Origin of the sequence: Chloroflexus sp. (assembly GCF_034434295.1) — a bacterium.
Taxonomy (GTDB): domain Bacteria; phylum Chloroflexota; class Chloroflexia; order Chloroflexales; family Chloroflexaceae; genus Chloroflexus.
This window is the reverse complement of the sequence record NZ_DAOTZQ010000011.1, coordinates 1-101345: the sequence shown is the minus strand read 5'-3', so window position 1 is coordinate 101345 and position 101345 is coordinate 1. Positions and strand designations below refer to the sequence as shown.

At 56.2% G+C, this 101345-nt stretch carries 77 protein-coding genes and 4 tRNA genes; 27 read left to right on the top strand and 54 right to left on the bottom strand.

From position 1 onward, the window contains the following. The 5 genes from VAE57_RS02785 to VAE57_RS02765 form a co-directional block, all read left to right on the top strand. Nucleotides 1-518: branched-chain amino acid ABC transporter substrate-binding protein (locus VAE57_RS02785; protein WP_322820388.1), on the top strand; the 518-nt coding region annotated here is incomplete at its 5' end. 78 nt (nucleotides 519-596) lie between these two features. Further along, nucleotides 597-1763, top strand: a complete 1167-nt coding sequence (locus tag VAE57_RS02780; protein ID WP_322820387.1) for a branched-chain amino acid ABC transporter permease — start codon at nucleotides 597-599, stop codon at nucleotides 1761-1763. A gap of 5 nt (nucleotides 1764-1768) precedes the next feature. Then, on the top strand, nucleotides 1769-3118 hold the full coding sequence (locus tag VAE57_RS02775; protein WP_322820386.1) for a branched-chain amino acid ABC transporter permease: 1350 nt from the start codon (nucleotides 1769-1771) through the stop codon (nucleotides 3116-3118). 2 nt (nucleotides 3119-3120) lie between these two features. Continuing rightward, on the top strand, nucleotides 3121-3903 hold the full coding sequence (locus VAE57_RS02770; RefSeq protein WP_322820385.1) for an ABC transporter ATP-binding protein: 783 nt from the start codon (nucleotides 3121-3123) through the stop codon (nucleotides 3901-3903). 102 nt (nucleotides 3904-4005) lie between these two features. Then, complete coding sequence (locus VAE57_RS02765; protein WP_416208423.1) at nucleotides 4006-4722, top strand: ABC transporter ATP-binding protein; 717 nt, start codon at nucleotides 4006-4008, stop codon at nucleotides 4720-4722. Between the two features lie 859 nt (nucleotides 4723-5581). Here the strand turns inward: VAE57_RS02765 and VAE57_RS02760 are convergent. The 15 genes from VAE57_RS02760 to VAE57_RS02690 form a co-directional block, all read right to left on the bottom strand. Further along, nucleotides 5582-5657, bottom strand: a tRNA-Gly gene (locus VAE57_RS02760). 47 nt (nucleotides 5658-5704) lie between these two features. Further along, entirely contained in the window at nucleotides 5705-6388 is a 684-nt protein-coding gene (locus VAE57_RS02755; protein WP_322820384.1) for a response regulator transcription factor, read from the bottom strand. Between the two features lie 38 nt (nucleotides 6389-6426). Further along, entirely contained in the window at nucleotides 6427-7275 is an 849-nt protein-coding gene (locus VAE57_RS02750) for a redoxin domain-containing protein (RefSeq protein ID WP_322820383.1), read from the bottom strand. Between the two features lie 32 nt (nucleotides 7276-7307). After that, nucleotides 7308-8405 carry a J domain-containing protein gene (locus VAE57_RS02745; protein WP_322820382.1) on the bottom strand — a complete coding sequence of 366 codons (1098 nt, stop codon included), beginning with the start codon at nucleotides 8403-8405 and terminating at the stop codon, nucleotides 7308-7310. A 172-nt stretch (nucleotides 8406-8577) separates the two neighbouring features. Beyond that, nucleotides 8578-10971, bottom strand: coding sequence for a cytochrome c biogenesis protein CcsA (ccsA, locus tag VAE57_RS02740; protein ID WP_322820381.1), 2394 nt, complete (start codon nucleotides 10969-10971; stop codon nucleotides 8578-8580). An 82-nt stretch (nucleotides 10972-11053) separates the two neighbouring features. Then, nucleotides 11054-11473, bottom strand: a complete 420-nt coding sequence (locus VAE57_RS02735) for a cytochrome c maturation protein CcmE (protein ID WP_322820380.1) — start codon at nucleotides 11471-11473, stop codon at nucleotides 11054-11056. Nucleotides 11474-11491: 18 nt separating this feature from the next. Continuing rightward, the gene (locus VAE57_RS02730) at nucleotides 11492-11704 is read right to left on the bottom strand and encodes a CcmD family protein (protein ID WP_322820379.1); all 213 of its coding nucleotides are present in this window, start codon (nucleotides 11702-11704) and stop codon (nucleotides 11492-11494) included. 3 nt (nucleotides 11705-11707) lie between these two features. Continuing rightward, nucleotides 11708-12667, bottom strand: a complete 960-nt coding sequence (locus tag VAE57_RS02725) for a cytochrome c biogenesis protein (RefSeq protein ID WP_322820378.1) — start codon at nucleotides 12665-12667, stop codon at nucleotides 11708-11710. Nucleotides 12668-13412: 745 nt separating this feature from the next. Further along, nucleotides 13413-14162: a heme exporter protein CcmB gene (locus VAE57_RS02720; RefSeq protein WP_322820377.1), complete on the bottom strand. Its 750-nt coding sequence runs from the start codon at nucleotides 14160-14162 to the stop codon at nucleotides 13413-13415. A 19-nt stretch (nucleotides 14163-14181) separates the two neighbouring features. After that, entirely contained in the window at nucleotides 14182-14793 is a 612-nt protein-coding gene (gene ccmA / locus VAE57_RS02715) for a heme ABC exporter ATP-binding protein CcmA (RefSeq protein WP_322820376.1), read from the bottom strand. 973 nt (nucleotides 14794-15766) lie between these two features. Then, complete coding sequence (locus VAE57_RS02710) at nucleotides 15767-18157, bottom strand: GDSL-type esterase/lipase family protein (RefSeq protein ID WP_322820375.1); 2391 nt, start codon at nucleotides 18155-18157, stop codon at nucleotides 15767-15769. A gap of 189 nt (nucleotides 18158-18346) precedes the next feature. Continuing rightward, nucleotides 18347-20296: a nucleoside-diphosphate sugar epimerase/dehydratase gene (locus tag VAE57_RS02705; protein ID WP_322820374.1), complete on the bottom strand. Its 1950-nt coding sequence runs from the start codon at nucleotides 20294-20296 to the stop codon at nucleotides 18347-18349. A 201-nt stretch (nucleotides 20297-20497) separates the two neighbouring features. Beyond that, nucleotides 20498-21664, bottom strand: coding sequence for a DegT/DnrJ/EryC1/StrS family aminotransferase (locus VAE57_RS02700; protein WP_322820373.1), 1167 nt, complete (start codon nucleotides 21662-21664; stop codon nucleotides 20498-20500). Between the two features lie 102 nt (nucleotides 21665-21766). Beyond that, nucleotides 21767-22420, bottom strand: coding sequence for an acetyltransferase (locus VAE57_RS02695; protein ID WP_322820372.1), 654 nt, complete (start codon nucleotides 22418-22420; stop codon nucleotides 21767-21769). A 140-nt stretch (nucleotides 22421-22560) separates the two neighbouring features. After that, complete coding sequence (locus VAE57_RS02690) at nucleotides 22561-23214, bottom strand: sugar transferase (RefSeq protein WP_322820371.1); 654 nt, start codon at nucleotides 23212-23214, stop codon at nucleotides 22561-22563. Nucleotides 23215-23413: 199 nt separating this feature from the next. On the opposite strand from VAE57_RS02690, the gene VAE57_RS02685 reads away from it, so the two are divergent. The 6 genes from VAE57_RS02685 to VAE57_RS02660 all read left to right on the top strand — a co-directional run bounded on the left by VAE57_RS02685 (nucleotide 23414) and on the right by VAE57_RS02660 (nucleotide 27767). After that, entirely contained in the window at nucleotides 23414-25201 is a 1788-nt protein-coding gene (locus VAE57_RS02685) for a beta-galactosidase (protein WP_322820370.1), read from the top strand. Nucleotides 25202-25409: 208 nt separating this feature from the next. Beyond that, on the top strand, nucleotides 25410-25856 hold the full coding sequence (gene rplI / locus VAE57_RS02680; RefSeq protein ID WP_012256838.1) for a 50S ribosomal protein L9: 447 nt from the start codon (nucleotides 25410-25412) through the stop codon (nucleotides 25854-25856). Between the two features lie 106 nt (nucleotides 25857-25962). Then, nucleotides 25963-27318, top strand: coding sequence for a replicative DNA helicase (dnaB, locus tag VAE57_RS02675; protein WP_322820369.1), 1356 nt, complete (start codon nucleotides 25963-25965; stop codon nucleotides 27316-27318). 156 nt (nucleotides 27319-27474) lie between these two features. After that, nucleotides 27475-27550, top strand: a tRNA-Trp gene (locus VAE57_RS02670). 23 nt (nucleotides 27551-27573) lie between these two features. Next, a tRNA-Ser gene (locus VAE57_RS02665) sits at nucleotides 27574-27667 on the top strand. 10 nt (nucleotides 27668-27677) lie between these two features. Beyond that, a tRNA-Ser gene (locus tag VAE57_RS02660) sits at nucleotides 27678-27767 on the top strand. Between the two features lie 651 nt (nucleotides 27768-28418). Here the strand turns inward: VAE57_RS02660 and VAE57_RS02655 are convergent. Next, a complete protein-coding gene (locus VAE57_RS02655; RefSeq protein WP_322820368.1) occupies nucleotides 28419-29960 on the bottom strand; it encodes a hypothetical protein in 1542 nt (513 codons plus the stop codon). A gap of 209 nt (nucleotides 29961-30169) precedes the next feature. Further along, entirely contained in the window at nucleotides 30170-30682 is a 513-nt protein-coding gene (locus VAE57_RS02650) for a hypothetical protein (protein ID WP_322820367.1), read from the bottom strand. 852 nt (nucleotides 30683-31534) lie between these two features. Here VAE57_RS02650 and VAE57_RS02645 point away from each other — a divergent pair. Further along, nucleotides 31535-33271, top strand: coding sequence for a 2-oxoacid:acceptor oxidoreductase subunit alpha (locus VAE57_RS02645; RefSeq protein WP_322820366.1), 1737 nt, complete (start codon nucleotides 31535-31537; stop codon nucleotides 33269-33271). 27 nt (nucleotides 33272-33298) lie between these two features. Then, nucleotides 33299-34147 (top strand): 2-oxoacid:ferredoxin oxidoreductase subunit beta, encoded by an 849-nt coding sequence (locus tag VAE57_RS02640; RefSeq protein ID WP_322820365.1) that lies wholly within the window; start codon nucleotides 33299-33301, stop codon nucleotides 34145-34147. A gap of 1134 nt (nucleotides 34148-35281) precedes the next feature. Here VAE57_RS02640 and VAE57_RS02635 read toward each other — a convergent pair. Further along, nucleotides 35282-36748, bottom strand: coding sequence for an aldehyde dehydrogenase family protein (locus tag VAE57_RS02635; protein ID WP_322820364.1), 1467 nt, complete (start codon nucleotides 36746-36748; stop codon nucleotides 35282-35284). Nucleotides 36749-36882: 134 nt separating this feature from the next. On the opposite strand from VAE57_RS02635, the gene VAE57_RS02630 reads away from it, so the two are divergent. Next, entirely contained in the window at nucleotides 36883-37077 is a 195-nt protein-coding gene (locus tag VAE57_RS02630) for a hypothetical protein (protein ID WP_322820363.1), read from the top strand. Here the strand turns inward: VAE57_RS02630 and VAE57_RS02625 are convergent. The 5 genes from VAE57_RS02625 to VAE57_RS02605 form a co-directional block, all read right to left on the bottom strand. After that, complete coding sequence (locus VAE57_RS02625) at nucleotides 37074-37529, bottom strand: SufE family protein (protein ID WP_322820362.1); 456 nt, start codon at nucleotides 37527-37529, stop codon at nucleotides 37074-37076. The genes VAE57_RS02630 and VAE57_RS02625 overlap by 4 nt on opposite strands. Before the next feature lie 57 nt (nucleotides 37530-37586). Beyond that, a complete protein-coding gene (locus VAE57_RS02620; RefSeq protein WP_322815743.1) occupies nucleotides 37587-37910 on the bottom strand; it encodes a hypothetical protein in 324 nt (107 codons plus the stop codon). A gap of 30 nt (nucleotides 37911-37940) precedes the next feature. Continuing rightward, complete coding sequence (locus VAE57_RS02615; RefSeq protein ID WP_322820361.1) at nucleotides 37941-38681, bottom strand: hypothetical protein; 741 nt, start codon at nucleotides 38679-38681, stop codon at nucleotides 37941-37943. Next, on the bottom strand, nucleotides 38678-40783 hold the full coding sequence (locus VAE57_RS02610; protein ID WP_322820360.1) for a hypothetical protein: 2106 nt from the start codon (nucleotides 40781-40783) through the stop codon (nucleotides 38678-38680). The genes VAE57_RS02615 and VAE57_RS02610 overlap by 4 nt, the downstream gene beginning before the upstream one ends. Before the next feature lie 133 nt (nucleotides 40784-40916). Further along, nucleotides 40917-41735: a response regulator transcription factor gene (locus VAE57_RS02605; RefSeq protein WP_322820359.1), complete on the bottom strand. Its 819-nt coding sequence runs from the start codon at nucleotides 41733-41735 to the stop codon at nucleotides 40917-40919. A gap of 189 nt (nucleotides 41736-41924) precedes the next feature. On the opposite strand from VAE57_RS02605, the gene VAE57_RS02600 reads away from it, so the two are divergent. Next, nucleotides 41925-43337 carry a sensor histidine kinase gene (locus VAE57_RS02600; RefSeq protein ID WP_322820358.1) on the top strand — a complete coding sequence of 471 codons (1413 nt, stop codon included), beginning with the start codon at nucleotides 41925-41927 and terminating at the stop codon, nucleotides 43335-43337. A gap of 27 nt (nucleotides 43338-43364) precedes the next feature. Here the strand turns inward: VAE57_RS02600 and VAE57_RS02595 are convergent, their stop codons facing one another. Next, nucleotides 43365-43742, bottom strand: a complete 378-nt coding sequence (locus VAE57_RS02595; RefSeq protein ID WP_322820357.1) for a response regulator — start codon at nucleotides 43740-43742, stop codon at nucleotides 43365-43367. Between the two features lie 1300 nt (nucleotides 43743-45042). Here VAE57_RS02595 and VAE57_RS02590 point away from each other — a divergent pair. The 3 genes from VAE57_RS02590 (at nucleotide 45043) to VAE57_RS02580 (ending at nucleotide 48730) form a co-directional block, all read left to right on the top strand. Beyond that, nucleotides 45043-45393, top strand: coding sequence for a hypothetical protein (locus VAE57_RS02590; RefSeq protein ID WP_322820356.1), 351 nt, complete (start codon nucleotides 45043-45045; stop codon nucleotides 45391-45393). Nucleotides 45394-45424: 31 nt separating this feature from the next. Then, nucleotides 45425-47188 carry a dynamin family protein gene (locus tag VAE57_RS02585; protein ID WP_322820355.1) on the top strand — a complete coding sequence of 588 codons (1764 nt, stop codon included), beginning with the start codon at nucleotides 45425-45427 and terminating at the stop codon, nucleotides 47186-47188. A gap of 270 nt (nucleotides 47189-47458) precedes the next feature. Beyond that, the gene (locus VAE57_RS02580; protein ID WP_322820354.1) at nucleotides 47459-48730 is read left to right on the top strand and encodes a glycosyltransferase family 4 protein; all 1272 of its coding nucleotides are present in this window, start codon (nucleotides 47459-47461) and stop codon (nucleotides 48728-48730) included. 24 nt (nucleotides 48731-48754) lie between these two features. Here the strand turns inward: VAE57_RS02580 and VAE57_RS02575 are convergent, their stop codons facing one another. Then, nucleotides 48755-49270: a CvpA family protein gene (locus VAE57_RS02575; RefSeq protein ID WP_322820353.1), complete on the bottom strand. Its 516-nt coding sequence runs from the start codon at nucleotides 49268-49270 to the stop codon at nucleotides 48755-48757. Nucleotides 49271-49576: 306 nt separating this feature from the next. Here VAE57_RS02575 and VAE57_RS02570 point away from each other — a divergent pair, with 306 nt between their 5' ends. The 3 genes from VAE57_RS02570 to VAE57_RS02560 all read left to right on the top strand — a co-directional run bounded on the left by VAE57_RS02570 (nucleotide 49577) and on the right by VAE57_RS02560 (nucleotide 55214). Beyond that, the gene (locus VAE57_RS02570) at nucleotides 49577-51655 is read left to right on the top strand and encodes a serine protein kinase (RefSeq protein ID WP_322820389.1); all 2079 of its coding nucleotides are present in this window, start codon (nucleotides 49577-49579) and stop codon (nucleotides 51653-51655) included. A 99-nt stretch (nucleotides 51656-51754) separates the two neighbouring features. Continuing rightward, on the top strand, nucleotides 51755-52864 hold the full coding sequence (locus tag VAE57_RS02565) for a DUF444 family protein (protein ID WP_416208424.1): 1110 nt from the start codon (nucleotides 51755-51757) through the stop codon (nucleotides 52862-52864). 25 nt (nucleotides 52865-52889) lie between these two features. Beyond that, on the top strand, nucleotides 52890-55214 hold the full coding sequence (locus VAE57_RS02560; protein WP_322820351.1) for a SpoVR family protein: 2325 nt from the start codon (nucleotides 52890-52892) through the stop codon (nucleotides 55212-55214). Nucleotides 55215-55422: 208 nt separating this feature from the next. Here VAE57_RS02560 and VAE57_RS02555 read toward each other — a convergent pair whose 3' ends face one another. The 8 genes from VAE57_RS02555 to hutU form a co-directional block, all read right to left on the bottom strand. Continuing rightward, nucleotides 55423-56370, bottom strand: a complete 948-nt coding sequence (locus VAE57_RS02555) for an ABC transporter ATP-binding protein (protein ID WP_322820350.1) — start codon at nucleotides 56368-56370, stop codon at nucleotides 55423-55425. 26 nt (nucleotides 56371-56396) lie between these two features. Beyond that, entirely contained in the window at nucleotides 56397-58271 is a 1875-nt protein-coding gene (locus tag VAE57_RS02550) for a hypothetical protein (RefSeq protein WP_322820349.1), read from the bottom strand. Further along, the gene (locus VAE57_RS02545) at nucleotides 58268-59818 is read right to left on the bottom strand and encodes a PH domain-containing protein (protein ID WP_322820348.1); all 1551 of its coding nucleotides are present in this window, start codon (nucleotides 59816-59818) and stop codon (nucleotides 58268-58270) included. Before VAE57_RS02545 ends, VAE57_RS02550 begins: the two co-directional genes overlap by 4 nt. 37 nt (nucleotides 59819-59855) lie before the next feature. Next, the gene (cmk, locus tag VAE57_RS02540; protein ID WP_322820347.1) at nucleotides 59856-60569 is read right to left on the bottom strand and encodes a (d)CMP kinase; all 714 of its coding nucleotides are present in this window, start codon (nucleotides 60567-60569) and stop codon (nucleotides 59856-59858) included. 33 nt (nucleotides 60570-60602) lie between these two features. Beyond that, nucleotides 60603-62144: a glutamine-hydrolyzing GMP synthase gene (gene guaA, locus VAE57_RS02535; protein ID WP_322820346.1), complete on the bottom strand. Its 1542-nt coding sequence runs from the start codon at nucleotides 62142-62144 to the stop codon at nucleotides 60603-60605. Nucleotides 62145-63103: 959 nt separating this feature from the next. After that, nucleotides 63104-64675, bottom strand: a complete 1572-nt coding sequence (hutH, locus tag VAE57_RS02530; RefSeq protein WP_322820345.1) for a histidine ammonia-lyase — start codon at nucleotides 64673-64675, stop codon at nucleotides 63104-63106. Nucleotides 64676-64710: 35 nt separating this feature from the next. Next, a complete protein-coding gene (gene hutI, locus VAE57_RS02525) occupies nucleotides 64711-65994 on the bottom strand; it encodes an imidazolonepropionase (protein WP_322820344.1) in 1284 nt (427 codons plus the stop codon). 262 nt (nucleotides 65995-66256) lie between these two features. After that, nucleotides 66257-67906: a urocanate hydratase gene (gene hutU, locus VAE57_RS02520; RefSeq protein ID WP_322820343.1), complete on the bottom strand. Its 1650-nt coding sequence runs from the start codon at nucleotides 67904-67906 to the stop codon at nucleotides 66257-66259. 436 nt (nucleotides 67907-68342) lie between these two features. Here hutU and VAE57_RS02515 point away from each other — a divergent pair, with 436 nt between their 5' ends. Further along, complete coding sequence (locus VAE57_RS02515) at nucleotides 68343-69131, top strand: ABC transporter permease (RefSeq protein ID WP_322820342.1); 789 nt, start codon at nucleotides 68343-68345, stop codon at nucleotides 69129-69131. A gap of 4 nt (nucleotides 69132-69135) precedes the next feature. Here the strand turns inward: VAE57_RS02515 and VAE57_RS02510 are convergent, their stop codons facing one another. The 12 genes from VAE57_RS02510 to VAE57_RS02455 form a co-directional block, all read right to left on the bottom strand. Further along, entirely contained in the window at nucleotides 69136-71265 is a 2130-nt protein-coding gene (locus VAE57_RS02510; RefSeq protein ID WP_416208422.1) for a heavy metal translocating P-type ATPase, read from the bottom strand. 36 nt (nucleotides 71266-71301) lie between these two features. Continuing rightward, nucleotides 71302-72942 carry a multicopper oxidase family protein gene (locus VAE57_RS02505; RefSeq protein ID WP_322820340.1) on the bottom strand — a complete coding sequence of 547 codons (1641 nt, stop codon included), beginning with the start codon at nucleotides 72940-72942 and terminating at the stop codon, nucleotides 71302-71304. A 39-nt stretch (nucleotides 72943-72981) separates the two neighbouring features. Beyond that, nucleotides 72982-73476 carry a cytochrome c gene (locus VAE57_RS02500; RefSeq protein WP_322820339.1) on the bottom strand — a complete coding sequence of 165 codons (495 nt, stop codon included), beginning with the start codon at nucleotides 73474-73476 and terminating at the stop codon, nucleotides 72982-72984. A 304-nt stretch (nucleotides 73477-73780) separates the two neighbouring features. Further along, nucleotides 73781-75886: a sensor histidine kinase gene (locus tag VAE57_RS02495; RefSeq protein ID WP_322820338.1), complete on the bottom strand. Its 2106-nt coding sequence runs from the start codon at nucleotides 75884-75886 to the stop codon at nucleotides 73781-73783. Further along, the gene (locus VAE57_RS02490; RefSeq protein WP_322820337.1) at nucleotides 75883-76563 is read right to left on the bottom strand and encodes a response regulator transcription factor; all 681 of its coding nucleotides are present in this window, start codon (nucleotides 76561-76563) and stop codon (nucleotides 75883-75885) included. Before VAE57_RS02490 ends, VAE57_RS02495 begins: the two co-directional genes overlap by 4 nt. 123 nt (nucleotides 76564-76686) lie before the next feature. Next, complete coding sequence (locus tag VAE57_RS02485) at nucleotides 76687-77496, bottom strand: hypothetical protein (RefSeq protein ID WP_322820336.1); 810 nt, start codon at nucleotides 77494-77496, stop codon at nucleotides 76687-76689. Nucleotides 77497-77911: 415 nt separating this feature from the next. Further along, nucleotides 77912-80248, bottom strand: a complete 2337-nt coding sequence (locus VAE57_RS02480; RefSeq protein ID WP_322820335.1) for a transglycosylase SLT domain-containing protein — start codon at nucleotides 80246-80248, stop codon at nucleotides 77912-77914. 608 nt (nucleotides 80249-80856) lie between these two features. Then, nucleotides 80857-81924, bottom strand: a complete 1068-nt coding sequence (locus VAE57_RS02475) for a glycosyltransferase family 4 protein (RefSeq protein ID WP_322820334.1) — start codon at nucleotides 81922-81924, stop codon at nucleotides 80857-80859. Beyond that, the gene (locus VAE57_RS02470; protein ID WP_322820333.1) at nucleotides 81921-82298 is read right to left on the bottom strand and encodes a hypothetical protein; all 378 of its coding nucleotides are present in this window, start codon (nucleotides 82296-82298) and stop codon (nucleotides 81921-81923) included. Before VAE57_RS02470 ends, VAE57_RS02475 begins: the two co-directional genes overlap by 4 nt. Beyond that, nucleotides 82295-83203 (bottom strand): MoxR family ATPase, encoded by a 909-nt coding sequence (locus VAE57_RS02465; RefSeq protein WP_322820332.1) that lies wholly within the window; start codon nucleotides 83201-83203, stop codon nucleotides 82295-82297. The genes VAE57_RS02470 and VAE57_RS02465 overlap by 4 nt, the downstream gene beginning before the upstream one ends. A gap of 63 nt (nucleotides 83204-83266) precedes the next feature. Further along, nucleotides 83267-83935 (bottom strand): TIGR04283 family arsenosugar biosynthesis glycosyltransferase, encoded by a 669-nt coding sequence (locus tag VAE57_RS02460; RefSeq protein ID WP_322820331.1) that lies wholly within the window; start codon nucleotides 83933-83935, stop codon nucleotides 83267-83269. Between the two features lie 20 nt (nucleotides 83936-83955). Next, nucleotides 83956-85062, bottom strand: a complete 1107-nt coding sequence (locus tag VAE57_RS02455) for a TRM11 family SAM-dependent methyltransferase (protein ID WP_322820330.1) — start codon at nucleotides 85060-85062, stop codon at nucleotides 83956-83958. Nucleotides 85063-85197: 135 nt separating this feature from the next. Here VAE57_RS02455 and VAE57_RS02450 point away from each other — a divergent pair, with 135 nt between their 5' ends. The 3 genes from VAE57_RS02450 to VAE57_RS02440 all read left to right on the top strand — a co-directional run bounded on the left by VAE57_RS02450 (nucleotide 85198) and on the right by VAE57_RS02440 (nucleotide 88279). Further along, nucleotides 85198-85830, top strand: a complete 633-nt coding sequence (locus VAE57_RS02450; RefSeq protein WP_322820329.1) for a uracil-DNA glycosylase — start codon at nucleotides 85198-85200, stop codon at nucleotides 85828-85830. 36 nt (nucleotides 85831-85866) lie between these two features. Then, nucleotides 85867-86454, top strand: coding sequence for a hypothetical protein (locus tag VAE57_RS02445; RefSeq protein WP_322820328.1), 588 nt, complete (start codon nucleotides 85867-85869; stop codon nucleotides 86452-86454). 154 nt (nucleotides 86455-86608) lie between these two features. Next, nucleotides 86609-88279 carry a ribonuclease J gene (locus VAE57_RS02440; protein WP_322820327.1) on the top strand — a complete coding sequence of 557 codons (1671 nt, stop codon included), beginning with the start codon at nucleotides 86609-86611 and terminating at the stop codon, nucleotides 88277-88279. 47 nt (nucleotides 88280-88326) lie between these two features. Here VAE57_RS02440 and dcd read toward each other — a convergent pair whose 3' ends face one another. From dcd to serC, 4 genes are all read right to left on the bottom strand, one after another. Beyond that, a complete protein-coding gene (gene dcd / locus VAE57_RS02435) occupies nucleotides 88327-88887 on the bottom strand; it encodes a dCTP deaminase (protein ID WP_322820326.1) in 561 nt (186 codons plus the stop codon). Between the two features lie 91 nt (nucleotides 88888-88978). Beyond that, nucleotides 88979-90088 (bottom strand): glycosyltransferase, encoded by a 1110-nt coding sequence (locus VAE57_RS02430; RefSeq protein ID WP_322820325.1) that lies wholly within the window; start codon nucleotides 90086-90088, stop codon nucleotides 88979-88981. A gap of 168 nt (nucleotides 90089-90256) precedes the next feature. Next, a complete protein-coding gene (locus tag VAE57_RS02425) occupies nucleotides 90257-90637 on the bottom strand; it encodes a VOC family protein (RefSeq protein ID WP_322820324.1) in 381 nt (126 codons plus the stop codon). Continuing rightward, nucleotides 90630-91712, bottom strand: coding sequence for a 3-phosphoserine/phosphohydroxythreonine transaminase (gene serC, locus VAE57_RS02420; RefSeq protein WP_322820323.1), 1083 nt, complete (start codon nucleotides 91710-91712; stop codon nucleotides 90630-90632). Before serC ends, VAE57_RS02425 begins: the two co-directional genes overlap by 8 nt. Before the next feature lie 86 nt (nucleotides 91713-91798). Between serC and VAE57_RS02415 the strand changes: the two genes are divergently transcribed. Then, complete coding sequence (locus VAE57_RS02415) at nucleotides 91799-93082, top strand: NAD(P)/FAD-dependent oxidoreductase (RefSeq protein ID WP_322820322.1); 1284 nt, start codon at nucleotides 91799-91801, stop codon at nucleotides 93080-93082. Between the two features lie 71 nt (nucleotides 93083-93153). Beyond that, nucleotides 93154-93768: an SH3 domain-containing protein gene (locus VAE57_RS02410; RefSeq protein WP_322820321.1), complete on the top strand. Its 615-nt coding sequence runs from the start codon at nucleotides 93154-93156 to the stop codon at nucleotides 93766-93768. A 341-nt stretch (nucleotides 93769-94109) separates the two neighbouring features. On the opposite strand, the gene VAE57_RS02405 is transcribed toward VAE57_RS02410, so the two are convergent. The 5 genes from VAE57_RS02405 to VAE57_RS02385 form a co-directional block, all read right to left on the bottom strand. Continuing rightward, a complete protein-coding gene (locus VAE57_RS02405) occupies nucleotides 94110-95360 on the bottom strand; it encodes an ABC transporter permease (RefSeq protein WP_322820320.1) in 1251 nt (416 codons plus the stop codon). Nucleotides 95361-95396: 36 nt separating this feature from the next. Beyond that, nucleotides 95397-96200, bottom strand: a complete 804-nt coding sequence (locus tag VAE57_RS02400; RefSeq protein WP_322820319.1) for an ABC transporter ATP-binding protein — start codon at nucleotides 96198-96200, stop codon at nucleotides 95397-95399. A 24-nt stretch (nucleotides 96201-96224) separates the two neighbouring features. Next, complete coding sequence (locus VAE57_RS02395) at nucleotides 96225-97985, bottom strand: efflux RND transporter periplasmic adaptor subunit (RefSeq protein WP_322820318.1); 1761 nt, start codon at nucleotides 97983-97985, stop codon at nucleotides 96225-96227. Next, nucleotides 97982-98626 (bottom strand): TetR/AcrR family transcriptional regulator, encoded by a 645-nt coding sequence (locus VAE57_RS02390; protein ID WP_322820317.1) that lies wholly within the window; start codon nucleotides 98624-98626, stop codon nucleotides 97982-97984. Before VAE57_RS02390 ends, VAE57_RS02395 begins: the two co-directional genes overlap by 4 nt. Before the next feature lie 1962 nt (nucleotides 98627-100588). Further along, nucleotides 100589-100924: a zinc-ribbon domain containing protein gene (locus VAE57_RS02385; protein ID WP_322820316.1), complete on the bottom strand. Its 336-nt coding sequence runs from the start codon at nucleotides 100922-100924 to the stop codon at nucleotides 100589-100591. Between the last annotated feature and the right edge of the window lie 421 nt (nucleotides 100925-101345).

Sequence of the window (101345 nt, the reverse complement as noted above, 5' to 3'; positions counted from 1 at the left end):
CCAATCCCGATCTGGTCTTCTTCGGCGGTATCTACGACCAGGCCGGCCCCTTCTTCCGCCAGGCCCGCGACCGTGGCATCACTGCCCAGTTCATGGGACCAGACGGTCTGGAGTCGTCTGAGCTGGTCGATCTGGCAGGCGATGCCGTTGACGGCATGCACTACACCACTGTCGCTGCTCCGGTAAGCCAGTTCCCACGTGCGGCGAAGTACGCTCAGGACTACCAGGCCGCATTCGGCGATGCTGCGCCGGCCTTCTCGGCCCAGGCGTATGATGCGACCAACATCTGCGCTGCCGGCATTCTGTCCGCAGCAGTTGCAGCCGGTGGTAAGCCAACCCGCGCCCAGGTTGTGCAGGCTATCCGCAATCTGCCACCATTCCCCGGCATTACCGGCACGTATGACTTCAATGCTAAGGGCGACCCAACGGTTGCTACCTATTTCGTGTTGAAGGTAAACGCGGCTGATTGGAATCAGAACGAGTTGATTAGCCGTCTGGAAATTGCGCCTCCACAATAAGCAGCAGGTTGTTCGCGTTGCAGTGCGCGAGAAAGAATTTCTCGCGCACTTGCCCAATCCATAAGTTCGGGAGTTTTCATGGCTGTCGATGCAACGGTTGCACCCACGACTGCACGCCGATCTCTCGGTGAAGTGCTTGGGGTTGTCTTCGGTCCAGTTGGACAATTACTGGCCTTTATTGTCGGAAGTGCTGCTGCCCTATCACTGATCGTTATCGTACTTGCCCTGGTACTATCCCCCAGCCAGCCTGACATCATGCAACGGGTAGTGATCATTCTGCCCCAGGTCATCATTGACGGGCTGGTACGTGGCTTCCTGTTCGCCACCATCGCTCTCGGCTACACGATGGTTTACGGCGTGCTCGAATTCATTAATTTTGCCCACGGTGAAATCTTCATGATTGGTGGCGTGGTTGGTGCCACTGTGAGTTTTCTCCTGGTAAGCTCTGGCACTTTGGCAAGTGTACCGCCACTGATCTTCGTGTTGCTGGTTGTGTTGATCGCCATGGCCTTTTGTGGAACCCTTGCCGTTACCGTCGAGCGGATTGCATACCGTCCGCTTCGTAATGCACCCCGACTGGTACCATTGATCTCGGCTATCGGTATGTCACTCGTCCTGCAAGACCTTGCCCGCCTGGTGATGACCAACAGCCCCCTGGGTTTTAATGCCCGTTATCAAACTCCCGATTTCGGGCAGCCGATTCGCCTGTTTGAAATGCAGATCGGCGAACGGAGTGTACCGGTTATTCTGAGTCCGCGCGATTTGATCTTTATTGTCGCGGCCACCCTCATGTTGATCGTCCTGAATTATGTCGTCAATGCCACGAAACTGGGTAAAGCAATCCGGGCCACCGCTCAGGATATGCCAACAGCGAGTCTAATGGGTATTGATGTTAATCGGATCATTGCGCTGACCTTCTTGATCGGTGGAGCACTTGGTGGCGCTGCCGGTGCACTGTTTGGCCTGCGCATTGGTACCGTGAATCCATATATGGGTTTGATCCCTGGCCTGAAAGCATTTACCGCCGCTGTCTTAGGTGGTATCGGTAATATCACCGGTGCAATGGTTGGTGGCATTGTGCTCGGTTTTCTTGAGGCCTTTGTGGCGGCGTATCTCGCTATCTTCACCGGTGGTAATTTCTCAGGTGCGGCCTATGCCGATATTGCCGCGTTTAGTATCCTGATCTTGCTGTTAATTTTCCGGCCTTCCGGTCTGCTCGGTGAGGCGACAACGCAAAAGGTGTAAGCAGTATGACTACGAGCACTTCGCCGCAGAGCCTTTGGCAGCGCGTAACGACTTCTCTGAGCAGTGGGCCAACCGCATACGCATTTCTGGTTTTCTACGTGCTCGTCTGCTCTTTCCTGCTCTTGACCAATCCGCGAACCGAATTGAGCACCGACATCGTGTTTGTGCTCTTCATGTTGTCGATGCTGGTAGCGTATCGCTCGCGGGTCGCCGGTTGGTTCAAGGTCGTACTGGGGGTATTTGCCCTTGGTATCGTTTTACCGTACTTCGGCACCCTCAACCCGTTTTACATTGATGTTGCTACTCAGGCCGGTATCTTCACAGCGCTTGCTCTGGGACTGAACGTTGTCGTCGGCTTTGCTGGCCTCCTTGACCTCGGATATGTCGCTTTCTTTGCGGTGGGTGCATATGCCTGGGCTATCTTTAGCACTCCACAGATCAGCGAGATTAATCCGGCCTGGGGTCCGGTCGATCCGATCATGTTCTATCCTTTCCTGATTATCGGCCTCATTCTCGGTTTAATCACCGGTGTCTTGCTTGGTTTACCGGTACTGCGTCTCCGTGGCGACTATCTGGCTATCGTGACCCTGGGTTTTGGTGAAGTGATTCGAGTTGTTGCGAACAACCTGGATCGTCCTATCAATGTAACTAACGGCTCACAGGGCATTCGCGACATCGAGCGACCTCCACTCGTGCTGGTCGATCTGGTGCGAAATCTTGGCGTTGTTGCCGACGATAATCGCCTTTACCAGCTCTTTTTCTACTACCTCGTTCTGATTATCCTGTTGCTAACCGTGATTGTCGTGGCTCGCCTGAAGAATTCGCGTATCGGTCGGGCCTGGGAGGCGATTCGGGAAGATGAGGTAGCAGCAGTTGCGCAAGGCATCCCACGGGTACGCATGAAACTGCTGGCATTTGCGATTGGTGCATCGTTTGCCGGCGTGATGGGAGTGGTCTTTGCCTCGAAACAGCTCTTCATCAATCCGCCGACCTTCGACCTGCTGCGCTCAATCAATATTCTGGCAATGGTCATTCTTGGCGGTATGGGATCAATCCCCGGTGCCATGCTCGGAGCCATCATTGTAACCATGCTCGATTTGCAGATCCTGCCTCGCACGGCTGCTGTGATCCGTGAAGCCCAGGCTGCCGGTTTACCCATCCCACGCCAGTTCGATCCTACTCAGTATCAGCGCCTCTTCTTCGGGCTATTACTGGTGATTATGATGATCTTCCGTCCTGAAGGATTGTGGCCTGACGAGCGCCGGCGCGAAGAGCAGCACGAGGTCGAAGTGCCTGAAGAGGAGCTTGATGCCGACAAGTCGGTTGCACCAACCGGTGCCGATATGGGGAGATAGCCATGGCGCTTTTAGAGGCTTCCAATATTACAAAAATCTTCGGTGGTCTGGTAGCGGTTAATGATGTAACCTTCACCGTTGAACCGGGTAGCATCGTCAGTGTGATCGGTCCAAATGGTGCCGGCAAGACAACGTTCTTTAATGTGCTAACCGGAATCTACAAACCAGACAAGGGGCGCGTCATCTTTGCTGGCCAGGACATTACCGGTTGGCGGTCGGATCAGATCGCTGCGTTAGGAATGCGACGAACCTTCCAGAATATTCGCCTCTTCAACAACATGACCGTCCTGGAGAACGTGCTTATCGGTATGCACGTTCATTTGCAGGCTTCAATCTGGAGTATCATCTTCCGTGCCCGCAATATGTTGCGGGAAGAAGCAAAGGCGCACAACAAGGCGATTGAGTTGCTCGAATTCGTAGGTATTGCCGAAAAACGCGACGAGCTGGCCAAAAATCTGCCTTACGGCGACCAGCGTCGGCTTGAGATTGCCCGTGCACTGGCCGGCGATCCTAAAATTATCCTGCTCGATGAGCCGACCGCCGGTATGAATCCGCACGAGACGACCGAAGCAACTCAACTGATCTGCCGCTTGCGTGATGAACGCGGCATTACTGTGATCTTGATTGAGCACGATATGCGGTTGGTGATGTCTATTTCGGAACGAATCTCCGTGCTCGATTATGGCAGCAAGATTGCTGAAGGTGATGTGCAGGCAATCCGTACCAACCCACGAGTCATTGAGGCCTATCTTGGTAAAGGTGCTGCCGCCGGTCACGCGGCCTGATGCGGATTAGAGAGATAGCTGTGGCCTATGTTACGTCACCTGGTACAGGATAGTATAAGAGCACACACTTGAGTGGAGCCACGGCTTAGGATTGAGGAAATTATGGCGCTGCTGGAATTGCAGAATGTTCACACCTATTATGGCAAAATCCATGCCTTGAAGGGTATCTCAATGCGGGTTGATCCCGGCGAAATCGTTACCCTGATTGGCTCGAATGGTGCCGGTAAGAGTACAACACTGCGTACCATTTCCGGCTTGTTGAAGCCGCGACAGGGCCAGATTACGTTCAAAGGACAGCGTATTGACACATTGCCACCCCACGAGATCGTGAAATTGGGGATTGCCCAGTCGCCGGAGGGACGGCGGATTTTTCCGCGCCTTACTGTGTTGGAAAACCTGGAAATGGGTGCGTTTCTCTATAACACACGTAGCCCTGAATACCAGGCCGATCTTGATCGGGTATTGACACTCTTCCCCCGTCTGCGCGAACGGGTCAGTCAAAAAGGAGGTACCCTGTCAGGTGGTGAACAGCAGATGCTGGCGATTGGCCGGGCACTGATGACCCGACCGCAGGTATTGCTCCTCGACGAACCCTCGATGGGGCTGGCCCCAGTGCTCGTTGAGCAAATCTTCGAGATTATCCAGACGATTAATCAGCAAGGCACGACGGTCTTACTGGTAGAACAAAATGCGCTGCAAGCGCTCTCTATCGCCCACCGCGGCTATGTGTTGCAGAGCGGCGAAATTGTGTTAGAGGATACAGCAACGAATTTGCGCAACAACGAGATGGTACAGAAGGCGTACCTGGGTTTAGAATAAGGTGGTATTCGCTAACACGACGAGACCCAACACCCGGTGTAGCCATACGGTTATGCCGGGTGTTTTTTCACTGCACATATGGTGATACCACCGCCGGTTAACGTCGGTTAGTAAAGGCTGTACCGTCGTGCCCCTAGCCTGTCGCACAGGCGCATGAACACTTGCCAATCCCTACAACCAGGTATCCTGCGCCCAGGCTGCCGGTATGGCAGCGCGAAGGGCTGCCAACCACCGCCAATGCCATCACTCGTTGGATGGATCAGGTGCCTTACCCGCTTGTCAGCGCGTGGTGCGTGGTTGGAGTGCGGCAGTCATGCTGCCGCGCCACTCGTGCTCACCATCCGGCGCATCGCACACCGTTGACCCGGCTGGTCACAGGGATGATGAGTGCTCGTCACGATCATGGAGGCTGTTGGCACTGCATGAGATACCTCCTGGAAGTCATCACTCGTGATCACATCATCACACCGACCGCGGATACGGAGAACGGTGTTTCTGCCGCACACGCCGTGGTATTACTCGCCGGTGTAGATGCGGTCTCCTGGCCGGGCTGCACGTGTGACGCAGGTTTTGGCGTGCAGCAACCACGCTCCACCGTACGCACTGGCAGGCGTGAGGCACTGTGCGTACCTGTGCTGATACGCCACCCTGGTGTAGGAGGCATAAGCACGGGTTGGAAGCCCACTCTACGAGGAGTTGAGGATGCATCGTGGACAACGCCGTAAACTATTGTGCAGGGGCAGGACTGACCAATGCGATTGATAGCCTCGGCGATGACGTACACTATCAGTCATGAGGTTGACATGAAAGGATCGTGATCCTGAAATAAAAATTCCCTGGTTTAACCAACCAGGGAAACTGGAGCGGGAGACGGGACTCGAACCCGCGACATTGTGCTTGGGAAGCACACACTCTACCGACTGAGTTACTCCCGCACCCCATCAGCACGCTAAAGTATAGCATGTTCATCGTTGTCTGTCAATCAGGGTTCCATTCGATACCCGACTCCCCATTCGGTTAACAAAAGCTGGGGCTGGCGCGGATCGATCTCAATCTTGCGCCGCAAATGCCAGATATATACCTTGAGATAATCGTTATCGCGCATCGGCTCGCTACCCCATACGGCCCGCAACAATTGCTCGTGCGTTACAACCTCGCCGGCATGCTCAGCCAGCACCAGTAGCAATTGATACTCGGTCGGGGTGAGATCAACCAGTTCACCCCGTACACGCACTTCTCGTTTCCGCTGATCAATGCTTATCAGATTATTGCCAACCATGAGTGGGCGATTGGTTGCAGGTACTCGTCGTAGTAAAGCCCGGATCCGGGCCAGCAGTTCGTCGTAATTGAAGGGCTTGATCACATAGTCATCGGCACCCTGATTAAGCCCGGTAATAATATCTTCAGGCATTGTCTTGGCGGTCAACATCAAAATGGGTAACGAGGCAAATTCACGTACCTTCCGACAGACCGTCAATCCATCGAGGTCCGGTAACATAATATCGAGAATGACCAGATCAGGTCGTTGCTGACGGATAATCTTAATTGCTTCCAGACCACTGACGGTCTGGATAACGTGATACCCTTCCTGTTCAAGGCGGATCCGGATCAATTCCTGCAAACCGCTGTCATCTTCAACGACCAGAATAGTTTCCGGCTGATCCATACAGGTTCTCCGTTGTTACAACCCGCAATACCGACCAATTACTGCGATGTTTGACCGCCACCCACTGCGCGCAATTCGGTAAAGCGAGCTGTAATGTCGTCGAGGGTCAGTTCACCGATGTGAACGTAGCGAATCTGTCCATCGGGCGCGATGAAGAAGCTGGTTGGCAGAGGAAAGACCCGATACGCTTCAGTGATCGTGCCCTCGGTATCGAGTGCAATCGGGTATGTAACACCATACTGCGCCAGGAACGCAGCCACATCGGCAACAGTTTGTCCATTCACCTGCTCATCATCGGTAAGATTCACACCGATGACCATCAAACCCTGATTGGAAAACTGCTCATACGCTTGCTGCAAAGCTGGCAACTCCCGCTTACATGGTTCGCACCAGGTTCCCCAAAAATTCAGGACAACGACTTTTCCCCGGTATTGAGCCAATTCTATCGTACCACCACGCAATTCAGGGGCTGTAAAGTCAGGTGCCGGACGATTCACCTCACCCATCGCCTGGCCAGTAAGTGTTTCCCGGTTCGTAAATATCCATACACCTGCGACCAAAGCGACGGCTATGAATGAAAAAGCAAACACGCTCAGCCACTCACGTCGGCTCAGCTCACGACGTACTGGCCGGCTTACAGATGGAATTAGACCCTGACTGATGTCATACTGACGCCGCCGTTCAGGATCACGTAACACGTGGTACGCTCGCTCAATAGTCTGTAGCCGCTCTTGCGCAACTGCTTGCAGTTCATCATCGAGATCGGCAACCCGTTCCGGTGCGTAGCGTTGCCGTTGTTCGGCATAAGCGGCATCAATGGCTGCCTGATCGGCATCGGGGGTTATTCCCAACAGACTATAGTAGTTTGGTCTGTTCATAGTTGACATTGTAGCACACCTTACCCGAAAAGCTATATAGTTTATTGACCATACTCGTCAATCAAGATTTGCGCCTGTACTTGCAGTCCTGGAGCGACTCCTGGAATGGACAGGACAAGTTGCCACTGCTGAATCGCCTGCTCGGTTTGCGGCGGATCGACGGCAACCAGACAGATGCCATGCGAGAGTAACACGCGAGCATCTTGAGGTGCTGCCTGAAGTGCTTTTTCGGCCTCACTCAGGCCCTCTGCTGCCCGCTGTGGGTTATTGGTATCGAGACCGTAGTAGCACAGACTGGCGGCAATATCGGCACGAATAACATCGTTACCGGGTTGCAGTTCAAGGGCTTTGCGGTACGCATCAACAGCCTCCAACCAGCGCGGAAGTCGCTCCTGGTAAATTTGCTGCGCCTCGGTATTACCATTCGTCAGTTGCTCACGTACATACACGACACTATCGAACAGTGCATTACCAAGGTTGATCCAGGCATTCGGATTGTCGGGCACCTGGGTGGTGACTTGTTGAGCTGCAATCACTTGCCCCTCGAACTGATCGAGAATTTCGCGCAGGGTTGGTGTAGGAGGAACAATCGTTGCTACTGCTGTTGGTGCCGCAGGTGGTGGTACAACCAACGCTGTACTGATTAATGTGCCGAGCACGATACTAAAGGTCGCTGCTGCCACAACCAGCGACGGTAACAGCCAGACCGGCTGTTGGCGCCGCACGACACGACCACGAGCCACCGGAGATTGTCGTGAGTGTGGGCTAAGATATGGCTGCGGATTAAAACCTGGGGGTCGCTCCTGCCGACGGGCCGGCGGCAAAGGACGAAAATCGATCAGTTCATCGTCCATTTCGCTAACTGGCAGCGTATCTGCATTCCCTTCCGGCACCGACAGCGCAGGTTGAACCTCTTCTTTAAACCGTTGATCATACTCGGCGCGTCGCCGGGGATCACTTAACACCTGATACGCCCGCTCGATCTCGTCGCGTCGACGACGCGCCAGTTCGACCAATTCATCAGCCGCACCTTCCAGACGAGTCGGATCGTACCGTTCACGTAAACGTTCGTAGGCCGCACGAATAGCTTCGGCATCTGCCTTCGGATGAACTTGCAGGATTTCGTAGTAGTCAGCCATTGCTTTCACAACAACAATCGCGATTGGCGTCTCATCGGTCTGCCTGCCAACCGCGACTGTCCTTTATTCATCAATCATTACACGCTGAAACACATCAGATAGCTACCAACGGATGCTCACGTTCGGTCAGTATTTTCTGACCATATAATCCTGATCTGGTGTCCACAGGTTCCTAGTCGCCGGCCCCGCGCCAGCCCAGTTGAGCCGCCAGTTCCGGCAACGCTTTGGGCAGTCGTACTCGTGCGCCAGCCAGCGCCAGGCTACCTTCAAGGTAGCGCCGTACCAGTGCGATTGCACCGCCGATCACCATCATGATAACACCAGTCCAGACCAGCACAACCAGCGGTTTAACGCTCACCGCAATGACAGCCTTGGCCGGCACCACTGGCAATTCATCGAGACCAGGGCCGCTACCTTCGAGGAGCACCATCCGATTAGTCGGATCAAGCTCCGCCAGACGCAGGGTGTGGCCACCGGGGAGAGTGACCGGAATGAACTGCAACTCACCTTCATTCGTGGTCGGATTGGGGACAACTTCCACCCGCGGCTCAACCTCGAAGGTCTGACCTTCATAGATAACTTCAACCCGGGCGCCAACCTTCGCTTCACCACGCATCATTGCCTCGCGGTCGATATTAAACCCGCGGAAGGTCAACGTGTATGGCCCCATCTGTGCACTTTGATCCACACCTAACACCGGTCGCGAAGGATCACGTTCCGGGTCGTAACCTGCCGGTGAAATGTAGAGATCGTGCCAGAGATAGCTGTGGATCGAAGGCGTTTGCATGGTTGCGCCCATACGCTGATTGAAGTAGAGGTATGGCTGTGCCGAGAAGGTACCCGATCCGTCACTCACCGTGAGATCGAGGATACCGCGCTGTTGATCATCGAGCTGATAGCCGTTAAAGATAAACTCATAGCCAAACAATCGGGCCGACTCACCGGGAGATAGTGTCAGGCGTGTATCGGGAGTAGCATAAGCCGAAGAGGCCACCATCCCGATTGCCATCACCGTAAAACCGAGGTGAGCAAGATAGCCACCAATCCGTAACCAGCCACCACGCAGGGTACGGATAATCATCACCAGGTTCGTTCCAAACGCGAAGACTCCACCGGCAACATAAGTTAGGGAGAGCAGATCGCGCACATTGATAGTTATGGCCACAATAGCTGCCACTACTGCGAACACTGCCGGCCAACGCAATGCACGTAGGAGGTGGCTGAGATTAGCGTCGCGCCAGCCAAGGAGTGGCCCAATAATCAGCAACACGATTGCTACCACACCGAGCGGAGGTACTGTGCGTTGGTAGAAGGACGGGGCAAGTGAAAAACGACCATCTGCAAACGGTTGCGCCTGCGGGTTCATCAGGGTGCCGTCATCAAGCTCGAAATAACGCCCCATCCACTCTTGCAGCGTATGCCCCACCCCAGGAATGGCCGAAATGACCGGCATCGAGGTACCGATACCAACGACCAGCGCGGTCATGACAATGGTAATAATCGCCAGCACGAAGAAGCTATCACGCGAGAAGAATTTGTCACTGAGTGGACGGGCAGGAATATCGTTCCAGCGGGCCAGCAACGAGACAATGGCAACCGCTAGCAAGAAAATCTGAAAGCCAACCAGTCCCGCAAAAATCCCTTCGGCAACAAATGAGTGGACAGAGAAGTTAGCATAGACTCCGCTGCGCGTCATAAAGGTGGCGTAGAACACCGTGATGTACGTCGCTACACCCAACACGAGGTTGGTCTTTCGTAAGCCACCATGGGTACGTTGCACGAGCATACCGTGGATCAGGGCAGTCAGAATGAGCCAGGGTACCAACGACGAGTTTTCAACCGGATCCCAACCCCAATAGCCGCCCCAGCCCAGCGTCTCATAAGCCCAGTAACCACCGAGCAGGAGTGCCAGGCCCAAAAATGCCCAGGCCGACAATGCCCAGGGTAAGGCCCGTTTCACCCAGGTATCGTAATCGCGACGCCACAGCGCAGCAAGGGTAAATGCGAAGGGGATCATGGACAACGCATAGCCAACGAACAGAATTGGCGGGTGAATGATCATCCAGAAATTGTGCAAGAGGGGATTGAGACCGCGACCATCACCGGGAGTGAGTGCGACGCCAGTGTTGGGATCGACCAGAGGCTGGAACGGATTGAGCACCAGCACAAACCCAATGATCGCTGCCTGGATCGCCATAACGACTATCAACACATACGGCTCGAAATGTTTGGTACGGCGAACCAGTAACGCACTGGCAATTGCTCCCCATAGCAACCAGATCATAAAACTGCCTGGTTGGCCGGCCCAACTGGCCGCAATCGTAAAGAAGAACTCCAGATCGTGGGAGCTATAGTTGTAGACGTAGTCCAGATCAAAGCGGCGGGCAAGAAACACTGTAATCAGCAGCGTCCACGACATCAGCACACCAGCCAGTGCCGCATAGACGCCGAAACGAGCATAACTAAGCGCTACCCGCTGCCCACGCAAAACTAATCCATAACTGATAATCGCCAGCAAGGTCATCCCCAGACTGGCCATCAGGAGGAACGTACCAAAGAGATACATAGCAGCTCTTTCCAGCGCGGTTAAGGCCAATAATACGGTGAAAACCCACCAGCAGCAACCGTGTTACGGCTGTCGCTTTCGCTCATGGCTTTGCCTGATTCATTTCCTGATACTTCGACGGGCATTTCACCAGCAGATCGTCCGCCATGAATGCCTGCTCGGTCGGATCGTAGCGGCCAATGGCAACAATACTAATCGCCTGCTCGAAATTTGCCGGTCGCGGATCATCCGAGATGACTTTGATCAGTTTCCCGTTCTCATCTTGCAGCATAAAGGTAAACCGACCTTTTTCGTCAATCTCGCCGGTACTGCCCAGGAAGCCAGCCAACTGAACACTACGTGTGCTGCTCATCGCCTCGTCCACACTGGTAGTGTAGGCCCGAAAACCATCCTGGAAACCAAAAAAGCCGTAGACAACTGCCAGCAAAATAATTCCCAGACCAACAACATGCAGCGGCTTAATGGCGATACCACGACGCATTGGAGTAGTTGCAATAGCCATATCTTCCTCACTGATATTTCAACGGCGCTCAACCGGCTCGTCAGGAATACCGGTTTCACGCACCCGACTCACCTCAGCCACCGGCGGTATCGGTTCAGAGCGCTCTTGCTCACGTTCCAACTCACGTTTTAACGCACGTGCAGTCGCATCGATCCGCCAGAGGTAGATAAAGATAGTGATCCAGACCGACAAGACAGCGGCTGCTGCCACATAAATTGCTGCACTATCCATGGGTTAGGCCCTCCGCTGTTGGGCAATTGCCCATTGCAAGTTTAGCACCTGTGAACGTATCTGCAACATCCAGAAAAAGAGTGCGGTGAAGCCCAGATTTGCCGCTAAGAAGACGTAGAGTGTGCGGCGATTCTCTAGCAAATTGGTACCGGGAGCTTCCATATTCAACCGAACCGCACCGGTTGCCTCATTATACTCTTCAAGCCCAAGCCGGAAACGCGAACCGGGAAACTCAGGCCGGGCAGCCATCCCACCGTCAACCAGATCGAGGCTGGGGTAAAGAATTGCTTCGCTCTGCAAACCCGGTGTACTCACCTTCACTTCCGCCACCAGCAGATTACCCTGCCGCTCAAGGCCGAGCAACTGCACCTTCTGATCGCCGATTAATCCAACCTTGCCCACTTCCAGGACGACACCGTCGCAGTTGCTACCCTGAATAAAGGCACAATTGGGGTGCAGCGTACTATCGGCGATCCGTGGCGCGACGAAGAAGAGGAACGGCATCGTAACAAATGCAAAGAGCGAATAAACAGCACTGAGCTGACGACGTCGGTCAACATCGTCAATCGCTGCACGTAAGGCGAAAAGAGCAGCATAGATGAGGAGAAGGACAAAGATTGATGTTTGACGGGGATCCCAGTTCCAGAAAATACCCCACGCCACTTGCGAGAAGATCATGCCGGTGATAGTGGCCAGGAAGGTGAAGAGAAGACCTGCCTCCGCTGCTGCTACCGCGATATGATCATCACGCTCGCGCCGCCGCCAGAGGTAAAGACCACTGAAGATGGCTGAGATCGTAAAGGCGATCACGCTAACCCAGGCAGTGGGTACGTGGACAATAACAATCCGCCCAGCATCGCCTAATCCTTCATATTGAGGAACTATCAGGAAGGTGGCGATCACTACGCCGGCTATCCACAAACCGATCCCAATTTTTGCCATCTGTGCCAGCCGTTGCGTCATGGCAAACTGCTTTCTAGCCCTATGGGTGGTAGCCTATCTCTGCTTTGATCATCATACAACGTTGTTGCTTAAAAAACAAGGAACGTAAGTTCCAGTTGTGTTACCCGGTTAGTAATCTGACCCGGTATCGCGCTGCCACCACTGTTGTAGCACTATTGTTGGGACACTTTAACAACCCTTAAACATTGTATCATGACTGCCGTCGATTGTGATGGCAGATCACCTCTCTGCCATCAGATCGTGCTGCTATCCCCATCATAGCGATTGAGAAGGTTTTTTGCTATCTCCTGGCGGTAAGCTCATCAGAATGATCAGCTTTCGATAGATCGCCTGATCTGCAATTCTTGCAACAGTTCCATCACTAGAACACATCCCATAAAGCTGTGCGGTCGTGCAACCTAACATCGCACAGGCGCATGAACGCTTGCCAATCAACAACGACAGCCTATCCTGCTTCCAGCCCGTTGGCATGACAGAGATCAGCTTCGGTCGTGCCATCATACGCCGAACGGGTTGCGTTGCACACCTGTTATAGGCGGGTCGCGTCTTTTGGAGTGCGGCAGCCAAGCTGCCGCACCAGCCGTGCTTCATGCTATGCACGTGTCACACCGTTTTCCCTGGTGGTCACGAGCATGACGTGTGCTCTTGTCATGATACATGTAGTCTGTAAGTAATTAACGAGATAACTTCTACATTGCAATGCTCTCTAAGTAAAGACGGTGACTATACAATTTCCACTCACCTGTCAAGACTCCCACACAAAGGGAAAGAGCATCAATGAAGCGGTAAAGGTGACCACGACGTAGGCCAGCAGGAAGCGGACTGGGCCAAGAACAACATCAAAGGCGACGTTTTCAAGTGTTTGCGCAGTACCCTGGATGGCAACGATCAGGGGTGCGACGAGGAGTGGGAACGCCAGTACCGCAAAGAGGGCATTTTTGAAGCTGGCACGGGCAATAATGGCCGCAATGATGGTTGTTGCCGAGGTTAACGCCAGTCCTCCGGTCGCCAGCATTGCACTGAAGGCAAGTGGACTACCAACCTGGACGCGCAACAAGACGATAAAGAGCAGACTTGTTACCAGATCGAGGATCAGCACGAGCGTCAGGTTAAAGCAGAATTTGCCTAGAAACACCGCGGTTGGCGAGGCTGCCAGACGTAATGCGGTGAGGGTTCGTGTCTCCTCTTCGTAGACGAAGCTGCGGGAAAGTCCATTCAAGGCAGCAAAGAGGATGGCAACCCAGAGCAGGGCTGATTGAATCAAGAGTGCTTCTTCAGTACGACGCAAACCGAGAAAGCCAACACCGAGGCTGACCGCAGTCGCTGCACTGACCGCAAAGAGCAGAAGGGTGTTGATGGCGTAGCGTGTCCTGAGTTCACAGGCAATGTCTTTGCGAAAGATTGCCCAGGCCGCACGGAGCGTTGCTATTGTGCCACTAGACTGGGGCGTTGCATACGAGGGCGATTGGGCCTCAGTGTCAATTGATTCAGCCATACAGTTCTGTCTTCGCACTTCAATATAACTTCAGCAGCAGGTCGGCATACCGCAACTCACGTGGGTCATTGGTGGCAATGACGGTTAGCCCACGTTGACGCTGGTCGGTAATGATCTGTTCGACAAACGCTGTGCCCCGTTCATCAAGAGTCACGGTTGGTTCATCGAGTAACAGCACCGGTGGTCGATGGAGCAGGGCAAAAGCGTAGCGTAACCGCTGCGTCATGCCCGATGAGTAGGCAGCCAACCGATCATGACCACGTTCACCCAGCCCAACCCGTCTGAGCAAGGTGTGAAGCTCAGCGTCGGATATGGTCAGTCCACGAACATCAGCAAAAAAGCGCAAGTTTTCAATCCCACTCAGTTCCCGGTAAAGTGACAGATCGGGGGCAACCCAGCCGATGAGGTGGCGCATATCGCGCGGATCAAGCTGGTGATCACCGACTGCATAGGACACGCTTCCGTTTGCAGGCATCTGGAGACCGGCCAGGATACGCAACAGCGTGCTTTTACCACTGCCGTTTGGCCCACTGACGACCAGAACTTCACCGTGCTGAAGTTCAAAGCTGATCCCGCGCAAGATAGTGCGAACACCGTAGCTGGCGCTGAGTTGTGTGACACGTAGTTGCATATGCTGTAAGTCGTATCTCTGGCATAATACTCCGACAGATGTCAGAATGACATGTACGATTATACCAGCCTGTGCACCAGGAGTATGCCTGCACGCTGCAACGTGTACGGTATGATTGATGCCGGGTGGTATCACATTTTGTACAACCCTGTGTATCACGGCGTATTACCGGATATACAGTAATCTACGCCTATTCATCCCCTCAGCGACGATCTGCTATACATTACCCAGATGTCGCGATGCGTAAGTCGGACTGCAAGTGCTCCCCGTGGCGCAGGCTTCCAGCCTACGTGGAGACATCCTCGCCACCGCCGTCAGGTGCTGGCCGTTGGTTGGTGTAGAGGCACAAACCTGGTACAACAACACGTCTACACGCAGGTAGCGCATTCATGCCAGACCGACTCGATGATCGACACGATCCCATCCAGCACCCCCGTGACCAGGATGGGTAACGGTATGCCACGCGCCGGATCGTGAGCGCGGCTGCTGCGGCAGCATGGCTGCCGCACTCCACACCGTGCGACATGCGCATGACGAGCGGATACGGCACTCCATCCAGCACGTGTTGGCACGGCTAGAGCGGCACACTGCCACTGGGCCAGTCGCTCAAAACATCACCCATAGCGATCACACCCGCTGATACGCACGTGGTTGACACCAGTTATGGGTAATGCATAGGCGACGATCTGTGGCGATCACCGGCACGACTTCGATGAATGCGGCTATACCGACAGCAGTAGCACCAATTGGCGATGGTTACTACGCGGGATGGGGATCAAGAAGGGGTGGTGAAAGGGAATGGCCTGGATCGCGTGCCGTGCTACGTTGTCAGACCTGTATCGTTGACTTCCCCAGCGATGATGCACTGTTTTTATCAAGATTTGATAGACAACCGCCGTTGGTCATTGCGCTGGTAATGCCCGGTGGGGCGCACAGTCATACGCCCCACCGGATCTTCAGTTACACCACAGCATCATCTATTAATGATCGGGATGTAGATGGCGCTTCCCGGTGCCTGTACCGGTGAACCGGTCTGGGTCGCCGTCGGACTGGTCGTCACCGTCGGACTACCCGTCGCGGTTGGGGTAGCGGTCGCCGTCGGACTGGTCGTCACCGTCGGGCTACTTATCGCCGTTGGGCTACTCGTAGTCGTGACAACACTGCTGGGTGTTGGTGAAGAGGTATTGGTGACAGTTGGAATGTAGATAGTGCTGGTGGGCGTCGGTGATGGATCGGGTTCACGAGGTAGATCGGCGCAAAGCACATCGCTCCACAGATCGGCCATGGCACTGAAGCCCGCACTAGTCGGGTGAATGTTGTCGGGAATGCCGTTACTGGGGTTTGTAGTAATAATCTGATCTTGATGATTGGCAAAGTGGGTATAAAAATCTGGCCCTAACCGAACCGGTGCCTCGTCGTCGAGTTCGTCGACCAGTTCAGCAATACTGAGGTTAAACGCCTGGGTTGTGTCACGGCGAGTATTGGCCTGGGCAGTCGTGCCGTCATTGCGCCACGGGAGACGGGCAACCCACAATCCGAGATCGGGGCGATCCTGGCGAATAGCATTGATCAGAGCACGCAGATCTTCTTTATACACACTGGCCGGCATCAGGTTGTTGTAGATATTTGTTGTCGAAACTGCCGTAGCATCGTTAGTACCAACTTGCAGCAATACCTGCCCGGCCTCCAGATCCGTGATATGCTGCCGATACACCGTCACTTTGCCAAGTGCATTCAGGTAGCCACTAGCCCCAATCCGGTCTGAGCCGGTGGTGTTGCCGTAGAGATCGCGCGCAGTACGAATGCCACTGAAGCCGTCGTTGAGGATGAAGACCGGGCTATTGAGGCAGGTTGTCAGCAAATTATTCAACTCTATCTGATAGCCAGCATAGTAGATGTTTTGATAACCGGCACTATCAGCCTGCGTGTTATCCGATTGGGGATAGTTACGGCCATCATCGCTGCGTGGGTAGCCACTACCAACCGGTGGCGGGCTGGTAAACGGATAGCCATCACTCTCTCCGGTGAGGCTAGAACCAGGCGGCAAGCGATAGAAGCCCCATTTCCCTGCGGTGATCGAGTCACCAATGCTCACGAATACATACCCATAACCGACCGGATCGATAGTCCGGCTGAGCGATCCCGGTGCGCCATTGATCAGGATCGTCGCCGACACACTGTACTCGGCGCGGCGCGGCAGGGTAACAGTCGCGGTAAAACCATCACCGGGTGTGAGATCGTCAATCGTCTGATTAAAACCAGGGCCACTGATAGTAAAGCGGACACCACTGAACTCAGCCGGCGGATCGGTGACCGTTGCCTGTAAGCGCAGCGTTGGCCCAGTTTGAATGTATGGAATCTGGAAGACATCTCTCGTTGTTAACGGGCCAGGTGCAGGCGATTGCCCGGCGGGGAGATCGGCATCCACAATCAGCATACCGGTGACCGGATCAAGAGGTCGGGGATTGCCGTTGGCATCGAGAATAGCCAGACTCAAGACCGGTTCGGCCTGGGATGGGCGAATCTGGAAGGTACGGCTGGCTGCCGGGCCGGGTGGCAGAAGATGCAAATATTGCACGAGGAGATCGCCACTGACAGGATCATACTCGGTCAGATAATCGACGCCTTCGGTCAGGGTCACCCCGGCTCGCTCGACTGTAACCGTCTCGCCGCCAGACCAGTTCTTAATGCGCAGCCGTGGCGCCCGCACCACACCATCAGGGGGGGTTATCGAGACTGAACCATTCGCAGATAAGCTCACATTATCAGGTGAGGTGACAGCGGCCATTGCCGGATCGGACAAGGCGAGTGGTAGTTCATCAACGGCCCATGCATCGAGATAGAGTACCCAGTGTTGAGCAGTGGATGAGCGTTTAATCGCTTGCAGGGCCGCTCCGGCACTGGCATCGCTGGTCAGGTGAGGGCCAGAGAGCGTGACGCGCTGACCACTGGCGCTGATCAGTATCTGACCACCAGCCCACACCTCATAACTGATTGTGGTGCCGGCGTAGGTGTACGAGATCAAAGTGCGTAATGATGAGCTACGTACCAGGGTTGGCCTGACGACCACTTGCTGGCCGTCGGCAAGCCTGGGCACCAGAAGTGGTGTTGATTGATTAACCAGATTGCGCTGACCGGTTGGATCGCGCCGCAGGTCGCGCCATACCGCGATCCCGTCTGATGTAAAGGTGAGAGCAAAACGTCCGGGCATCGTCACCTGTACCGCATCCCCGGCAAGCGTTTCCGTTACCAGGCCACTGGTTAAGGGTTGGGCGGCAACCGGTAATCGGCCATCCCGCAGGGTTGCGGCCACAATTATCATGCCGATCAGCGTGATCAGGAGGAGACGGTGAAAGTGTTTCATACAGCAACCTGTTGCAACAGTCTGGTAATGCGTTCACACCTGGCAGCAAGACCGGCTATCTCAACACATTGGACAGAACGCGCCTTCCGCACATTCTCACGGTAGAGTGCGGAAGCGTGGCTTCCGCATTTCAGATGACGCTACACATACATAACTGAACCCTCGAATATCACCTTGCGATGCGTTTGCCTAATCACTGGCCAACTGGCGTCGCCACAGCGGCTCACCGACAGCCTGCTCGCGTGGTTGGGGTTCGTTCATCGGCATTGGTGTCGGTTGTTTGAAGGTTGGCACCAGACGATGGAGGGTACGCAACAGCACTGCCGTATCATCGTTGAGAGCTGCCACTTCGAGAATCCGGATTTGATCAGCCAGTGTGCGTGGGACTAACTGTGATGCGTTGTGAGCAATAACGATCTTGGCATGGGTCGTCCGTTCATATTCTTCACCCTCAACAAATAGCTCCTCATAGAGCTTTTCGCCGGGGCGCAGACCGGTAAAGACGATATCAATATCGCGCCCAACCTGCAGGCCAGACAACTCGATCATGTCGCGAGCCAGATCGACGATACGGATTGGTTCGCCCATATCGAGTACAAAGACCTCGCCACCTTTCCCCAACACCGAAGCCTGTAACGTCAATTGCACCGCTTCAGGGATAGTCATGAAGAAGCGACGCATTTCAGGATGGGTCACCGTTACCGGGCCACCGGCAGCAATCTGCTGCTTAAAGGTCAGCACAACCGATCCACGGGAACCAAGCACATTTCCAAAACGCACAGCCACATACGCCCGTCCACTCTGCCGGGCCGCCTCGTGTACCAGCAGCTCAGCCACACGTTTTGTCGCCCCCATCACACTGGTCGGATTAACTGCTTTATCACTGGAAATCATCACAAAATGGCTCACGTTAACCTGCATTGCCGCACTGAGTAGATTGCGGGTACCGAGCACATTATTCGTGACTGCTTCCGAGGGATGCAACTCCATCAACGGTACATGCTTGTGCGCCGCAGCGTGAAAGACTATCTCTGGGCGGTACTGCTCGAAGATGTGCATGATACGTTCGGCGAAACGGATGTCAGCGATGACCACCGAGAGTTTTGTGGTCGACGGAGCGACTCGACGCAATTCCTGCTCGATAGTAAAGACTGAATTTTCGCCATGACCAAGAATGATCAGCTCTTCAGGACTAGCCCGTAGAATTTGCCGACAAAGTTCAGAACCAATCGAGCCGCCACCACCAGTAACCAGCACCCGCTTTCCGCGCAGAAGCTGATGAACAGCCGCAATATCTGTTTGTACCGGAGGACGGCGGAGCAAGTCTTCAATCTGGACATTCCGTAACTGATTGACGCTCACTTTGCCATCGAGCATCTCGTAAAGACCGGGCATGATCTTGGTCTTCACTCTGGTACGCTCACAGAGTTCAACAATGCTGCGAATATCTTTACCACTTGCCGATGGCATCGCAATAATGACGTAATGTGCCTGTCGCTCACGAGCCAGCCGCGGAATGTCGTAACGATTACCCAACACCGGCACGCCGTAGATATGCATGCCCTGCTTGAGGGGATCATCATCGAGAAAGCCGACCGCAATCATACCGATTTGCGGATTATCACGGAGTTCACGGGCAATCATGGTGCCAGCTGAACCAGCCCCCATGATCAACACCCGCTGCATGTTGCAAGTCAACTCGCCTTTAGCCTTACGCTTCACGGTCGCACGATGCCAGCGAATACGCACGACCAGGCGAGGACCGATTGCGGCCGCCAGACCGAAGAAGAAGAAGATGATCGGAACTGAGCGCGGCAAAAGGGCAAATGGAGTTATAGCAGCAACAATAAGTGCAGTTGGGGTAGAAATGAGCATTGCCAGCGAAATAGCTGAAATGAGCAGCAATAGTTCGTCAATCGACGCATAACGCCAGTAGCGCGAGTAAACCCCCAGATTCCGAAAGACGATGAGATGGACAGGGGTGGCAATGATTGCAAGTATCAACCATCCCAACAGCGTATTGCCATTTGGAAGATCATCAAGCCGTACCACGAAGCTCACGTATGCCATTAATGGCAGCAGAATGGCGTCGAGAAAGAAAAAATAACGATTGCGAGTAGGGGATGATATGAGCTTCAAGACAGGCTCCTTTCCGTTTGCGGCTTTCTGGCAGGCAGCGTATGCGGGAGGGGCGCTGACAATTGGATAACGCTGCACATATTTGTGATGGCTGGGCTTATGCTACTGAGTGTAGGTGAACAGAAGATGTGGTGAATGACGAAAGGTAATGAAAATCTTGTTAGAAAGTCCATGTTCGTTATTCACCAACACCGTTAACACTCATGGCAGCGCAGTGCGCAGATGATGAACAACTTCAGTGACCTGCTCTTCACGCATCACGCTAGAGAAAGGCAGGGCCAGCGAAAGGTTGCCAAGCCGTTCCGTGACCGGAAAATCACCCGGTTCGTACCCAAACTGTTCTCGATAGAAGGGTTGGAGGTGGATCGGTGTGAAGTACGGACGGCTCGGAATACCGGCTTCCGCCAATCGGCGCATCACCGTATTGCGGTCGGCGGGTGGTAGAATACGGATCACATACACAAACCAGCTCATCCGGGTGGTATGTGGGCTGAGTTGCGGTCGCTCCACCAGTTCGAGGTCGGAAAGTTGTTCGTTGTACCAGGCGGCTACCTGCGCACGACGGGCGATAAGTTCCTCGATCCGCTGTAGCTGCACAACGCCCAACGCCGCACTCATTTCGTCGAGGCGATAATTGTAGCCAAGACGAGTGTGATTGAGCCAGGCATCAAAGACATCGCGCCCCTGGTTGCGGAGTGAGCGAAACAGACTGGCCCAATCATCACGGCGGGTAACAATCATCCCACCTTCGCCGGTTGTCATCTGCTTGTTTGGATAGAAGGCAAAGACGGCGGCATCACTGAGGGTGCCTGCCATACGCCCTTTGTACATTGACCCAATCGCTTCACAGGCATCTTCGATAACGTGAAGCCCATATTCGGCAGCTACGGCATTGATCGGATCCATATCGGCAGGTTGCCCAAAGGCGTGAACCGGCATGATCGCTCTGAGCATACCGGACGTGTTGTGGCGACGAGGTATCCAGCGCCGGGCCGCAGTGCCACCGCGCATCAGATCAAATGCTGCCTCAGCCACAAGCTGTGGATCGATATTTCCGGTAACTGGATCAACATCAACGAAGATCGGAATTGCTCGCTCGTAAAGAATGCTATTGGCCGAGGCAATAAACGAGAAGGGGGTTGTAATAACCAGGTCGCCATCGCGGGCACCGGTCGCAATACAGCACAGATGCAATCCACTGGTACCGGAATTGACACCTACCGCGTGCGGAAGTCCGACATAATCGGCCATTGCCTGCTCGAATGCCCTGATTTGTGGGCCAATGCTCAGATAACTGGTATGCAATACCTGCTGTACAGCCTGTATCTCGGCCTCGGTAATATCCGGTGCTGACATTGGAACTGACACGCTCAACTCCCCTGGCATATCGCGTAAAACCTGAAATCACACACAACGCTGGTGCTGGCATCCAACCGGCAGGCTGTGAAGCGCACAGGTCAGAGCAGCTTGTCATTCACCGATAGCCCGCACGTACAATGGTTGTGCCGGCACACCGACAACTACCATCTCAGCAGCAATATCACGGTGTACAAGCGCACCGGCGCCGACGACACTCCAAGCACCAACCCGCCGCTGCGGCATCACGATGGCACCGATGCCAACTAAAGCACCGGCGCCGATAGTGACCGCACCGCCGGTATGCACACCCGGGGCCAGATGCGCATGATCCCCCACCTGATTGTGGTGATCGATGGTACAGGCAGTATTGAGAATAACGTTAGCCCCGATCACACTACCGGGATTGACAATGGCACCAGCGCAGATCATTGTGCCCGGCCCGATGACCACATCAGGAGCAATAATCGCGGTTGGATGAATGGCCCGGGCAAAATGTTCGCCACGCGCCTGCAATTCGGCGAAAAGCTGGGCGCGCACCCGATTATCGCCAATTGCGACAATCACACTATCGTGAGGGAGTGTGGCAAGCATTCTGATCGGCCCCAGCACCGGTAACCCCAGGCGCTGCTGACCGTGACATGTTGGATTATCATCGAGGTAACCGATAGGCTGGCATGCCTGACCGTGGGCAGCAGCACGTAACAGAATATCGGCTACTACCTGCCCGTGACCACCTGCACCGATGATGACAATGCGCTGAGTCATAGTTTGCCATGCTCTCTCGACAGGACAACGCAGGGTATGACGAATTGCAAGAAAGCCTTGCTCCGTCTGGTTATCCATATGAAATGACCGTTATTCAACACGTCGCTGAGAAGAACAATATGTTACGGCTCAAGTACGTATCAGTCGCTACTCGCGACTCCTGGCTTCATTGGTGGCTGTGGCGGTCGTGGAGACGAGCCGCGAAACTCTTCGGCAGTTGCGCATCCAGGCTGACTGATCCCTTCGCGGTTGATAACCTTCCACAAGGTGAGGAACAGAATCTTCACATCGAGCCAGAATGAGAGCTGATCGACGTACTGCACATCGTAGGCAAACTTCTGCTCCCACGAAAGCGCATTACGACCATTAATCTGGGCCAGGCCGGTAATGCCCGGCAACACCTCGTGGCGACGGCGCTGTTCAGGAGTGTAGCGTTCCAGATATTGCATTAACAACGGTCGTGGCCCGACCAGACTCATCTCGCCGCGCAGGACACAGAGAAGTTCAGGCAGTTCATCCAGGCTGGTGCTCCGCAAAAACCGACCAAACGGTGTCAACCGCTGATCATCCGGCAACAGATTGCCCTGTGCGTCACGGGCATCGGTCATTGTCCGAAACTTAAGCATCGTGAACGGTTTCCCGTGCAGACCGGGGCGTTGTTGACGGAAGAAGACACCAGGCCCCAACTTGATCCGTATAAGCAGGGCGATGATTGCCATGACCGGTGCCAGCACAATCAGAGCTGGAATGACAATTACCAGGTCAAGGAAGCGTTTACCATACCGACGATACATAGGCAGCTCCCTGGAGCAATTGATACGACACCGCTATAGTAGGGAGCGAAGATGTCAGTTTGATGAACGAACGAGGGCTGAAGGTGACACTCTGTATACATCAGACCATCACTTTTTGTCGCATATCTTTTTCCGTTTTTCGGGTCAAGCTATGATACGATGCAGGCACGGCAATGAAGGTGGTTATCTGGAAACGGCTATGGAACGATACGCATGCAATCTGCTCATCTGCTGGATCATCAGTTCGCTGTTCCTCACGACACTGCCGGCAACCCTCGTCGCTGCGCCTGGCCAACCCTCACGGTTGGGTACGCTGGGAATGAACACCTATTTCAGCGGCCTGGAACGGCTTCCGCAAAATCGCAATGATGATCTGGGCGCATTAATCAATGCCACCCGTGATCTTGGCGTGAGCTGGGTGCGTGAAGAGATTAGCTGGGCCAATCTGGAACCGGCGAAGGGGGCATTTTCCTGGAGTCTGATGGACGCGGCACTCGCGCAAGCCGCGAATGCTGGTTTTGGGATTATCGGTATGTTGCTCACGACGCCAGCATGGGCACGGGTCGGCGATTGTGCCAGCCGGATTACGCGCAACGGTGGTTCGCAAAACTACTGGTGCCCACCGGCAAACCCGCAAGATTTTGCCGACTTCGTGGCGGCTGTGGTTGAGCGTTACGATGGCGATGGGATCAACGATGCTCCCGGATCGCCACGGGTAGCCGCCTGGCAGATCTGGAACGAGCCGAACAACTGGGCAACCTGGCCGGGTGAGGCCAACGAGTACGGTGCGCTACTGGCTGCCGGCTACACTGCGGCAAAAGCCGCCGATCCAACAGCCATTGTTGCCACCGGCGGCGTCTACATCTTCGATGGCGGAACCCGAACCGGTGGTAATCGTGATGGCCTGGAGTTTCTCGGTGCTGCTTTCGCTGCTGTGCCCGGCGCACAGACCAGTTTTGATGCGTTAGCCATTCACCCCTACATGCCCGATACCGCCCCTGATCGTGCCGGATTGTTTGGTTTGGTGTCTCTATGGGGGCGGATTGTGAATACACGAGGCTGGCTCGATGCCAGACGGGGGCCGCAAGTGCCGATCTGGATCAGTGAGCTTGGCTGGTCAACCTGTACCGCTTCCTCACCGGTGTGTAAAAATGAACAGGATCAGGCGAACTATCTGGTGCGCAGCCACGGCATTGCGCTGGCCCTGGGTGTACGGCACATCAACTGGTTTCAACTGGAAGACAAATTCGACAGTCCGTCAACCGATCTGTGGGGAAATGCCGCACTTTTGCGCAACCGGGATCAGGGCTATAGCCGTAAACCGGCGGCCAATGCTTACGCAACCCTGGCAACACAACTTGGGACTGCAACCTTTATCGGCTTTGGGCCACTGCACAATTATACATTCCAGAGCAACGCCCTGACCCCGGCGGCACGTTATCATTTGCGCTTCCAGACCAGTACTGGTGCCCTGGTCGATCTGCTCTGGACGACCGGTTCTGCCGAGACAGGACTGGTACCGCTGGAAGCAGGACGTAGTGCTCAACTCATCAACCGCGATGGTGCAACCTTACCTCTCACCATTATCGGAGGTCAGGTGCAGATTCCGCTCAGTGGGACACCAGTGTATCTACGACAGGATACACCACCGCAGCTTGCAGTGGTACCGGCTACGGTCACGCTGCTGGCACAGCCGACCGATCCAGAGTCAACCTATGCCCTGACCGTCCAGAACCTGGGGTCAACCAGCATCGCCTGGAGTGCAAGCGGTGGAACAGGCTGGTTAACCCTTGAAACAACCAGCGGTAACGGCCATCATACAGAGCTACGTTATCGCGTTAATCCGGCTGGATTAACACCCGGCAACTACACGACGACCATCACCGTGAATGCCGGGAGTGCCGGCAGTCAGAGCATCCCGATCACGTTGCGCGTGGTGACCACGATCTACCGCACGTATATGCCGATTATCGCGAGCGGCGGGTGATATTGGGCCATGAAAACAGCCTGAACTGTAGCTGCCAGACAGAGAGGTGCATCAGTCAAGAGCAACAGTGCATCGAGCAGGACGATCATCGCCCTGCTCGTTCCTGGTCGATGCACAACGTTGACGAGCAGCGCGAGGTCATGGTAAGATAATGGTCGTTGCTTGATAATGGGTACAGGTAAAGGAGAGCGCCGTGAGCGCAAAGAAAATGAAAGTATTGCTGCTCCAGGATGTTGAGCACCTGGGTAAAGCAGGTGAAATCAAAGATGTAAGCGGCGGTTTTGGCCGAAACTATCTGCTACCAAAGGGCTTTGCAGTACTGGCGACGAAAAGCCAGGTTAAGCAGGCCGAAGAGCGACTGGCTGCCCAGCGCCGCAAAGCTGAGGCTGCGCGAAAAGAGGCTGAGGCACTGGCCGCCAGGCTGGCTGAGCTGACGCTCACCTTTACGGTCAAGGTCGGTGAGCAAGACCGGCTGTACGGTTCGGTAACCAATGCCGACATTGCAGCTAAACTGCACGAAGTAGCTGGGATCGAGATTGACCGCCGCAAGATCGGGTTGGAAGATCCGATCAAGCGCACCGGTGAATACGAAGTACCGGTTGAGTTGATGAGTGGTGTATCTTCTACGTTGAAGGTCGTTGTGGTGGGTGAATAAACGACTGTCGCTCGCTCAACTCAGTTCCTTGCCAATGTGCCGCAAATTGCGGCACATTGGCGTTTTATACCATTGATGTGGATAACCGGTGGGCAGCGGGGGAAACATGGTGGAAAAGCGGGAAGATCGCCTCGAACGCAGTGTGCCCTTCGATCTCCAGGCCGAGCGGGCAACGCTTGGTTCTATCTTGCTTGAACGTGATGCGATCATTGCGGTGGCCGGCTGGCTTCCTGCCGAATATTTTTACCTCGAAAAACACGCCTTGATTTACGAGGCCATGCTGGCCTGTTACAACCGACGTGAACCGGCCGATCTGGCAACCGTCGCGGCGGAACTGCGTCGGCGTGGGCAGCTCGAACTGGTGGGCGGGTTGAGCATGTTGAGCGAGCTGGTCACCGAGGTGCCAACTGCCGTTCACATCGAATACTACGCCCGCATTGTAGAACGGACGGCATTGCTCCGCCGCCTGATCGAGGCCGGTGGCCGGATTGCGGCCATGGGGTACGATGAAGCCAGTGATCTCGAAGAGACACTGGATCGGGCCGAAGCTGAGCTGTTTGCCGTTTCACAGCGGCGAAACAATCAAGATTTTGTCCATATTGGCCGCGTCGTCAATACCCTCTTTTCCCAAATTGAGTCGATGCAGGAGCGGCGAGGCGAGGTAATTGGGGTGCCAACCGGTTACCACGACCTCGATGAGCTGACCGGCGGTTTGCAGCCGAGCGATCTGATCATCCTCGCCGCACGTCCGAGCGTGGGTAAAACCTCGCTCGCCCTCTCGCTGGCCTATAACGTAGCGTTTCACGCCAACGGAACGGTTGCCATCTTCAGCCTTGAAATGAGCCGTGAACAGTTAGTCCAGCGTATGCTGGCAATGCATACCGGGATTGATATGCAGCGCCTACGCACCGGCAATCTACGCGGTGAAGAGCTGAGTCTGGCGATTGAAGGGTTGGGCGTACTGTCAGAATTGCCGATCTATATTGAAGACACTCCTGGCCTGAGTATCACCGATGTGCGAGCGCGTGCTCGACGCCTGCACAGTGAGGTTGGCATCACACTTGTCATGATCGACTATCTGCAACTCATGTCGGGGCGACGTACCGATAATCGGGTGCAAGAAGTGAGTGACATCAGCCGGGGACTGAAAGCCCTTGCCCGTGAACTTAACGTACCGGTGATTGCCCTTTCACAGCTCTCGCGTGCGGTTGAGGGGCGGCAAAATCACGTGCCGATGCTGAGCGACCTCCGCGAGTCGGGTTCAATTGAGCAGGACGCAGATATTGTGATGTTTATTTATCGTGAAGAGTTATACGACAAGGAGACCGACAAGAAAGGGATCGCCGAGATTCATATTGCCAAACACCGCAACGGCCCGCTAGGCGTGATCCCATTGCGATTTGAGTCGCGGACAACACGCTTTCAGAATCTCGAACGGTATCAGGTGCCGGAGGGTTTTTAGAGAAGACCGGGTACGCCAGCCCACATTGAGGTTTAGTTCGTGGCAAGCCTACCAGCAGCGCTATAACCGATGGACGTACACGTGTGATAGACACATACCCGCTCCCTGGTTGGCTCTTGCCAAAATCGCCCTGATGTGGTAGGATAAATGGCGCGAAGGCGGGTAGCTCAATTGGCAGAGCAGTGGCCTCCAAATCCACCGGTTGCAGGTTCAAGTCCTGTCCCGCCTGCCATTTTTTGTGCCGGCCAGCCAAGCGGGGGCGTGGCAGAGTCCGGTTTAATGCGTCGGTCTTGAAAACCGAAGGACGTAGCAATGCGTCCCGTGGGTTCGAATCCCACCGCCCCCTCCAGAACAGCTATGGGGAGGTCGCATAGTGGCCTAGTGCGGCGGTTTGCTAAACCGCTAGGGGGGCAACCCCCTCGAGGGTTCGAATCCCTCCCTCCCCGCCAGGTCGCACCCGCTGCTGTTGCAGTGGGTGCTGTGTTATTCGTTTTCAAAGCTGTAGTAACCCAGGTTGCACCTTTATCACCACAGAGACACGCCTGTGATGTACCGGTAACTTATGGGACGGGCTACCGGCCCGCGCTCATGCAATCCCCTTCACCATGGTCACATATCGGCACGGGTATGCGCTGTGACTCGCAATTGATCGTGAGTCTGACGCGGCAGCGTGACTGCCGCACGCCAACCTGTGCGCCACGAGCAATCCGGTCGGGCAACGTGATCCTACTGCGAGCAGAGTAGCAACGCCGGTTCGCTGCTGCCGTGTTCGGGCCACCAGCGGCATGGATAAGAAAACCACTGCGCCTCGCGCCTGTGCACAAGTACGGCTACGCCACACAACGCACCACAAGCAATCCGGTCGGGAACAGTAGCCGCTCCGCAATGTGATCGCACTGTATGCAGAGCGACAGCGCGGAACCAGTGCTCGCGCACTGCGACAACCCACAGGTAGTCCAGCGATGGCATGCCTGGCAGCACTATGCCCTCTGAACGATACACCTCGCAAGCAGTAGTCTAACCGGTGACTTTTGGGGCGATGGCATGTATCTACGGAAGCGAAGGGGAGACCTTCGCTTCCGCCCTTCCATGTGAGACAGTTATCGCTCACGTAGCCGCTGTTTGACGGCAGTGTCGAGATCGGTTATGGTGATGCCGTACACCTCATGCAGCGCTTCTGGTGTCAATTCTTTGCTAATCTTACCGAATGGAGCACCAAACCCGATTGAGAACAGGGATATCTGATCGATGACTCTGTCCGTTGGGATGTTACAGAAGTAGCGGTAGAATTCCCAGAATGAGTCGCTACCGTAAGTATCGATCAGATAACGCACCGTCTCGCCTGAGAAAATATACTCATAAGCCACATACTGCCCAAGCAGGTCGTAGGAACCGAGACTCTCCTCACCGGTAAGCTGTTCCAGGCTCAAGCTATCCAGTTTGCCATCTTCAACGAGACGACGACGAACATCGGGGGTAAGTTGATCGGCAAAATACACGGCAACTCCCTCTACGAGCCAGATTGGTGTAAATGGCCTTGTTTCAGGAGCGAGTGCCAGGTGTACCAGTTCATGTCTGATCGTAACCAGACGTTCTAATGGGTCAGACTGCTCGGGTTGTTCAGTAAATGCCGCACCGTTGATGTAGAAGGCGCGCCCAACGGCCTGAAACTGCTCACCGGTGAGTTCATAAAACGACAGTGCAGCAGCGAGGGTTCGTGATCCCAGTCCTGTTTGGGTGGTGAAATCATCCTGCTCCATCGTGAAGTACACCACAAACCGTTCTTCCAGCTTGAGTCCAGCTTGCTGTAGATCACGATAGGCCCGCTCGCACTCCTGAGCAACCGTTGCCAGTACACGCTCCGCCCCTGGTCTTGATACGACAAGGAAATGGGGTGTCTCTTGCACAATGATGTCGTCAGTCCACCAGAATGGAGGTGTGCCGTCTTGCGCATACTGACTGACTACCCAGCTTCCATCTCGGCGCTCGAAAGAATAGCGTAGCTTGAACAGGAAAGGATTGTCCGTTGGCGTATCGCGCACCTGATACCGCATAATGATGGAGATATCCTCGATGCGCCCATCCTCGATATCCGAATCGATCAGCACAGTCGAGGGTGAGATGCTTAGCCGGTAGTTTGCCAGTGGCATTTGCCGGCTTCTAGTGAAGATAGTTTGTTGTTCTTGATGTACGTCTGCGGTGAAGGTAGCGAGGTATGCGTTCATATCGCCAGTGATAACCGCACTGGCCTGTCGTTCGAGAAGACTCTCTAATTCGCGTAGCACAACCTGTTTCGGGGTCGGAGTTACTGTTGGCGGTGGAGTGTCGCGACTGGCCGACGTAACAGCCGCGCCGATCATGCCAGACTCAGCGAAACGCAGAGTAGCTGCGGCATATGAGGGAAAGATAAACTTCAGCTCGCCGATCCGTTGCGGACGGGGGAACACAATCTCGCCAGCATGTACCTGATTTGGGAGCCATCCGTTCGGCGGATCAATTCTCTCAGTAAGGTTGTCACTTACCTGGAGAGGCTCATACGCGGCAAATTCGGCATCGAGGAGCCAGGCATCATACCCTGTCAGTCCTTTTCCAAGGTAGTATGCCCTTTGCCGCGTATTGACGAAGGCAAGAGAAAAGATCACAGCATCATCGGTAAGAGTAACGGAATCCAGACGCAGGATAATGGGAACCAAAGCCTGGTTTGAGCTATACAGTTCAAGCGATAAGGGATATGTTCCTTCCGCGACAGGTTGTACCGTCAGTGACACCGGTTGGTGAAGTGTAAAACGAAGTGGTTCATACAGCGGAAGGTGAAGCTCGTAAGGTTGACCACCCTGGGGCAGCGGGAATACTACATCACCAACATTCGACTGACCAGGTATGAACCCTCTAGTGGGCCAAGGTGTTGCAAATTCGCACTCAGATCAACTGGCTCGTATTCGTTGCCTGTGGCATCAACCAGTCGCAGATCGTGGCCCTTGAAACCGGCAGAGGCATAAGCACTTTTATCCCGGTTATTACGCAAACCTATATGCAGAATCATGTGCTCGTCGGTCAAGGTTGCATAGTAGAGGATCAAATTGATATCCTCTAGCGCGGTGTGGGTACTGGCCGTGTACTGGTTGATGAGGTAGCTTCCTTTAGTGATGGAGGGGAGAAGGGTCGGTTCTGGTTGCGGAGGTAGCGTTGGTGATGACTGAGATGAGCTACTTAGCGACGATGGTTCAGGAACCGGTGAATGGGGCTTTTGAATGGCGGTAGCAGGTGATGGCTCAGACTGAATATCAGGGGGCTGGTTTGTACAGGCGGTCGTTACGCAGAGCAGGATAGCTACCACCCACGCGAGTAATCCTCTCAGTTTCATGCAAGCATCTCCTTGAACGTGTGTCATTCACCTACACGGAGATGGTGAACAGGTTGTATGTCTACGATCACTCCTGGCTCCGTCAGCATCCATCTGTAGATAGCATAAGCCAACCGTTACAGAGGGGCAGTAACGTCGTGAATGACATAACAAAACTAGCAGATGTATGTTCCTTTCAACACGAACATACAGCGTATATACTGCTGATTATTGCATGAAATGCACGATTAGGGTGTATTTACACCCTATCACATGCGGAGAATAATTACAAGTTATCCATGAATGGGTAATGGTAAAGAACTATTTACCAAACACAACAATCAATGATTAAAATATCAAATTTTTTGCCATCAATCTGTCATATCCAAAAACGCGACTCCGAAAGCAGATTATTTTTCATGTTTATGATTATCAACCAAAACATAAAGTTTTTCTTAACAATATCTTCTTGCTGCGTAGCGAGAACATCCACTCCTCAAATGAGAACCGGATGACCGGAGTGGTTACAGGCATTGTACGGTCGATGAGACGGAACACCTGAGATACAGGTTCGTGAAGATTTTGATCACCGGTGACTGTTTCCGTCTCACAGTCATGCCACCGTAAACTCAGGTTCATCTCAGCAACGGGTGGTGGCAAACCCGCAGTCTTCTTCCCAACAGCCTGTTGCAACCTCGGCAATTGTTACCGGATCATTGACTACGCATTATTTTTGCACAATCATCGCACGAATGTTCACAAGAAAAAAGGCATTGCAGAGACGTATTGGCAGTGCTATTATATGGTCAACTTATCCTCAATGCTTGATGCGCCAGTGCAGGTGCAGAGCAACAAAGCTACGGCGAGGTCGCCATGATACGGAAAGAAGATGTCGTCATCCGTGTAGCTGGCGAGAGCGGTGATGGTAGCACAGCCACCGGTGAAATGCTGGCTCAGGCTGCTGCCCGTTCTGGTCTGCATGTCTTCACCTTCCGCACTACTCCGGCAGAAATTAAGGGTGGCCCAGTCATGTTTCAGGTGCGTGCTTCAAACGCGCCAGTCCGCTCGATGGGTGATGCTGTTGATGTATTGTTCGCGTTTAACCGCGAAGCATGGGATCTGCACCACACCGATTTAGCCGCCAACGCGGTATTGCTGTACGACCCGGAAGAATGTTCATTACCAGATGAATTTACCGGGATCGCCTACCCCGTTCCGATTGGCAAAATTGCGCAAGAAGTTGGGAACCGACGGGGCAAAAACGTTGCTGCGCTTGGGGTGGTAGCTGCGCTGTTTGGTCTGGGCTTAAACAAGCTCGAAGATATTGTACGGGCTAAACTGGGCAAGAAAGCCGATTTGTTGGAAAGCAACCTGGCTGCATTGCACGCCGGTATTAACTACGCTCACCAGCTTGAGAAGCGTGATCCGTTCTGGATGGAGTCGACCGGCGAGCACGACCGCTATGTGATGACCGGGAATCAGGCCATCATCGCCGGGGCACTGCACGCCGGCGCCGAATTTTTTGCCGGCTATCCAATTACCCCCGCCTCCGACATTATGGAAGGGATGGCGGTGATGCTGCCGCAAATCGGTGGCGGGTATTTGCAGGCCGAGGATGAGATTGCAGCCATTATGGCCTGTATCGGGGCATCGTATGGTGGGAAACGAGCAATGACCGCGACCTCCGGGCCGGGCCTGTCGCTGATGAGTGAGGCGATTGGTTATGCCAGTATGGCCGAGATTCCGATGGTGGTGGTTGATGCGCAACGCGGCGGGCCAAGCACCGGCTTGCCGACCAAGATGGAGCAGTCGGATCTGCATATTGCGCTCTATGGTGGGCACGGCGACAGTCCACGGATTGTGCTGGCTCCGGCCAGTGTTGCCGAATGCTTCCACCTTACCGTTTGGGCCTTTAATCTGGCCGAAGAGTATCAGACGCCGGTGATTGTGTTGAGCGATTATTCGCTCTCGTTCCGTACCGAGACTATCGAACCGTTCGACTTGAGTAAATATCCACGAGTAGATCGCTTGCGACCAAACGGATCACTGGCTCCCAAACAGTATCGTCGTTATGAAATCACGGCGAATCTGATCTCACCTATGGTTGCCCCCGGTGTTGCTCACACCCAATACACTGCAACCGGTCTCGAACATAATGAGTTTGGTAATCCAGACTACACCCCGACCAATCACGCTATGATGACCGAAAAACGGTGGGGGAAACTGTCACCGTTGCAGCATTCACGGGCGTATGTGCGCCGTTTTGGTGCCGAACGGGCCAAAGTAGGTATTATTTGCTGGGGCACAACAGCCGGCCCGTGCCGTGGCGCAGTCTATCTGGCCGGACAGGAAGATTTGCCGGTCGCTATGTTGCAGGTGCAGATGCTGTCACCGCTGCCGGTTGATGCAATCAACGAATTTCTTGAGCAGGTCGAGATCGTGCTGGTGCCGGAAGTGAATTTCCAGGGTCAGTTTGCGAAACTACTTCAGGCTGAACTGGGGATCAAGGTACATTCAATGACGAAGTACACCGGTATGCCGTTCTCGCGCCTTGAGATTCTGCGCCAGATTCATGCTTTATACGGGCTGGCCGAGCCAGTGTTGGTTTAAGTGTATCAATGAAGGTCAGGTAGGAATATGACTGCTGTACCAGTTACTACATCGCCAGTTGTCTACAAGCCATCTGATTATCGCAGCAACCTGAAACCGATCTGGTGTCCGGGATGTGGTGATTTCGGAGTACTGGCTGCCATTCAGCAGGCCCTGGCCGCAGCTCAGATTAACCCCAAAGATCTGGCTGTCGTCTCCGGTATTGGCTGTAGTTCGCGGTTGCCGGGCTTTTTGCAGACCTACGGCTTGCACACGGTGCACGGACGTGCCTTGCCGGCAGCGATTGGGTTAAAGATTGCCCGTCCTGACCTGACGGTTATGGCCGTCGGTGGTGACGGTGATTTCTTCAGTATTGGTCTGGGCCATCTGCCGCACGCGGCCCGGCGCGATCTGGACATGACTGTTATCGTAATGGATAATGCCATTTACGGCTTAACCAAAGGGCAAACCTCACCGACCTCACCGCGTGGCCATGTAACGAAGAGCACTCCTTACGGTCAGTCGGCACAACCGCTCCATCCTCTGGCAATTGTCTTGTCCAGCGGCGCTTCGTTTGTAGCGCGTGGTTTCTCAAGCCAGCCGAAACAGTTAGCCGAACTGATCAAAGCTGGTCTTGAACATCGTGGATTTGCCTTTATCCACGTGTTGAGTCCATGTGTGACGTTTTACGATACCTACAAGCTGTATAAGGAGCTGGTGTACAATTTGCCCGACACCCACGACCCCTCTGATCTCGCTGCGGCAATGCGTTACGCTATTGAGAGTGATCGGTTACCACTCGGTATTTTCTACCGGCGACCACCACTTGAGTCTCTCCCCCGACCGACACCGAAGCCGTTTAACACACAGGAGTATTTAAACCGTTTTCGGGTATAGTGATAGGGATGGGATGAGTAACGGCCAATGTCTGGAATGACCATCAGGTACTCGCCGGTGACAGGAGTTGTCCTGTCACCGGTTTTTTTATGGGTTGTAGAGCGGTATCAATACCTTGCAAGCGCCATGGTTGATGAGCATCGCTCTGTGATGAAGTATGGGGGTTGGGATCATATTTGACCACGTTGGATGATATAACCCAAGTTGCTATCTTTATCACCACAGAGGCACGGAGGACACAGAAGATGGGCATTACCTGAGTTGCCACCTTAAGGCGTGATGGAGCGCGTCGATGGGAACTGGCTGCTACCCACACGGTTCATACCGTGCAGCATAACTGCGCGGTGCTGTGAACAGCGTCGTGCCGTTCATCATAGCAGTCAGCCTCCGTGGCCTGCTCACAGCGTAGGTGGCAACTTGGGTTGATATATGAAGGCATCGCATAGCAAATCGTGACTAACGCTATGCATCATTCAGGTTGTCAGACCCATGCTACAGCGCTACCAGGTATGTCACAAGCGGCTCGCTGGCTGGTGGTCGCAGGTACACTGACCGGTCCCGTAGATTTGCGCTCAGGTGCAGTGCCGGGGAGAGGGGTGATGATGGATTCGGGCGTGATACTCCCTGGGAGCGCGAGCCTCCGGCTCGCTCCCCACCCGCGTGCTGGCTATGCATTACCCATAACCAGGTTGTCAACCGCTTCGCTCATCAAGTGCAGAGTGTGTCTCTGCTAGCGTGCGCCGGTTTAGGCGTGCGTTACCCCGCCAGGAGCGTATGTGAACGGTGTAGCGGGGTCAGCAGAGCTTACATCCAGGTGAAGGCGAGCCGGAAGCTCGCGCTTCCAGATGGCGTGCCATGGCTTCTATTAAACCTAAACCCGATTTGACATTACTCATTATGAACAGAGATGTCGTGACAAGAACACACATTCTATCTGCAACCAGTTCGGCATACACCTGGCATCGCGCATGATGGGCGCGGAAACTCTACTTCCGCACGCCAAACTGCACAACATGTGTATCACAGAGCGTGAACGTGACTGCTCCGTGGACACACAACAACGCTCATCTAACAGTGCTACAGCAAGGCCTCACGATAGCACAGCTTTACGAAATACATTCCAGACAACCGGTATTATTTCCCCTTTCCGTAAGGATACCACCAGGGCTTGCGCACCATTGTAAAATCCCAGTGGACGTGCTTCGTCTCGAGGAACTCTTCCAATCCCTCTTCACCAAGTTCACGGGCGCCGCCGCTAAATTTCATGCCGCCAAACGGCCCAGCATCGTTGTCGGTAAGCGGATCATTGACCCAGCAAGTGCCGGCCTTGACCTCTTCGTAGTACTGCTTGACTTTGCGGGGATCATTGGTGTAGAGGTTGGCGCCTAACCCGTAATCGCAATCGTTAACCAGCTCGATGGCTTCATCGAAGGTACGATAGGTCATAATCGGAATCGTTGGCCCAAACGTCTCTTCCCGCATAATGCGGAAACTGTGATCGACGTTGGTCAGAACGGTTGGTTCGTAGAAGAAGCCGCGACTGAACTGTGGCGGACGCCGGCCACCGGTCAGAATCGTTGCGCCGCGTGCTCGTGCCTCTTCGACATGGCCTTCGACCTTTGCCCGGTATTTATCACCGATCAATGGCCCAATATCAGTATTGGGGTCCATACCAGGCCCCAGACGCAGCGAACGGACAAATTCCACCAGACGCTCGGTGAAGGGGCGAGCAATCGACTCGTGGACGTAAACCCGTTCGGTGCTGGTACAGACCTGGCCGGCATTCAACAGCGCTGCCCAGGCCACCCCCGCTACGGCTACATCGAGATCGGCGTCTTCGGCAACGATAAACGCATCTTTCCCACCCAACTCGAGATGAGTCTTCTTCACCCGCTCCGCAGCTAATCGAGCAATCTCACGCCCAGTGGCAAAGCTGCCGGTAAAGGCGATCATCTGTGTGCGCGGACTGACCACCAGTTCACGGCCTACATCACCAAAACCGGTAATAATGTTGAGCACACCGGGAGGCAAATGGTCACAGCATAATTCAGCGAAGCGCAACGTCGCCAGGGGGGTCATTTCACTCGGCTTAAGCACCACCGTGTTCCCCGCGGCCAGTGCCGGTGCCACTTTCCACGACATCAACAGCAACGGATAGTTCCACGGCACAATTGCCGCAACTACCCCGTATGGTTCTTTCAAGACCATCGCCAGTTGGCTCGGTTCGACCGACGGGATGACACGACCCCGTGTATTTCGTTGCAACTCGGCGTAATAGTCAAAACAGGCCGCACACCAACCAATTTCATCCCGATTCTCGACCAGCGGCTTACCACCTTCGAGTGTCAAGAGGGTCGCCAACTCTTCCGCGTGCGTGCGCATCTTGTGCGCAACCTCGTGCAACATGTGAGCCTTGTCGTGGGCCGTATAGCGGCGCCACTCACGAAATGCCTTTTCAGCCGCAATCATTGCCTGCTCGGCATCTGCCGCCGTCGCCCGTGGAACGTAGTCAATCACCTCTTCGGTAGCAGGGTTGTGCACGGGAAAAACCTCACCCTGCGCGGCAGCCTGCCACTGACCGTTAATAAGCATTGCTGGCATGAAACCTCCTTGTTCCGCTAATTGACAGCTTTTGCAAAGGAAATATCACCGTTTACTGACTTGACGACGTGGGTTATCGTTCATATAGTTATGGATAAGATTGTGAGCAATTACACAAATGGTGGAGGTATCAAATGATCATTCGGCTCTTCCCCGACGCACAACCAACATCTTCCTGCACCAGACGCCGTCGCCATTGCCGATTAGCCCCCGCCTCGCTCCATGTCTACCGACGTGCGCTGATCTACCGGTTGGGAATTGCCGATGGTCGCCGACCAGCGGTCGTTTTTAACACTATCGCCCAGGCTCTGCTGAGCACGCGTGTTTAATGCGCCTCTACCGTCGGCTGTTCGAGCAGGCGCAACGCCTGCCGTTTCATATACGCGAGCAACGCGCCGATTCCATTGAGCCGCTGTGGACTCAACACCTGATGTAACCCCATCTGCTGAATACATTCACTTGAAACAGCTAACACCTCCGCCGGTGTTAATCCCGCTAGCCCAGTGCGTAAGATTGCAGCAAATCCGCGAATAGTTGGCGCTTCTGGTGGCACGTCAATATGATAGACGACCCGTTCGCCATCAAGCCGGGCAATCACGTAGACAGGTGACATACACTCGTGTACCTGATCCATTCCCCGATGATCGGCTAGCTCCGGCGGTAACGGTGGTAGCTGCTCTGAGAATTCCAGTAACAATTCCAGCTTCTCTTCACGGCTGGCATCGCGAAAGTCAGCGATAATTTCCGCCAGTCGTGGTGGAATAAACCCTTTCTCGTCCATACAATCCTCGTCACAACAGACCGGTCTGGTCGGTCTGAGATAGCATTCCCTGCTGCTTTACCTGCGCTGCAACAGACCAATCAATGCCCCTAACACCCTCGCCCGATATTCGGTAGCCGTGGCAACGTTGGCCTGATGAATCTCAAACAGACCGCTGTCAACCTCCAACACCCCACCTGGCCCCTCGCGCATAGGTACGGTCGCATGGCAGTCGCCGTCAAGCCGAATGACGGTTTTTGCCGCCGGACGGGCATTCTCTGCAGTGGCGGTCGGCCCGACCACGACGTATGATGTCGTCACTTCCATGACCGCTGCATCGGCCACATAGGCTGCCACTTTCGCTGCCGCACTACGGATCGAGTTTTCCAGTTCGCTAGCCATGCCGTATCTCCTCATATTCGTGCGGGTGTTTCATGTAGATGATACCATTGATTGACGGACTTCGGCCAATACCTCTTGCACAAATTGCCAGACTGCCGGTAACGCCAGCAGCGCACCGGCTGGCGATGTGATCATTGTTGCGGCAATCGCTGCTCCCCGACCTACCAATCCCACCAGCCGCAAGAGGGCAGCCCGTGAGCGAAGGGCCAGCGCCAGCGTTTGGCGATGGAGGGCCGCCTGCGTCAGATCGATGTCGGCAATCAACAATGAGCGGGCATCACCATGCCAGTTGATGCGGGTACGACCGATCAGGTGCGCACCCTGAATCGTTTCGACCGTGGCATACGAGCCAAGTGCTTCACACGCCTGAGCACTTAGCGCAGCAAGCTGATCTTGGGCCGCCTGCCAGTGCTCTTGGATATCGTCGCGTAGACCAAAACTGGCACCGCTGGCCGGCTCCACTGTTGCCAGCAAGCGCAGCAACGTTTGCTCAGGCTGTGGCGTAAGGGTACTGAAACTGACAGCGCCATTCGCAACCTGGAGCAGCCGACGCTCTACCGTCGCCAAAGCCTGTTCGTCGGTACGAAGGCGAGTCGCCGCTGCGTGCAACGCCGCCTGCGCTGCTCTCGGTTCTTCCGGTAAGCGCGCCTGCCAGATAACATCAGGCTGATCCCCAGCAGTGAAGGCGCTACCGGTTACGACCGGTTGCCAGGGGCCAGGTGGGGCAATTGCCGCCGGTAAAGGTTCGATCACTGAAAAGACAGCGTTCATTTACCTTGCAACGCACTTAACAGGCCAGCAGCAGCGGCGGCGATAGCCCGCACCATCTCGGCCCGATTCGCCTGAGCCTGCTGCACCATACTGATGTGGATCGTCCACAGCCGCTCGTCCACCCCATCGTCACCGACCGGCACCAGCACCTGGGTATCGCCATCGAGGCTCATCCGGGTTACAGCCCGCAAACTGGCTCCGGCAAAATTGCCCTGGCGATAGTTGATGGTCTCCGGTGCTTCGGCCACATAGGTCTCGACTTCGAGATGGGCGGCATCGGTGATCACTTGCTGAAGCGTCGTTGCCAGCCGCTCACCAAACTCTTGCAGGGTAGCCGAGAGTTTTTGCATCGCTTCCGCCGGTTTGTTGCCAAACAGGCCAAAGCTGGCACCGGCGTCGGGCAGGGCCACCGGGATTACTGGTGTTTCGGGAGGAAGACTACCGGCCGGTACCGGCACTGCCGGCTGGACGATTAATTGTGATGGCGACGGCGGCGGCGCTGAACCTGACGATACAGGGGCAGGCGATGGCGCCGGGGTTGCTGGTGTCGCCGACGCTGAACCCGACGGCACGGGGGCAGGCGATGGCACCGGGGCTGCTGGTGATGGTGAAGATGTCATAATCAGGCGCGGTGTCATATCTGCCGCTTCAGGTGCACGTTGCCGGCACATGTGCGCCGCCGGATCACCGAGAATGATATAGCTGCGGGCATCATTATGTTCAGTCCAGCGAGTCGAAAGCTCTATCGGATCGGGTGGCACCCCCCAACGCGCATTCTCAATATCTTCGGTCAACACTGTTGCCAGCTCAGCATAACGTTCGTTAAAGAACTCCAGCGCATAACCGACCGGTGTGCCAGCAAAGAGCAACCGGCGCAGCGTACTGCTGAAGGTCTCGATCTGGCGTCCACCACGCACATCGCTAAACGAGAATGTCCAGGCCCGTTCAACATGACCAATGTAGGCCAGCGCACCCCCTTGCGGTAAACCGAGCACCCGTTGGGGTAAGGCGGCAACAAATGGACGTGCGGCAATAGTGGTACGACTACCACTGAGATGGGGAAAATCATCTTCGCGGGGGCAACCGGCACCGAAACAGGCAAACTGGAAGATGAAGGTGCCATGTAGTGAGGCACTGCTCGCAATATCGTCGGCAGACAGGTAGAATTGGGGTGGAATAGCGCGACTCTGCCACGTCCGGGGGCCGGGCCAATCGGCACAGAGGATCGCTCCTTGATGCGCTATCTGGCGCGAGTCGATGGGATCGAATTCCACGCCATGGCTGGCAGTAAAGAGCAAGGCCGGTGGTTCGTAATGGAGAAGCTGACTAAGTCGATCTTTGGTGGCCTCAGCACCAGTAATAGTTGTGACTGTCCACTCGCCGCGCTGCGGATGAGCGGCCAGATCCGCTGCCAGCGGTTGCACTAACCCCTGAAGGCTACGCGCAGTTGCCATATCATCGGGATGTTGCACCCCGGCAAAAACGATCCGTCGCGCCAGCGCAACCCCATCACGTTCCGCCGCAACGACACTACGGGCATAGGCCGCGTATTCGTCGAGGGTGGCAAAATAAATACGCCCCACCGCATACTGCACATCAAGCTGATACTGAAAACGGAAGGGAATCTCTTCAGGCGAACCAACCAGCAGCAGGTAGTAGGGAAACCGATCGGGGTCAACCGGGCCACTGGTTGCCGCACCCTGGCGGCGCAGGAAAGCGACCTTACTTTCACCGAGTCGATACCCCTGCGCACCGATACATTCACGATAGCGTGATCCGGCCTGAGCCTGGCGCCAGGTAAGCAACTCACTCAGCGCCTCACAGATCGGGACCGCATCTATCGTCGCAGGGAAGATTACGCCCCAACCGGCCTGCGCCAGATCGGTTGGATCGACGCCTTCTTTCACCCGAAACGCGCCGCTCGTATCGGCCAGATGCCGTTCACGAAGGGCAGCGCGTTGTTCGGGGTCGGGGTCAACACGGTCGGGTGATGGTTGTTCACCGAGGATCAGGCGGGCCAGCTCATCAGTAGAGAGAGGTTCGTGCGCATACTCGCCGCGACTCGCGTTCACGCCGTTGAAGTAGAGCCATTCTGCGGCCATAATGGTCATCCTGGAGATGATCTGCCTGACATCCACACTGACCGCCTGGCGAGGTTCAGTCCGAACGAGCCAGATCACCTGCTATACTGCTTGCCCTCCTCAGCCATCCGCTCGACATGAGCACCTGATCTACCTAAATCTGCAAGATGTACCCTTTACCGCGTACATTGAGCAGATAGCGGGGAGCACTCGGTTCTGGCTCGATCTTCTGGCGCAGATGGTGAATATGCGGCTTAATCAGCTCGCCAGCTTCGAGATCGGTTGTTTCGTACCCCTGAGCACACCGTACCAGTTGCGTGTACGACAACATCTGACCGGCATGTTCGGCCAGACACAGCAGCAACCGGAACTCGGTTGGGGTCAGATTCAATGAACGACCATTGAGGGTTGCGGTTTGGTGCCACGTATCAAGGGTGAGCGGCCCAATAGTCAACACCCGACCAGACGGTTCATTTGGCGGTGGCGGAGACGCAACCGGTTGCGGGGCCGGTGTCAATACTGGTGTTTGGACTTTCCCACCGGTTAACTCTTGCACGGCAGCGCCGATGGTATCGAGTAGATCGCTCTGACGACGGCGAGCAGTGCGCTCTTCAAGGCCGGCCGCAACGCGGGCCAGAATATGATTTGGGTCGCTAGTCTTCAATAAATAATCAAAAATCCCAAACCGGATGCCTTCAATAGCCGAATCAAGCGATCCGTGACCGGTCAGCACAATAATGATCGCATCGTGGCCGGCTTCACGTACCTTTGCCACAACTTCCATCCCTTTCATGCCGGGCATCTGCAAATCAACCAGCATGAGATCGAAGGGTTCACGCTCAAACAACGCGACTGCCTCTTCGCCGTTGGCTGCGGTCGTCACTGCATACCCGGCCCGGCTCAGCAAAGCGTTAAGGGTCAGCCGAATGTTTTGCTCATCATCGACTACCAACACTCGAGGCTGGTTGGTCATATGTACTTGCACTCCATTTCAATTGCAATTATATTTGGGATTATATCGTTATTGGCATATCATAGCATGAGCTGATCGTGTGGTCAACGGTGTACACCTCACATATCATATGACCCGACCACCACACAACCACTGTTTGCGAAGACGTCTGCCATGTCTGGCCTGCTACCGAGAAGAGGAGACGCGCAAATGATAGAGCGGGAAGATACGGTTGCCTACATTGCCAGATTGGAGCGAGAGCTACAAACTGCTCAAGATCGGGTTGCGGCGCTTGAACGTGAAATCAATCTCCATGCCCAATATGCGCACCATCTTAATCAACGACTGACAGCGCTCTTGTCAATCTCGGCAGCTCTGCTTATCAGCCGAGATATTGAAACAATTGTCAAACTAGTCGTGCAACATGCGACGAGTTTTTTTCCCGGAACTGGGGCTGCGTATATTTACTTACTCGACGACAGCAATGAGAGCACGATGCATCTGAAAGCATCAAGCCCAGAGCGTGCGCCTTCTGCCCTGATAACGACACTGGCCGAAATGGCGATTAGGGCACCAAGGGCAATGTTATTGAATGGGCCAGAATTAGAACAGCTTATCGATCAACAACCGGTCTCAGACAGTTCCATCAATGGCGATTGTGCGATGCCACGAAGTATTTTGCTGGCACCGCTGCGTATTGAAAACCAGCGTCTGGGAGCGCTTATCGTGTGCAGTGATCAGACCTATCATTCATTTTTGCCATGCGATCTACCATTTGCACAGGCGCTGGCCGATCTCACCATGATTGCGATTGACGAGATTCAGCAACACCAGCGCGCTGCGGCATTACAACGCGACCTGGTTCATACGCAATCGCTCCGTGCCGAGGCTGAAGCCCGTCTAAATGCAGCGCAGGCCCAATTGCTCCAAAGTGCCAAGCTGGCAGCCGTTGGCGAGCTGGCCGCATCGGTGGCGCACGAGATTAATAATCCGCTGTATGCCGCACGCAACAGTCTCTATCTGGTCGAACAAGACCTGCCACCTGACGCACCGCAACGTACCTTTCTCACCATTGCCCAGCAAGAATTAGGCCGGATTGCCCGTATCATTATCCGTATGCGCGACTTTTACCGTCCTTCGCGTGGTGAATTGAGCAGCACCAACATCAATGCTCTTTTGCGCGAGACCCTCGAACTGGTGACAACGCATCTTCGGCATAATCACGTGGCAGTTCACGCGCATCTGGCAAACGATCTACCTGCCATCACCGCTCACGCCGACCAGTTGCGGCAGGTCTTTCTCAACGTCATTCTCAATGCCTGTGATGCCATGCCGAAAGGTGGCGAATTGACAGTCAAAAGCAGTCTGATTACTGCACGACCAGAATCGCCAGCAGCCTTGGCGATTGCGATTAGCGATACCGGTGTCGGGATTGCCCCAGAACACCTCCCCCACCTGTTCGAGCCGTTTTACACCACGAAACCGCATGGCACCGGCCTCGGTCTGGCCATCAGTGCCCACATTGTAACTCAACACGGCGGTCGGATTCTGGTCGATAGTCAGCCTGGGGAGGGAACCACCTTCACCATTTTACTGCCACTTGAAGCGCCAAAGGTAGAGTGAGGGAAGAACGGAAACACACCCGACGACTTACACGGTTTGATGCAATACCTGAGCCACCAGGGGAACCAGTTCACGCAATTCAATCGGCTTTGCCGCATAGAGTTCAACACCCAGCGCCTGCATACGGGCACGCAGACCGGGTGTATCGTAGGCTGTGAGAGCCAGGATGGGCAGATGCGGTCGATAGGTGCGCACAGCCCGTATTAAAGCCGCCGCAGCACTGTACGGGCTGGGATCCACAATGAGTAGATCAACATTGCCATGCGCACAGGTCAGCCAGGCTTCGTTTGCATTTGTGGCAACCTGTACGACGACCTCATCGCCGAGCAATGTCTGTAAACCACGCTGCGTGACCAGCGCTGCGGTAGGGTCTTCATCGTAGATGAGAATGCGATATGCTGCCATGGTACCTGCTTCCAGATACGGATAGAGTTTGGTGGTAGCAGAAGGTTATGCTTTGCTATTCATCCTACGTGGTTGTGATGGTTCCGGCGAGACCTGAGACAACAACGTGTAGTGGTGAAGCGATAACAAACACGCCACTGCATTGGAGAGCACTAGAACCCATTTCAAAAAACATCTCCTGGAAGTTATCTCAATTACTGACAGGCTAATCGTGACGAGCACCCACAGTACTCCTGTAACCAGCAGGGTTAATGGCCTGACTCGTACCGAATCGTGAGCATGGCTGCTGTGGCAGCGTAGCACAGCTTTTGTGACATAAGTTCGAGGTGAGCGATAAAGCGGAATTAGCAAATAGAAAAAATAGAAGATAATAAAGAGGAAAGAGCACTTCTTTCACAAAACATCTGCGGGAAGCGATCTCAATTCATTAATCATGACGAGCACCCACAGCATCCCCGTGTCCAACCGGGTCAACGGCGTGCCCCACGCCGGATCGTGAGCACGGCTGGCGCGGCAGCATGGCTGCCGCACGCCACACTCTGCACCACGTGCATGACAGGCGAGTAAGGCACGCCATCCAGCGAGTGATGATACTGGCAATGGTCGTCAGTCCGTCGCGCTGTCATACCGGCAGCCTGAGCGCAGGATATACCGTTGGTGATTGACAAGTATGCACGCGCCTGTACGACTGTTTGGGATCACGAGAGCACGGTTTTGTATGAAAGAAGTTCTAACGCGCAACAGGTATCCTCCTTTACTGCTCCCCCTCTGCACGCGAACCTATGCATTTAACTCGGATACGGCATAGCGCACAAGTGGGAGAGGAGGTGATGGTCGGCGAGTCGGCGAGTTAAAACCCTGCCTCAATGCGGGGAAACCCCTGCGGGGCTGGCCCGACGGCGGGAAGTGGGGGCCGGGCGTGCTCGTGGACAGCCGCACAGGGCTTACAGGTCGTGAGAGAGGGCTTCAGCCCGCACGACCGTAGGGCTTGGCGATGGAGAGCAGAACGCTGCGGCACCCGTGACCGCCTGGTGTGCGTGACGACCGATGATGCGCCGTGTCCAGCACGAGGTGTTATGAGGTGTCATACCGGCTACTGTGCGACATGTGGGTAATGCATAGGTACTCGAACCAGGATCGGGGAAAGCATAGTACACGCACAGCGCAGATACCCTCTCGCCAGCAATGACCCGAACAGGATGACGATGCCGGCTTGCACGTCACATAAACCCGGCGGTGGACATAAACCAACATCCTCACATATGTGCTATCATACCCTATATCGCGAAAGGAGATGTTCATGCCTGCGTTTCGCATCGACTGGCGCTGGATTGCGCTGTTCGCTATCATTATCATTCTGGCAAACAATCGCAGTCTGCCCTGGCCAATTATAGCCCTGGCGCTGGCATTTCCAGCCGGATGGCTGTTGTATCAGGCCGCACAGACTTTTGGCATCTCGTTGCCCGGCTTGCGCCAATCAAACACCAGGGTCACATACTGGCGTGGCCGTCGGATCGAGACTATCGGCCCTGCGCGTCGTAGGCCACTGTGGGATCGACACAACCTCGCTTCCGGTTTACTGTACGGCATCGCTGGACTGGCATTAGCATTAGCCGCATTGGCCGTTGTTGCCCGCAATCTGGGTGTATAATCGGCCCGCTGAATAGTGTGCGAGGACTGCTGTGATCACATTACCGTTCGGCCTGTTTCGGCGACGACGTTTGACCACTGACCAACAAGACAGGCTGCTCAACGAACTCGATGCCCTGCTGCAACAGATCGATACCGCCCTGGATCAGTTTGGCACCGATGTTGACGCAAGCGACCGTAATGCGCTTGCCGGCAGCCGAACCAGTTTACGTGAGCTGTTTTTGATCGTGGTCGCCGGCGAGTTCAACTCCGGCAAATCAACCTTTCTCAATGCCCTGCTCGGCGCTCAGGTGCTGCCTGAAGGGGTGACACCAACGACAGATGCTATCACACTGCTGAAATACGGGCCGGAGCCATCCGACGAACTAGTCGAACCCGGTCTCCGCATTCATCACTATCCCGCTGAGATGCTGCATCAGCTTATAGTGGTGGACACACCCGGTACCAATGCGGTCATCCGGCACCACGAACGTCTCACCCGCGACTTTATTCCGCGGGCCGATCTGGTGATTTTCCTCACCTCGGCAGATCGCCCCTTTACCGAAAGCGAGCGTACCTTTCTCGAATTGATTAAGGATTGGGGTAAAAAGATTGTTGTGGTGATCAACAAGATCGATATCTTGACGCAAGCCGAGCAAGAACAGGTCGCCCAGTTTGTTCGCGACCACGTTAATCGCGTGTTAGAACACTCACCAGAGCTGTTCCTGGTCTCGGCCCGGCGCGCTCTGCAAGCCCGCCAGCAAACTGATGACTCGGTCGAGCAGTGGCAGGCAAGCGGGATGGCAGCCTTTGAGCACTTCGTGGTTGACACGCTTGACGAAGAGACCCGCTTGCGGCTCAAACTCCTCTCGCCGCTGGGTGTAGCCCGTTGGATCACCAGCAAATACCTCGCGGCCACCGAAGCGCGACTGGCTACGCTCAGCGACGACATTCAGGCGATTGACCAGATCGAGCGACAGCTTGCCTTCTTCGGGGATGAGTTGAAACAGGACGCGGAATACCATCTGAACGAGATTGATCAGGTATTAACGACCTTGCAAGCGCGTGGGGAACAATTCTGTGACGAGACTATTCGCCTGAGTCGGATTCGCGAATTGATCGACAGCAATCGTCTGCGTGCCGCCTTCGAGCAAGAGGTGATTGGTGACACATACCAACAGCTTGACCAACGCATTCAGAAACTGATCGACTGGCTGGTGGAAAAGAACCTGCGCCTGCAACAGAGCGTTGATGAGTTCATTCAACGGCGTGCGCTGGCCCATCGCGATCACATGCTGGGTGAAGTGGGAGGAAGTTTCGCCTACAATCGCCAGGCCCTGCTGGAGAGTATCGGTCAGGCTGCTCAGAACGCCATTGCCAGCTATAACCGCCAGACTGAAGCCCAACAACTGGCAGGTGAAGTCCAATCATCGGTTGCGGCGACTGCCATCACCGGGCTGAGCGCGGTAGGTCTGGGAGCAACACTGGTTGCGGTATTTCACACCGTGTTACTCGATGTTACCGGTATTCTGGCAGCTTTGACGGTAGCCGGCTTAGGTCTGGCAATTCTTCCGGCCAAACGGCGACAGGCAAAAGAGAGCCTACGCAAGAAGATCGATGAAGTACGCGCCCAACTGCGTACCGAACTACGCCAGCAGATCGAGCGGGAAAGCGAGCACACACTCCGCCAGATCCGCGAGCGGAATGCCCCGTTTGTCCGCTTTGTTCGTGCCCAGCAAGAGCATCTGGTCGGCTTGCAACGTACTTTTTCCGATCTGACCGTCGCTATCGAAAAGTTCAGCAAGCAGGTTGAGTAGCAATGGTCAAGCGATAGCCGAGTCTTATATCAAATCAAGTTACCTCTATGCTGTGAGCAGGCCACGAAGGCTGACTACCAGAATGCACAGCACGATGTTGTGCTCAACACCTTGTGGCGTAACCGCATGAGCGATGTGGGTAGCAGACCGTTCCTATGGACGCGCTGTCATGCCTCAAGGTAGCAACGCAGGTTATCCACATCCGCTGTGCTCTCCGTGTCTCTGTGGTGACAAAGGGCGAAGACTGGGTTCTATAATAAATGTGATCGTATGCGCATTCTTATCCCTTCCGATGTCTTTCCACCCGATGGGCGCGGTGGTGCGGCCTGGAGCAGCTTTACGCTGGCCAGTGGACTACACCGTCGCGGGCATACGGTGCAGGTGCTGGTGCCGTGCCGACAACCCTGTCGTTCACCCGTCCGCTTACATCTGGAGAGCATCCCGATCCAACGGGTTCCCTACTACGCACCGGCACTACCCTTTGTGCAAAACTACTTTCGTCACGAACGGTTCTGGCCGCGGCTAGCCCAGGCAATGATCGCGACCGCCAACAAACAAGGCGGAGTCGATCTGATCCATGCCCAACACACCCAGGCCGCTGCTGCTGCCATCCTTGCCCGCAAGAGGCTCAAGGTGCCGGTCGTGGTTACAGTACGTGATCACTGGCCGTGGGACTATTTCGCAACCGGTCTCCATGGCAACCGGATTCCCCATCCCGGCGGTTCGTGGGCCGCATTGGTGACCGATCTGCCCGCCCGGCTGGGTGCCCTGCGCGGTGTCCTCGCGCTACCCGCGATCCCATATCTATATGCGCATCTTCGGCACCGGGCCAGCTTGCTGGCAAGTGCAGATGCAGTTATCGCACCGAGTCAGTACATTGCCCGTCGCCTCGCGGAGCTGGTTGCGCCGGAACGGATTCACGTCATCCCCAACATGGTTGACATCGCAGCCAGTGATGCCATCGTAGCGACACCGCCGCGTACCACGTGGGAGGGAGAACTGATCCTCTTCGCCGGCAAATTAGAGGTCAACAAAGGAGCCGGGTTACTGCTCGATCTGATGACCGCCCTGGCCGAGTATCAGCACGCATTGCCACCATTCACGCTCCTGATAGCTGGCGATGGTGCGCTGCGCCCGGCCATTGCTGCTGCACTGACCCGCCATCGCCTGCCCGGTCGCGTGCTCGATTGGGTTGATCACGATGAACTCTTGCGTTTAACCGCACGCTGCGCCCTGTTCCTGTTTCCCTCAAATTGGGGCGAACCACTCTCGCGAGCCTTGATCGAAGCTGCTACACTTGGCACACCGATTATTGCGATGCCGACCGGCGGTACACCCGATATTATCGACCACGGCCAGACCGGCATTCTGGCTCCCACGGTACCGGCAATGGTCGACTGGATCGTGCGCTTACTCAACGACCCGGCTACACGTCAGCACCTGGGGGCAAACGCACGGCGTGTAGCCAGGAGTCGCTTCGCTGCCGATAGCCTGTTACCACGCTACGAAGCGCTCTACACGATGTTATGCCAATCAAGATAATCATACATGAAGCCGGCCAACCGATTACGGCAAAACCCCGAACTCATTGAAGGTTCGGACCGCCATCGCAAACAGCTCCGGCAGCAACATCGTGAGCGGCTCACCGATCCGCAGCAGCCAACCGGCGAGCAACGAACTACGCACGAACCCACTCCATGGTTCGACCGGAAACACCACCAGGACAATCAATACTGCCGTTACCGCCAACAAGCCCTGCACCAGACCCAGGAGCGCCCCCAGCAAATGATCAAGCCAGCCCAGAAAAACCAGACCCGCCAGCGCGTGCAACAACGACGCGATCAGGCTGGTCGTAGCACTGACCAGCAACAACACCGCAATAAAACCCAACACCTGCGCCAGATTCGGATCGGTAATCAGCGAACCCAGCCACACCGCTACCTCGCTACCGTATTGCCCGGCCAGCATAAAGCCCACGACCAAACCAACGACCGCCAGCACCTGGCGAATAATTCCCCAATACAGGCCAAGGATGGTAAACAAACCAAGAATAACGAACAACACAAGATCTACTTCAGTCATATTCTTTCCTTCCTGAACAAATGATCAACACGACATAAAGTCCTTGACGAGCAAGAAACACCTTGCTATAATACCTTCACTTGAAAGATTCCTCGTATTGCTTCCCAGAGCACGCAAAGCTGTCCCATACGGCGTGCGCGCTCACTGGCACACGGTAACACCACCGTTTACTGGCCAGTCTGTACCCTGCACGTTGGCATCCCGACCGTGGTTATGCATCACCAACATCGTGATGCCCGCTGCAACGCATCAAACACTCCGCCGGATCGTCGGCGGGGTCATCCCTCAGCAGGAGGTTGTATGAACATGACTCTATCCGGTTTTGAGCTGATGAAGATGATCGGTGAACAGCAAGATCGTCGCCGCTTCCAACAGCTCAACTGGCGCGGAACCTTTAGCGAGTATCTCGACATCGTCGTTCGCAATCCGCGGGTTGCCCGTAATGCCTTTCAACGGGTCTACGACATGATTATGTCGTATGGCACCGAAGAATTTATTGATGCCAAAAAACGACTGATCCGCTACAAGTTCTTCTCTGACGAGTCGTTTGATGGCGATGATGCTATCTTCGGTCTTGAGATACCCTTGATGCGACTGGTCAATTTCTTTAAAGGTGCTGCCCGCGGCTACGGTACTGAGAAGCGGGTATTGTTGCTCCACGGGCCGGTTGGTTCCTCGAAATCAACGATTGTTCGCCGCCTCAAACGTGGCCTCGAACACTACTCACGAACTGAAGAAGGGGCACTCTACACTTACGACTGGTACCCCGGCGTGATCGAGAATCATGATACCATCGATTGGCGTCAGGTGCCCGAAACGGAATGGGAAAAGTGCCCGATGCACGAGGAGCCACTGCATCTCATTCCACGCGAGTTGCGGACGACGTTTATTGAGCGTCTCAACGAGACCCTCGAACCCGACCACCAGATTCGCATTGAAGGCGATCTCTGCCCGGTTTGCCGCTTCCACTTCCGCGAGCTGATGCAGCGGTACGACGGTGATTGGCTGAAGGTGATAAACCATGTGCGCGTGCGCCGTCTGGTCTTCAGCGAGCAGGATCGGGTCGGTATCGGTACCTTCCAGCCCAAAGACGAGAAGAACCAGGATAGCACGGAACTGACCGGCGATATTAACTATCGCAAGATTGCGATCTACGGCTCCGACTCCGATCCACGCGCCTTTAACTTCGATGGCGAATTCAACATTGCCAACCGTGGCATTATTGAGTTCGTCGAAATGCTCAAGCTCGATGTAGCCTTCCTTTACGACCTGCTCGGTGCGTCGCAAGAGCATCGGATCAAGTCGAAGAAGTTTGCCCAAACCGACATCGACGAGGTGATTATCGGGCATACCAACGAGCCTGAGTATCGGCGGCTGGAGAACAACGAATTCATGGAGGCGCTCAAAGACCGTACCGTTCGCATCGATATTCCCTACGTCACCCGTCTCCGCGACGAAGTACGTATCTACGAGCGCGATTTCAACAAGAAGAAGGTACGTGTCCATATTGCGCCCCATACCCTCGAAATGGCGGCGATGTGGGCCGTGTTGACCCGGCTCGAAGAACCGAAGAAGCCAAACCTCACCCTCTTGCAGAAGCTCAAGCTCTACAACGGCAAGACGCTGCCCGGTTTCACCGAAGACAACATCAAGGAGCTGCGCAAAGAGGCAGTGCGCGAGGGCATGGAAGGCATCTCGCCGCGCTACATTCAGGATAAAATCTCGAATGCTCTGGTGAGCAATCAGGAAGAGGGCTATATCAACCCCTTTATGGTGCTCAACGAGCTAGAGAGTGGCCTCAAGAATCACGCGCTGATTACCGATGAAGAGCAGCGCAAGCGCTACCGCGACCTACTGGCAATTGTTCGTGAGGAGTATACTGAGATTGTGAAGAACGAAGTGCAGCGAGCCATCTCAGCCGACGAAGAGGCGATTAAGCGCCTGTGCGCCAACTACATCGATAACATCAAGGCTTACACCCAGCGCGAGAAGGTGCGTAACCGCTACACCGGCCAGTACGAAGAACCTGATGAGCGCCTGATGCGCAGCATCGAGGAGAAGATCGATATTCCTGAGTCGCGCAAAGATGACTTCCGGCGCGAGATTATGAACTATATCGGTGCGCTGGCCATTGAAGGGAAGACCTTCGATTACCGCACCAACGAGCGTCTGCACAAGGCGCTTGAGCTGAAGCTGTTTGAAGACCAGAAAGACAGCATCAAGCTCACCTCACTCGTCTCGCGCGTGATCGACCGCGACACGCAAGAGAAGATCGACGTGGTGAAGGCCCGCCTGATCCGCGACTTCGGGTACAACGAGCAGTCGGCCACCGATGTGCTCAATTATGTGGCCTCAATCTTTGCCCGTGGTGATACCCGCCGTTAGGCGTCGATGATACCACGTTCGCCATGCAACCAGTAACCGGCACGGAAGAGGGCGGTCAAGCGCCCTCTTCCGATACCAGGATGGGGGGCTACAATGTCGATGTCAATGAAACGCGCAGAACGCGATCTCAGTCGCTTCCGTGAGATTGTGCGTGGTCGGATAAAAAAAGACCTGCGCAAATATATGTCCCAAGGGGAGTTGATCGGTCGGCAGGGGAAACGCTTTGTCAGCATTCCCATGCCGCAGATTGACATTCCGCAGTTCCGCTACGGGGCCAAGCAGGCCGGTGGCGTTGGGCAGGGCGAGGGAAACGTTGGTGATCCAATCGTCCAGGGTGATGGTCAGCCCGGTGCAGGCCAGGCTGGAGCTGAACCCGGCCAGCATATCTTAGAGGTTGATGTCTCGATTGAAGAGCTGGCTCAGATTTTGGGTGAAGAGTTACAACTGCCCAACATTCAGCCCAAGGGCAAGAAGAACCTGATCAGCGAGAAGGATAAATACAGCGGAATCCGCCGTACCGGGCCTAACTCGCTACGCCACTTCAAGCGTACCTATCGTGAGGCACTCCGCCGCCAGATCGCCTCTGGCGAGTACGATATTCATAATCCGGTGGTGGTGCCTATTCCCGACGATATGCGTTACCGCTCATGGAAAGAGACCCTGATGCCCGAAAGTAACGCCGTCATTATTTATATGATGGACGTTTCAGGGTCGATGGGTACCGAACAAAAAGAGCTGGTACGCATGACCGCCTTCTGGATCGAGACCTGGCTGCGTTCACAGTATAAGTCTATCGAAATTCGCTATATCGTCCACGACGCAGCCGCCAAAGAGGTTGATCAGCAGACCTTCTACCACATTCGTGAAGGTGGCGGGACCAAAATCTCGTCGGCCTACAAGCTCTGCAATCGACTGATCGACGAGCGTTACCCGGCGACTGAGTGGAACATCTACCCGTTCCATTTCTCTGATGGCGACAACTGGGGCGGTGGTGATACCCGCGAATGTGTTGAACTGCTTAAGCGCGAGCTACTACCGAAGGTTAACCTCTTCTGCTACGGTCAGGTGCGTTCGTTGTACGGATCAGGTCGTTTCGCCCACGATCTGGAAGAGTATCTCCGTGGTGATGATCGAGTAGTGATTGCCGAAATTGCCGACCGTGACGATATCTATGATGCAATTCGCGCCTTCCTCGGCAAAGGCCGCTGATTGCGTTACCCCCAATGGTGTGTGTATGAAGAGTACCCGCCTTCCCGCTCATCTCGAACAGGCGCGTCAGGAGATCGAGCAGATTGCCCGCGAATACGGTCTCGATTTCTTTCCCATTATTTACGAAGTGCTCGATTACCGAACGCTCTATGAGACGGCGGCGTTCGGCGGATTTCCGACGCGCTATCCACACTGGCGCTTCGGCATGGAGTACGATCAGTTACTGAAGGGGCATGTCTGGGCCGGGAGCACCATTTACGAGATGGTGATTAACAACAACCCGGCGTATGCCTATCTGCTCGAAGGGAATGAAGATGTCACCCAAAAGATGGTGATGGCACACGTTACCGGGCACGTTGATTTCTTCAAGAATAATATGTGGTTTGCCCATACCAATCGCAAGATGCTCGATACAATGGCAAACCACGCCGCCCGGATTCAGCGAATTATCGACCGCATTGGTTATGACACGGTCGAAGAATTCATCGACACCTGTCTGTCGTTAGAGAATCTGATCGACTACCATGCCCCCTACATCCGTCGCCCAGAAGCCGTCACCCCACGCCCTATCGTGAACGAGGAAGAACCGCCAGTGGTGGAGGGCTTACCGGTCGAGCACGAATACATGCGAGATTATATCAACCCGCCTGAATTCCTCGAAGCCCAACGCCGTAAGCTCGAAGAGGAACGCGCCCGCCAGCGGCGATTTCCTGAAAACCCGCAGCGCGATGTGTTGCTCTTCCTGATGAATTTTGCCCCGCTGGAAAGCTGGCAACATACCGTGCTCGAAATTATTCGCGATGAAGCCTACTACTTCGCGCCCCAGGGGATGACCAAAATCCTCAACGAAGGGTGGGCATGTCTGCACGGCGATAGCCTCATCTTGACCGATCACGGACTGGTGCCGATGCGCGAGGTCGTGAATCATCGTCAGCGGCTCCAGGTGAGCGATGGCGAACGACAGCAAACCGTGTACGACTGGAACCGCTTTACCGATTACCCGACGGTGACTATGCGTACCCGTGCCGGTTTCACCCTGACCGGTTCACACAACCATCGGATTATGCTGGCTGATGGTACCTGGCGACGGCTCGACGAGTTGCAGATTGGTGACCGGGTGCGCATTGCCGGCGGTACCGAACTGTGGGCAACCGAACCAGCGCTACTCCGCTGCCGCCGACCATTGCCACGGGTTCTGGTAACGGCTGGGGCACCTGCTGCCACCACGTCGTCGCCATACCGCCGTGGGTACCGCAGGGCAGCGGCTGTGGTCGTCGATGAAAAGCTGGCAGCGGCAATCGGTCGGCGCTGCGTCACGCACGCCGATCAGCAGGCGTTAGACGCCATTCGACGCTCGCCACGCCCGCAGGTCGTGGCATTCCTCCGCGCCTTCTGCCAGGGTGCCGCACAGTCCGTGGCGAGTGGTCTCACGCTCACCTGCGCGGATGTTGATGTGGCCACCACGGTGCAGTTGCTACTGACCAATCTGGGTGTCCTGGCTCATCGCACCGACACCACGGTACACATTGACAATGGTGATGATCTGGAACGCGCATATACGACCCCGGCGACATCTGTCTTTTGGGCCGATGAGGTCACTGCGCTTGAACACGGCACGGCCGATGTTTACGACATCTCGGTGACGACAACGCATCGCTACGCCGCGCAGGGCTTTATCAACCACAATAGCTACTGGCACAGCACCATCATGACCCAGCGGGTTGCCTCGGCAGCCGAGATTGTCTCCTTCGCCGACCTGCATTCAGGCGTCGTTGCCACCGGCGGCGGCCGCCTGAACCCTTACAAGCTGGGGCTGGAACTTCTGCGCGATATTGAGGATCGCTGGAACAAGGGCAAATTCGGCAAGGAGTACGAAGAGTGCGACGACATCGCGCTCAAGCGATCCTGGGACAAACAACTCGGTCTAGGCCGCCAAAAGATCTTTGAAGTGCGCCGTCTCTACAACGACGTCACCTTCATCGATGAATTCCTCACCCCAGAATTCGTGATGGAGCAGAAGCTCTTTACCTTCCGCTACAACCGCGATACCGATCTCTACGAAATTGCCTCGCGTGAATTTAAGGAGGTCAAAGAGAAGCTGCTCTTCCGACTCACCAATTTTGGCCAGCCAGTGATCTTTGTTGAGGACGGCAACTATGGCAATCGCGGCGAACTTTATCTGCGTCATCGTCATGAAGGCGTCGATCTCAAGATGGACTATGCCCGCGAGACGATGCGCAATCTGTACAAGATTTGGACGCGCCCCGTCCATCTGGAGACGGTGATTGAAGACAAGCGCCGCCTGCTGTCCTTCGACGGTCGTGATTTTAGCGAGCGCCGCCTGGATTAGGCGAAGCGTTCATTCCTCAGCACTCCCGCCAGGACGACCACACGGTCGCCCTGGCGTCTATGTAGCGAACCGGGCACTACCATCCGCGAGCGTTGTAAGCCCTTCACTTTGATACGTCTATGCTTCCCTTGGTGAGGCGATGAACACGAAATGTATGCCGGCCTCATCTGCTCAGTACGCCTGCTATCATTGCCGCGGTAGTGGCCTGTTACCCGATGACACCCTGTGTCACCTTGAGAAATACTTCTTCTAAATTACTAGTCTGCACCGTAAAGTGAACGACTTCGACGCCGTGATTGATCAGATGGGCCAGCAACGCACTCACCGCATGATTATCGCCGTCAACATCGATTTCAAGCCGGGGTGGTTCATCGTCGGTGATGGTGCGCACGGCCAGAACGTGATCGGCGGTCGCTGCCGCTACCGCAGCCTGCTGAAGATCACTGATAACATGTACCTCAAACGTGCGGTGCGGCTGCAACGAACGCATAATTGTCGTGACATCGCCTGACGCCAGCAGTTTACCCCGTTCGATGATGCCAATGTGGGTACACATCTCGGCCAGTTCGGTTAGAATATGCGAGCTGATCATGATCGTCTTGCCCAGGCGGCGCAGCTCTTTGAGCAGCTCGCGCAGCTCGACACGCGCCCGCGGATCGAGGCCGCTGGCCGGTTCATCCAGGATCAACAACTGCGGATCGTGAATCAGGGTGCGGGCCAGGCTGAGCCGTTGTTTCATCCCGCGAGAGAGTGACATCACATCACTATCGCGTTTGTGGGCCAGATCGACCAGGGTCAGCAAATCGTCGATCAAGCCGGCCTGACGGGCGGGCGGCACATGATACGCATCGGCGAAGAACTTAAGGTATTCGGCAGCCGTCATGTTGTTGTAGAAACCAAACGAATCGGGCATAAATCCCACCGCCCGCCGTACCTCGGTTCGTTGATGGGTGACCGAGAACCCGGCGACCCATGCCTCACCACCCGACGGAGTCAGCAGGGTCGTCAGGATGCGCATCGTCGTTGTCTTACCAGCACCATTCGGGCCGATAAAGCCATAGACCGCACCGGCGGGAATGTGCAGATTGAGATGATCGAGGGCGAGCATGGCGCCGTAGTAACGGGTGAGATTTTTGGTTTCAACGATAGCTGTCATAGGGAATAAACCAGATAGGTAAGCGATCAGCGTAGCCTGATGATGTAGAGTGTTTCACCGTGCGTCACCAATGAGCCATCGATCTGGACAACAGGTGTCACCTCTGTGCTCCAGCCGAGAACAAACACACCGTCGCCGGGTATGGCCGGTAGATTGACAGCCTCGGGAAACATCATCACATTGCTAAACGGATACCAAAACAGGTTTTCCAACACACTCTGCCGATTGAACAGGGTTGCCTCTTCAAAAGGCATAACTTCGCGTAAGAAATTATCCCGACCGTCAGCCAGATCGATGTTCACCTCAGCCCCCGACGCCAGCGTGCCAATCCACTGCATTTCATTTTGCCAGACAACCATTGCATCACGCAGGTCGACGGGGCCGGTATTGATCAATGTCCCCTGCCAGCGTTTCTGATTCCAGGTTAGATTATGTGTCAGTTGAACGGCATTGGTCGTACTCTGTTCCACAATCAGGGTACGCAGCGCCGCCGCATCAATCACCAGGTCAGCAATAGTCACATTTGTGTCACTGTATTCGGGGTTCATGTCCGTACCACGCATTGTCGCATCGGCCAACTGTGATATATGAGCATCAGCGGGAAAAGTCAGGTCGTAGGTCTGACGTTGTGGGGAGAGCACACCAAGCAGGTTAGTGGTTGTCGCCAGCGGGCTATTGGTAGCGCCTTGCACAATCACCAACTGGATGACCTGCACTTGTGAACCACGCACCACATAACTCGCCACAAATGCCCCGCCGAGAAAGATGGTAATCAGCAGCGGGGTGGTGATCCAGGCCAGTTCAAGCCGCCGCAAACCACGCAGAACGAGGTAGTGGATCGGGCCAATGATGACAATATAGGTACCGATCAGCAGCAGTAAGGTTGCCGTTGAAGGGAAGGCATATAAGGATTGCGCCAGACTACCCTGGATAAGATCATTAAAACTGGTGCGCAAGCTACCGGCGAGATTGATACGGGGCTGAAGATCAAGCACACCCCGCCAGAATTGCGCTTCGGCAGGTGATGCTCGCAAGGTAGCCAGATCAAACGCGGCAAAGACAACCTTCCCTGCTCCCACCTCAATCTGACTGATCAGGCCGTCGGTCGTGATAGCCCGCGCTTCAGGCCGCACAGTGACGGCGTTAGCGGTCAGTGACGGGACAAAATTGCGCAATCCGTTCAAGCCGCTGATCCGTTCTAATTCGTCGACAGGCACATCACGGCGAAGCGGGCCAACGGTCGCCGGCAACACATCGCTCAAGGTTCGGATGGCAACTTCGCCAACTGCTCCACCACCGACCAGCAGGGTTCCGCCCTGGTGGATCCAGGTGATCAATGCCTCCCGTTGCCCTGGTTGTAATTCGGCCGTCAGTTCACGAACTGCGATAGTATCAAACGCCATCAGCAGGATCGGATCGGCTGGAAGAAAGGTCGGATCCAGCGGCACAACCTGCGTATCGGCAACGGTTAAGCTGCTAAAGACCGACGGGTCACTGCTCAGTAAACCGAGCGTCGGTATATTATCGCTAAGCGGCTTGAGCGAAATCCGTTCACGCCACAGTTCAACACCATCGGCGGTTGCTATGAGCGAAGCCTGTTCACCAGCAGGCTGCACTATCGGCAAGATAATCCGCTTGCGAGCACCACCGGGTAAATCAACCCGGTAGCGTTGTCGAAATGACTGCATATTGGTGGCACGCCATTCAAGCATAACTTCACGATCGGGGCCATCATTTGTCAGCGTGACTTCCACCGGAAACCAGAACGACGGGTGGTAGGTTCCTTCTCCATCGAGACCTGCCCGTACTGTAATGGTTATCGGTGATGGGGATTGCGCGGCAACGATTGAGGGTGTCAGAATAAGGGCAAGCAGGCAACAGAGAAAGGCGTAGCGCCTCATGGCGATTTTTGCTCCTCAGTAGTCTCGGTTGATTGTTCAGCCAGACGAAGGGTCGTACCGTTGGCCGGTAGCAATTCGTTATGCCGTTGCTGAGCGAGATGATAATGCCGGAGCAGCTCCAGCATGTCGTTGAGGGAACGCTCTTTATCAGCACGTTTGAACATCACATAATAATCGTTGATCTTCGTTACAACATCACGCGGGTTGGGTACATGGGTGAAGGTAAACTTCCCACCACTACCGGCTGTCTCAACCACAACGTCACCGTAGCCTAGCAGATTACTGATAAAGGTCGTCTCAAACGAGACATTCGTGACTGCGCCGAGACTGGCAGCCCGCCGATCTTCCGGGCCAAACGGTTTCTTCTCGATATCAATGATGTTGGTTGGGGTCAGAATGTACATATCATTGCGATAGTCTTCAACTTCCCAAACCGACCAGGCGAGAAACGCGATCAGGATCGCGCTGATCAATACTGTCAGCCACAAAGAAGGCAATAAACCCAGACTACCGAGTAACACCACAATGATCCAGCCTGTGAAGAGCATCGCCAGCGGCGGGAAGAGGCCCTGAAGCAAGAAGAACCAGTGTTTACGCCAGATGATGGTCTCTTTTTCCGGTTGCACTTCAGGGTTTGGCGGTAATAGCCAGCCCAACCATCGCCAGCGGGGCGTAGTCATCGGTAGAGGACGTTTGGTGCGCGGTGGAGGTTCGTTATAGACACGGGATTCCACCAACGAGACCATGTCTTGCTCGCCGCGTTTACGCCGGTTTTCATTGACCTGAGCCATGATTTGCCGCTGCATCTCTTTTGGATCGCGAGCACTGTGAAAGACGATATTCCCGCCAATACGCGCCGATTTGACCTCGATGGTTCCGTATTTCAGCCAGTGCTGGAGATAGGTCTTGGTTGCTGCGGCAACATCTTGAATTTCCTCGATGAAAATCTGTTGTTGTACACGCTGTTCGAGCAGGCGCGGAATGAAGACCTGATCATTATCGTAGACAACCCGGCGATTAGTGAGGATCAGCTCATCGTTCAACCAGTCGTAGACAACAAAGAAGATCGAGAAGAGGCTGATCGTTGCCAGGCCGATGAAGAGCAGGTTGAGCGGATCAAACGTCTGACCGAAAAAACGACCGGGATCGATGTAGAAAATACGGCCACCATTATAGCGAAACCCGATCAGGGCAAGGACGGCTCCATTCGCTGTCAACAACACTCGCTTCGGATTGGGGTCTTTGCCGCCACGCACCCACAACGCCACCCAGAAGAGTAGCAATACAGCTTCGATCAAAACCAGCACGATGTTGAAGAGATCAAAGCCGGTTGGCTCACCAGTGTTGAATACCAGAAAGCCACCACCGATAGCCCGGTACAGAGCAATCCCACCAAAGAAACAGATACCGAGCAACGGCACAATCAGACGCGACAAGAGAACGATCCAGTGGCGGCCGGTAACATAGAGAATCTCCTCGTTTGGAGCCAGATCGAGCGCACTATCGGCATCTTCGTACAGTAAGCGATCAAGAATGTTACCGGCCATAACACTTCTCTCCTGAATCTGCTGCTGTACCGAATATTCAGGGGGTGGACTTACACCGATTAATCTCTTGCGCAAGAGGTTGATCACCATTGGCAAATTGCCGTAGCACCCATGCCACCTCTTCTGCCGGCGTCAGGCCATCGTTCACCAGGATAATCGCATCGTCCGCCGGCTGAGCAACGTGAGCGTCCAGCGCATCGCGTTCCGCCAGTGCTGCGGCGACCTGTTCGAGCGACATCTCAATATTCCTGCTGCGCAGTTCGGCCAGGCGTCGTCGTGCCCGTTCGGCTAATGATGCCTGAAGATAAATTTTCAGATCAGCATCAGGCATCACCACTGTCCCGATGTCGCGGCCAACCATCACCACGCGCCCCCGCCGCCCGATGGCCTGTTGCTGGCGAATCATCTCGCGCCGTACCGCCGGAAAACGGGCTGTCCGCGAGACAATCCGCTCAACGTCGGGATCACGAATTGCCCAGGTAACATCTTCGCCATCGATCAGCACCGTATACTGGCGCCCATCTGTCACCGTTGGCGCTGTAACATCGATAGTCAACCGATGGGCCAGGGCCGTCAGCGCGGCCTCATCATCGGGATCGATGTCGGCACGCAGTGCCGCCAGGGCCATGGCACGGTACATCACACCCGTGTCGAAGTAGAGGTAGCCCAGCTCAGCGGCAAGCAGTGCGCCTAATGTACTTTTTCCTGCGGCCGATTGGCCGTCAATTGCGATTGTTCGTGGTATGCGCATGGCTTTATTGTAGCACGGCGCTGCCGGTGCTGGCTACTCCCATTCGATAGTTGCCGGTGGCTTCGACGAAATATCGTACACAACCCGATTGACCCCTTCGACTTCGTTAACGATACGGCTACTCACGTGGGCCAGCAGCTCATAAGGCAGGCGTGCCCAGTCGGCAGTCATATAGTCTTCAGTTGTAATCGCACGCAAGGCAATCGTGACGCCGTAGGTACGACCATCACCCATCACACCCACACTTTGCACCGGCAGCAGGACGGCAAACGCCTGTTGGGTAGCGCGATAATAGCCACTGGCATGCAACTCTTCCAAAAAGATCTTATCCGCCTGCCGCAGTATCTCCAGGCGCTCCCAGGTTACTTCACCGATAATGCGCACTGCCAGCCCCGGCCCAGGGAAGGGGTGGCGCCAGACCCACGTTTCGGGCAGACCAAGCTGTAAGCCAGCGGCGCGCACCTCGTCTTTGAACAGATAGCGCAGCGGCTCAACCAGTTTGAGCTGCATGTCTGCCGGTAGGCCACCGACATTGTGGTGGGTTTTTATTTTCGCCGCCTTTGGGCGGTCGGGGGCTGTCGACTCGATCACGTCGGGGTAGAGAGTGCCCTGGGCGAGGAATTCAACCCCAGCGAGAGCGCGAGCTTCACGCTCAAAGATACGAATGAATTTCTCGCCGATGATTTTGCGCTTCTGTTCAGGATCAATCACCCCTTTCAGGGCGGTCATAAACTCTTCGCGGGCATCAACCGCAATCAGCGGCACGTGAAAATGCTCGCTGAAGGTAGAGATCACCTGTTCCGCTTCGCCTGCCCGTAACAGGCCATTATCAACAAAAACGCAGGTCAGGCGATCACCGATAGCACGATGAATAATGAGCGCGGCCACTGCCGAGTCGACACCACCAGACAGCGCACAGATAACGCACCCGTGATCACCGACCTGGGCTTTGACCCGCTCGATGGCTTCGGCGACGAAGCTGTTGGGTTGCCATTCAGGGCGTGCACCACACAGGCGGGCAAAGTTGGTCAAAATGGTGCGGCCATAGACGGTATGCACCACTTCGGGGTGAAACTGGACACCATACCACTTGCGCCGATCATCGGCGATGGCGGCGAAGGGGGTCGCCGGATTGGCAGCAATCGCCGTGAAACCGGTGGGCAACTGTTCGATCCGATCACCATGACTCATCCAGACCGGTTGTTCGGTTGGGGTATCGGCAAAGAGGGGGTGCGGATGGGTGATGGTGATCATCGCCGGGCCGTATTCGCGACCGGCCGGACGGGTGACAATCCCGCCCAGGGTATGGCTAATTAATTGCATGCCGTAGCAGATACCGAAGACCGGTAGATCACTCGCCAGCAACCACGACGGGAACGTGGGGGCGCCAGGTTCGTAGACACTTGCCGGGCCACCACTGAGTACAATGCCAACCGGCGACAACGCCCGCACCTGATCTTCGGGGGCGTCGTGTGGCAATAACTCGCTGTAGTAGCCCAGTTCACGCAACCGCCGCACGATGAGCTGAGCGGTTTGCGAACCAAAATCCAGTACCGGTATGCTGTGTGTGGCCATGTGGTGTCCTCATCAGGTATAGATGTTCCCGCCGACTGCTCCGCGTCAGGTGGCGATCTACGCTGTTTCAGGCAGGAATACATGTCAAGCGAAAACGCGCAGCCGTCTGCGCTCTGTCGTGCAATTATTGGCATTATAACAAACCTGGACTAGTAGGAAGTAGGAAGTAGAAAATAGGGTGTAGGAAATAGGAAATAACGACAGTATTCCCTGCTCCCAGGCTGCCGGTATGGCAGCGAGGGGGCTGATGACCATCTCTAGTGCCATCACGCACTGGATCGGTTGCGTTGCACGCTTGCCAGATGCGTGCCGCGTCGTTTGGAGTGCGACAGCCATGCTCCGCAGCAGCCGTGCTCACGATCCGTGCGTGGCACGCCGTTGACACAACCATACCTGGAATCAGTCAGTAATCAATGATATTCGTAGTAGATGTTTGTTGAACCAGGTTCTAGCGCCTGCTTCCATTACTCAACGGCGGTAGTGGGGATGCCGGCACGCGGGCTGAACGTGCGCACCACGCCGATAGATGGTGTGCGTGACCACCCAGTTCCTGAGTGACACGTGGGTCATGCCTGGTGGAAACCACCGACGTTGGACACTCCGCTATCGTGGGTTGGTTGAGGGGTGCGCAATACCGCTGGCAGCGGGTAGCGCGGGCGGTTACCGGTGGTGAGCGAGCCGGAGGCTCGCGCTGCCAGGGTAGACCAGCATGTGATACCGGCTGTCACACGATATGCCGTGCGGTTGCAGGTACTACAAACCGCAGGCGCGTGCTTACGGAATACCGGCGCTTGCCCACGGCGACGAAGTGCAAGGGCCATGATGATTGTGGAAACATGTCATGACCTCTGCCACCCCAGATTTGGTATCACGCCTGGACAGCGTGCGGAAGCCTGATGCTTCCGCACGCGCTGTTTCAGCTTCCCGGCTGACGATGGTTGGATTGCGTTGAGCAGTGCTTACGCATCCACGTCGTCATGAACGGCAGCGGTAGCAGCGATCTTGCCCTGAGCAATGAGGTCACTGATGATGGTGATGTAGGGGTGGAGGAGGGTGTCTTCGGCTATGAATGGCACGTGTTGGCGAATCAGTTCGTACACCGGCCCGGTGCCGCGTCCCAGTCGGGCCTGGCTACCCAGTTCCTGGCGGCGAAAGTCGATGCCCTGCGCCGCCGCGAATAGCTCAAGCGCCAGAATCTGGCTGACGTTGTCGATGATGCTGCGCAGTTTCAGCCCGGCAGTAACGCCCATACTGACGTGATCTTCAACATTTGCCGATGTGGGAATGCTATCGACACTGGCCGGGTGGGCAAGCACTTTGTTTTCGGTTGCCAGGGCCGCTGCCGTGTACTGGATGATCATGAAGCCCGAATTCAGCCCACCGGCCCTGGTCAGGAAGGCCGGCAGGACATGGGTGTTGGATGCTTCATCGGTAAGCCGCATTAAGCGCCGTTCGGCGATGTTGCCGAGTTCGGCTACAGCCAGGCCCAGGTAATCGAGAGCGATTGCCAGCGGCTCACCGTGAAAATTGCCGCCTGAGATGACTTCGGCGTTACCATCATCGTCAACGAACAGGAGCGGGTTGTCGGTGACAGCATTCAATTCAATGGCAAAGACCCAGCGGGCGTAGGCAATCGCATCGCGCACGGCGCCGTGTACCTGTGGGATGCAGCGGAGGGTGTAGGCATCCTGGACGTGGCGCGGGTCGTTGTTGCGGACGAAGGTGCTACCGGCCAGTAAGCGGCGCAGATGGGCAGCGCATTCGATCTGGCGGGGGAAGGGGCGCAGTGCGTGCAGGCGGGCATCGAACGCTGCCGGTGTGCCGTAGAGAGCTTCTAAGCTGAGGCAGCCGGCAATATCGGCGGTGGCGCTCAGGGTCTCGGCACGGGCAGTTTCGATCACGCCCAGCGCACACATAACTGCGGTACCGTTGGTTAAAGCCAGTCCCTCTTTGGCGGCCAGATGAAGCGGTTGCCAACCCAGTCGTTTCAAAGCCGTTGCCGCCGGCAGTACCTCACCCTGCCATTCGACCTCGCCCAGCCCGATGAGCGGCAACGCCATATGGGCCAGTGGTGCCAGATCGCCGCTCGCGCCCAGCGATCCCTTGCAGGGAATCCGGGGATGTATGCCCTGGTTGAGCATATCAAGCAGACGTTCAACCGTCTGCAAACGCACGCCCGAATGCCCACGGGCCAGCGTGTTGGCACGAATGAGCATGATGGCGCGGGTAGTAGGAACATCAAAGACCGGCCCAACTCCCACGGCGTGGCTGACCAGGATGTTGTATTGCAGACGTTCGACCTGGTCGGGAGCAATGACCCGATCTTTAAATGCACCAAAACCGGTGGTAATGCCGTAAGCAACCACGCCGCGTGCCAGCAAGTCTTGCACTGCCTGTGCGGCCCGTTCAACCCGCTGCCGGGCGATTGGAGCCAGGCGCACGATGGGGTTACCGGGCTGGCCGTAAGCGACGGCCAATACCTGTTCGATTGTCAGGCTTTCGCCATCAAGGATAACTTCATGAATCTGCATAGCTCCTCGGAGTGTGTTGGTAGGTTTGCAACTGATCACGACTTCCAGACAACCTGACCGCGTTTGAGGACCTGCGCGATCGGCGTACCGCCTAACTCGTACATGAGCCAGCGGTAATCGGCCTCGGCGAGGATGATCAGGTCGGCCTGCATACCGGGCAGCAATGCGCCGATTCTGCCGCCCAACCCGATGGCGTGTGCCGCATTGACGGTGGTGGCCAACAGGGCTTCGGCTGGTGCCATCCGCAGGTAGCGACAGGCAATCGCCATGGTCAACGGTAGCGATACCGACGGCGCCGATCCGGGATTGGCATCGGTGCTGAGGGCAATCGCGACGCCAGCATCGATCATCTGCCGGGCAGCGGCAAAATGGGTGATGCCGAGATTGATTGAGACGAGCGGGAGCAGGACGGCGATGGTGGTGCTGGCAGCCAGCGCGGGAAAGGCAGCGGCACCGGTCACATCAAGATGGTCGACCGAGGTGGCTGCCATTTCCAGGGCCATTGCCAGCCCACCCAATTCGGTAAACTCATCGACGTGCGCTTTACGGGGCAAGCCGCGTTCACGAGCTGCACTGAGTACCCGGCGACTCTGCGCGACATCGAAGGCGCCACGCTCGCAGAAGACATCGACGAAGAGGGGAATGTGATGTCCGGCAAAGAACGAGTTGCGGTAGCGCTCGTGGGCCAGGGGTAACATCGATTCGACGATCAGATCAATGTAGGCATCGGGGCGGTCGGCGAACTCTGGTGGTATGGCGTGAGCCGGTAAGAAGGTCGGTACCAGTTCAATCGGTTGGACGGCAGCCAGCAGCTCGATGGTGGCGAGCTGGCGTAGTTCGGCGTCTTGCTCCAGACCATAACCGGTTTTGACTTCGGCGGTGGTGGTGCCCAACCGCAACATCTGGTTCAGCCTGGGCAGGGTCTCGGCCACCAGGGTGGTGGTGGTCGCAGCCCGGGTGAGCTGCATTGTGCGCAGAATGCCGCCACCGGCGGCCATAATCTCTTGATAGGTCGCGCCTGCGCAACGTTGCTCGAATTCGGCAACCCGATCCCCGGCGTAAACGATGTGGGTATGGCAGTCGATCAGACCGGGGCAGACGGCGTGACCGCTAGCATCAATCTCTTGCGCAGGACGAAAGCGACGGCGGAGTTCGTTACTTGCTCCGACGGCGATGATGGTTGAGCCGCGAATCGCTACTGCGCCGTCGGGAATAATGCCGACATCGCGCATAGCAGCACCACGACGAGGGCCAGGTGGCCCGGCACAGGTGACGAGCTGGGACGCTGAGTGAATCAGCAGATCGCATGGTTCTAACATATGACCTCTGGTGTTATCCACCGGTTATTAATTATTCCAGACGTTCAACACTCTCGCGTTGGCGGGCCAGGGTTGGGCCGGGGCCGTGTGCCGCGGGAGGGTTGTCACCCCGCCGACACGACCGGCTTACGCCAACCCTGACCTAGTAATCCCACGACGATAGGCACCTGCGTTCGCTGTTCGGCACTCTCGCGTTGGCGGGTCAGGCTTGGGCCGGGGCCGTGTGCCGCGGGAGGGTTATCACCCCGCCGACACGACCGGCTTACCCTAGCATGGGCATATCAATCCCGTGACGGCGGGCAAACGCGATGGCTTCGGGATAGACGGCATCGGCGTGGCGGACGACTCCCATACCGGGATCGGTGGTCAGCACCCGTTCGATGCGGCGGGCGGCTTCGGGAGTGCCGTCGGCGACGATGACCTGGCCGGCATGGATGCTGTAGCCAATCCCGACGCCACCACCGTGATGGATGCTGACCCAGGTGGCACCACCGACCGCGTTGATCAGGGCGTTGAGCAGCGGCCAATCGGCAATTGCGTCGGAACCGTCGCGCATGCCTTCGGTTTCGCGGTTGGGGCTGGCGACCGAACCGGCGTCGAGATGGTCACGACCGATGACAATCGGGGCTTTGACGATACCGCGAGCGACCAGATCGTTCAGGAGCAAGCCGGCCTGTGCCCGTTCGCCGTAGCCTAGCCAGCAGATGCGGGCGGGGAGACCCTGGAAGGCGACATGGTCGCGGGCAAGGCGCAACCAGCGACCGAGGTGTTCGTCGTGGGGGAAGAGTTCGGCGATGGCGCGATCAGTGACGTAGATGTCTTCGGGATCGCCAGAGAGAGCCACCCAACGGAACGGCCCCTTTCCTTCGCAGAAGAGCGGTCGGATGTAGGCCGGAACGAAGCCGGGATAACTAAACGCATCGTGAACGCCGGCATCGAAGGCGCGCTGGCGGAGGTTATTGCCATAATCGAAGACGATAGTGCCACGGCGCTGCCATTCCAGCAGGGTGCGCACGTGTTCGGCCATCGACGCCATCGCACGCCGGTCATACTCGTCGGGGTCGCGTTCGCGTAGTTCGGCAGCTTCGGCGAGAGACAGGCCGGCAGGGATATAGCCGTATCGTACATCGTGGGCACTGGTCTGATCGGTCGCCACATCGGGCACCACGCCGCGGCGCAGCAGCTCAGGCAGCAGCTCGGCCGCGTTTCCGATCAGCGCAATCGAAAGCGGTGTGCCGCTCGCCCGTGCCTCTTCGGCCCAGGTCATCGCCTCTTCGAGATCATCGCTCAGGCGATCCACCTGACGCAGGCGCAGACGACGCTCTGCCCGCCAGCGGTCAATTTCGACCGCGATGACCACACCTTCATTCAAGGTCACGGCCAGCGGTTGTGCGCCACCCATCTCACCGAGACCGGCAGTAACTACCAGCCTGCCGCGGAGCGTTCCCCAGCCCGCCGAGCGCGCCAGCGCACCGAAGGTCTCGTAGGTACCTTGCAGGATACCCTGGGTACCGATATAAATCCAGCTTCCGGCTGTCATCTGCCCGTACATCGTCAACCCGGCAGCTTCCCAGCGGTCGAAATTGGACTGCGTGGCCCAGGCCGGCACCAGATTGGCATTGGCGATCAGCACGCGGGGGGCGTCGGTGTGAGTACGGAAGACAGCGACCGGCTTCCCTGATTGCACAATCAGTGTCTCGTCGGGGCGGAGTCGGCGGAGGGTGGCGAGGATGGCGTCGAAACATTCCCAGTTGCGGGCCGCTCGCCCGCGTCCACCGTAGACGATCAGATGATCTGGGTCGAAGGCGACATCGGGATCGAGGTTGTTCTGGATCATGCGGTATGCCGCTTCAATCTGCCAGTTGGCACAGGTCAACGTTGTACCGCGTGGTGCCCGCACGATGCGGTTCATAGGTGTACCTCCTTGTACAATCGATGGCATTCGTTGCCGATTGGTGCTATAGTAGCGCCGAATGCCTGCTTCGACAAGTGGAAACCAGTGGTCGGTTGCCTGCGATGTCAGTGGGAAGGTGGAGGAGGACATCGCTGCGACGCAGAGGGGACGTTCGCTCAACCTGCCTGGTAGCGTCAGTGCGGTGGGTGTAGGGTGAGAGAGTGCTAGCGCCCGTCCCACATCGGGGAGGGGTGAGCAAAAGCGGGCGGGATGCGGTACAGACGGCTCCTGCCCGGTGGCGCTGGTAGGGGGGTGGGGGCAGGAGGGTGCGGGATGCGGTACAGGCGGCTCCTGCCGGGTAGTTTTGAGAAAATAGGGTATTTATTTTCCTCTGTGGCTCTGTGGTGAGAAAAGATCGCTGTACCCTCTGTGGTAAGACAGAAAGAGAACAACTATGTCTGCCAAGTTTGCTGCTCTGATGCGGGTAGCCTGGGCCGATGCGCTGGCGTATCGTGCGCAACTGCTGATCTGGGTCATCACCGGTATGTTACCGCTGGTGATGCTAGCAGTCTGGCGCACACTGGCGGGAGATGGTGTGATCGGTGGGTACGCCAGTGATGATTTTGTGGCCTATTTCGTCGGAGCACTCTGTATTCGACAATTGACTGGGGTGTGGATCATCTGGGACATGGAACGTGAAATTCGGCTCGGCGAATTGTCACCGCACCTGTTGCGTCCAGTTCACCCCCTGTGGCGGTATCTGGCGATGGCCCTGGCCGATAAACCTCTCCGGCTGCTGATGATCGCCCCAATTGCCCTGATCACGGCCCTGATCGCGCCGGGAGCGATACCGCAACCCGATCCACTGCGGTGGAGTCTGTTACCGCTGGCGATTGTGCTGGCCTTTACCGTCTACTTCCTGAACCAGTGTTGTATCGGCGTGCTGAGCTTTTGGTGGACGCAAGTGCTGGCGCTGCAAGATTTCTGGTTTGGGGTGTATGCGTTTTCCAGCGGCTATCTGGTACCACTCGATCTGCTGCCACCACCGGTCAAGATGGTGTTGGACTGGTTGCCTTTCCGGGCAATGCTGGCCTTTCCGCTCGAACTGTTATTGGGGCGGATCGATCTGCCGGCAATCATCTGGGGATTCGTGCATCAACTGGCCTGGATTGGGCTGTTTGGACTATTGCTGCGCTGGCTCTGGCGCGGCGGCGTGCAGCGGTATAGTGCAGTGGGGGCGTAGAGAATTAATGATCCATCCTATCTGCCAAATCAACGTGAAGGTCAAGCCAGCGTAATTGTTGTGCATTGAGAGCGACAATAATGGTGCTCAGTGACATCAGCAATGCCCCCATCCATGCCGGTAGTGTCAACCCTAGCGGTGCAGCGATGCCGGCAGCCAGCGGTAAGGCAATTCCATTATAGCCAGTAGCCCAGGCCAGATTTTGCACCATCCTGGCATAACTGGCACTGCTCAGTCGCACAATACGCACAATGTCGCGTGGATCATTACGCACGAGCACAATTCCCGCAGAAGCCCGGGCAATGTCGGTGCCTGCACCAATAGCAATTCCAACATCAGCCTGTGCCAGTGCAGGTGCATCGTTGATCCCATCACCGACCATTGCCACGCGTTTACCTTGTTGTTGCAGTTCGCGCACCCTTACGGCTTTATGTTCTGGCAACACCTGGGCAAACACTCTCGAAATTCCCAACTCTTTGGCAACCCAATCAGCAACTGCCTGCGAGTCACCGGTTAGCATGGCAATTTCAATCCCCTGGGACTGAAGCATGCGCACGGCCTGATACGACTCCGGCCGAATAACATCGGCGAGTGAAAGCACTGCCAGCACGTTGCGATCCCGAATGAGCGCAACGACCGTTTGTCCTTGTTGCTCCCAGATCGTCATCTGTTGGAACAATGCATCGGGAAATGAAACATCCAGATATTCCCACAGACGTGGGCCACCTGCCAGATAGGTGGCATTTCCGATGGTCGCCTTAACGCCACGACCGGGCAGCGTCTCGAAGTGCTGAACTTCTGGCAGTTCAAGACCCCGTTCCTGAGCTGCGGTGACAATTGCACGTGCCAGGTGATGCTCACTATTGCGTTCAACTGCGGCAACGATTTTCAGCGCTTCGTCATCGGTAAGCGTACCATTGGTCACCAATGCAATCAGACCTGGTTCACCTCGTGTGAGTGTACCGGTTTTATCAAACATAACAGTGTTAATGCGACGCGCTGCCTCAAGCGCACGTCGCTCACGCACGAGTATGCCATTTTTCGCCGCGAGTGTTGTTGAAATTGCTACAACTAACGGAATGGCCAGGCCAAGTGCATGTGGGCAAGCCACAACCAGTACCGTAACTACACGCTCAAGCGTTGTTTCATTCAATCCATTGGTGACACCCCAGGCCAGCGCAGTCAGGAATGCCGTTCCTAATGCAATCCAGGTCAGCCAAAAGGCAGCGCGATGAGCCAGATCCTGCATCCGCGACCGGCTACGCTGAGCTTCAGCAACCAGGTGCATGATACCGGCTAATACGGTTTGATCGCCGGTTTTGTCGATTCTTACGCGCAGCACACCATTTCCATTGACTGTACCGGCAATCACACGCTCACCGGGGTATTTATCGATCAGACGGCTTTCACCGGTTATCATCGACTCGTTGATCTGGCTTTCGCCGTGTTCAACAACACCATCTGCCGGTACTGCTGCACCCGGACGTACAAGCACTACATCGCCATTACGTAACTCACTTACCGCCACAATGCGAGTACTGCCATCAGGTGTTAACAACTCGGCAGTATCGGGCAGGAGCTTTGCCAGTTCGTTAAGCGCACTCTGCGCACTTCCTACAGCACGCATTTCCAGCCAGTGACCCAGCAACATAATGGTCACAAGCGTTGCCAGTTCCCAATAGAAATCCATGCCGGCTATAAGGCCAATACTAATGCTTGCTGAATAGACGTAGGCAGTCGTAATTGCCAGTGCTACCAGCGTCATCATGCCGGGTGTGCGCTGTCGAATTTCGCTAATTGCCCCCTGTAAAAAAGGCCATCCACCATACCAAAAGATGACTGTTCCCAACAAGAAGCCGATCATATTGCTACCGGGAAAGGTAGGAACAGTGTAGCCCAGCAATTGCTGAATCATCGGTGAGTAGATCACAACCGGGATTGTTAACCCGAATGCCAGCCAGAATCGACGTCGGAACAGATCTGGTGAATGCTCCGCATGATCCTGGTGCGACAGATGGCCGGCAGCGTGTGGAGCACTCATACGGTGATTGCTATGATCGTGATGATCATGGGTTGATTGAGGAGTCCCTGATGGGTGTTGGTGCTCGTCGTGTGATGAGGGTGATGTTTGCATGTATCCAAATCCTTTGCCAGGATAGAGTTCAGACCATCATACCTCAATCCGGTAATTGCGCATCATGCCGGCGTCTTCGTGTTCGAGGTTATGGCAGTGATAGACATACATACCGGTATAGTCACGGAAGGCTATCAATATCTGCACCCGTTCGCCGGGCATCACCAGGATGGTATCCTTCCAGCCTTCGTCAACGTATCCGTCCTTCACCTCTTCCCAACCGGTCTGTAATTCGGGAAGTACGGTGCGCTGAATGATCTGAAACTGACCACCGTGAATATGAATGGGATGCGCCATTCCCATCGGATCCATCATCTCGCCCGGATTCGTCTCGTTGACAATCTCCCACAGTTCGAGCGTATTCAGCCGTACAATCTCATCCGGTGCCACTTCGTCCATCACGAACGTTTTCCCATTGATCCGCCATTCCATACCGCGCAGCGAAAGGGCGATACGCCGTGGTGTTGTTGCATTAACGGCTTCTTCCCGCCGATAACGCTGGATCGGCGTCAGCAAGGCAGGCAGCACGAGCGTTTCCTGCTCCTGACGTGTCACCTGCACATGGAGAATGTCGAGCGGTGCACCAAGGGGTGGAGCGTTGCCGCTGCGCATCATTCCCATCTGACCGTGCATGCCACCCATCCCGTGATCCATATTCCCGCTCTCGCTCATCATACCAACACCCTCGGCGCCGCTGAACGGCTGACTGATCAGTTTGAGAGTAGTACCGGGAGGAATATTACGGAGATCAACCCAGAGTTCGATCCGCTCGCCCGGCGCCAGCATAACGAACGGGCGAGTAAGCGGACGTTCGAGCAGACCACCATCGGTGGCAATGACCGTCAGTGGCATACCCGAATCCCAGGCCAGTTTGTAAATACGACTGTTCGAGCCGTTGAGAATGCGCCAGCGATATGCGCGGGTTGCGGCGGTGATGGTCAGGTCTGGCCGGCCATTGACCAGAATTCGCTCACCGAGAAAACCCATCAAGCGGGTCATTGGGTCTGGGTCGTAGACGAACTGATTGTCAGCATCAAAGGTACGGTCCTGAATGACAAGCGGCAGGTCATATTCACCGCCCGGCAAACCGATTGCCTCCTCGGCAGGATCACTTACCACAAACAGCCCGGCGAGACCCATGATAACCTGTTGTGCAGTCTGGCCGTGAGGATGGGGGTGAAACCAGTACGTACCGGCCCGATCAGTGACGGTAAATTCGTAGACATAACGTTCGCCGGGACGCACCGCCGTATACGGATGCCCATCCATCGCGGGCGGAGTATGCAGACCGTGCCAGTGAATAATCGAAGCCTGGCGAGGATCGGGTAACCCATTCTCAAACGTGATACGTACCTTCTGCCCGGTGCGAACACGAATAATCGGACCAAGATAGCTGTCGGGAATTGGTTGTACTGCTGCCGGATCGCCGGCATGCACCTGAGCCTGATATGTCCACACTCTGGTCGGCTTTCCCGGCAGGATTGACACTTCTGCGGCAACTGCACGTATGGTCAGATCGAGATCGGGGGTAAAGGCAGGATTGGGATTGGTCTGCGGTTGTGGCATTACCGAAGAGCGCGTCGGTAGGGCACAGCCATTGAGAACGCCACTGCCAAAGGCGAGAGCACCTGCCCCAAATAAGCGCAATAAACCCCGTCGTGTGAGTCGTGAAAGCATAGACCCCTCCTTCTGCAAGTGTGATGTGACGGAAATCGGCTACGGCGATTGGCGGTTGACAGCTTCCTGCGCCTCTCGAATTTCGGGCGGCCAGGTGCTTTTGATATAGGACAGAATGGCCCAGATTTGACGATCGGTGAGCTGATTGCCAAACGCCGGCATCCCGCTGACATACCCCGGCGAGGCTATGCTCTGCCCGCCATACTTTGTGATCTGAAACAAGAGCGCATCGGCATGATGCCAGGTATGTCCGCTGGCATCATGCGGTGGTGCCGGCCTCATGCCATTGGGCAGCGGTTGTTGCCAGTTGGGCTGCCCTTCAAGATTGAGACCATGACAACTGGCGCAATATGTTACGTACAGTGATCGCCCATCGGCGATCTGAGCAGGATCGGCGGTAGTCACAGTATCTCTGCCCGGTTGGGCTGTGATCAAACTGGCAATCAAAAAGCCTGCCAGTCCTATACCAACAACAAGAAATCCGATTGTACGTTGTGATGGTCGATGTTGATGATGGCGAACACGACGTCCCATGGAGTGCCTCATATCTTGCCTGCAGGCACATCATCGCTGATAGCGTGTCAGCCAGATCTGCGCACCTTCAGGATATCGTGCCGGTCGCCAGGCTTTATGCACGTTCAGGCAAGACAAACTGTTTATCCTGTTACAACCCTTCGCAAGCACTTTGCTTGTTGCCTTGTTCAGTGTAGCAATGCCAGCTCAAGCAATTGTGAAGGACAGCTCAAGATTTACTCAAGAAAGAGCATAAGGAGCTGAATGACCATGGGATTGAAAGAGGTAACAACGATCTGTCTTCGGAACCGGCCACTTGTACACATCAGTCTCGCTCGTCCAGAGAGAAGGCTCCGGTATACGCATTGATCAACATTCGTTGACGATTGCCGTCCACCAGGTAGAAGAGTTGGTCATCGATCAGGATCAATGAAATATGGGTTGGTAACGTTCCTGCCTGCTGGACGATCCTATGTACATCATCAAACCCAAGAGACGGAGGGTAACGTGTTTTCATGGCTGCCAGTTCCGCCCATTCGCGTCGCTGACGCTCAACGCCGCGTCCACGACCCTGAGGGGCAGAACGCACATTTTGGACAACCATTGAGCGAGTATCAATTCTGATCAAGCTACCGTCGCTTATCATCACGTCAACAGAAGAATCGTGCCGTCCGTTGAAAAAGATACTGATGGCAACCCCACCGTTCATCTGTGCCGCTAGTTCTGCCGCCTGATCGAGATAGCCGGTTGGTAGTGCGATGAATGAATCCCTGCCGGCGTTATGCTCAGGTGGTGGTAACGTCAGATTTCCGACAGAGAACGGTTCTATCAGGTTGACAGAAGGAGTGCGTGTCGGTAGGGCTTGATAACCCAGACCAACCAGTAGTACCAGCGCTCCCAAGATACCACCAGATGCGATCCAGACCTGAAGGGTCAGGGAAAACGGTTGTCGCAGTTTAACCGTCTTCTTACCGGCAGAGGATACATCTGTGTGTCCGGACTCACGCGCTAATGATGTATGTGAACGGGCCACCGGAATAACGAAGCGAGCTGTAGTGCCATAGCGTGGGGCACTTGCAATCTCCAATCGACCACCATGCGCTGTGGCGATTGCTTTGACAATCGCCAGTCCCAACCCGGTGCCCCCACCATTCCGCGAACGCGATCCATCGACACGATAAAAACGCTCTCCCAATCGTTGCAGATGCTCGGTAGCAATCCCTTCACCCTCATCAGCAACGACAAAACCAATTTCAGCAGTTTCTGCATAAACACTCAACGTAATCGTTCGGCCAGGTGGGGTATGCCGAATGGCATTTTCTACCAGATTGCTGAGCGCCCGCCGCAAAGCATCAGGGTCAGCTTCGATAGCTGGTAGCGTAGCAGCGGGCCAGCGCAAACGAATGTGTTGACCACAGGCAATCATTTGTGCCCGTTCAGTAATCTCTTCCAGAAATGGCACTGGTTCTATGAACTCATAGTGCAGCGGAGCGGCGTGTGGTTGCTCCATTCTGGCCAGTAACAGTAGGTCATTCACCAGCCGTCGCATACTTTCCTGTTCCCGCTGTAATCGGAGCAAGGTGTGCTGGACTTGATCGTGATCCTGACGACGTAACGCCTCTTGCAGGAGATCAAGCCCATGACCAAAAACGGCAAGTGGGGTACGCAACTCATGCGAGGCATCGGCAACAAAACGGCGTAACTGATCGGCAGTTTGGGTCTCAACACGAAGGGTATGCTCAATCCGATCAAGCATGGCGTTGATGGTGTTTGCCAGTTCACCAAACTCACGTACACCCGGCAACGGACTGCGCACTGCGAGTTGCCCACTTCCGACGGCGTGAGCCGTATGCAGCAGGATGCGCAGTGGTTGCATTGCCAGATGAACAACGAGGGGCGTCAATCCGAGCAACAGCAGGATGGCACCACCGATGGTCAGTGCGAGCCATTGGGTTACCTGAGCCAGATCAGGCATTACTGCGGTAATCGGAAACTGACCTTCTACCACGCCAGGAACCCGCCCATCAGCGTCTAAAATTACCCGACCATACACCAGATATTCACCTGCATCTGTTTGGATCAATCGACTTACGGGCATACCGGTTGTCCGGAGAGTTGCGTGTTCGGTTGCAGTGAGTAGTGGTGGCACATCACCAAACCAGCGACCGGTAGGATCGATAACAACGGCCTGAAAGTCGGTGTGGCGTAACTGCGTATTGAGCAATTCTGCCGTCTGGTGCAGGGTGAGCGTAGATGACGGTTGTGGTTCAACCAACACGTTGATCAAGTCGCGTAACGTTGCTTCATGTTCCTGAATCAATAGGGTACGGTATTCAAGGTAGAGGACAAATCCTAAACCAAGCAGGAGTGGCAGGACACTCCCAAGATAGAGCGTTATCAGTACTGTTTTGAATGAGGGAAGGTGCTTCATGCATCTTCTCGCAGGATATACCCGGCGTAGCGGATAGTGTGAATGAGCTGCGGATCACCAAGTTTCTGACGGAGGGTGCGCACATACTGCTCGACGATGTTCGTGTTGCCGTCAAAATCATACCCCCACACCTGTTCTAATATCACTTCTTTGCTCAAGACCTGACGTGGATGGCGCATGAACAGACAGAGCACCTGAAACTCGGTGTTGGTCAACGATATCCGCCTTGTGCCGCGTTGTACCTCACGTATATCGAGATCGAGAGTGAGATCGCCAAACGTGATCACATTCACAGGTGTAGTTCGCCCGCGCAAACGAGCACGCATGCGTGCGAGCAGTTCATCGAGATGGAATGGCTTTACCAGGTAATCATCAACACCCGCGTCGAGTCCGGTTACCCGGTCGGTAATTGCATCCCGTGCCGTCAACATAATGATCGGCGCCTGTGTGCACTGGCGGATATGACGACACAATTCCAGTCCATCCATCCCCGGCAGCATCCAATCAAGGAGAATAAGATCAGGCTGGTGGGTCATTATAGCCTGAAGGCCGGTAGGGCCATCAGCAGCAACGATCACCTCCATGCCGGCGTATCGCAGACTGGGTGCTAACATAGCAGTCAACGCTTCATCATCTTCGATCAAGACGATGCGATACGATAATGGTGTGTTCGTCATGCTCTGCTCTTCACGTTAGATTGCGAGTTTTTGCGCTGCTATTTGGATAATCATATACCGCCTACCGACATCTGACAAGCCTACCGGTAGGCGGTTCAACAACACCTCAGATCAGATCAGTGATTACGGACGCCCGCGACCACGATTAGGTCCGCCAGCCCATGGTGGAGGACCGTTGAAGGAACAATCACGGATCTCGATTGTCCGGTCAGGTGTAATAATGCGGCACGCATCAAGATCGATTCCCCGCCGTGCCCACGGTGGTCCCATCCAGTCTATCTGACCAACCACGGTAATTGGCGTGCCGACAGGAACATTGATGCGCTGATACCAGGGTGGGCCGGGATCTACTACAATCTGACCGGTGCCATCATCGAGCATGAACTCGTTCTCATCGACATAGACACCACTGCGACCGCTGATAGTAACGATCTGATAGAGAAATGCATTCGGATTAGCCTGAATCTGCCCAATCGTGGGTGAATTACTCTGATTTGCCGGCGGACTCTGTGATGGGGGCGAATTCGCCGGAACGGACGAACCGAAGGAGCAGTCGCGGATATCGATTGTGCGGTCAGGCAGCGTAATGCGACAAGCATCAAGATCAACGCCACGCGGTGACGATGGTGATCCTATCCAGTCGATCTGACCGACCACCGTTATCGATGTACCAACAGGAATAGTGATAAGCTGAGCCGAGGATGGCGTGTCAACCACAATTTGACCGGTGCCGTCATCGAGTATAAATTCGTCCTCGCCAACGTAGATACCGCTACGGCCGCTAATGGTAACGACCTGATCGATAAACGCATTCGGATTGGCCTGAATCTGGCCAATCGTTGGTGAGGTGCTCTGTGCTGCTACCGAACCCACCGGATTGACAAGAGTGGACAGTCCGGTAACGATTAATACCACAAGAATGACACGGATCATTAATTTCTCCTTTTTTATCGTGACGAAGAATGTCATCCACTCCACAACCGTCTTTTTCAGGATAGCAACACCTCCTGTGTCAGGACTGTGAGAGAGCTGAAAATCGGCTGAATCTTTTTCTTTCACCGCAGGCATAGTGCAGCATGTGTATGTAGTTCATCCCATCACCAATACTCATCTGGCTGTGGGAATGGCTTCAAGAACGAATAGAACACGTGAACGAACAAACAAAAGAAAGTCTGGCGATGATCTGAAGGTCGTCATCTCTAACCCATCTCCCAACGCACGGTCGAGGGGAGATGAGCGGTGTACGCCATGGCTTCCTGATGAGGAAGAAATCGCGTCAGACCATACATGCTGTCCGCGCTTGCAGGGAGAGAAACAGGGTTTGGGAGTGAGGGGAGGCCACCATCCCTTACTCTATATACAACCCGCGATAGACCCCATAAAACGCATAGACTGCCCACACGTAATTCCGCGTTTCCGCAAAGTCGATGGTCTCCACAAAGCGATCCGGATCACTGACTACAGTGCCATTGGCCCAGCGCTGTGCATTGCCGAGACCACCGTTGTAGGCGGCCAGCGCACCGTGCAGGCTGCCGTTCATGTCGCTGATCCGGCGACCCAGGTAGAAGGCGCCGAAGCGAATGCTGACATGTGGTCGGTAGAGGTCGTCAAGATTGAAATCACTGATCCCCAGGTTTTGGGCAATCCCGCGCCCAGTATCGGGCATCACCTGGGTCAATCCGCGTGCGCCCACCCACGAGGTTGCGCTCGGTTGAAAGAGGCTCTCTTGCCGGATGAGGGCGTAGAGTAAGAATGGATCAACCCCGAAGGCGGCTGCTTCACGCTGTACCACATCCGCATACGGTGTCGGAAAGCGCAGACGGAGTAATGCCGACGGTGGCGGTGCGGCAGTGGCCGGCGCAAGGCGATTGATGCGTTCAGCAGCCAGTAGTGCAGGGTAGGTGGCACCGGCCTGATAGGCGACCTGCGCCAGCGCCAACAGATTCAGCGGCGAGTCTCCGGCCCGGCGCAGGCCATCGAGCCATTCGCCGTGCGCTTCAGTGTATAGCCCCACTTCGCGTAGGAGCTGGGCCCGTTCAGCTACGCCAACCATGCCGGGATCGGTCTCACCACTTGTCCAGCTCAGTATCCAATCGCTCAGTACTGCCCAATCGTCGTTGCTAATGGGTGCAGCAATAGGGATTGATCCCGCTATGATCGTGCCCGACTCCTCAGCCGCTCGCACTGCGTAGTAACTTTCCGGTGCAGCCTGGATTGCCTGTTGGAAGAAGGTGGTGGCCGCCTCGTCACCCATCTGTTTCGCCACTCGTCCGGCCCAGAATGCGCCTAACGCCTGTCCGATCCCTTCTCCCTTTTCTGCCAGCAATCGCCAAAGTTCCCCGGCACCGGCCAGATCGCCGGCATCGAAACGCGCCAGGGCAATCCGATGCAGCGCGGTCAGGCCAACCGTTGTTGTCGGATACCGCTGGCCGAGTTCGAGCCGGGTAGCGGTTGCCGCTGCGCTATCGCCGAGCCGGTCGTACAACTGGGCCGCCCGGTCGAGGGCAATCGGCGCTCGCGGATCATCCGGCTGATCATCCGCATATTGACGGTAGAGCGCTGCTGCTTCAGCAGTGGCCCCGCTCTGCCCATAGGTCTGAATCCAGTCCAGCGCGGCCTGGCGGGAGGTATCACTGCCCGGCTCACGCTCACGCGCTGCGGCCAGATCGGTCAATGCTCCCTCGAAATCGCCCAACACACGCCGGGCCAGCCCGCGCTGGCGCAGCGCTTCGCCGGGATTCTGCTCACGCGCCAGGGCAATATCGAGCATGCCAATCACGTCATTCCAGCGTTCGACGGCGCGATAGGCCGCAGCCGCTGCAAACGGGTCGATCTGCAGGTCGCCAGCAGCGCGGAGCGCATCGACGGCGCTGACCGTCTCGGCCCCGGCGAAGGCGGCCAGTGCTTCACGGCGCAACGCATTGGCGGTCGCTGTATCACCGGCGGTTGCAGCCAGATCGGCAGCCTGAACCAGCATGCGTGCCCGGTAATCAGCCTGGGTGGCGAAGGACAGGATGTTGCGGGCGTAATCGATGGCATCGGACAACCGCCCCTGTGCAACGGCCAGCGTCATCGCCCGTTCGTAAGCGGTGGCACGCTGACCGGCAGCCATTTCACCGGCGGCAGCCCGCAGATAGGTGGTCTCAGCCTCGACCAGACGATTGAGCACCTGTAACTGTGCAGCGGCCCGCATTGCGGCATACGGCGCCAATGGGGTATTCAGCGCTTCATATTGGGCATACGTTGCTACGGCAGCCTCGTGCATACCGGCAGCCTCATGGGCGCGTGCGGTCAGAAACAGGGCCGGCGCATACGCCGGCGTGCCCGGTACGGCGATCAATGGCCGCAGCACTTCAGCCGCCGATGTCCAGCGCCCACGGTCGGCGAACGAACGGGCCAATAACAGGCGGGCCGGTGCTGTCTCCGGCGCAGCCGGGAAAACCTGCAACAACTGGCTGAGCAATTCGGCAGCGGTGGCATCATCACCAATCTCAAGCGCTGCCTGCGCCCGTTGCAGCAGATCGGTGGCAGTGATCGGAATGGCAGTTGGTGTTGCCGGCAATGGTTCAGGGGTCACAGTTGCTGATGATTGCGCCATGGGTGCCACGCAGGCAACCAGGTACACACAGAGCCAGCAGGTCAACAGCGCCGCGATACGCTGTCGAGACAACTGCATCAACGCCATACGTGCTCCTTTCTACTCAGAGGCAGTATAGCATTTCTGGGTGCGTCAGGCCGGACGGCAGGGTGAGTGGGTGTGCAAGCACGCCTCACGCGGTTCGTGGCGAGGACGTGCGAAGATGCGCACCGGATGTGCGCACTCCCAGGATCAAATTCAGGCACAGTCCAACGCATGGCACGTAACCCACAACGTACCCTTTCGCCCCCTCGTTCACCGCACCCCTCGGATGGCAATGGGAACGGGCGCATGGCCCGTAGGGGTGGGTTCAGAACCCGTCCCTACACCACCGACACCTTCATGCAGGTGACACGCACGGCACGTCGCGAATAGGACGGATAGTTGTGGTTGTGGATGGGAATGAACTGATCGGTACGTGTCGAAATGCAGTTCGCTACAGGTTGCGGGTGCACCGGAGGCGGGCGCTGCCAGGGGTGAGAGTGTGCATACGCTTCGCATGCGGTTCGTGGCGCGGGAGTGAGCAGATGCGCGCTGGATGTGCGCACTCCCAGGGGCGAGGGGGTGCGGAAATGTGCGCCGGAGGTGCGCGTTCCCAGGGGCGAGAGGCGAGGAAGCCGGGCGTGCGGTACTCACCCACCACCTTACATCTACCCCTATTTCCTCTTCCCTCTCTCCTTTTTCCTCCCTACCCCCAACAACGCCCCGATCACCCGATCCCACGTAATACCATCAACCAGCGGTCTGCCGGCACGACCGAGGCGTGCGGCAAGGGCGACATCGCAGGTCAATTGATCAAGATGACCGGCAATCGCTACCGGGTCAGGAGATGAAACGAGACCATTTTCCCCGTGGCGGACAAACTCCAACACGCCACCTGCATCGTCGGTAGTGATGACAGGGCGAGCGGCACCGAATGCCTCGACCGTCGCAAAGCCGTAATCTTCATCAACCGGTGCGTAGTAGACGGCTCTGGCGTGGGCGTAGAGGTCAATCAACTCATCGTCAGGCACAAAACCGCGAAAACTGACCCGCTCGCCCAGACCGTAGTCGGCAGCCAGACGCTGCAACCGTTCGCGATCAGGGCCGGTGCCGGCGATGATTACCCGAACCGGCGAGGAAGTCTGTGCCAGCGCTGCCAGGAGCAGGTCAATCCGCTTAGCCCGATCAAGACGGGCCGGTGAGAGGATGTAGTCACCGTAGTCACCTGCCCATAATTTGCCGGCGTAGCGGCTGGGCGGATAGAGTGGTGTGCTGCTCAGACCGTTGAAGCGTTCGAGACGCCGGCTGACATTGTGCGAGATCGTGAAACGGGCCTGGCACTCGTTGAGGGCACGACTATCGATCCGAAAGATCTGTTCGCGCACTGCCCGGTGTGAAGGCGAACCGTCAAAATCGCTCAACGGCGTCCCATACCAGTCGTAAGCCTGCCGGTGCTGATGTACCAGCCAGAGCACTTTGCGGGCGTGGCGGATCAGGTATGACGGGAATTTGGTTGCAATCACCAGATCAACCGGCTCGCCGTTGACGTGACTGATGTCGAGCAGGCGCCAGGCGAGGGCACTGTCAATGATGCGTTCTACCGGATGCCACTGAAACGGCAGCGCAACCACATCAACGGTATGGCCGCGGCGCTGCAACTCATCGCGCAGACTTTCCACCAGATATTCAGCGCCACCACGAACGAACGGAACTTGCGTGGCACAGATCAGAATTCGACTCATGATGACGACTGTTCTATCTGGTTGCGCAGGGCAGTCAGTTCGGCACGCAAAGCGGCGTTCTCGGCGGCTAACAGGCGGATGGCCCGTGCCACAGTATCGTTGAACGAGTTTTGTTGTTCGACAATCGGGTTGATGTACCAGCGCAGGTAGCGTCGCACTACTTTGTTGATCAACGCCACGACCTGCTCAAGCGGATTGCGGCCTTCCAACGGCCAGTGAGCGCTAACAACCCGGGTGTACTCTAGCTCTTCCAGTACCCGCTGCAATTCACGTTCGACCGGTGTCGGTTCGGTTGCCGGCAATGCAGCCCGCCGGGCACGCACCTCGGCCCGCAACGCAGCCAGGGTCGCTGCGACATCGATCTCTGCGCTCATGCCACCCCCACACTTGCGCGTTTCAGTAGCTCGTTCAGGCGTTGACCACGAACCTGAGCAATGTCGTCTTGATACTTCAAAATGGCACCGAGCGTATCCTCAACCGCCTGCGGCGTCAGTTCGGTTTGATCAAGCGCTACCAGGGCAGTCACCCAGTCGAGGGTCTCGGCGACGCCGGGCAATTTGTAGAGATCCATCCGGCGCAACTCTTGCACCACCAGCACGACTTGCCGCGCCAGCCGCTCGCTGGCGCCGGGAACGCGAGCCTTGACGATCTGTATCTCTTTATCAAGAGTCGGATAATCCACCCAGTAGAACAGACAACGGCGCTTCAGCGCATCGTGTACTTCACGGGTGCGGTTAGAGGTGATGATTACCGTAGGCGGCACTTCAGCCCGGATGGTGCCGATCTCGGGAATTGAGATTTGCCAGTCAGAGAGCAGCTCCAGCAGGAACGCCTCAAATTCCTCGTCGGCGCGATCAAGTTCATCGATCAGAAGGATAGGTGGTTGATCACCGCGTGCCTCGATTGCCTGCAACAAAGGTCGCTTGATCAGAAACTCCGGCCCAAAGATACTCTGCTGGGCCGCGGTGTTCTGGGCTGCCCCCTGCGCCTCCAGCAGGCGAATTTGTAGCATCTGTCGGGCGTAATTCCACTCGTAGATAGTGGTATTGACATCCAGCCCTTCGTAGCATTGCAGGCGAATCAGTTCTCGCCCCTGCATGCGGGCCAGGGTTTTGGCAATCTCGGTCTTGCCGACACCGGCCTCACCTTCCAGCAGGAGCGGCTTGTTGAGCTTCAGGGACAGAAAGATCGCGGTTGTCAGTGCGCGGTCGGCAATATAGGCATGCGCGGCGAGCGCTGCCTGTAGTTCATCGATTGTCGCGAAAGAGGTATACGTCATAAGGTACGTGCTCCCGGCGTAATGTTTCTCATTGTATTGTACACCGACTCACCGGCCCACCATTCAACGGTACTGACGGGCAATTTCGTAGGGTGACACCCCGACCAGATATTGCAACCAGAGCCAGAAATCGTGGAGCAGTTGACGGACAATGCCGTTGGCGCGAAAGCGGCGGGCCGATGTTACGACTTGCGCCGGTACCACGTGAACCCGCGTCACGGCGCGTGCCCGCCGGAAGAGTTCAACATCTTCAAAGAGGGGCCAATCGGGGAACCCACCCAGGGCCGTGAAGAGATCGCGCCGCAGCACCATACACTGGTCGCCGTAGCTGGTAAGCAGGGAGTCGAACCACATCAACCGTGCTGCCAGGGCCAGCAGCCAATCGGGATCGTCAAACGAGAGACGGAATTTAGCGATCTGTACCTGCGGATCGGCGAACATCGCCTGCAACAACGTAAAGGCATTGGCCGGCAAGCGTGTATCGGCGTGCAGAAAGACCAGCAGATCACCACCGGCAAGTTCAGCACCGGCATTGAGCTGGCGGCCACGCCCACGCGGTGCATTCACCACCTTCGCTCCGGCAGCTCGCGCTAGCCGCGGTGTGTCATCTTCACTCCCGCCATCGGCGACAATGACTTCGACCGTCGGATCGATCTGACGTACTGCCTGGATACAGGTGGTGATCTGCGCAGCTTCATTCAGTGCCGGAATAATCACACTTATCTTGAGCATAGCTCCTCCTGGCGAGAAGGTCAGCGGCGCTGGAACAGAAACAGATATTCGTGCTTGAAAACGTAAAAACCACCGGCCAGGGCCCGGTACCGCCACAGTTCATTGCTGCCCCGCTTGCCCTGGGTGCCGGTAATATTCTTGACAATGATACTCTTCAGGCGAAAGCCGCAGGAGCGCACCGCTTCCATCGCCTGAAAACCGAGCGGATACCACTCACCCTGCCGATACATGTCTCCGATAACCAGCACCAGATAGCGCTCACGATCCAGCAGTCCGGCGACCCGTTCGGTCAGGGTGGTCAGGCGCTGCAGAAACTCATCAACGGTCGGTGCATTCGAGAGATCGCGCGGATCGTCACTAAACCGGATAATGTCGTGGTAGGGTGGGTGGAGCAACATCAGTTGTACTGTACTGGTGCCGTAACGTCGCAGCAGATCCGCAAAATCCACTGCCAGGCTATCACCCTGCTCGATAACCGCAACGGTCGGATGTGGAGCCGGCTCGGCAGCCAGTAACTCTTCGACATGGCGCACCATCGCTGGCTGAAGTTCCACCCCTATCGCGTTGCGTCCCAGGCGCCGGGCCTCGATCAGGGTTGTCCCTGAGCCGGCAAATGGATCAAGCACCCACTCACCGGGGCGGGTATAGCGACGGATGAATTGATGAGGAATCTGCGGGACGAAATTCCCCCAGTAGTCGGCGCGGTGAACACCGGAGCCATCACGTCGCTCGATTAACCAGAGACTATCGGTCAGAATGTCGTCATATTCTTTCCAGCGCCGTAAATCGATATCGCTATCCGGCGCAAAGCGCGGGCCATCCATTGAGCGTTGCAGGCGGTTAAGGTAATAATGGGCCCGCTCCAACGTTTGGGCGGCAGCGATCTGTTCCAGTTCCGCCTGCAAAACCTCTGGCGTAAAGCGGATCGCCTGATCATCGGCAGCGTGCAATGGATCGTGTTCGTCCAGCAACCGCTGTTGCACCTGTTCCAGTCTGGTACGCAGTTCGCCTGGGGTTGGCGCAGCGAACAACCCGGCGATCACCGCCGTCAACTCCGCTCGATTAAGCAGCCACTGGGGCGAATCCGCATGCGACGGCGACTGGGCCGAGGACGAACGTTCTGTCATGGGCGACTATTCCTGTCGGGCAAATCGGCTATTACTGGTAGTGTAGCATAAAATCAGCCGGATCGAAAATCTGCAACCATCCGATTGGTATGCTATAATATAAATCGGTAAAGCTGAACATGCGAGGGTAAGCGCGTGACAGCCGATCATACATTATTTGCTATTGCGCAAGAGGTGCAACACTGCACCGCCTGTAATCTGCACAAAGGACGTACTCGTGCGGTACCCGGCGAGGGGCCGGCAAATGCACGTATTATGTTAATTGGTGAAGGGCCGGGCTATCACGAAGACCGGCAGGGTCGTCCGTTTGTTGGTCCTTCCGGCCAGTTCCTGACCGACCTGCTGGCGCTAGCCGGTTTGCGGCGCGACGAAGTGTATATTGCGAATGTTGTAAAATGTCGCCCGCCCCAGAATCGTGATCCCGAACCAGAAGAAATTGCGACATGTACGAAACTGTTTCTGATGCGCCAGATTGCGGCCATTGATCCGGCAGTGATTGTGACGCTAGGGCGCTTTTCGATGGGTCTGTTTTTGCCTGGTGAACGGATTTCGCGTATTCACGGTCAACCGCGTTATGTTCAGGGGCGATTAATCGTGCCGATGATCCACCCGGCGGCTGCACTTCATCAGCCGCAGAACCGGCCATTGCTCGAAGCCGATTTTCGCCGCCTGCCCGAAATTCTGGCCGAAGCCGAGCGGCAACGAAAGACAGCTTCGACTCCAGCACCACAGGCCGACGAGCCGCCTGAGCAGCTCCGTCTCTTTTGACCATTGGCCGCAAGTCGCCAGCAATGCGACGATTCAATGTCACAGAACTATCGCCTCGCGCCGGCAGGACGGCGTGACAACCTGTTGATGATTGCCGTAGCCATGATCCTCTGGGTCTTTGCGGTGTGGAGTGTGTCCAGTACGCTCCGGCTGAGTCTCCATCCCGCCGCATTTCCGTCTGATCTGCAACGGCTTCTGGCTCAACCGCCGGCACTTGAGCAGACAGTGCCGGCACTGCTGATGCTGGTGCTGGTTGTGGCCACGCCCCTGCTGATCTGGAACCTGATTGCCGAATGGGACGCGACGTTTCGCCCGGAAGCAGAGGGACTTCAGTACGAAACGCTGGGTATTCGTTTGTGTTATCCCTGGCATGTGATGAGTGCTATTCAGCCGCACCCGGTGACACCCGATGAAGCGGCTGTGATCCTGTGCTGGTACGATCCGGCTGAAACAATATCTAATCCGCTGCGCCGTTGGCTGCATCGCCAGACCCATGGCCGCCAACGCCTGATCATCGGTGCCGGGATTGAACGACGGGCGGAACTGCTCAGGGTAATCGAAGAGGAAATGGCGCGTGCGCGATCACGCGCTACGACAGACACGGTACATATGCCGGCATCTTGATGCCGACGACAACCAAAAGGGACGTTCAGGGTTCGGGTATGCCCTGTCAACATACGTGTGTAAGGCGCCTGCGCTGGAGCGCCTTTGTAAGCAAATATCTGGATACAACAGAAAGGAGTAGGGATCGTCTGCACAACGATCCTGGTAGAAATCTATGGCCAAACAACGTCTCCGTGTGATTCCACTCGGTGGCGCCGGGGAGGTCGGTCGGAACATGTGGGTGGTCGAGTATGGCGATGACATCGTCATTCTTGACTGTGGCGTCATGTTTCCCGATGCCGATATGCTCGGCGTTGATCTCGTGTTGCCCGACATTACCTACTTACGCGAGAAGACGGATCATATTCGCGGTATTCTTCTCACCCACGGTCACGAAGACCATATCGGTGCCGTGCCACATCTGATCGCCGATTTAGGGTTTCCACCGATCTACGGTACCAGACTGACCCTGGGCCTGCTTGGCAATCGGTTGCGCGAACATCGTTTGCACGATAAGGTAACAACAGTTCAAATCAATGAACGGGTGCCGTTTCAGGTTGGTCAGTTTACTGTCGAAGCCTTCCACATTGCCCACTCTATCCCCGATGCAGTCGGGTTTGCCATTACCACACCTGCCGGTCTGCTGGTCTACCTGACCGATTGGAAGCTTGACCATACGCCGGTTGATGGTCGTCCGACTGATCTGGAGAAGATTGCCGAGCTTGGTAATCGCAAGCCGCTGGTACTGGTAACCGATTGTGTACGGGTTGAGTCAAAAGGTTACACTCCCAGCGAAGCGACTGTTGGCGAAGCCTTTGATAATATCTTCGCTACCGCACCGGGCCGGATTATTGTTGCAACCTTCGCCTCGAACATCAGTCGGGTGCAGCAGGTGATCGATTCGGCAGAGACGTATGGCCGTAAGGTCATGTTGGCCGGGCGGAGTATGGAAACCAATGCCCGTATCGCCTTCGAGTTAGGCTATTTGCGGGCCGATGAAAGCACCATCATCCGCCCACACGAGATGTCGGCCTACTCCGACGAGGAGATTGCCATCGTCTGCACCGGTAGCCAGGGTGAGCCAATGTCGGCCCTTAACCGCATGGCAAACCGTGACTATCCGAATGTCAAGATCAAACCCGGCGACACGGTAGTGCTCTCGGCTACGCCGATTCCCGGCAACGAGGTGAGTGTCAATAAGGTGATCAACAACCTCTTCAAACTGGGGGCTGATGTCATTTATGGCCCCGAAGCACGAGTCCACGTCTCCGGGCATGCCGCTCAGGAAGAGTTGAAGCTGGTGCTGGCGTTGCTGCGCCCCAGCTACATCGTGCCCTTCCACGGCGACTATCGCCATCTAATGCTCTACCGCAAGCTGGCGACAACGATTGGCGCGGTGCCCGACAGTGAACGGGTGCTGCTGGCCGAAGGGGGGACAATTATGGAGTTCTCCCCCGGTTTCGGCAAGATTACCGGCAAGGCCCCGGTTGGGTATATCTACGTTGATGGTACGACAGTTGGTGATGTGGGCAATGTTGTTGTCCGTGATCGTCAGTTGCTGGCTAAAGACGGTATGCTGATCGTGGTGGTGAGCATCGATAGCGCCACCGGTCAGCTCGTTGCCGGGCCAGACGTGGTTTCGCGTGGCTTCGTCTATATGCGCCAGAGCCAGGATTTGATCGAGGCCACCAAAGAAACGGTGCGCGCTGCTCTGGCCAACCGCAATGGCAGTAACCCGGTGGACGCAGCCTATATCAATCGCAAAATTCGCGATGTGGTGAGTGAATTCCTCTACCGCGAGACGCGGCGACGGCCAATGGTACTGCCGATGGTCATGGAAGTGTGATTGCGGTCGCGAGCGAGACGTTGTGGCAACCACAACGTCTCGCTGCATTACGGATCGATCCGTGGTAATACAATCCCTGTCTGCCCCTGATATTTGCCCTTCTTGTCGGCATACGACACCTCACACGGCTCGTCACTCTCCAGGAACAAGACCTGCCCAATACCCTCGTTCGCATAGATGCGCGCCGGGAGCGGGGTTGTGTTGCTGATTTCAATCGTGACGTGACCTTCCCATTCCGGTTCGAGCGGGGTAACGTTGATGATGATGCCGCAGCGAGCATACGACGATTTGCCGATCACGATGCAACTCACTGTGCGTGGGATGCGAAAATACTCCAGCGATTGCGCCAGCGCAAACGAGTTCGGTGGAATATCGACGTAATCGGCACGAATATCAACGAAGGAGCGTGGATCGAATTGCTTCGGATCGACGAGGGCGTTGTAGACATTGGTGAAGACTTTGAAGTGGTCGGTGACGCGCATGTCGTAACCATACGAGGTCAGACCATACGAGATAACCCCCCGGCGTACCTGGTGATCGACAAACGGCTCAATCATGCCGTGTTCGAGTGCCATACGGCGAATCCAGCGATCTGATTTAATTGGCATTGGTGACTCCTTACGGTTGGTGAATGCTGCTTTCTAGCATACAATCTCTGCCTGATAAAGAACATTACAGCTCGCTTTATTCAGGTACTGCTCACCGCTCATTCTGCACCATCTCCTCGTAGACGGCGACGTGACGACGGGCGATGGCCGTCTGCGTAAACGAATCCAGCACTCGTTGCCGTCCACGCCGACTCAGGTCGTGCCAGCAATCGGGATATTCGATCAAGCGCATAAGTGCTCTCTGCAACGCGGCGACATCACCTTCGGGAAAGACGATCCCGGCATCGCCGATAACGTGCGGGATTTCGCCGCACGTCGATCCGATCACCGGCACGCCACAGCTCATCGCTTCAATCAATACCCGCCCAAACTGCTCTTTCCAGTTGGCCTGGGTGCGCGATGGCAAAACCAGCACATCAAGATCACGCATCACTGCCGGCACCGCAGTACTGCTCACCGCCGGCCTGATCTCAAGCCGCTCGCTCACCCCCAAAGCTGCTGCCAGTTTTTGCAAACGTGTACGCTCGATCCCATCACCGATCAGCCGCAGCCGGACAGCGGGCGGCAGACCGGCCAGCGCCTGCACCAGATCGGCTACCCCTTTTTCCGGTACCAGCCGACCAACGTAGCCGACAACGAAGGTTGAGCGTCGGTGCCCGGCATCACGCGGCGTGAAGAGATCGGGATCAACCCCAAACTGGGGAATAATGCTGAGCGGCCCTTTGTAGCCGTGACGGCGTAAAATGGCTGCTGCTTCCCGATTCCCGGCAATCGCGTGCGCAGCCTGGCGCAAGTTGTAGCGTTCAAACCACGAGAACGGTGGAGGGTAGCGCCGATCAATGTTGGCCCAGTTGTAGAAACAGCAGTGCGCACCGATAGCCCGTCCGGCCCGCATAGCCAGAAAAGTAGCGAGGTTAAAACTCTCTTCATCAATGTGGAAGACCTGTGGCCGCAGGCGGGCGAGCAGCGACCGTAAGCCGGGGTAGAAATGAATGTGATGATGACCATTCCAGACGATAGGCACTGTCAGCAGGGTATAGCCCTCTGTAAAGCGCCGTTCGAGCGGGATTAGTCCAACCCGCGGTTCACGCCAGCCGTCCGGTGTTAGAACGATCAACTCTACCCCAAGGCGAGCGATCTCCTCCAGCTTGCGCTGGTAGGCTCCGGCGACCACGGCCTTCGAGAGCATGACAACACGCATAAGTGACTATCTCGACGTAGTAGCTAACCAGGTAAGCCGTGACCGGTCGGTTGCGGCGGTCACGGCGGCATTATATCAAGTTCTTGCCTCATGCACGCACTACGGCAGGCGGTACGCCAGGTTTGCAGCAGTCCATCGCCCGCTCGGTCACAGATGGATGAAACTGCCTCAACTCTCGTCGAACGGATGGAGAAACCGCTGCACTTCCAACCGATAACCGTCGGGATCACGGACAAAGAAGTGGTAGATGCGATACCGCAGGTTTTCGCGAGGTGGGCCGTCGGTGGCAATGCCGGCAGCAACCAGCCGCTCATAGATCGCATCAACCTCGCTACTGACAATCGTCAGGATGAGACGGTCATCGGCAATCGCTGGCTCAGTGCGCTGGCACAAACCGAGGTAACCACCCCGCGCTACCCGGTAGATATGAATCCCGCCCTGATCCAGCACCAGCGGCAGGCCGAGTGCATCGGCGTAACACCGGGCACTCGCCTGCAAATCGGTGACCGGGATGAAGGTGATGGCTGCCGCGTAAGGATGCTCATCCATGGCGTTTGGCGAAGTCTTGCATAAAGTCAGCCAGCGCTGCCGCCGACTCCGGTGCGACCGCATTGTACAGTGATGCGCGAATGCCGCCTACCGAACGATGACCGGCCAGCCCGACCATTCCGGCGGCCTGGGCTTCATTCAGAAATTGCTTTTCCAGTTCGGGCGTGGGCAGACGGAAGGTTACATTCATCAGTGAACGCACTGCCGGCACCGCATGACCGCTGTAGAAACCATCGCTACCATCAATCGCCGCGTAGACCAGTGCCGCCTTGCGGGCGTTCCGTTCGGCCATCGCCGGCAATCCACCCTGATCCTTGATCCACTCCAGCACCAGATTCACCATATACACCGCAAAGACGGGTGGCGTGTTGTAAAGCGAATTGTTTTTGGCGAACGTGGCGTAGCGCATAATGACCGGCAGGTCTTTGCGTGTGCGCTCGATCATATCCTGCCGAATCACGACCACAGTAACACCCGCCGGCCCCAGGTTCTTCTGCGCACCGGCGTAGATCAGCGCGAAGCGCTGCGCCGGGAATGGCCGCGAGAGAAAATCACTGCTCATATCGGCGACCAGCGGTACCGAACCGAGATCAGGCAGCTCAGCCGGCCACTGCACCCCCTGAATCGTCTCGTTAGTGGTGAGGTGGAGATAGGCCGCCTGTGGGTCAGGCGTAATCGCATCGGTAGAGGGCAAACTGCGGTAGCCATCGGCGGCTGTGCTTGCCAGCAACCGCACCGTACCAACCCGCTGCGCCTCTTCATACGCCTTCTCGCCCCAGGTACCGGTGACGATATACTCAGCAGTTGCACCGGCAGGCAACAGGTTGAGCGGGATCAGGGCAAATTGCATCGAGGCACCGCCCTGCATAAACAACACCCGATAATCGTCACCCAGACCCAGCAGCGCCTTCAGATTGGCTTCCGCTGCCGCATTGATTGCCTCATATTCCTTGCTACGATGGCTTATTTCAAGAACGGACATCCCGCAGCCGTGGTAATCAGCCAGTTCCGCCTGCGCACGTGCGATCACGTCAGGCGGCAACGCTGCCGGGCCGGGATTGAAGTTGTGGATCATGATGTCCCCCTTTATCCTCTCAATCAGGCTCGCTGTGAAACATAGTATACTCGAAATGGTAACGTACTTAACTAGAAGGAAGGAGTATGCAGGTACTTGTTATCGGCGGCGGGGTCGCCGGTCTGGTGTGTGCGCGGACACTCCACCGCAAGGGGTATGAAGTAACGCTGATCGAAGCTACCGATGGTCTCGGTGGCCGGGTGCGTTCTGATCAGGTTGATGGCTTTATCCTCGACCGTGGCTTTCAGGTGCTCTTCACCGCATACCCGGCGGTACAACGGCAACTTCAGCTCGCGGCGTTAGACCTGCGGGCATTCGATCCAGGTGCAGTTGTCGTTTGGCAAGGCCGTCACTTCGTGTTAACCGATCCACTCCGGGATCGTGATCCTGCCGCATTATTCGCGGCAGTGCTGGCACCGGTCGTTCCCTTCAGCGATAAGCTCCGCACCCTCCAGGTGGCGTTGCGCATGCGCCAGCACACGATTGATGATCTGCTGGCCGGCTCGGATCGCACCACGATTGAAGAGTTACGGGCGCTGGGGTTTAGCACCCAGATGATTGACCGCTTCTTCCGCCCCTTCTTCGGCGGCATCTTTCTGGATCGTTCGCTACAAACCAGCGCCAAGTGCTTCCGGTTCAACTTCAAGATGATGAGCGACGGTGAGACGGTGGTGCCGAATCGGGGGATGGGCGCAATTGCCGAACAGCTCGCAACTGATCTGCGCACCGCCGGACGCATACGGCTCAATACACGGGCGGTGGCATTGGTAGAGGAATCTGGCAGGGTATGCGGCGTTCATCTTGCCGACGGCAGTACGATGATAGCCGATGCAGTTGTGCTGGCTACTCCGGCCCACGAAACAGCCCGCCTCAGCGATTTACCGATGCCGGAAGGCCAGCTCGGTTCGGCGTGTGTCTGGCTGGCCACCCGCCAGCAACTGTATCGGGGCAAGAAGCTGATCCTGAATGCCGACGAACAAGCCTTTGTCAACACCCTTGCCCCCATGAGTGCAGTGGCACCGGGCTATGCCCCTGCCGGCTGGCATCTCTACGCCGCGGCGATCCTCGGTGTTCCCGAACAGGATGATAGCACGGTCATCGCCCGCACAATGGTCGATCTGAATCGCATGTTCATCAACGAAGCCACGGCCACCACTGCACTGGCGAATGCCCGTATCCTACGGGTTGACCGGATTCCGTTCAGCCAGTTCCGCCAACCACCCGGCCTACACCCCAACCTGCCCGATAACCGCACCGAACGGCGCGGCCTGTATCTTGCCGGTGAAGTGACGGAAGCCAGTAGCATCAACGCCGCCATGCTCAGTGGGGAACGCTGTGCGGAGGCGATCCAGGCCGATCTGCCACGCTGACAACACGTCAGCAAACAGCTATAATGCATCTAACCGTAGATGCGGTGTTGCGCAAGGGAAGGAGTCGTTTCATGATCAACTATGGCGGCAAGAAGGACGAGGGCGAGGCGGGCAAGGGGGTCGGTGAAGCACTGCGTTCAATGAGTGACCAGATCGGTCGCCAGGCGCAAGAGATCAAGCGGTTGCAGGAAGCGCTTGAGGCAGCGCAGCAGGATGCCGCAGCCGCCGCACAGGCCCGCAAGGCATTGGCCGAGGCCGAAGCACGGCTGGCTCAGATGGAGGCTGAACTGAAGCGGTTGCGCGATCAACAGGCCACAGCCAGTACCGGCGGTAAAACAGTGAGTCCGACGGCATCCGCCGCTGACATCAGTGGTGCCATCGGTGCGCTGGGCAGCAGTGGCGTGGTCAAGATCGGCCCCAGCACCCCGGCAGCCACTCCGACAGCCGGCGGCTTACAGGTTGGTGGTGTGGCGTATGTACAAAAGGCCGGCGGCAAAAATCTGCGCCTGCGCAGTGCCCCTGGCCTCGATTCGACCGTCCTCGACGGCTTGCCCCCCGGCACCCAACTCACGCTGCTGGCCGGCCCGCAAGAGAAGGACGGTTACCCGTGGTGGCAGATTCGCGCAACCGATGGGCGCGAAGGCTGGGTCGCCGGTACCGAACTAGTCACCAGCCCGGAAGATTAAGACGGGGGGCGTCCGTCTCCGGAACCATCACGTGTCGGGTAGAATATGGTTAGCTTGCGTGGTTTGGAATGCGGAGGCGAGGCTTCCGCAGTTGCTGGGCTAGATACCGGGCGCGTGTCTCATCGGTTATTCTGCCGATCACGGGAATAACCTACGTTTTCAGGGTTATCTGGCTGGTCAATGGTGATTAATGAGACCAATCTGGTCGCCCCGCCGAACACCCGTAGGGGCGACGCATACGTCGCCCCTCATCACCGGTAACACACCTGAGAACGCCTCAGCACGCGAGTCACCCCTGGCACCCTGTTGCGCAAGCTGTGGAGTAACGGCGCACCTGCTCGTCACTCATACCGCAACGCCTCAATCGGCGGCAACAGCGCTGCCCGTCGTGCCGGGTAGTAGCCGAACCCGATCCCGATCACCGATGCGAAGGTCAGGGCCAGCACGATGCCGATCCACGAGATGCCGGTGGCAATCCCGCTCACCGTGCTGATCAGCCAGACAATGCCGATTGCGCCGATCACGCCGATTATACTTCCCACCAGACTCAGCGCCACCGCTTCCATCACAAACTGACCAAGCACATCGCCATCGCTGGCTCCCAGCGCCTTGCGTACCCCAATCTCGCGGGTGCGTTCAGTGACTGCGACCAGCATGATGTTCATAATGCCAATGCCACCAACGACCAGGCTGATCCCGGCGACTACGGCAATAAAACCGGTGATAGCGGTACTGATGCCGGCCAGCACGTTCAACGCCTGCGTAGGGGTCTGGAGATCAAAGTCGTTGATGGCATCGGCAGGAACATTCCGCGCTGCCCGCAATGTACGTTCGATCACGGCCACCGCTTCATTGACCTGCTGTTCGCTCTGCAAGCCGAGCAGGATACTGCTCATTTGCAACCCACGCCCCGGCAGGTCAAGATCGCCGATCAGCCGCAGCCGCATGGTACTGACCGGGGTAAAAATGCGGCCATCGGTCGAGAACGGCCCACCGTTTTCGTTGATAATGCCGATAATCTCAATCGGCTGGCCGTTCACCTCAATCGTTTGCCCGATAACATTCCGCAACGCCTCTTTATCGGCGCCGAAGAGATCACGGGCTACCAGCCAGCCCAGTACCCCAACCCGCGCTCCGGTTGCTTCATCGGCGGGGGTGAGAAACCGCCCGTGCAGCATCGGTGTGCGCTGCACCTGGGGATAGTCAGCACTGGTGCCAACGATCAGGGTCTGCACAGCGACCGTACCGGCTCGCGCCTGAGTGCTGACCGTGATTTCTGGCGCAATCGCCCGAAACAGATCAGGACGGTCGGCAACCAGTTGGTTTAACTCCTGATAATCCTGGATTGAAAGTAGACCGTAGCCGGGCACATCACGGGCACCCTTTGCCCGCGGATCGCCCGGTGTCACGGCGATCCGGCGGGTGCCCAGATCGACAAACTGTTCAAAGACCTGCCCCTGCAAGGCGTTCCCCAGTGACAACACTGCAACCAGTGTCCCCGCGCCGATGATGACGCCGAGCATGGTCAGCAACGAGCGAAATTTATTAGCGCGCAGGCTGTCAAACGCCATTGCAATTAACTCAGTGAGCATAGTTCCCTCTCATCATGGTCTGGCCGTACCAGAGTATCAGGCGGCCTCGTCGGTTGGCTGACGCCGCACCGGTACTGGTACCGGCTCCAGATCACGACTCCGCTCAACCTCTTCCAGCACGTCAACCCCGTAGTATTCGCTCAAGATATTGTCAACCAGGCGTCCGTCACGCAGACCGATCACCCGATCCATGTGACGGCCAATCTCCGGATCGTGAGTAACAATCACGATAGTTCGCCCCTGTTCGCGATTGAGCTGGCGAAAGAGCGCCATAATCTCGGCCCCGGTGCGCGTATCGAGGGCACCGGTCGGCTCGTCGGCCAGAATGATCGCCGGATCATGCACCAGGGCACGGGCAATCGCCACCCGCTGCTTCTGCCCACCTGACAGCGTGTTGGGCAGGTTATTGAGCTTGTGGCCCAGACCGACCGCTTCCAGGGCTGCGTGCGCCCGTTCGGCCCGTTCGCGAGCGCCGACCCGCCCATACACCAGTGGCAACTCAACATTTTTCTGCGCCGTCAGGCGGGGCAACAGATTGAAGTTCTGGAAGACGAAGCCCAGTTTCCGATTGCGAATCCGGGCCTGCTCCTGGCGGTTCAGGCGCGAGACATCAACACCATCGAGGATATACTCGCCACTTGTCGGGCTGTCGAGCAACCCGATCAGCGTCATCAGCGTACTCTTGCCACTCCCCGATGGTCCCATAATGGCAACCATCTCGCCCTCTTCAATCGTCAGGCTAATATCGTCCAGCGCAACAAATTCGCCATCGCCGGTTGGGAACGTCTTGCGAATATTGCGCAACTCAACAATTGGCCGCGCTCGATATTCAGTCGTCACAGTGGTACTCCTTCCAGGATTTGATTAGCGCACAACTACCTGCTCGCCTTCAGCCAGACCACTCTGGATTTCGACCAGGCCGTTGGCCTGCAATCCGACCAGGACGGCTCGCTCGCTGATGGTACGCTGTCCATTTTCATCAGTGGTGACAACCTGAACCAGGGTCTTGGCACCTTCATTGCGGATAGCGGTCACCGGAACCTGCAAGACATTGCTGCGCGTGGCGGCAATAATCGCAGCCGTGGTGGTCATCCCGGCGCACACCGGTTGGCCGGACGGATCGAAGGCAACGGTCACGCGATAGGCGGTCACGGCACTGGTACCGGCGGGAAGCGGCTCGATATTCACCACCTCACCGCGGAATGGCGGCCCTTGCAGCGCATCAACCGTCACCTCTACCGGCTGCCCAGGCGCAACCCGCGCCACATCAACTTCATCAACCGTCACTTTCACCAGATAGCGACTGACATCAATCAGGACGATTGGGGTCTGACCGCTGACCGCTTCACCCGCCGTGACATTCACAGCGGCAACCACACCGGCAAATGGTGCACGCAGGGTGGCCTCTTCGAGGCGGATGCGGGCCGCTTCGAGTTGGGCCTGAGCCTGGGCCAGGCGAGCTTCGGCGCGGGCCAGATCGCTGGCCCGCGGATCAGCAGTCAATTGGGCAAGACGGGCCTGCGCCGCAGCGAGTTGTGCCTGCTGGGCAGCAATTGCATTCTGCCGTGCCGCACCGGTCAGACGGGCCAGTTCGGCCTCGGCCCGCGCCAGTTGCGCCCGGGCCGCCGCAATTGCATCGCTGTCAGGGCCGGCCAGAATGGCATCGAAATCGGCCTGTGCACTGGCTACCCGTGCCTCAGCCGCCGCCAGACCACTCACCTCATTTTGCACCGCCGTCTGATAGGCGATTTGGGCCTGGGCTAATGCAGATTCTGCATCGGCCAATGTTCGTGCCGCTCGCTCGAACGCGCGTTCAAAATCGCGCTGCTCGGTCTCATTGAGAGAGCGTCCAGTGCGCGGATCGGTACCATTTGCCTTCACATGCTCCCAATTCCAGTAGGCATCACTGTATGCACTCTGAGCATTGCGCAAAGCATTGGCCTGAGCCTCTACTCGTGCCAGTGCCTCGAATTTAGCCGCCGAGAGCAGATCGCGCTGCCGCTCAAGTTCAGCCTGGGCCTGCACCAGAGCTGCTTCAGCGCGTACCCGTTGCTCATTCGTAGCCCCATTCAGCAACTTCTGCAAACGCTCACGAGCCTCGGTCACCGCAGCCTGTGCAGCCGCAATATCTGCTGGCGTCACATTCGTCTGCGTCTGCGCCAGCCCGGCCTGAGCGGCGGCGACCAGTGCCTCGGCCTCAGCCCGTTGTTCGGGCGTCGCTCGCTCACGTAGCGCCTGTAAATCGGCCTGAGCCAAAGCAACGGCTGCCTCAGCCGCCGCCACATCGGCCCGCAACTGGCGGTCATCGAGGCGCAGCAACGGCTCACCTGCTACAACCTGCTGACCGACGGTCACCAGCACCTCTTGCACCCGACCACCGAGCGTCAGGCTCAACTCGGCGGTCTGGTTCGGCTCAACCGAACCGGTAGCGTTAACGGTCAACCGCAAATCGCCACGGGCTACCGGGGCCAGGCTGAGACCGGCCAGCGGATCGGCGGTCGATGCGGCAGTAAAACGAACAACAACCGTCGCGATAACTGCAATCAAAAGGCCGGCCGCAATCAATACCGGCCAGGGAAGACGGGGCAAACCAAAACGCGGTCGAGACTGAGGTAACGTACTCATACCTGTACTGCTCCTGCTGAAGAATTGGGCGTGGCGTGCTGACCAACGCCGTGCAAAAAGAGATCGACTAACAGAGACGGCGAGACGCTACCCACCCACTGCGCCATCGGATTGGGGGGAGACATCTCGTGAAAGGTTTCGCAGAGACTGAGAAACAGCATCGCTGCTGTCGCCGCCGAAAGATCACTGCGGATCAAACCGGCAGCTATCGCTTCGTCCATCACCTGGGTAAGGGGGGCAAACAAATGCCGGTAAAAAGCAACACTCAACCTGGCACGGGCCGCGTCACCGAGATGCTCCATCATCTCGTGGCGCATCATCCGCATATCGCCTTCATAGTCCATCAGCACCGTTGCCATAGCCTGAAGGCGCTCATTCAGTGGGCAGTCAGTGGTAACCAGATCGGTTAGCGGCTGATGCATTGCTGCCAGCACACGCAACCCCATCTGCACAAAGAGTTCTTCCTTGTCGCTGAAGTAGTAGTAGAGGGTTGGCTTGGTAATACCGGCAACCTGAATAATGTCGTTGATCGAAACTGCCCGATAGCCACGCTGCATAAAGAGCTGCGCTGCCACATCAAGGATGCGGATCGCGGTGGGGCTATCGCTAATACGTGGATCGGGCAGCAGGGTTTGTTCCATCACTTTCAACAGTCTCGTCTAACTAATTCTTACCGACCGGTAAGTAATATACCACGATGAACAAGTATTGTCAATGCTTTGCAAATATTTTGTCAATTATCCTTATATGTGATACAAACCTCTTGCGCGAAGCTGGGTACCTTCAAATAACTCAAGTTGCCACCTGTGCTATGAGCAGACTGTAGAGTCTGACTGTCAGGATGAATAACACGACGTTGCACTCAGCACCGTATGGCGTAACCACGTGAACGATGTGGATCGTAGTCAGTTCCTATGGATGTGCTATGTCGCGCCTCACGGTAGCAACCCCGGTTATACCCATCCTCTGTGTCCTCCGTGTCTCTGTGGTGGTAAAGGTAGCAACTTGGGTTCGGATGTCATCCCCGTGCTGAAGTACCACCCGCAAGCCGCCGGTGGATCGTCGCAAACGCAGGATCAATGCTCGCTCCAGCGTGATGTCAGCGTGATCGTTGGATTGCGGGCCGCGACTTCCATCACGCCAGATGTCATGTGGCACCAGGCGACGCGGGGATTGGCATACAAAATGGGGATGGTGGTATTGGTGCAGGTACGTCCTACCTGTTAGTATTCTTTGTCACATGTTCCTCATTGACTGGTCAGGATGGAATTGGTGGCATTGGCGCAGACGGTAGGGGCGACCATGCGTCGCCCCTACCACCCATCGTAAGCGCAATCACATCTGGTTCAACGGAAGGCATGATACGCGCTGGCATTCCCCAGAGCGCACGCCTCCGGATCGCCACCTGAGAGGGCTGGAAGCGTGCACTTCCGGTGCGCCACCTGAGAACACTGGGAGCGCACGCATCCGGATCGCCATCTGCGAGCACTGGGTGTGCGCGCCTCTGGCGCACCTGCAACCGGTGGAAGCGCACATTCACCCCCAATAACGAGGTCGTTGGGAGTGGCGATCTTCTCCCGCCCCCAGCGGGGGCGGGTTGGGGTGGGGGCGTGTCACAGATGCCCCCTGAGTGCAGCGACATCACGCCTCTCACCACTTCTCACCCTGGAACTGTACCTGAGCGCGACTGTCCGGCGGGATAGCGCACGCCTGAACCGGCCCGCGACGGCGGAGACACACCCTGTACTGGCGAATCCTGCCCCCAGCGGGCTATGCACTACCCACACCTGGTGTCAACCATGTGCGTATCAGCGAGTATGATTGCCATAGGTGCTGTTGTGGGCGACTGGCTCGGTGGTAGTGCGCCGCTCCAGCCGTGCCAACACGTGCTGGATGGATTGCCTTACCTGCTTGTCAGGCGCGTGTCGCACGGTTTGGAGTGCGGCAGCCATGCTGCCGCGCCAGCCGTGCTCACGATCCGGCACGTGGTACATCGTTCCCCATCCTGGTTATGGGGGTGTAGGATGTGCTCGTTTCGATCATCGAGGCGGTCAGACATGAATACGCTACCTGCGCGTAGACGTTTGGCTGTACCAGGTTCGTGCCTGCGCACCATCGGCCACGGCCAGCCCCTGCCGGCGGTGGCGATGATGCCTGCACGCAGGCTGGAAGCCTGCGCCACGGGGAGCCGCCATGGGGAGCAATTGCAGCCCGGCCTAACGCAGCGTGACATGAGGGTAATGCATAACCCAGCGGGGACGTGTGGGGATGGTGGCATTCGTGCAGCGTGAGTCATACCGCAGCGGTAGAGGCGCACAGCTCATCATCAGTGCAATCACACCACTGAGCGCTGCAATGGCGTGCGCAAGCAAGAGTTCCACATTCACCGTGCTCGCCCCCAAGCGTTGTTTGTACCAATCACGGATGCGACATCCGTGATCGCCTCAATCATCTGCTCTGCGGAAAATTAATGAGATGACTGCCAGCAATCCGGTGAATCCCGGATGTGCGGAACACGGCTGTACCAATTGCACGAACGGGTGAAAATGAAAATGGGCGCAGACTCCATCTGCACCCATCCCACTATCGTTCAGGGGCCATACTTAAAATAGCGACCGCTGATTACCGCGCATCTTACTGAAACATGAACTACAGTAGACAGGCTTGGTGCCGCGTGGTACGAATGGGACAGTCGTCTCTTGACCGCAACTGGCGCACGTCACCCGATAAGTAACACGCTCACGATTCGCCGGAGCGGCTGTCGGTCGTCGCCGTTCAGACGCCTCGCTCATTTGAGACTTACGCGCCTTACGGCAAGCTGGACAACGTACCGGCTCATTCACAAAGCCTTTGGCGGCGTAAAATTCTTGTTCTCCCGCTGTGAAGACGAAATCCATCCCGCAATCCCGACAGGTCAGGGTCTTGTCTGCGAAGCTCATGGCTCGCTACTCCTCTAGCACAACAACGAAGGGTTCGTGGTCGGTTTGGGGTTGCGTTGCGTCCGAACTCGACCGAGAGGAGGCTCAGAGGGGATCGCTAGCGCGTACCAGATCCGTACCATTCTTGAATGTTGATTATACCAAATTTTGACAATCGTGAGAAGTCAGATTTTTGCATCTTCACTATCTTCGTGTCGCGTATTTGAAGCAGGGCAACTATGCTTCCACACTAACCGCACTACCACCCTGTGCGCCGGGGTAACGTTCACTCGCCGCCCTCAAAATGTACTAGAACTCCCGATCTGGATGCGTTGCCGTGCCCGCCCCCCATCCACGTGTCGCGATGTGTGGAGTGCGGCAGCCATGCTGCCGCGCCAGCCGTGCTCGCGATCCGGCACAGAGCACGCCGTTGACCCAGCTG

Coding starts and splice junctions, on each gene's coding strand:
- VAE57_RS02430 (WP_322820325.1), bottom strand. CDS start 90,088: ATGCGTGTTGTCATGCTCTCGAAGGCCGTGGTCGCCGGAGCCTACCAG.
- VAE57_RS02560 (WP_322820351.1), top strand. CDS start 52,890: ATGAAGAGTACCCGCCTTCCCGCTCATCTCGAACAGGCGCGTCAGGAG.
- VAE57_RS02600 (WP_322820358.1), top strand. CDS start 41,925: ATGATAGAGCGGGAAGATACGGTTGCCTACATTGCCAGATTGGAGCGA.
- VAE57_RS02515 (WP_322820342.1), top strand. CDS start 68,343: ATGTCTGCCAAGTTTGCTGCTCTGATGCGGGTAGCCTGGGCCGATGCG.
- VAE57_RS02755 (WP_322820384.1), bottom strand. CDS start 6,388: ATGGATCAGCCGGAAACTATTCTGGTCGTTGAAGATGACAGCGGTTTG.
- VAE57_RS02765 (WP_416208423.1), top strand. CDS start 4,006: ATGGCGCTGCTGGAATTGCAGAATGTTCACACCTATTATGGCAAAATC.
- VAE57_RS02405 (WP_322820320.1), bottom strand. CDS start 95,360: ATGCTCACTGAGTTAATTGCAATGGCGTTTGACAGCCTGCGCGCTAAT.
- VAE57_RS02590 (WP_322820356.1), top strand. CDS start 45,043: ATGCCTGCGTTTCGCATCGACTGGCGCTGGATTGCGCTGTTCGCTATC.
- VAE57_RS02615 (WP_322820361.1), bottom strand. CDS start 38,681: ATGAACGCTGTCTTTTCAGTGATCGAACCTTTACCGGCGGCAATTGCC.
- VAE57_RS02780 (WP_322820387.1), top strand. CDS start 597: ATGGCTGTCGATGCAACGGTTGCACCCACGACTGCACGCCGATCTCTC.
- hutI (WP_322820344.1), bottom strand. CDS start 65,994: ATGTTAGAACCATGCGATCTGCTGATTCACTCAGCGTCCCAGCTCGTC.
- VAE57_RS02690 (WP_322820371.1), bottom strand. CDS start 23,214: ATGTATCGTCGGTATGGTAAACGCTTCCTTGACCTGGTAATTGTCATT.
- VAE57_RS02730 (WP_322820379.1), bottom strand. CDS start 11,704: ATGGATAGTGCAGCAATTTATGTGGCAGCAGCCGCTGTCTTGTCGGTC.
- VAE57_RS02470 (WP_322820333.1), bottom strand. CDS start 82,298: ATGAGCGCAGAGATCGATGTCGCAGCGACCCTGGCTGCGTTGCGGGCC.
- dcd (WP_322820326.1), bottom strand. CDS start 88,887: ATGCCAATTAAATCAGATCGCTGGATTCGCCGTATGGCACTCGAACAC.
- VAE57_RS02745 (WP_322820382.1), bottom strand. CDS start 8,405: ATGGCTGACTACTACGAAATCCTGCAAGTTCATCCGAAGGCAGATGCC.
- VAE57_RS02720 (WP_322820377.1), bottom strand. CDS start 14,162: ATGGCTGAATCAATTGACACTGAGGCCCAATCGCCCTCGTATGCAACG.
- VAE57_RS02770 (WP_322820385.1), top strand. CDS start 3,121: ATGGCGCTTTTAGAGGCTTCCAATATTACAAAAATCTTCGGTGGTCTG.
- VAE57_RS02395 (WP_322820318.1), bottom strand. CDS start 97,985: ATGAGTACGTTACCTCAGTCTCGACCGCGTTTTGGTTTGCCCCGTCTT.
- VAE57_RS02425 (WP_322820324.1), bottom strand. CDS start 90,637: ATGGATGAGCATCCTTACGCGGCAGCCATCACCTTCATCCCGGTCACC.
- VAE57_RS02440 (WP_322820327.1), top strand. CDS start 86,609: ATGGCCAAACAACGTCTCCGTGTGATTCCACTCGGTGGCGCCGGGGAG.
- VAE57_RS02465 (WP_322820332.1), bottom strand. CDS start 83,203: ATGACGTATACCTCTTTCGCGACAATCGATGAACTACAGGCAGCGCTC.
- hutU (WP_322820343.1), bottom strand. CDS start 67,906: ATGAACCGCATCGTGCGGGCACCACGCGGTACAACGTTGACCTGTGCC.
- VAE57_RS02500 (WP_322820339.1), bottom strand. CDS start 73,476: ATGGGACGTCGTGTTCGCCATCATCAACATCGACCATCACAACGTACA.
- VAE57_RS02580 (WP_322820354.1), top strand. CDS start 47,459: ATGCGCATTCTTATCCCTTCCGATGTCTTTCCACCCGATGGGCGCGGT.
- ccsA (WP_322820381.1), bottom strand. CDS start 10,971: ATGTATCTCTTTGGTACGTTCCTCCTGATGGCCAGTCTGGGGATGACC.
- rplI (WP_012256838.1), top strand. CDS start 25,410: ATGAAAGTATTGCTGCTCCAGGATGTTGAGCACCTGGGTAAAGCAGGT.
- VAE57_RS02480 (WP_322820335.1), bottom strand. CDS start 80,248: ATGGCGTTGATGCAGTTGTCTCGACAGCGTATCGCGGCGCTGTTGACC.
- VAE57_RS02410 (WP_322820321.1), top strand. CDS start 93,154: ATGATCAACTATGGCGGCAAGAAGGACGAGGGCGAGGCGGGCAAGGGG.
- VAE57_RS02685 (WP_322820370.1), top strand. CDS start 23,414: ATGGAACGATACGCATGCAATCTGCTCATCTGCTGGATCATCAGTTCG.
- VAE57_RS02385 (WP_322820316.1), bottom strand. CDS start 100,924: ATGAGCTTCGCAGACAAGACCCTGACCTGTCGGGATTGCGGGATGGAT.
- VAE57_RS02545 (WP_322820348.1), bottom strand. CDS start 59,818: ATGGCCGGTAACATTCTTGATCGCTTACTGTACGAAGATGCCGATAGT.
- VAE57_RS02455 (WP_322820330.1), bottom strand. CDS start 85,062: ATGACAGAACGTTCGTCCTCGGCCCAGTCGCCGTCGCATGCGGATTCG.
- VAE57_RS02640 (WP_322820365.1), top strand. CDS start 33,299: ATGACTGCTGTACCAGTTACTACATCGCCAGTTGTCTACAAGCCATCT.
- serC (WP_322820323.1), bottom strand. CDS start 91,712: ATGATCCACAACTTCAATCCCGGCCCGGCAGCGTTGCCGCCTGACGTG.
- dnaB (WP_322820369.1), top strand. CDS start 25,963: ATGGTGGAAAAGCGGGAAGATCGCCTCGAACGCAGTGTGCCCTTCGAT.
- VAE57_RS02610 (WP_322820360.1), bottom strand. CDS start 40,783: ATGGCCGCAGAATGGCTCTACTTCAACGGCGTGAACGCGAGTCGCGGC.
- VAE57_RS02550 (WP_322820349.1), bottom strand. CDS start 58,271: ATGAGGCGCTACGCCTTTCTCTGTTGCCTGCTTGCCCTTATTCTGACA.
- VAE57_RS02475 (WP_322820334.1), bottom strand. CDS start 81,924: ATGAGTCGAATTCTGATCTGTGCCACGCAAGTTCCGTTCGTTCGTGGT.
- VAE57_RS02625 (WP_322820362.1), bottom strand. CDS start 37,529: ATGGACGAGAAAGGGTTTATTCCACCACGACTGGCGGAAATTATCGCT.
- cmk (WP_322820347.1), bottom strand. CDS start 60,569: ATGCGCATACCACGAACAATCGCAATTGACGGCCAATCGGCCGCAGGA.
- VAE57_RS02460 (WP_322820331.1), bottom strand. CDS start 83,935: ATGCTCAAGATAAGTGTGATTATTCCGGCACTGAATGAAGCTGCGCAG.
- VAE57_RS02595 (WP_322820357.1), bottom strand. CDS start 43,742: ATGGCAGCATATCGCATTCTCATCTACGATGAAGACCCTACCGCAGCG.
- VAE57_RS02605 (WP_322820359.1), bottom strand. CDS start 41,735: ATGACCAACCAGCCTCGAGTGTTGGTAGTCGATGATGAGCAAAACATT.
- VAE57_RS02505 (WP_322820340.1), bottom strand. CDS start 72,942: ATGCTTTCACGACTCACACGACGGGGTTTATTGCGCTTATTTGGGGCA.
- VAE57_RS02390 (WP_322820317.1), bottom strand. CDS start 98,626: ATGGAACAAACCCTGCTGCCCGATCCACGTATTAGCGATAGCCCCACC.
- VAE57_RS02650 (WP_322820367.1), bottom strand. CDS start 30,682: ATGAAACTGAGAGGATTACTCGCGTGGGTGGTAGCTATCCTGCTCTGC.
- VAE57_RS02735 (WP_322820380.1), bottom strand. CDS start 11,473: ATGGCTATTGCAACTACTCCAATGCGTCGTGGTATCGCCATTAAGCCG.
- VAE57_RS02570 (WP_322820389.1), top strand. CDS start 49,577: ATGACTCTATCCGGTTTTGAGCTGATGAAGATGATCGGTGAACAGCAA.
- guaA (WP_322820346.1), bottom strand. CDS start 62,144: ATGGCCACACACAGCATACCGGTACTGGATTTTGGTTCGCAAACCGCT.
- VAE57_RS02645 (WP_322820366.1), top strand. CDS start 31,535: ATGATACGGAAAGAAGATGTCGTCATCCGTGTAGCTGGCGAGAGCGGT.
- VAE57_RS02750 (WP_322820383.1), bottom strand. CDS start 7,275: ATGTCAACTATGAACAGACCAAACTACTATAGTCTGTTGGGAATAACC.
- VAE57_RS02575 (WP_322820353.1), bottom strand. CDS start 49,270: ATGACTGAAGTAGATCTTGTGTTGTTCGTTATTCTTGGTTTGTTTACC.
- VAE57_RS02725 (WP_322820378.1), bottom strand. CDS start 12,667: ATGACGCAACGGCTGGCACAGATGGCAAAAATTGGGATCGGTTTGTGG.
- VAE57_RS02775 (WP_322820386.1), top strand. CDS start 1,769: ATGACTACGAGCACTTCGCCGCAGAGCCTTTGGCAGCGCGTAACGACT.
- VAE57_RS02490 (WP_322820337.1), bottom strand. CDS start 76,563: ATGACGAACACACCATTATCGTATCGCATCGTCTTGATCGAAGATGAT.
- VAE57_RS02565 (WP_416208424.1), top strand. CDS start 51,755: ATGTCAATGAAACGCGCAGAACGCGATCTCAGTCGCTTCCGTGAGATT.
- VAE57_RS02445 (WP_322820328.1), top strand. CDS start 85,867: ATGTCACAGAACTATCGCCTCGCGCCGGCAGGACGGCGTGACAACCTG.
- VAE57_RS02415 (WP_322820322.1), top strand. CDS start 91,799: ATGCAGGTACTTGTTATCGGCGGCGGGGTCGCCGGTCTGGTGTGTGCG.
- VAE57_RS02555 (WP_322820350.1), bottom strand. CDS start 56,370: ATGACAGCTATCGTTGAAACCAAAAATCTCACCCGTTACTACGGCGCC.
- VAE57_RS02495 (WP_322820338.1), bottom strand. CDS start 75,886: ATGAAGCACCTTCCCTCATTCAAAACAGTACTGATAACGCTCTATCTT.
- VAE57_RS02635 (WP_322820364.1), bottom strand. CDS start 36,748: ATGCCAGCAATGCTTATTAACGGTCAGTGGCAGGCTGCCGCGCAGGGT.
- VAE57_RS02485 (WP_322820336.1), bottom strand. CDS start 77,496: ATGATCCGTGTCATTCTTGTGGTATTAATCGTTACCGGACTGTCCACT.
- VAE57_RS02510 (WP_416208422.1), bottom strand. CDS start 71,265: ATGCAAACATCACCCTCATCACACGACGAGCACCAACACCCATCAGGG.
- ccmA (WP_322820376.1), bottom strand. CDS start 14,793: ATGCAACTACGTGTCACACAACTCAGCGCCAGCTACGGTGTTCGCACT.
- VAE57_RS02620 (WP_322815743.1), bottom strand. CDS start 37,910: ATGGCTAGCGAACTGGAAAACTCGATCCGTAGTGCGGCAGCGAAAGTG.
- VAE57_RS02710 (WP_322820375.1), bottom strand. CDS start 18,157: ATGAAACACTTTCACCGTCTCCTCCTGATCACGCTGATCGGCATGATA.
- VAE57_RS02630 (WP_322820363.1), top strand. CDS start 36,883: ATGATCATTCGGCTCTTCCCCGACGCACAACCAACATCTTCCTGCACC.
- VAE57_RS02695 (WP_322820372.1), bottom strand. CDS start 22,420: ATGACTCAGCGCATTGTCATCATCGGTGCAGGTGGTCACGGGCAGGTA.
- hutH (WP_322820345.1), bottom strand. CDS start 64,675: ATGCAGATTCATGAAGTTATCCTTGATGGCGAAAGCCTGACAATCGAA.